Raw genomic sequence first — 115,343 nt, 5'->3', positions numbered from 1 at the left:
GCCGAGAAGATCATCGAGGCGCTGCGCGGCGAGCATCATGCCGAGGAAGTGGTCGAGATCGACGATCCTGCAGCGCTCGAGGCGCGCCAGGTAAGCGGCGCGATCCGCACCGATTTCATCCTCTCCGCCGAGATCATGGCGATTGCGCTGTCGAGCCTCGCGGGACTTTCGTTCGCGACGCAGGCGGCGGCGCTGGTCGCGGTGGCCTTCGCGATCACTGCGGGCGTCTATGGGCTCGTCGCCTTCATCGTGAAGATGGACGACATCGGCCTGCACCTCAGCCGACGCAGCTCGCGCAGCGCGCGCGCGATCGGGCACCTGCTCGTCGCCGCCATGCCCGTGCTCCTTAGCGCGCTTTCGAACCTGGGCGTCGCCGCGATGGTCTGGGTTGGCGGCGGGATCCTGCTCCACGGGCTCGAGCAGTTCGGGCTGGTCGCGATCCCGCACGCGGTGCACCACGTCGCCGAGGCGGCGGCGCACGCCGTGCCGGTGGCGCAGGGCGTGGTCGAATGGCTGGTCGGCGCGATCGGATCGGGCGTGGCTGGGCTGATCGTCGGCGTGGTGATCGTCACCCTGGTGCACCTGCTGCCGCGCAAGCGGCACGCATGAGGGTTCAGCGGCGGTGCGCGGCCACGTAGTCGACGATGTCCTGCGGCGCGCGGAACAGCGCGTCGGGGCCCGCGCCGGCCAGCGCCGCCTCGCTCGCATAGCCCCATAGCACCGAGCCGGAGCGCATGCCGACTTCGCGCGCGGCGTCGACGTCGCGCGTCTCGTCGCCGATCGCCAGCGCCTCGCCAGCGGGCACGCCCATGCGCTTGAGCACGCGGCGGAACTTGGGGACCTTGCCGAACAGCGACGCGCCGCACGCGTAGAAGTCGATCCGCGCGGCATGCTGCGGTCCCAGGATCTTTCGCGCATTGGCCTCCGAATTGGAGGTCACCAGCGCGATCCGGACTCCCGTCGCCGCGAGCCGCTCGAGCAGGTCGGGGGTGCCGGGGAAGAGCTCGATCTGGTGCGCATTGCGCCCGACGCGCTTGCGCAGATGGCGCGCGATCAGCGGCAGCTTCCAGCGCGCGATGCCCAGATAGTCGATCACTTCGCGCGAGCTGCGGTGGCGGAGCATCTCGACTTCGTCCTGCGCCACGGTGCGGAAGCGGAAGCGCCGCGCGAGATCGTCGATGACCGAGAGAAACCAGTCGCCGCTGTCGGAGAGCGTACCGTCGAAGTCGAAGATCACCAGCCGGATCGGCAGCCCGTCCGCCACCGGCGCGTGCACCGCGCTCGGCATCGCCTCAGCCATGTGCATGCCCGTTGCCATGCATGCGGCACTCCGCCCCGTCGGCCACTTCGATCTGCACCGTGGTATGATCGATCCCGAAATCATGCGCCAGCCGGTGCTGGAGGTCGATCAGGAACGAATCGCCGGGGTGGCCGCCGGGCATCACCAGATGCGCGGTGAGCGCGGCCTCGGTGGTGCTCATCGGCCAGATGTGGAGGTCGTGGACGCGCGCGACGCCGGGCAGGCGCGCGAGCGTCTGCTCGACGGCTTCGGCATCGATGCTGGCAGGCACCGCTTGGAGGAGCATGACGATGGTCTCGCGCAGCAGCCCCCAGGTGCTCCACAGGATCACCGCAACGACGAGCAGCGAGATCGCGGGATCGAGCCAGCGCGCGCCGGTGAGCAGGATGATGCCGCCCCCCACCACCACCGCTGCCGAAACGCCGGCATCGGCGGCCATGTGGAGATAGGCGCCGCGGATGTTGATGTCGCCCTTGCGCCCGCGCGCGAAGAGCATCGCGGTGGCCAGGTTCACGACGATGCCGATCGCGGCGACGATCATCACCGGCAGGCCCGGCACCGCGGGCGGATCGGCGAAGCGCTGCACCGCCTCGAGCGCGATCGCGCCTACCGCGACGAGCAGCAGCAGCCCGTTGGCCAGCGCCGCGAGGATCGACGAGCCGCGCAGCCCATAGGTGAAGCGCTTGGAGGCGGGGCGCTTGGCGAGCTCTGCGCCGGCCCAGGCGACGAGCAGCCCGAGCACGTCCGACAGATTGTGCCCGGCATCGGCCAGCAGCGCGACCGAATCGATCAGGAAACCCGCGGTACCCTCGATGACCACGAAGCCCAGGTTGAGCGCCGTGCCGATGGCGAAGGCGCGGCCGAAATCCGCCGGCGCGTGATGATGGTGCCCGTGGTGGTCATGGGCGTGGTCGTGACTGGCGGCCATCGCTGCGGTTTAGCCGCGCAAACGCATGAGATGCTAGGACATCAATTGCGGCGTTCGCGCCGGCGCGTGCCGGGAGCGAACACTGGCGGGCGGATGGTCAGCAGCTCGCGGCGCACGATCACCCCGTCCTTGTCGGCATCGAAGCGCGCGAACAGCAGGTCGAAGCGCTGGGCCAGCTCGGCGAAGCTCACCTGGTTGTCGCCGTCGCGGTCGGTCTCGAAGGGGCTGGGGAGGGTGTTGCGGTCTCCCATCCAGCGCTCGGACCAATCGGAGAAGGCGATATAGCCCAGGCTGCCCTTGTGCCCGGTGTCCACGCTGTCGAAGCTGCGGCGCAATCCGGCGTCGAACTCGGCGCGGGTGACGCGGGCATCGCCATCGGCATCGAAGGCGGCGATCATCATCGCCACAGGCTCGGCGATCACCGTCGCGGGCGGCTGCTGCGGGCCTGCCGGCACGGCCTGGACCGGCGGCAGGGCAGGGCGTTCCTGTGCCAGTGCCGGGGTAGCGAGAAGAGTCGCGAGCAGCAGGGCAAGGCGCATCGGGAAACCTTTCACTTCGAAGGCAGCAGCAGGCTGGCGTCGCCGTAGGAATAGAAGCGGTAGCCGTTGGCGATCGCATGGGCATAGGCCGCCTGCATCCGATCCAGCCCCATCAGCGCCGATACCAGCATGAACAGAGTCGAGCGTGGAAGGTGGAAGTTGGTGACCAGCCCGTCGATGCCCTTGAAGCGATAGCCCGGCTTGATGAAGATCGCGGTGTCGCCTTCGAACGGGCGGATCAGCCCGTCCTCGCCCGCCGCGCTCTCGATCAGGCGCAGGCTGGTGGTGCCGACTGCGATCACTCGGCCACCCGCGGCGCGCACGGCGTTGAGGCGGTCGGCGGTAGCACGATCGATGCGGCCCCATTCGGCGTGCATCTTGTGGTCGGTGGTATCCTCGGCCTTGACGGGGAGGAAGGTGCCGGCGCCGACGTGCAGCGTCAGCGTGGCGTGGCCGATGCCCGCGGCGTCGAGCGCGGCGAGGAGTTCGGGCGTGAAGTGGAGCGCGGCCGTGGGCGCGGCGACCGCGCCGGGCTCGGCCGCGAACATGGTCTGGTAATCCTCGGCATCGCGCGCGTCGGTGTCGCGCTTCGAGGCGATGTAGGGCGGCAGCGGCATGCGGCCGCAGCGCTCCAGCAGCAGCTCGACCGGCTCGTCGCCCGCGAAGTCAAGCGCGAAGCTGCCGTCCTCGGCGCGGTCCGAGGCCGTGGCGGTGACGCCCTGGCCGAAGTCGATGCTGTCCCCGTCGCGCAGCCGCTTGGCGTTGCGGATGAAGGCGCGCCAGCGCCGCGGCCCCTCGCGCTTGTGGAGCGTCGCGCCGATCCGCGCCTCCCCCCGCAGCCCTTCGAGCTGTGCGGGGATCACGCGCGTGTCGTTGAAGACCAGCAGGTCGCCGGCGCGGAGCTGGCGCGGAAGCTCGCGGACGGTCGCGTCACGCGTCTCCGCGCCGTCCAGCACGAGCAGCCGGGCGGAGTCGCGGGGCGCCGCGGGCCGGAGCGCGATCCGCTCCGGGGGCAGCTCGAAGTCGAAGAGGCCGACGTCCACTTATTGCGGCAGCGTGACCTTGGTCTCGCCCTCCGGCAGCGCCGGCGCGACGACGGGCGCAGGCTGATAGGGAGGCGGATTGTCGGCCGCGATATAGGCGTGGAGGATGCGCGTCGGGTTCGCCGGCGGCTCGCCGCGCTCGATCTTGTCGACCCACTGCATGCCGCCCACGACGCGTCCGAAGACGGTATAGTCGCGATCGAAGCCCAGGCGCGGGCCGAACATGATGAAGAACTGGCTGTTGGCGCTGTTCGGGTCCTGCGTGCGCGCGGCCGAGACCGCACCGCGAACGTGCGGCAGGTTGTTGAACTCGGCGGGCACGTCCGGAAGGTCCGATTCGCCCGTGCCGGTGCCGGTGGGATCGCCGCCCTGCGCCATGTTTTCGCCGCCGTCGATCACGCGGTGGAAGGGCGTGCCGTCATAGAATTTGCGGCGGGTCAGCGTCTTGACTTGCTGAACCATCTTGGGCGCGACGTCGGGGCGCAGCCGGATCGTGACGCGGCCGCCTGACGACAGGTCGAGCACCCAGGTATTCTCGGGGTCGGCGGTCGGCGTGGCCGTGTCGGCGTGCGCAGTGGCGGCGACGTCCTTGAACGGCTCGATCTCAGGCTTGGGCGCGGGGGCGCCTCCCCCTCCCTGTGCCAGCGCGGGAACAGCAATCAGCATGGCGGCAGCAGCGGCCATGGCGGCAACGAAACGCATCAACTTCCCCGCTCGAAAAATCGGATTTGGCATTGAATTAGAGCAAAGCGCGTCGGACGGAAAGGCCCGTGCGATCAGCTGCCTTTGCGGCCGATCTCGGCGACGCGGCGCGCGACATCGGCCTCGACCGCCGGCGTCACGAACTTGCGGATCGCGCCGCCATAGAGTGCGATTTCCTTCACCAGCCGGCTCGCGATCGGCTGGAGCGAGACGTCGGCCATCAGGAAGACCGTCTCGATCCGCTGGTTGAGCTGCTGGTTCATCCCCGCCATCTGATATTCATATTCGAAGTCGGCGACGGCGCGCAGCCCGCGCACGATCACGCTCGCGCCCTCACGCTCGGCGAAATCCATCAGCAGCGAGTCGAAACTGACGACATGGATCTCGCCCGCGATGCCACCGACTTCGCGCTTCACCATCTCCATCCGCTCCTCGACCGTGAACATCGGCGACTTGGACGGATTGGTGGTCACGCCGATCACCAGCCGGTCTACGAGCTTCGCGCCGCGCCGGATGATGTCCATGTGGCCGAGTGTGATGGGATCGAAGGTCCCGGGATAGACGCCGGTGCGGATGGTCATGGGGGTTCCTATCGGTCGCGTTCCAGAGTGAAGCGGGCGATGTCGCGGAGCAGATCGGCTTCGGGGCCGAAGGCGTGGAGATGGGCGATGGCCTGGTCGACCAGCAGGCGCGCCTGCGCGCGGGCGCGCTCGAGGCCGAGCAGGGTGAGGAACGTCTCCTTGCCGCGGTCCGCGTCCTTGCGCAGCTTCTTGCCGGCCGTTTCCTCGTCGCCCTCGGCATCGAGGATGTCGTCGGCGATCTGGAAGGCGAGGCCGAGGTCGCGGGCATAGCCCCGCAGGCCCTTGCGGCCTTCCGGCCCCACACGGCCGAGGATCGCGCCGCATTCGACCGCGCAGCCGATCAGCGCACCGGTCTTGAGCGCCTGGAGCCGCGTGACGGTGGGCAGGTCGAAGCTCGCTTTCTCGGCCTGCAGATCCATCATCTGCCCGCCGACCATGCCGGCCGGACCCGCAGCGTGCGCGAGCGCGGTCACCAGCTCGGTGCGCACGAACGGATCGGGGTGCGTCGCCTCGGCGGCGAGCAGCTCGAAGGCGAGCGCCTGGAGGCTGTCGCCGGCCAGGATCGCCGTTGCCTCGTCGAAGGCCTTGTGCACCGTGGGCTTACCGCGGCGCAGGTCGTCGTCGTCCATCGACGGCAGATCGTCATGGATCAGCGAATAGACATGGATGCACTCGACCGCCGTCGCGACGCGCGCCGTGCAATTGCGGTCGACGCCGAACATCCGCGCGGTCGCGAAGACGAGCAGCGGCCGCAGCCGCTTGCCGCCGCCGATCGCGGCGTGGCGCATCGCGCGATAGAGCTGCTCGCGCGGATCGTCCGGAATGGCGAGCAGCCGGTCGAACTGCCGGTCCATCTCGCCCGCGACTTCGCGCAGCGCCGCCTCGAGCGGGAGGGAGGCGTCCGCCACGCGCGCGCTCAGCCGGCGTTGAAGGGCGCGCTGCCCGCCGCGCGGCCCTCGGCATCGGTGCGGATCGCCTCGATGCGCGCCTGGGCGGCGTCGAGCCGCGCCGCGCACTGGCGCCGCAGCCGGTCGCCGCGCTCGTAGAGGTCGATCGCTTCCTGGAGCTGCGCCTCGCCGCTTTCCAATCGGCCGACGATCCGCTCGAGCTCCTTGAGTGCATCCTCGAACGAGAGCCCCGAAATATCCGCTTCTTCCGTCATGCGCCCGCTATGCGGCAGCGGGGGCCATCAAGGCAACATGCTGCGCTGCAAATTGCGCGGGCGGCACCGAGACCCTAGCTCCGCGTTGCTACGGCATCGAGGAGGCCTTCATGTTCACCAGCATCAACCCTGCGACCGGCGAGACCCTGGCCGAGCACGAGGAGCTCGACGCCGACGGCATCGAGATGGCGCTGTCGCGCGCCGAGGCGGCGTTCCAGTCGTGGCGTAATACGCCGCTCGACCAGCGGACCGCGCTGCTCTCCGCGATCGCGGACCAGTGGGAGGCGAACAAGCGCCACCTCGCCGAGACGGCCGTGAAGGAGATGGGCAAGACGCTCGCCGCGGGGATCGCGGAGGTGGAGAAGTGCATCGCCGGCTTCCGCCATTATGCCGAGCACGGGCCCCGCTACCTCGAGCCCACCACGGTGAAGACCGCGAGCGGCCACGCCGTGGCGCGCTGGCTGCCGATGGGGCCGGTGCTGGCGGTGATGCCGTGGAACTTCCCCTATTGGCAGGTGGTGCGCTTCCTCGCGCCGACGATCATGGCGGGCAATGTCGCGCTGCTGAAGCACGCCTCCAACGTCCAGGGCTGCGCGGCGCTGATGCAGCAGCTGGCGAGCGCCGCGGGCGCGCCCGACGGGCTGTTCCAGAACCTGGCGATCAAGTCCGACAAGGTGGCGGACATCATTGCCGACCGCCGCGTGGTGGCGGTGACTCTCACCGGGAGCGAAGGCGCGGGGTCGAAGGTGGCGCAGGCCGCGGGCAGGGCGCTCAAGAAGGTCGTGCTCGAGCTCGGCGGATCGGACCCGCTGATCGTCATGCCCTCCGCCGACCTCGACACCGCAGCGAAAACCGCAGTCACCGCGCGCGTGCAGAATGCCGGGCAGAGCTGCATCTGCGCCAAGCGCATGATCGTGCATGCAGATGTCTACGACGCCTTCCTCGACAAATTCTCGGCCGGCATGCGGGCCGTGAAGATCGGCGATCCGATGGACGAGGGGACGGTGATGGGGCCGCTCTCCAGTGTCGGGCAGCGCGACACGGTGCTCGAGCAGGTCGAGCGCGCCAAGGCTGCGGGCGCGCGGCTGCTGTTCGGCGCCGAGAAGATCGATCGGGAGGGCGCCTGGATGACGCCCGGCGTGCTGGTCGACCTCGATCCCGAATCCGACGTCGCCAAGGAGGAGATCTTCGGCCCCGTGGCGCTGGTCTACAAGGCGAACGACATCGACCAAGCCATCGCGCTCGCCAACGACGTGCCTTATGGCCTGGGCTCGGCGGTGTGGACGAAGGACGAGGGCGAAATCGAGCGGTTCGCGCGCGACATCCAGTCGGGCATGACCGCAGTCAATTCGCTGCTCGCCTCGACGCCCGAGGCGCCCTTCGGCGGCGTTAAGCTATCGGGCCATGGCCGCGAGCTGGGGCCTTGGGGCATGCACGAGTTCATGAACCTCAAGGCCGTGATGTTCGCCGGCGAAGGCGAGCGCACAGGGCCGCAGGCGGGGGACTGAGCCTCGCTATACCCCGGCCTTCGCCGGGGTGCGAAGGGCTTACCGCCCCTCGATCCCGAGCAGCTCGACCTTGAAGAACAGTGTCGCACCGCCGGGGATCGGCCCCTTGCCCTCAGGGCCATAGCCGAGGTCGGCGGGAGTGGCGATCTCGATCGTGTCGCCCACGCCCATCATCGGCACGGCCAGCTGCCAGGCCGGGATCAGCATGCCGAGCGGGAAGGTGGCGGGCTCGCCGCGGCTATAGGAGCTGTCGAACTCGGTGCCGTCGATCAGCGTTCCGGCATAATGGAGCGTGACGGTGTCCTGCACCGTCGGATGCGCGCCCTTGCCGTCGCCCTTGATCCGACGCCAGCGCAGCCCGCCCTGGAGCGGCTGCCAGCCGTCGGCCGCCTTGAGCTGCGCGAGCGCGAGCATCTGGCGATTGTGCCAGGCGGCGTCCTGCGAGGGTCCCGACCCGGTCTGCGCATTGCGCGCGATCGCGACGCCGGCGCCGCACGCCAGCACCACGCCGGCCAGAAGAATGAGCTTGTTCCGATGCACGCGATCCCTCCCGGTGAACCTCTTCGCCGCGCCCATCTCCGCAAAGCGGGCGCGTTGCAAGGGTTTCGATCAGCGCACCACGAAGGCGCCGGTCATCCCGAAGCCCGCGTGGAGGAAATGGGTGCATTTGATCCGGTAGTTGCCCGGCGCAGGCGCGACGAAATGGATGTCGACGCTTTCGCCGTCGTCGAGCTCGACCTTGCCGCCCGCCAGCTTCGCCCGGTCCGCTGCCGGCATGGTCGCGGCGGCGAAGAATTCCTTGGCTGCGAAGCTGTGCCCGCCGTGGCTGGTCAGGTGCAGCAGATAGGGCTGGCCGTGGTGGAGCGCGATCGTGGCCGGCGTGAACCGGAAGTTCGACAGCGCGACGTCGACGCGCTGTTCGGCCGGCGCGGCAGAGGCCAGCGCGAGCGCGGCGAGGGGAAGCAGCTTGTGCATGGCGACGGTCCTTCGATTCAGGCCCCGCCGCGGACCTCCGCCAGCAGGTCCTTGCGACTGAGCTTGCCGATCATCGTCTTGGGCAGGCTTTCGCGCACCACCACGCCGGCGACGCGCTCGTGCTTGCCCAGCTTGCCGTTGAGCCAGACGCAGATTTCCGGCCCTTCCGCCTTCGCGCCTTCGTTGAGCGTCACATAGGCGTGCGGCAGCTCGCCATGATAGGCGTCCGGAAGCCCGATCACGAGCGCTTCCTTCACGGCGGGGTGCTGGTAGAGCACCTGCTCGATCTGGCTGGGGAATACCTTGAAGCCGCCGACCGCGATCATGTCCTTCAGCCGGTCGACGATGCGGATATAGCCGTCCTCGTCGATCGTGCCGACGTCGCCGGTGCGCAGCCAGTGCCCCTCGCCATCGACTTCGACGAATACCTGGGCGTCGGCGTCCGGCCGGTTCCAATAGCCCTTCATGATCTGCGGGCCCGAGACGACGATCTCGCCCGGCTCGCCCGGCGGCGGAGGTCGCGTGGGATCCTCCTTGTCGACCAGCCGCACGCGCGTGCCCGCGATCGGCTGGCCGATCGTGCCGGGCTTGTTGAGCCCCTCATAGGGATTGGTCGAGACCACGCCCGAGCTTTCGGAAAGGCCATAGCCTTCGATCAGCCTCGCGCCGGAGACTTGCTCGAAATGCTCCTTGAGCTGCTGTGGCAGCGGCGCGCCGCCCGAGATGCAGAAGCGCAGCGATGAAAAGTCGTCGGGCTTCATTCCCGGCGCGTCGAGCAGCGCCTGGTACATGGTCGGCACGCCGGGCATCGCGCGCGGGCGCGTTCGGCGCAGCTCGGCCAGCGCCTGCTTGGCGTTGAAGCGCGGCAGCATCACGATCTCGCCGCCGGTCAGCACGGTGCGGTTGAGCACGCAGGTGTTGGCGAAGACGTGGAAGAAGGGAAGCACCCCCAGGATGCGGTCCTGCGCCTTGCCCAGCTCGGGATCGAGCAGCGAGACCTGGCGCGCATTGGCCGAGAGATTCTGGTGGGTGAGCATCGCCCCCTTGGGCGTGCCGGTGGTGCCGCCGGTATATTGGATCAGCGCCAGGTCGTGCTCGGGATCGATCGCGGCGGGCGCGCACGCGCCGTCGTTGTGGATCAGCTCCGAGAAGGCCAGGATGCGCGGATCGTGCGGACGCGGCGTGATCTCGCTGCCGCGGAACCAACGGTAGAAGAGCGACTTGGCCGGCGGCAGCGCGCCCGCGATCGATCCCACCACCAACCGCTCGAGGCCGCTCTGTTCGAGCACCTTGAGCGCCGTCGGCAGCAGCGCCGACGCCGAAAGCGTGAAGAGCAGCCGCGTCCCCGAATCCTCGACCTGCGCGGCAAGCTCGTCGACCGAATAGAGCGGCGAGAAATTGACCACCGTCGCGCCGAGCTTGAGGATGCCGTAATAGGCCGCGACATAATGCGGCACATTGGGCAGGAAGAGCCCGATCCGGTCGCCGCGGCCATAGCCGAGCGCCGCGAGCCCGCAGGCGACTCGATTGGCGCCGTCGAGCGTCTCGCCATAGCTGTAGCGGCGCCCCATGAAATCGAGCAGCGGCGCGTCGGGATGCGCCTGCGCGCTCTGCTCGAACAGCTCGACCATCGATGCCGGGGGGAAGCTCAGGTCCCATTTGCCGGGATGGCGATAGGCCGTGCGCCAGACGTGCTCGGGGTCGGTCATTGACACAGGTGTAAGCGGCCTGTCTCCGCGGTCAACGGGCGAGGTGACGGCTCCAGGTCACCAGCAGCGAGACGGCGAACACTCCCGTGTCCACTGCAGCCTCCAGCCTCTGGGGCGCGCGGTCGGCGCTGTCGTGCGCGAGGATGCGGATGTCGGCGTGCGGCGTGGACGGCGCGAAGGCGGCGAACGCGAGCAGTGCCGCGGCCCCGATCACCATGATGCGCCTGCGCCTGAGCATCGCCGTTCCCTCCGTGCGCGACTCTACGCTCCGCCGTCACGGCCGACAAGCGTATCCACGGCGCCGCTTTTGCTTTTCGCGCGATGCCCGTTAGGAATGCCCGCAAAATTGGGGAGAGGGGAATGACGGAGACAGCCCGGCCGAGCAGCGATGCCCGGCTCGAAGTGGTGGACGTGGTGCGCGGCTTCGCGCTGATGGCGCTGTTCCTGGTCCATATGATCGAGAGCTACGAGCTCGACTGGTTCAAGCCGCAGCCCGGGGCGATCCGGGATACGGTCTATCTGCTCTTCATGGGCAAAAGCTTCTCGCTGCTCGCGCTCTGCTTCGGCTTCAGCTTCTTCATCCTGATGGACCGCGCGGCGCAGCGCGGGTCCGATTTCTCGCTGCGCTTCGCCTGGCGGCTGCTGATCCTGCAGGCGATCGGCTTCCTCCACGCGCTCGTCTATCGCGGCGACATCATCCAGCTGCTCGCGGGCATGGGCCTGCTGCTGCTGATCGCGCACCGGGTGCGCGACAATCGCATCCTCGCGGGGGTGGCGGCGCTATGCTTCCTCAGCCCGCTGCTGCTCGCGCAGCTCTTCGGCGCGATGGCGGGGGCCGAGTGGGCGCTCCAGAAGCCCCACCACTGGGTCGATCCGGCGATCGAGACCTATGTCCGCAGTGGGAGCCTGCTCGAGCATCTGCGGATCAATTTGTGGGAAGGCCAGCTCCCCAAATGGTGGTTCATGCTCGAATCCGGGCGCGTGTCGCAGATTCTGGGACTCTATCTGGTCGGCATGGTCCTCGGGCGGACCGGCTTCTTCGCGCGGCTGGGCGAGTTCGCTCGGGCGCGCGCGATCGCCTTCGTGATCGCCGCGGCCGTCGCGCTGTTCCTCCATTTCTTCCGCGACGACCTGAAGAGCTGGTTCGCGGCGCAGGGCTATGATCCGGCGGCCGGCCGGCCGTTCGACGCGCTGCTCGGGAGCTGGTTCGAGCTTTCGGGGATGACCGTGTGGCTGCTGCTGCTCTGCGCGCTCTACCAGGGGCCGGCACGCGCGCTGCTGCGTCCGCTGGCTGGGGCGGGGCGGCTGACGCTCAGCTTCTATCTGCTCCAGTCGCTGGTGTTCGTGCCGGTCTTCTACGGCTTCGGCCTCGGGCTGTGGGACGACTGGAGCCAGGGGACGCGACTCACGGTGGGGCTGGTCGCGATCGGCCTCCAGCTCTGGGCGGCCGCTATCTGGCTGCGGCACTTCCGCTACGGTCCGGTCGAATGGGTGTGGCGCGCGCTCACCTATTGGCGGCGCGACATTCCCTTCCGGAAGAAGGAGGGGCGGGATGCTCCCGCCCCCGCTCTGGCCGTCGAGGCCAGCGCCTGAGGCTTGATCCTCCCCCAGCGCGGGGGAGGATTTTCCTCAGCAGCCCACGCCCGCGGCGCTGCGCAGGATGCCGCCCAGCCCACGCTTGCACTTCTTCTTGGGCTGCTCGCCTTCGCCCTGGCCCTGCTGCTCGCCGCGGCCGGAGAGCATGTCACCCATGTCGGGCATGCCCGTCATGAAATTGCCCATCGCGCGATAGCGGACCTTGGCGGTCCACTTCGGGTGCCAGGCGAGCTTGGGATCCTTGGGTCGCTCGGGGAAGGCGAAGTTCGCCTCGGGGCCATAGGCGTTGAGATAGCCCATCATCATCTCGCCGCCCGCGGCCTTCACTTCGGCCGGGATCTGGCAGCTCGTCTGGCTCGGCGGCATCACCACCTTCTGCCCGATCAGCCGCGTGACCGTCGCGGGCGAGAGATAGTCCCACAGCCCGCCGCCGAACTGCTGCGTGGCCGAGGAGGCCCACCACACCATGTCGGCGTCGTCCTTGCCGCGCTCCTTGGCGCTCATCGCCCAGGCGTAATAGCCGGTCGCATTGGGCACCGCTGCCCAGTTGAGCGCGATCGAGCCCTCGGCGCCGGCGCTGGACTTGACGCGCGGCGCGGCGAGGAAGTCCTGGCTGATCGGGAAGGCGATCTCGGGGCTGTAATTGCCCGCGACGCGGTGCTGGCCGATCAGCGACGAGCGGCCGCTGACCTGCTGCTCGGTCTTGCCGTTGGGCCATTCGCCATAGCTGCGGCTGTTGCCCGGCAGCGGGCTGTTCTCGGTGGGGACGCTGCCCTGGAAGATCGGCGGCACCTGGCCCTTGGCCATCTTGGCGAAGTCGATCACCACCGGCTGGCCTGGGCCCGCATGCGCGCCGCAGCCCCAGAAGATCAGCATCCGGCCCTTGGGCTTCTGATACTGGTCATATTGCCTGTAGTCGGGAGTGGGCGAGGCTCCCGGTGTGGGCGAGACCAGAGGCACCGAAGCGCCCATGCGCATGCCCTCGGGCAGGAAATGGTCCGCCTTGGGCGCACCGCCGGTGGGGGCCAGGCGCGAGCCGAGGCGGAGCGTGAGCTGGTGGCTGTCGCCCTGGCCCATCATCCCCGAGACGGTGCTCGCGTCGATCAGATAGCGCGCCTCGGGCGCGTTGTTGTTGTTGCCCTGCGCCACCACGGCGCCGGCCAGCAGCAAAGCCGCCGTCAACCCGGCTGCCACCAGCAGCCGTTGCTTCGTCCTGTTCATTTGAAATGCTCCGCGCTTGCTTGTTGCCGCGCGACCCCTTTTGTGGCGCGGCCCTTACGGCATCGGAACGAAGCGCGGTAGTGAAATCGGCTGCATGCCCCATGCCGAGCGGCTATGTGTGGCAGGGCTGCAACACACCTGCGGCAGGCCAAACAGAACGGGCCGGGACCCGCGTCCCGACCCGTTCCGTTTCGTTTGAGCTGAAGCTTACTTCGCTTCGATCTGCTCGGCCTTCTTGCCGCCCTTGCGCGGCTTCTTGGGCGCGGCGGGCGTGATCTGGAAGACCAGCGCGCCGTCCTTGAGCTTCACCGAGACTTCGCCGCCATGGACGAGCTTGCCGAACAGCAGCTCCTCGGCGAGCGGCTGCTTGACCTTCTCCTGGATCAGGCGGCCCATCGGGCGCGCGCCATAGAGCTTGTCGTAGCCGCGCTCGGTGAGCCAGCTCTTCGCCTCGTCGTCGAGCTGGATGTGCACGCCGCGATCGGCGAGCTGCAGCTCGAGCTGGAGGATGAACTTGTCCACCACGCGGGCGACGATCTCCGGCGGCAGGTAGCCGAAGGGCACGATCGCATCGAGCCGGTTGCGGAACTCGGGCGTGAAGAGGTTCTTGACCGCCTCTTCCTGTACGTCCTCGCGGCTGATGTTGCCGAAGCCCACGCTCTCCTTGGCCATGTCCGACGCGCCGGCATTGGTGGTCATGATCAGGATGGTGTTCCTGAAATCGACCGTCTTGCCGTGGTGGTCGGTCAGCTTCCCGTTGTCCATCACCTGCAGCAGGATGTTGAACAGGTCGGGATGCGCCTTCTCGATCTCGTCGAGCAGCAGCACCGAATGCGGGTTCTGGTCGACCGCGTCGGTGAGCAGCCCGCCCTGATCATAGCCGACATAGCCCGGAGGCGCGCCGATCAGCCGGCTGACCGAGTGGCGCTCCATATACTCGCTCATGTCGAAGCGCTGGAGAGGAATGCCCAGGATCTCCGCCAGCTGCCGCGCGACTTCGGTCTTGCCGACGCCGGTGGGGCCGCTGAACAGATAGTTGCCGATCGGCTTGTCGGGATCGCGCAGGCCTGCACGGCTGAGCTTGATCGCGGACGAGAGCACTTCGATCGCCTTGTCCTGGCCGAACACCACGCGCTTCAGGTCGGTCTCGAGGTTGGCGAGCACCTTGGTGTCGTCGCTCGAGACGCTCTTCGGCGGGATGCGCGCCATCGTCGCGATCACGGCCTCGATCTCCTTGGGCGTGATCACCTTCTTGCGCTTGGAGGGCGCCACCAGCATCTGCATCGCGCCGACTTCGTCGATCACGTCGATCGCCTTGTCGGGCAGCTTGCGGTCGTTGATGTAGCGCGCGCTAAGCTCCACCGCCGATTTGATCGCGTCCGGCGTGTACTTGACGTTGTGGTGCCCCTCGAACGCCGAGCGCAGGCCCGCGAGGATCTTCACCGTGTCCTCGACCGACGGCTCGTTGACGTCGATCTTCTGGAAGCGCCGCAGCAGCGCGCGGTCCTTCTCGAAGTGGTTGCGGAACTCCTTGTAGGTGGTCGATCCGATGCAGCGGATCGTGCCGCCCGACAGCGCCGGCTTGAGCAGGTTCGACGCGTCCATCGCGCCGCCGGAGGTCGCGCCTGCGCCGATCACCGTGTGGATCTCGTCGATGAAGAGCACCGCGTGGGGCAGCTTCTCCAGCTCGTTGACGACCTGCTTCAGCCGCTCCTCGAAGTCGCCGCGATAGCGCGTGCCGGCGAGCAGCGCGCCCATGTCGAGCGAGTAGATCACCGCTTCCTTGAGCACGTCGGGCACGTCGCCCTCGACGATCTTGCGCGCCAGGCCCTCGGCGATCGCGGTCTTGCCGACGCCGGGATCGCCCACGTAGAGCGGGTTGTTCTTCGAGCGGCGGCAGAGAATCTGCACGGTGCGGTCGACTTCGGCCGAACGGCCGATCAGCGGATCGACCTTGCCGGCCTTGGCCTTCTCGTTGAGATCGACGGTGAACTGCTTGAGCGCGGACTCGCCCTTGCCGCCCTTTTCGGCCGACTTGGAGGCCTTCTCCTCCTCGGCGCCCTTGGGCGTGCTGGTCTCGGTCGGCGAGCCGCCCTTGCCGACGCCGTGGCTGATGTAGCTGACCGCGTCGAGCCGGCTCATATCCTGCTGCTGCAGGAAATAGACGGCATAGCTCTCGCGCTCGCTGAACAATGCGACGAGCACGTTCGCGCCGGTCACTTCATCGCGGCCCGAGGACTGGACGTGGAGGATCGCGCGCTGGACGACGCGCTGGAAGCCGCTGGTGGGCGAGGGATCGGTGGCCTGGTCGACCTTCAGCGCCTCGAGCTCGGTATCGAGATAATGCGCGACGGTGGTCTTGAGCTCGCCCATGTCCACGCCGCACGCGCTCATCACCTTCGACGCATGCTCGTCGTCGACCAGCGCGAGAAGCAGATGCTCGAGCGTCGCATATTCGTGGCGACGCGAGCTCGCGGCTTCGAGCGCCTTGTGAAGCGTGGATTCGAGGGCGGAGGCGAAACTAGGCATTCGGTTACAACTCCAGTCGGGCCAAAAGGATACATGGCCCGGTCCCCACTATGTCGGGATGGCTGGGCCGCGCATCAAGCGTGCTGGCCCTGCACCGGAGTTTTGCAGCGTGTCTGCCCAGCTCCGGTGCCGTCACGCTCATTTCTTGAATAGAGCGTCTGCGCTTGCGCGGTGATTAATGGCGCGATTTATTTTCGTGCGACTTCGCGCGATCTCGGCCTCGAGCGCGGCGATGCGCTCCTCGAGTTCGTCGACCGAGAGCGGGTCGAGGTCCTGCCGCGCGAGCTGGAGGAGGAGGTCGTCCTTGCGACGCGGCAGATTTTCGTCGGCGTCCATCACGCAGCGAACGTTGACCCTGCCCGAGCCGATGTCAATAACGCCTCCGACCCGTTCCGTACCCGAAAGCGACGAGCCGATGACCGTGCCCGAAACGATGCGCGCGATCGATCCCGACACCTCCGGCGGGCCCGAAGTGCTGGTGCCCGTCGAGCGGCCGGTGCCGCGCCCGGGCCTGGAGGAAGTGCTGATCAAGGTTGCCGCCGCGGGCGTGAACCGTCCCGACGTGATGCAGCGGCTGGGCCTCTATCCGCCGCCGCCGGGCGCGCCCACGATCCCCGGGCTGGAAGTGGCGGGCACGATCGTCGCAGTGGGCGAGGGGCTCGACGAAGCCCTGATCGGCCAGCCGGTCTGTGCGCTGATCTCGGGCGGCGGCTATGCCGAATATGCCGTCGCACCCTATGGCACCTGCCTGCCGGTGCCGGAGGCGCTGAGCATGCAGGAAGCCGCCGCGATTCCCGAGACGCTGTTCACCGTGTGGACCAACGTCTTCGAGCGCGCTTATGCCGACGAGGGCGACTGGCTGCTCGTCCATGGCGGCACCAGCGGCATCGGCATGACGGCGATCGCGCTCGCCCGGCTGTTCGGGATGCGGGTCATCGTGACCGTGGGATCGGACTCCAAATGCATTGCCGCGCGCGCCGCCGGTGCGGCCGAGGCGATCAACTACCGCACCCAGGATTTCGTCGAGCGCGTGCTCGAGTTTACCGGCGGGCGCGGCGTGGACATCGTGCTCGACATGGTCGGCGGCGACTATGTCCCGCGCAACCTCAAGTGTCTGGCCGACGACGGGCGGCACGTCTCGATCGCGGTCCAGCGCGGCGCGCAGGCCGAAATCCCGATCTGGCAGGTCATGCGCAAGCGGCTGGTGCTCACCGGCTCGACGCTCCGCCCGCGCGACACGGCGTTCAAGAGCCTGGTCGCCGACGAGCTCCACCGCGCGGTCTGGCCGCATGTGATCGAAGGGCGACTGAAGCCGGTGATCGATTCGGTCTGGTCGCTCGACCAGGCCGCCGAGGCGCATCGCCGGATGGAATCGGGCGAGCACATCGGCAAGATCGTCTTGAAGGTGAGCGACTAGCCTGCCTTGCGCAGCGGCGCCACGGCGTGAAGGCGAGCGGCGGCCGGCAGGAATTCGGCTTCCTCCCAGGCGCCCTGTTCGGCGAGCGCCTTGAGCTGCACTTCCAGCACCCGCCGATAGCCCGCCGGATCGGCCCCGATCACTTTGGGCGTCCAGTGGGCGACCACGGCGCTGGTCTTCTGGCGCATCGCCAGGATCGCGCTCGTGTATCGGCTGGCGAGTGCGCGATCGAGCGGATCGCTGCTCGCGCTCAGCGGCGCCAGCGCGAGCCGCGCTTCATGCGCGATATGCCGCGCCGTGGCCTGCGAGAGCGTGCGGCGCGCGCCGAGCACGACGGTGATGTCGGGCGTGTCCGTCGCGACGCTTTCGAGCAGCTGGTCGCCCAGCCGGTATATCTCGAGATGCTGGTCGTAGAGCTGGCGCAGCGGCATGGGTACCCCGAATACTATCCTTCGACTCTTATAGAGGCGCCGCCGACGTGCGGGATGACAAGCCGGGCTTATCGTTTCGCGTTGCCAATTTGTTTGACCGGCGCCCGCCGCACGCTGAAGGACGGCGCGTCCGAAAAGGGGAGCAAGCAATGGGTTCTTTCGTCCTCCACGAATATGCGCCGTCGGGAAACTGCTACAAGATTCGCCTGACCGCCGCGCAAGTCGGCGTGCCGCTCGATCGTCGCCAGTACGACATCACCAAGGGCGAGACGCGCACCCCCGAGTTCCTGGCGCAAGTGAACGCCAACGGCCGCATCCCGGTGCTCCAGGACGGCACGCGCTTCCTGCCCGAGAGCAACGCCGCCGCCTTCTACCTCGCCGACGGCAGCCCGCTCATCCCCGAGGACCGGTTCGAGCGCGCCGACATGCTCCACTGGCTCTTCTGGGAGCAGTACAACCACGAGCCCAACATCGCGACGGTGCGTTTCTGGCGCACGGTGCTGGGCGAGGCGAACCTCTCCGATCTCCAGCGCGACCAGCTCGGCCCCAAGCTGGCAGGCGGCGAGGCGGCGCTCCAGCTGATGGACGCGCATCTGGCGAAGCAGCCCTGGCTGGTGGGCGAACGGCTGAGCCTCGCCGACCTGATCCTCTACGCCTATACCCATGTGGCCGAGGAGGGTGGGTTCGACCTCCGTCCGCACGTTCATGTCCGCGAATGGCTGGCGCGCGTCGCAGCCGAGCCCCGGCACATCGCGATCACCGACTAGCCGTGTGCCGATCCTCTCGGCTGCCCTATGGTGCGGCTCGGGAGAAAATCGCCGCGACCACTGCGATGCGATCCGCCTCGGCATAGGCGGGTCGCTCCAGTTCCTCGCCGAAGACATCTGGATCGAGCTCGCGATAGGCGAGCGAGACGGCCTGCTCCTGGGCGAGCCACGCGAGCGCGGCGCCTAGCCGGTCCTCGCTCCGGACGACCGCGCTGCCGGTGTAGAGGATCATGCGCCCGCCGCGCGCCAGCCGCGACACGCCGGCGCGGGCGATCTCGATCGAAAGCTGCCCTCCGAGGAGTCCGCCGCCGCCGCATTGATCCGCGCGAGCCGCAACGCCGCGCCATTCACGTCGGTGGCGGCGATGCGCGCGGCGGGAGAATGGGCGGCAGCGACCAGCGCGCCCACGCCCGCGCCCGTTCCGATGTCGACGATCCGGGCCGCCTCGCGCGCCGGCGCACGCGCGAGTTCAGCGGCGATCAGGTCCGCGAACCGATAAGAGTCGGGCCCGAAGAAGACCGAATCGGCGTGCTCGGTCGGGTAGGCGGAATGGAGATAGAGGCGGTCGTGCAGCGAGGAGACGCGGAAGCGGCTGCGTAGACGCCCGTCCGCGAGCCGCTCAAGCGCGCCGCCGCTGTCGAGTAGTTCGAGGATCTCGCGGTCGAGCATCGATGGCTCGAATGGCTTGCTCCAGCCCAGCACGTCGGCGAGATCGCGCGCGGCGCCGCCGTCGGGCCGCGCAAGGACCCGCGCGTGCGTCGCGGGCGTGGGAGTCACGAAGCGATAGCGCCGGCTCTCCAGCAGCTTCAGGAGGCGCAGCAGCGCGTCATCGGCGTCGCGCGCCGCGGCCTGCGGAAGAGATTGGGCGAGATCCATCGTCGCCGAATGCCCGAGCAGGCGGGGAGTTTCGCCGGGCTGCGGGCAGCCGCGCCCGGAAAAGCAAAAGCCTCGGAAATCCGCTGGATTTCCGAGGCTTTAGAAAATGGTGGGCGTGGCAAGGATTGAACTTGCGACCCCTGCGATGTCAACACAGTGCTCTACCACTGAGCTACACGCCCCCAAGGAGGGTGCGCCTTAGCGGGGCTTTTTCGCCCGCGCAAGCGCCCTCGTGCGGGAAATCAATTTAATCCGACATTCTCCGCCTCGAAGAGGCGATCGACCTCCAGGACCAGGTCGCGCAGGTGGAAGGGCTTGGAGAGGACGCGCGCCTGCGGCACCTGCTTGCCGGCCTTGAGCGTCACCGCCGCGAAGCCGGTGATGAACATCACGCGCATCTCCGGCGCCATCTCGCTCGCGCGCTGGGCGAGCTCGATTCCGTCCATCTCGGGCATCACGATATCGGTGAGCAGCAGGTCGAACTTCTCGGCCTCGAGCAGCGGAATCGCTTCGGTGCCGCGATCGACGGCGCTGACCGCATATCCCGAACGCTCGAGCGCACGGGTGAGGTATTCCCGCATCACGCGGTCATCCTCGGCCAGCAGAATACGGATCATTCGACCTTACCTAACCCAAACACCGGGCATTATCTTATGCGCCAAGGGCTTAAGATTTTCCAGCTCGATCGGTCGCAAACCATTGCCGCTGCGGCAGCGCGGGCATAGGCAATGCATGTGACGCCATCGCCTTCCTTCGTGCGGCACGGTCCGATCGAACCGGTTTCGCCGGTTGTGGTCTCGGTACCGCATGCAGGGCGCGACTATCCGCTGGCGCTCCGCTCCGCGATCCGCGTCCCGCTCACGGCGCTGCGCGTACTCGAGGACCGCTATGCCGACCTCCTGGCGCTGGAGGCCTGTCGTACCGAGACACTGTTCGTGGCGCAGCGGCCGCGCGCCTGGATCGACCTCAACCGCGCCGAGCACGAGCGCGACCCGCGGCTCGACGACGGCGCCGCCAACCTGGGCCAGCCGCTCTCGGCCAAGCTGCGCAGCGGGCTGGGGCTGGTGCCACGGCGCGCGGGCAATTCGGGCGACATCTGGCAGCACCGGCTGAGCGACGACGACGTGCGCGCGCGCATCATCGTCGACCACCACCCCTATCATGCGGCGATCGCCGAGGCGCTGGCGGCGGCGCGCGCTCGCTTCGGCGTCGCGCTGTTGCTCGATGTGCATTCGATGCCACCGCTCGGCCCCGCGGACCGGAGCCCGCGACTGGTGCTCGGCGACCGGTTCGGGAAATCGGCGGGCGCGCGTTTCCTCGGGCGGATCGAGGCCGTGGCCCGCGCGCACGGCATGGCGGCGGCGGCGAACGCCCCCTATTCGGGCGGCCATATCCTCGACCGCCACGCAGATCCGCGCGGCGGCATTCACGCCATCCAGCTCGAGTTCGACCGGACGCTCTATCTCGATGCCGCGCTCGACGGCCCCGGTGCGGGCCTGCCCGCCACGGCGGCGCTGCTCCGCGCCATCATCGATGCCGTCGCCGACGAGGCACTGCCCGGCGCGGTCGCTGCCGAATAGCACATAAAAAACCACCTCGTGGTTACCCACGAGGTGGCCAAGGTTCAGGGAGGAGACACGCCCGAGGGCGTGCCGTACGGCCTCGCGAAAGGGGGGACACGACACCGTACAGGTGAGAATATAAGTGAGACGCCCGTTAGTTCAAGGGCTCCGCCGCGAGCGCGGGCAAGCGTTGCCGGAGTGCGATCAGGCGTTGCGCCGGAACCAGGGGGCCATGCGCACCAGCACCTTGTCGTGCTGGATGAAATGGTGGCGCAGCGCCGCGGCGACGTGGAGCAGGACTAGCGCCGTCATCAGCCAGCCGAGCAGCTCGTGCGCCTCGTGCGCGGCCGCCGCCGCGCCGCCGCTCACGGGCAGGAGCGGAAGCTGGAACACGCCGAACCAGTCGAACGGACGCGGGCGGGCAGGGTTGGAGGAGAAGATCCAGCCGGTGAGCGGCATCGCCAGCATGAGCAGGTAGAAAACCCAGTGCACGCCCTTGGCGAGCGTCTTCTCCCAGGCCGCCATGCCGTCGGGCAGCTGCGGCGGCCGGTGCGCGAGCCGCCAGGCAAGGCGAGCGACGCTGAGCACCAGCACGGTGACGCCGATCGACTTGTGCAGCGGCATCACCCGCACCCCTTCCAGCAGTGATTCGTGGAAGAGGCCGATGAAGAGATTGACGAGGATGAGCACGGCGACCGTCCAGTGGAGGACGATCGCGCCGGTGCTGTAGCGGTCGCCGCGCTCGATCATGTTCAGGCCGGGTTGACGAGCTGCGGCTCGGGCATCTTGCCCATGCGCATCTGGCGCCCGAAGATGTCGCGCATCATCGAGAGCGAGAAGAGATGCGCATAGATCAGCGGCAGCATGCCGTTCTGGACGATCTTGCGCAGCTGGTCGCCACGTAGCTCGTTGAGCTTGTTCTCGTCGACCATCATGAAGCCGCGATAGACGAAGGGCTGCGCCGCGCCTTCGGGCTGGATCGAGACTTCGCCGTCGATCAGCAGGCCGAGCTCCTGGAGCTCCTTCATGAACATCGCGGTGCGCGCGCCCGCCTGTTCGAACTGCTCGTTGAACTGCAGGATGTTCTTGGTGAGCTCGCTGGGCTCGCCGTTGTCGAACAGCTTCTCGCCTTCCTCGAACGCGCCGATCGTGTCCGACGTCGGGTCGAAGCAGAGCGACAGCTCGTCGCTGTCGGGACGCAGGCGCGCAAGGAGGTACGGATAGCGGCGGACATAGGCCGGAACGTAGAAGTTCGGCTCGAGCAGCTTGCCCTCTTCGTCGAAGAAGGTGTTCACGCCCTCGTTGAGGCCCATCAGCGCCAGCGGCACGGGGTCTTCACCAACCGAGAAGACGATCGGCATGTAGCGCTGCACGAGCGGGAATTCCTCCACCGTCACCGGCACGGCATGCTGCTTGGCGAGGAAGCCCGCCTTGTCGGTCGTACGGACGCGGAACTCGGCGTGCTGCTGGCTCGAAAGCGGCTCGATACGGTTGTAGAACAGCGGAAGCGACTGCTGTGGCGCGCTGGCCATCATACTCTCCTGGAAAATAATTGCAGAATTGGTGAAGCGATCCCCGGCAGGGTCTATGGTGTGCGCAGTTCCGGCGCAAGCGTCACCAGCTTGCCGGGGTTGAGAATTCCGGCCGGATCGAGCGCGCTTTTGATCGCGCGTAGCGCCGCGATGCGCACCGGCGCGCTAAGCCGTTCCAATTCGGCACGTTTCATCTGGCCGATTCCGTGCTCGGCCGAGATCGAGCCGCCCGCCGCGACGACCATGTCGTGCACGAAGCGCGTGATCGCGGGCCCTTCCTCCTTGTACCAGCGGTCGGCATCGACTCCCGCGGGGGCGCGGACGTGGAAATGGACGTTGCCGTCGCCGAGGTGGCCATAGGCCACCGCCTGCGTGCCGGGGAAGCGCGCCTCGGCCGCAGAGCCACCCTCGACCATGAAGCGCGGCATATCGTCGACCGGCACCGAAATATCGTGCTGGAGCGCGGGGCCGGCGGCGCGTTCGGCCTCGGAAATCGAATGGCGGATGCGCCAGAAGCTCTCCGCCTGCGCCTCGCTCGCGGCGATCACGGCATCGGCCGCCAACCCCTGTTCGAGCGCGGCGCCGAGCAGCCGCTCGAGCAGCGCGGCGGGAGCCTCGCTGGCGACATCGGTCGAGACCGCCTCTATCAGCACATGCCAGGCCTGGCGCGATTCGAGCGGCGCGCGGCTGCCGGGAACATGGCCCAGCACGAGCTGCAGCGTCGCGTCGGGGATGATCTCGAAGCTCTCGATCGCCTGGGTGCGGGCCTCGAGCGTGCGCAGCAGCGCGAGTGCGGCGGCGGGGCTCGCCAAGCCTACCCAGGCGACGGCGCGCGCGACCATGCCGGGGACCAGCCGCAGCGTCGCGGCGGTGACGATGCCGAGCGTGCCCTCGGCGCCGATCAGCAGCTGGTTGAGGTCATAGCCGCGATTGTCCTTCTTGAGCGCGGCGAGCCCCTCGTGAATCGAACCGTCGGGCAATACCGCCTCGACGCCCGCGACGAGGCTGCGCATCGTGCCGAACCGCAGCACCTGCGTGCCGCCGGCGTTGGTCGAGACCAGCCCGCCGATCGTCGCGCTGCCGCGCGCGCCCAGGTCCATCGGGAAGCGGCGGCCCTGCGCCTCCGCCGCGCCGCGCAGGTCGGCGAGGATCACCCCGGCCTCGGCGACCGCGAGATTGCTCTCGGGCGAGAGGGAGCGGATGCGGTTCATCCGGCGCGTCGTGAGCAGCAGCGCCGATCCGTCGGCGGGTGGCGTCGCGCCGCCGACCATGCCGGTGTTCCCGCCCTGGGGCACGAGCGGCACGCCCGCCGCGCCCGCCAGCCGGACGATCGCCGCCACTTCCTCGGTACTCGCGGGCGCGAACATCGCCCCCGCCTGCCCGTGGAAACGGCCGCGCCAATCGGTGAGCCAAGGGGCGATCGCATCCGCATCGGTGACCGCCGTCTTGGGGCCGAAGCGTTCGCGGACTTGCTCGACGAGCCGGGATTGTGCTGGAGTCATGATGGCGGGCAATTAGCCCAGTTCATCGACTGTTCAAACCCGGGGCCTAGAAGCAACGCCCGCAATGCCCAATCCGCTGCCCGTCGCCTCCGGCTTTCTGCTGCTCCTCGCCGCGCCGGCCACTCCGGTGGCGCGCCCGGTCGAGTGGGATTCGGCCGTGAGCCTGATGCAGCAGCGCGTGATCCTGCACGTACCGCGCATGAGCGTGACCTCGACCACGGTGATCATCCGCCGCGCGCCCGTGATGGTCGAGAAGAAGAAATGGGACTGCGTAAAGATGGAGCGGATCGCCGGCTTCACCGTCAATCGCTTCGACAGCGTCGACCTGCAGCTCAAGGACGGCAAGCTGCTCCGCGCCAAGCTGAGCAAGGACTGCCCGGCGCTAGGCTTCTACCAGGGCTTCTACATGAAGCCGACCGAGGACAAGAAGATGTGCTCCGGGCGCGATTCGATCCGCCTGCGCTCGGGCCGGTTGTGCGGAGTCGACCGGCTCGTGGAACTCGAACCTGCGAAGTGAGCCGCACTCCTGCTTGACATCGCGCGCCAAATCCGCAAGCGCGTGAACGCTTTGGTGGCGTGGGAAACTGCGCCCGTTTTCCGGAAAACCGCATGAGCTTTGCCGATCTCGGCCTTTCTGACGACCTTCTGCGCGCGGTGACGACCGCCGGCTATACCGAGCCGACTCCGATCCAGCGCCAGGCGATTCCTTCGGTGCTGATGGGCAAGGACCTGATCGGCATCGCCCAGACGGGCACGGGCAAGACCGCCGCCTTCGTGCTGCCGATGATCGACATCCTGGGCGAAGGGCGCACCCGCGCGCTGATGCCGCGCTCGCTCATCCTCGAGCCCACGCGCGAGCTCGCCGCGCAGGTCGCCGAGAATTTCGAGAAATACGGCACCAACCACAAGCTCTCGATGGCGCTCCTCATCGGCGGCGTGCAGATGGGCGACCAGGTCAAGGCGCTCGAAAAGGGCGTCGACGTGCTGATCGCGACCCCGGGCCGGCTGATGGACCTGTTCGGCCGCGGCAAGATCCTGCTCACCGGCTGCAACCTGCTGGTGATCGACGAGGCCGACCGGATGCTCGACATGGGGTTCATCCCCGACATCGAGGAAATCTGCACCAAGCTGCCCAAGAACCGGCAGACTCTGCTGTTCTCGGCGACGATGCCGCCGGTGATCAAGAAGCTGGCGGACAAGTTCCTCAACGACCCCAAGCGAGTCGAGGTCGCGCGCCCGGCGTCGACCAACATCAACATCACCCAGCGCATCGTCGAAGTGAAGGGCGGCGCCTTCGCCAAGCGCGAGACGCTGCGCGCCTTGCTGCGTGAGGACGACGTCAACACCGCGATCATCTTCTGCAATCGCAAGACGACGGTGCGCGAGCTCAACAAGAGCCTCAAGAAGCACGGCTTCCGGTCGGCCGAGATCCATGGCGACATGGACCAGTCGGCGCGCATCGCCGAGCTCGACCGCTTCAAGGCCGGCGAGGTCAACATCCTCGTCGCCTCCGACGTCGCCGCGCGCGGGCTCGACATCAAGGGCGTCAGCCACGTCTATAATTTCGACGCGCCTTGGCACCCCGACGATTACGTCCACCGCATCGGCCGCACCGGGCGCGCGGGCGCGACGGGCACCGCCTATACGCTGGTAGCCCCCGAGGACGCCGAGAACATCGCCGAGATCGAGAAGCTCACCGGGCACAAGATCGAGCGCGTGCCGAACCCGGTGGGTAGCGAAGATGCCAAGGCCGCACCCGCCAAGCGCGAGGAAAAGCCCCGGCGCGAGCGCGGCGGGCGCAAGCCCAAGGCGGCGGCCGAGCCCCAGCCCGAGGCGCGGACGGATGAGCGGCCGGCGGAGAAGCCGCGTCGGACCGAGGAACGCTCGACGGAGCGGCCCGCGGAGAAGCCGCGCCGTACCGAGGAGCGCTCCGCGGAGCGGCCGCGCCGCGGCGATCGCCGCCCGTCGCAGCAGGCGGACGACGGTCCCGACGACGGCTGGAACGGCCCGATGCCGGACTTCCTCAACTACACGATCGAGGCCTGAGCCCGGCGAGGCGCGCCATGGCGGCGCCCGCCGGTCCGATCGCTTCGCCCTGCGTCAATCTTTGCCGCATCGATCCGGCCACCGGCTGGTGCCTCGGCTGCGCGCGCACGATCGACGAGATCGTCCGCTGGGCGAGCACGACTGCCGCCGACCGCGAATCGGTAATGACCGAGCTGCCGACGCGGAGGGCCAGACTGGCGCGCGGCGGAGCCTAGCTTCCCACTTTTCCCGCGAATCGTGGCATTAAGTTGCGCGCAGATGAAATGATGTTACGCGCGGTTCGAAGGATCGACGAAGTCAAAGAGCGGGCCAGCGAGTCCCGGCCAGTGCAGTCAAGCAAGCGAAATCCTATCTTTCAAGCGGCGCGGTTCGTCGGGAACTCCGGACTCGCTCACCCCGCCGCAGGAATCGCCACCATCGCCGCATCGTCCTTCTCGGTCGCGCGCTGATAGGCTTGGCGGGCAGTGAGCCGCGCGAAATAATCGAGAAAGGCGTCGCGCTTCGGGAGCGTGCCGAACTGCGTGCCCCAGCCGATCGCCGAGCCGACATAGACGTCCGCCGCCGTGAAGCGATCGCCCGCGATATAGGGGTGCGCGCGCACCGCCTGCTCGAGCACGTCGACCGCCAGCGCGTAATTGCCATAGCCGAACATCCGTCGCTGCTCGGGCGAGGGATCGAACTTGGCGAAATTGTTGGTCACTGCCTGTTCGAGCGGGCCCGCGGCGAAGAAGAGCCAACGGTAATAGTCGGCGCGTTCCTCAGGCGTCGGGGCGAGCCCGGCCTCGGGGAAGGCCTCGGCCAGATAGGCGCAGATCGCCGCGCATTCGGTGACCACCTTGCCCTTGTGGACGATCGCGGGGACCTTCCCCATCGGATTGACCGCCAGATAGGCGGCATCCTTCATCGTCGAGGCATAGTCGAGCAGCTCGGTGCGATAGTCTGCCCCGCTCTCCTCGAGCATCCAGCGCCCGATGCGCCCGCGCGACATCGGGTTGGTGTAGAAAATCAGCTCGTCCGCCATGGCATCCCTCCATCCGACGACTCGGCGTGTCGGAACATTAGAAGAACATCGAGCCGGGTCGGCGTCAAGGCATCAAGGGCTCAATCCCCCCAAGGGGAGGATAAAGGGCTTCAGAGCGCCGTTTCGAACAGGTGGAGCAGCCGGCCCCAGGCGCGCTCGGCCTGGTCGTGGTTGTAGACGCGGCTGTCGGGCGGGCACCAGCCGTGGAGCGTGCCCGGATAGACTTCGATCTCCGCCGGCAGCTTCGCCGCGGCGAAGGCGGCGCGGAGCTTGTCCTTGTCGCCCGGCGCGCGCGCATCGTCGTTCTCGGCGATGGCGATGAGGAAATGCGCCTTCATCTGCGGGATCAGCGCCAGCATCTCGTCGGTGGCCATGCCGCCGCCGTGGAAGGTCGCGCCGGCCCGGACACGGCCTGGCACCGCCGCGGCAGTGAGCATCACCATCGGGCCGCCCATGCAATAGCCGGTGCTGCCGATACCGCGCTTCCGATCAACTTCGGCCTGGGCATCGAGCCATGCGACGAACGCCTTGGCGTCGCTGGTGGTGGCAGCCGGCGTCAGCGCCTCGCGCCACGGCGTGATCCGCGCGCGTACCTCGGGCTGATCATAGGATTCGCCGGGCTTGAGGAACGGCGCCTTGGTGCCGCGATAGAACTGGTTGACGGTGAGCACCGCATAGCCGGCGCCGGCGAGCCGGTCGGCCATCTGGCGGAAGGCGGGGCGCAGGCCCATGATGTCGGGCCACACCAGCACGCCCGGGTGGGTACCGGTCGCCGGCGCGACGAAATAGGCGTCGGCGGTGCCGTCGGGCGTCGCGATGGTGACGTCGCGGCCCTTCACCGGCTTGGCATCGGCGCAGCTCGGCAGCACCAGACCCACGCCCACGGCCGCGGTGCCCATTCCGAAGCTACGACGCGACATGGCGTCGCCGAGGAAACGTTCATTGTCCGCGGCGGTCAGTTCGTCACACATGCGGCCTCCCCTGGATTTCCGCCCGGCACATGCCGAGTCGCCAGGCGGCGCTTTACCATGCGTCGTCGCCCCGCGTCATGCGGGGGGACGATCTCAGTGCTTGAACAGCGTCTCGGCGGTGTGCTCGACCGGAGCGGCTTCCTCTTCGCCCTCCTCGGCCTCGCGGCTGTGCGCGTCGCGCTCGGCGCGGAGCTGCTCGATCAGTGCCTCGCGGTCGCCCTCGAGGCGGGTGTCGGTCGGCGCCTCGACGCCGGCCGCCTTGGCGGCCTTCGCGACCAGCGCATCGAGCTCACGCTGCGAGCAGAGGCCCAGGGTCACCGGGTCCTTGGGCGTGATGTTGGCGATGTTCCAGTGGCTGCGATCCCGGATCGCGGCGATCGTGGTGCGGGTGGTGCCGATCAGCTTGCCGATCGCGCCGTCCGAGATCTCGGGGTGGTTGCGCAGGATCCAGGCGATGCCGTCGGGCTTGTCCTGGCGCTTGGAGACCGGCGTGTAGCGCGGGCCCTTGGTGCGGCGGACCTGCTCGGGGCCCTTCTGGATCTTGAGGCGGTAGTCGGGGTCCTTCTGGCCCTTCTCGATCTCCTCCATGGTGAGCTCGTGCGCGCGCACCGGATCGCGGCCGGTCAGCTTGGTCGCGGCGGTGTCGTCGGCGATCGCCTGCACTTCCAGGATGTGCAGCCCGCAGAAGTCGGCGATCTGCTCGAACGAGAGCGAAGTGTTGTCGACGAGCCAGGAAGCGGTCGCATGCGGCATCAGCGGCTGGGCCACGGTCGAAGTCTCCAGAAACAATAAGGGCCGCCCTTCACGGGCGGCCGGTCACGCTGCCTGACTTAGTGCGGGTCGCCGCCAAGGGCAAGTTCGCAATTGGACATCAGGCCGCCTCCTCCTGATCGTCCATCGGCCAGAGCGCACCGAGGAACTGGCGCGCGCTGGCTTCCCAGGTGAAGCCGCGGCCGTAATCGGCACAGGCTTTGGGGTCGCGGGTGAGCGCCTGGGCGATCGCGGCGGTGAGGTCGGTGTCCATCGCCCCGGTCTCGGGCGTGAGCACGTCGATGGGCCCGGTCACCGGATAGGCGGCCACCGGGACGCCGCACGCCAGCGCCTCGATCATCACCAGCCCGAAGGTGTCGGTCTTGCTCGGGAAGACGAAGACATCGGCGGCGGCATAGGCCTGGGCGAGCTCGGCGCCGAACATCGGCCCCAGGAACTTCGCCTCGGGGAAGCGTGCCTCTAGCGACGCGCGCGCGGGGCCGTCGCCGACCACCACCTTGGTGCCCGGATGCGTGGTCTTGAGGAACGCCTCGAGGTTCTTCTCGACCGCGACGCGGCCGACATAGAGCTGCACCGGCCCTTCGAGCCCGGCCATCCTGGGATGCGGCTCCAGCCCCGGGCGGAAATTGGCGAGGTCCACGCCTCTCCCCCAGTGCTTGACCTTGGTCAGCCCGTGCTCGACCAGCGACTGGCGGATCGACGGCGTCGAGGCGAGGATCGCCTGGCTCGGGGCATGGAACCAGCGGATGTAGCGCCAGATCCACTCCGCAGGCACGCCCGAGCGCGCCGAGACATAGTCCGGGAACTGGGTGTGATAGGCCGTGGTGAAGGGCAGGCCGTGGCGGATGCACCAGCGCCGCGCGGCGACGCACAGCGGCCCCTCGGTGGCGAGATGGATCGCGTTGGGGCGGAAGTCGTCGAGCATCGCGCCCACTTCCGCCACGCGGGCGAGCGCCAGCCGGATCTCGGGATAGGTGGGGCACGGCAGCGAATAGAAGAGATCGGGCGAGATCACCGTCACCTGGTGCCCCTGCGATTCCAGCACGCGCCGCACCGACTGGAGCGTGCGGACGACTCCGTTGACCTGGGGCTCCCAGGCATCGGTCACGATCGCGATGCGCACGGCCTCGCCCTCCGCCGTCACGCCGCCGCCAGTCTGACCTCGGACTCCGGCGCGTCTCGCGCTGCCATCTCCTCGGCCCAATGGAGAATTTCCATGGTACCGTCGTAATGCTCGACGAGCGCGGTGCAACCCTCAACCCAATCGCCGTCGTTGTAATATCGGACCCCGTGGATCTCGCGCATCTCCGCCTTGTGGATGTGCCCAGCGATCACGCCGTCGATATTGCGGTGCGCCGCCTCGTGCGCGACCACTTCCTCGAAGTTGGAGATGAACGACACGGCGTTCTTCACCTTCTGCTTGGCGTATTTGCTGAGCGACCAATAGGGCAGGTTGAACGCGCGGCGCACGCGGTTGAGCCAGCGGTTGAGCGCCATCATCCCCTCATAGGCGGCGTCGCCCAGGTGGGCGAGCCAGCGGTGCGAGAGCGTGATCGCGTCGAACTCGTCGCCGTGGAGCACGAGCAGGCGCTTGCCTTCGGCGGTCTCGTGGATGTCCTGGCGCTTGATCCGCACGCCGCCGAAGTCGAGTCCGGTGAACTGGCGGAACATCTCGTCGTGGTTGCCCGGGATATAGACCACGTCGGTGCCGCGCTTGGCGCGCTTGAGCACGCGCCAGACGATGTCGTTGTGCGCGGCGGGCCAGTAGAAGCGCTTGCGCAGCGCCCAGCCGTCGATGATGTCGCCGACCAGGTACATCTTCTCGCTGTCGACATGGTCGAGGAAGTCGATGAGCATCTCGGCGTTGCAGCCGCGCGTGCCGAGATGGACGTCCGAGATCCAGATCGTGCGATACTGGCGCCGCCCCGCGACGACGCGCTCCGGGATGGCGGGCTGCGTCGCGTGGAAATCGGCGAGTTGCGCTGCGTCGAACGGGAGCCTGGTGACCGTTGCCATGATCATTCCCCAGCTTGTGGCTGCGCAGCCTATGCCCGGGGAATGTTACAACTGGAATCGTTGGGCGGGTCCGTACGACTACGGGCCCAAATTATTGGAATCGCCCTTTGATGCTCCCGCGATTTCAGCGCACTCGCTTGGGTGTCCATCATGCGAGCACCAGGAGGATGCCGGTCTTGGCGTCGCCAGAGTCCGTAAGTTTATCCGTAATATAGTTCAGCTATTTGTGACGTTCTGATCCTTCCCGGCTTGGCAGGGGCGCTGCCGCTGGGTTAGGTCTATTTGGGGATCGGCCGTAAAGCCGCATTGGCGTTGCAGTCGAACACCGTGACATTGCGGGGGTAATTCGCGTGGTTGTCGTGGGGGGAGCGGCGGTTCGCGAGGCGAACGGCGGCCGGCTGACTTGTGAGTGAGGCGGGGTTGGCGGAGAGTGCCGGCCCCGAGCCCGGCACCGCTGCCGTTCCCGAACGGGGCAGGGTCGATCCGGCGCTGCTGTGCTTCGTGCTGCTCGCCAAGTTCCTCGGCGTCCCCGCCGACCCGGACCAGATCGCGCATAATCGCGGCAAGGGCGACGATCCCTATTCGCTGGAAGATCTCAATCGGATCGCGCGCCAGCTCGGGCTGATCGCGCGGCTTCGCGGCGCGCGAGTCGCGGAGTTGGGCAAGCTGCCGCTACCCGCCTTGCTCCAAATCGGCGATGGCGCAGTGCTGCTGCTTCGCGTCGAGGACGAGGCGATCAATCCGCGCTACCTGATCCAGCGCGGCGACGCCGAGCGGCCCGAGATCTGGAGCGGGCACGACATGGACGCCCGCTTCGCCGGGCGCGTCCTGCTGCTGACCAGCCGCGAGGCAGTCGCGGGCGAGAAGCGGCCTTTCGACGTCAGCTGGTTCATTCCGGCGCTGGTCAAATATCGCTCGCCGCTGCGCGACGTGCTGATCGGTTCCTTCTTCCTCCAGCTCACCGGGCTGGTCTCGCCGGTGTTCTTCCAACTCGTGATCGACAAGGTGCTGGTGCACCAGTCGATGACGACGCTCGACGTCCTCGCCTTCGGGCTCGCCGTGATCCTCATCTTCGAGACGGCGATGTCGGCGCTGCGCAACTGGTTGTTCGCGCACACCACCAATCGAGTCGACAGCGAGCTCTCCAGCAAGATGTTCCGTCACTTGCTCTCGCTGCCGATGAGCTATTTCGAGGCACGGCGCGTGGGCGACAGCGTGGCGCGGGTGCGCGAGCTCGACCGGATACGCGAGTTCCTCACGTCCAATTCGGTCACCGTGGTGCTCGACCTGTTCTTCACCTTGGTCTTCTTCGCCGTGATGTTCGTCTACAGCCCGCTGCTGACGCTGATCGTGGTGATCTCGATCCCCTTCTATGTCGCGATCTCGATGGTCATCTCGCCAGTGCTGCGCCGCAAGCTCGAGGAGAAGTTCCGGCGCGGGGCGGAGAACCAGTCGTTCCTGGTCGAGAGCGTGACCGGGATCGGCACGCTCAAGGCGATGGCGGTCGAGCCGCAAATGCGTGATCGCTGGGAGAAGCTGTTCTCGAGCTACACCAGCATCGGCTTCGACGTCGCCAAGCTCGCCAATTGGGGCAGCCATCTGATCCAGCTCGTCTCGAAGCTGACGACCGTGGCGATCCTCTATTTCGGCGCCAAGCAGGTGATCGCCGGCGACCTGTCGGTCGGATCGCTCGTCGCCTTCAACATGCTGTCGGGGCGCGTCGCCGCGCCGATCCTGCGCCTGTCGCAGCTCTGGCAGGATTTCCAGCAGATCCGCATTTCGGTCGATCGGCTCGGCGATGTTCTCAACACCCCCGCCGAGCCCGATCACGACGCCAGCCGCGCGAGCCTGCCGCCGATCCGTGGCGGCGTGAGCTTCGACAAGGTGCGCTTCCGCTACCGGCCCGATGCGCCCGAGGCTCTGCGTGGCATCTCGCTCGACATTAGGCCGGGCGAGATGCTGGGGATCGTGGGGCCTTCGGGCTCGGGCAAGTCGACGCTCACCAAGCTGGCGCAGCGGCTCTATGTGCCCGAGCAGGGGCGCGTCCTCGTCGACGGAGTCGATCTCGCGCTGGTCGACCCCGCCTGGCTGCGGCGGCAGATCGGCGTGGTGCTGCAGGAGAATATCCTGTTCAACCGATCGGTGCGCGAGAACATCGCGCTGGCCGATCCTACGCGGCCGATGGAGACAGTGATGGCGGCGGCGACGCTCGCCGGCGCGCACGAGTTCATCCTCCAGCTCAGCCACGGCTATGACACGCAGATCGACGAGCGCGGCGGCAATCTCTCGGGCGGCCAGCGCCAGCGCATCGCGATCGCGCGCGCGCTGATCAACGATCCGCGAATCCTCATCCTCGACGAGGCGACCAGCGCGCTCGACGCGGAGAGCGAGGAGATCATCCAGACCAACCTCGCCGGCATCGCCAGGGGTCGGACGGTGATCATCATCGCGCATCGTCTCTCCGCGGTGCGCCAGTGCGATCGCATCATCACGATCGAAGCCGGCGAAGTGACCGAAATGGGGAGCCACGCCGAATTGCTCGCCGCAGACGGTCGCTACGCCCAGCTCTACGCCAAGCAGATGGGGACGCGCGCGTGAGCTTGTCCGAACGCTTCGCCTCGCGCTTCCCCGCCATCGCGCGGCATCTGGTGGTGCTGCGCGAAAGCTGGAGGATGCAGGATCAAGCCGATGCCGCGGCACGCCCGCGCAGCGACCATGAGTTCCTGCCGGCCGCGCTCGAAATCATGGAGAAGCCGCCCAGCCCCGGGTTGCGCTATCTGATGCTGGGGATCTGCGGGCTGTTCGCGGTCGCGTTGCTCTGGTCGCTCATCGGCAAGGTCGACGTGATCGCCACTGCATCGGGCAAGGTCATCCCCGCGGGCAACGTCAAGCTGATCCAGCCGGTCGAGCTCGGCTATGTCCGTGCGATCCATGTCCGCAACGGGCAGCACGTCAGCGCCGGCCAGTTGCTGGTGGAGCTCGATCCCACGCTGGTCGGCGCGGACGAGGCGGCCGCATCGGCGGGGCTGCTCACCAGCGAGTTGCAGACGGCGCGCAATGCAGCGCTGGTCGCGCATCTGGAGGGGCGGCCGGCGCGCTTCGTGGCGCCGAGCGGAACCGATCCCGCGATCGCCCAGTCGCAGCAGAACTATGTCCGCACGGCGATCGCCGAATATGAAGGCGAGCGCGCCGGTATCGAGCAGCGCCGGGCCCAGCACCGCGCCGACCTGCTCGCCGCCCAAGCCGAGATCGCCAAGCTGGAGCGCACCCTGCCTCTGGTCGACCAGCAACTGGCGGCACGCGTCGACCTCACCAAAAGAGGCTATTTCTCCAAGCTCAAGCTGCTCGAATATGAGCAGCTTCGCGTCGAGCACATCCAGAACATCGCCGTGCAGCGCGCCAACGCCGAGCGCGCGCGGGCGCAGATCGCCGAAGCCGATGCTGAGCTCCGCCAGCTTCGCGGCAGCTTCGGGCGCGGCGCGCTGACGCAAGTCGTCGAGGGCCAGGACAAGAGCCGCGTGTCGCGCGAGGAAGTGACCAAATCGGCGCGGCGCCGCGAATATCAGGCCCTGCGCGCGCCCGTCGCGGGCACCGTTCAGCAGCTGGCGATCAGCACGATCGGCGGCGTCGTCCAGCCCGCGCAGGCGCTGATGGTGGTCGTGCCCGACGATGCGCAGCCGGTGGTGGAGGCAAATATCCTCAACCGCGACATCGGCTTCATCCGCGTCGGCCAGAAGGTGCGCGTCAAGCTGGAGGCCTTTCCCTTCACCGATTACGGGGTGGTGCCCGGCGTTGTCGAGAGCATCAGCCGCGATGCCATCGATCTTTCGCAGCCGGGAACGCCCCAGCGTGACGAGAAGGGGCGACCGGTGCAGCAGGGCCTCGTCTACGCCACGCGCATTCGCCTGCTCAAGCGGGCGATAGCCGCGGACGGGCATCAGGTGGTGATCGGCCCCGGCCTGGCCGTCCAGGCCGAGATCGTCACCGGCCATCGCCGGATCATCTCCTACCTGCTTTCCCCCATCGCCAAGACCATGGACGAAGCCGGAAGAGAGCGATGAGCCAGGGCGCCAAGCGCTCGATCGTGGTCGTCGGCGGCGGAACCGCCGGCTGGATGACTGCGGCGGCGCTGTCGCGCTTCCTGCCGCCGGCCTGTTCGATCACCTTGGTCGAGTCCGAGGAGCTCGGGACGATCGGCGTTGGGGAGTCGACCATTCCCCAGATGACGGTCTTCAACCAGGGACTGGGCATCGACGAGGCCGAATTCCTCCGCGAGACCAGCGGCACCTGCAAGCTGGGGATCGAGTTCGTCGACTGGCTGCGCCCGGGCGAGCGCTATTTCCACGGCTTCGGCGCAGTGGGGCGCGAGATCGGGATGGTGCAGTTCCACCATTATTGGCTGCGCAGCCGCGCGCTGGGTAATCCCAATCCGATGTGGGCCTATTCGCCGACCGCGCTGGCGGCGGGGGAGGGGCGGTTCGATCGCCCCGCGCCCGCCGACGGGCCGATGCGGCAGAGCTTCGGTTATGCCTATCATATCGACGCGACGGCCTATGGCGGCTTCCTGCGCCGCTTCGCCGAGCGCGCTGGGGTCAGGCGCGTCGAGGGCCGCATTGTCGGGGTCGAGCGCGATCCCCGCACCGGCGATATCGCCACGCTCCGGCTGGCGGACGGGCGCGCCCTGGCGGGTGACTTCTTCTTCGATTGCTCGGGCTTCGCCGCGCTGCTGATAGGGCGCACGCTGGACGTGCCGTTCGAGGATTGGACGCACTGGCTGCCCTGCGACCGCGCATGGGCGGTGCCGAGCGCCAATAGCGGCGAGCCATTGCCCTATACGCGCGCGACGGCGCGCCCGGCGGGGTGGCAATGGCGCATCCCGCTGCAGCACCGCGCCGGCAACGGCATCGTCTATTGCAGCGCGTTCATCGGCGACGATGCCGCGCGCCAACAACTGCTCGGCTCGATCGATGGCGCGCTTCTGCTCGAGCCGCGCCTGCTGCGCTTCACCACCGGCCGCCGCGCGCGGATGTGGGAGGGCAACTGCATCGCGCTGGGCCTTGCCGGCGGGTTCCTCGAGCCGCTGGAGGCGACCAGCATCTATCTGGTGCAAAGCGGCATCGCCCGCGCGCTCCGCTATTTCCCGGGGGCAGGCGTCGACCCGGCGGACCGCGCGGCGTTCAATGCCGAGACCGAATTCGAATATGCCGCGATCCGCGACTTCCTGATCCTCCATTATCACGCGAACGAGCGCGTCGGCGAACCGCTGTGGGATGCATGCCGGACGATGCGCCTCCCGGATTCGCTCGCGCAGAAGATCGCGCTGTTCCGCGGCAATGGCCGGATATTCCGCGAGAACCTCGAGCTGTTCGACGTGCCTTCGTGGCTGCAGGTGATGTGGGGGCAGGGGATCCGCCCGGCCGGCTACAACCCGCTCGCCGACCGGGTTTCCGAAGGCGATCTGCGCGCGATGCTGGAGGAAGTCGAGCGCGGCGCGCGCAGGCTGGTCGATCGGCTGCCGAGCCACGGCGAGTTCCTGGCGGCGAGCGGTGCCGCCATTCCGGCGACGGCCTAAGCCCGACGGTAGATGCCGAAGAGGTTGCCCGTCAGGCGTCCGCTCCGCGGGTCGGCCGGATGCGGGAGGTCCGCCGGGATGATCCCGCTGTGCAGCGTGTTGCTGCGGTAGACGAGCATGCGGTCCATGCGTGCGGGGATCTGCGCGGTGACCGTGTAGCCGGGCGTGGCTTCATTCGGATAGCCATGGGCGCCGTGCGCCGCGAGCGCCGCATCGCGCGCCGCGGTGTAGCCGGGCCAGTCGGCGCGCTTGACCTGCTCGAGTCCGGTCGCATCCTGGCGATAGAAGGCGGTGCCGCCGAAGGGCTGGTCGCACAGATAATGGAGGACCGCGAACCGGTCCTCCTCGGCGATGTCGACGTGCGGCACGGTCTGCAGCGGGTGCAGCTGCTCGGGGCGTAAGGTTACCAGCGAGAAGGCGCAGCCGATGCCGCCGATGGCGCCGTCCGCGTGGCCGAACAGCTGTGCCAGCGCCTCGTCCGCGGCGGCGAGCAGGGCGCGCACATAGGCGGCGGGAGCGGGGGCCTGGACTCCCGGGTAGCCGCCCTCGCGCACCGGCGCCGCCGAGAATTCGCCACGGCGCGCGACTGTCTCGATGATCGCTCCCGGCTCGGCGAAGACGCCGTCGAGCACGGCGACCGGCTCGCCGCCGCGCCCCATGCGCAGGATGCGGAGCGAAGGAGCCTCGGCGCGGCGGAACGGAGAATCCGGCCGCAGCTGCTCCGGAGCGCTCAGTTGATGGTCTCGCCTTCGGGCGCGGTCTCCACCGGGGCGGGCGCAGGCGCGTCGGCGAATTTCTCGGCGCCCATCTTCCGCAGCGTCTCTTCGTCGACCAGGCGCGTGACCATGGGGTGGAGGCGAAGGCTGCCCTGCTTCACCACCTGCTTGAAGTTGGCGATGACATTGGCAGTCGAGCGCTTGTCGGGCGCAATCACGTCGAGCAGCCAGTTGCGATCGCCCGAGGTCCAGTCCTCGGACTTCAGGCGCACCGGGAAGGTGCCCGCCTTGATCTGCTCGCGGATGCGCGCATCGACTTCTTCGGAGACGCTCGCCCAGATCGCCAGCCCGGCGATGTCGTTGGCGGGGCTGACGTCCTTGTCGCTGGGATAGGCGATCGCGATCCGGTCGCGGAGCAGCGGCTCGAGCACGAGATGCTGCAGGTCGGCGAGCGTCTGGTTGCGGTAGCGCGGCAGCACCATCATCGCCATCACGGTCTTGCCGAAGCTCTCGCGCACGTGCGTGCGGAGCTCGGCGATCTTGGCGAGGACCGCGGGATCGAGCTGCTGCGCCGCCTGCGCCTCGGCCGCGGGGCCGGTGTTTTCTTCCACTGCCTGCGTTTCTCCCGCGGCACTGCCCTTGCCGTTCTTGCCCATGGTCACCCTGCCCCTCCTGGTCAGCTTCACTGTCCCCAAGGTCTAGTTTTGGCCGGGCGCGAGTCAATCCAAAGCAATCGTTTCCTTGGTGTAATTTGTATGGCCGATGGTTAAGCTCCCGGTATTCGGCGGAGGCAGCGAGTACGATCGGTTTCAACTGTGTTACGGCTCTGTCCCGTATTGGGTCGATTGGGAACTATACTGTTCCTTATGCTGATTTTCGTCGAAAACCGATGTGCTTGTGACTTGCCTTTGCCTGCCACTGTGGCAGGTTGATCGCCTGTCCCACAGGGGGGATTCGGGCGAATGCGCATACGGGCGGCCAAAAGGGCGCGTTCGCGCCAGGCGATGCGGCGGGCGCCGTGTCGGGTGCAGGAAGCGCTCTGCCATAGCGCATCTTCATCAAAATTATGTGGCGAAATGCCGCGTATTCGGAGCCTGTTTACTTCCCGATTCGATGCAATCGAATCGGGATTGTCTGGCGCCGGAAGGCGTCGCGTACGTGAGGTATGAAATGAGTGATTACGTGTGGGTCAGCAATGCGCTGACCGAAGTTAGCCTGACTGGAAAGCTCGAGACGGATGTCTGGCAGAATGACCGCGAGGGAGCGCGGGCGGCGCAGCGCGCTAACGAAGAGGGCGAGCCAGTGTCTCCGGAGGTCTGTCCCAAGCGAGTGTGGGGCGATGATCGTGCACCGTTTTTCGAGAAGCTGCCCGATCTCATCTCGGCGCAGGCGCACTGGATCGTGTCTGCCAAGGCTGCGGATATCCTGCGCAAGTTCGACTTGGGTCAGGGCGGTCTCTATCCGGTAAGCGAGGGCGTCTATCAGGCCGACAATGTGACACGCGCCAAAGGTGACTATTTCACCTGGATTTTCGGTGCCACGAAGTCGGGATTGCTGCCGGATCAAAGCCAGGGCCTCCGGCCTCCTCAGGCGGAAGGACTTTGGTACAATTTTCCTTGGAAAATGTCCGACGGAGTTGTTGCGGTTTCCGCTGACGTACTTTCAGGGCCAGATGTTTGGCTTGATCATAATCTATTTCAGTCTCTATTCTTAAGTAGAGATTTAGGTGACGCTCTTGACCAAGCTAAACTTCGTAGGGCGTTCCGCATGTATAAGGCTATAGTTATCTAGAAAGATGACGGGGGGGTGGTGTAAATGCCGGTATCTGGCGAAAACGAATTCTTTGGTGAATTCGAGAGCGAGCATCTCCTTAGTCAAGATTTATTCAGTGGCGAGCGTGGCGCGATTCTTAATGAATTCGGCTATACGCGCGATATGGCGAGCAACCGGCGCTCGCTGTTCATCAGCACCGAAATTACGGAACAACTCGCAAACCTGCCTGACGGAGATCCCTACAAGACTTATCTGAACGAGCATGGTTGGGGAGCAGTCGTCCACCGCGGTGGCGACACGGAAATCGGCGGGTTCCAGCAAGGAAAGAATACCTTTGAACGGAATCTAGTCGACCAATGGATTCGGAGAAGAAAACTCGGGCAAATCTCCGACGAGGCCTTCAAATACGCGCTCGACGACCTCCACCGCTTCAGCGACCAACTGGCAACGGGCGAGATCAAGATCGATGGGCGTCCGGTCGGTGTGGTGGGCACCGACCCGGCGATCTTCGAACAGGCCTATGCCGCCCGAGAAGGCGCCTTTGATCCGGGTATCTTCAACGATCCGAACAGCGCAGAGGCCGAGGCGGTTCGGCAGCGGTATGGCCCCTATGACCCGGTAACCAAATCGACGACCTATAGTTCGTCTCTCGATCATTCGGATTTCGACGCCAATCGCGCCCGGTACCGGGCAGTTTCCGATCTCACCGAAGCTGCCTTCCGCGACGGGCATCTGACGGCGGCGCAGAAGAACGAGATCCTAAAGAAGCTGGGCACTTCGGAGTCCAACGGCGCGCGCGTCAGAAATGCGGGCATCCAACTCTACAGAGATCTTTCCACCAAGTTCGACGCCAATATCGGTAAGGTCGCGGCTTATTCCGCTCGGGCGCTCGCCGAAGGCATGGCGATCGAACTTGTCCGGCCCCAGGCGACGGTGAGCGAACTGGCGGAGAAGGTTGCCGAAACCAGAAAGATCGTCGGAGAGGGCATGCGTCTCAACGGCGCGTTGCCCGAGAACCTCAGTGCATTCGGACCCGAAGCCGCAAGCGCGCTGCATCAGGGTGCTATCGAATTCGGGGAACGTGTGTCCCGGGCGCTCGGTGAAGTCGGTAACAATCGCCTGACCGGGTTCAAGGGAGCGATCGCCGGGTTCGGTATCGGTTTTATCGATGAAGAATATGAAGCGATCAAGAAGGGCTGGCAGACCGGCGACTGGTCCGACTTCTGGATCAAGGCAGCGGAATTCGGCGGCGCTGCAGCGATCGGCTTGGCTGGAATCACCGTGGCTACCGGACTGGTCGCCGGCACCGTCGCTGCGCCGTTCGTGGCCGCCGGCGTTGCCGTGCTTGGCGTCGTGGGGACCGGCATTGCGTTGGGCGATCTGATCGCCAAGGTCGCGAACGATGTACTCGGCCTGGAGAAGGTCCCGGAAAATGAAGGGGCCCTACCCAATCAGATCCAGGAAAATATAAACTTCATCAACAAGGTAGGGGAGCACATCCTCTATAATCGGGTTCACGACCTTCTATTCGGATCGAATACCGTCGGGCAGCCGCAGCTCTCGACGTTGGGATTGCTTTATCAGGCTGATGACTGGGATCCGTCCTTTCCCGACCGAGCCCCCGGCACCGATGCAAGCGAGCTGTTCTACGCTGCGCATGGAGCCAAAGTCGACGCTGGCGCAGGAGCCGATGAAGTTTATCACTCGGGCTACGGCGTCGTGCTGGGCGGAGCCGGGCAGGATGTCCTGGTGGGCAAGGACGCAATGGTCCTCCGTGCCGGTGAGGAATTGCTGCCGTGGATGACGGTCCTGCGCGACAAGCGAAAGCAGGAAAATGAAGAGATCCGGCTCGAAAACATCGAGCGCAAGGCACTGGGGCTTCCGCTCCTCGAAATCCTGCCGGACCTTCCCGAGAGTCCACGCGCCGAAGCCGACATCTCTTTGACATTGGACGCCGGAACCGAGAACGACATCGTGTTCGCTCTCGGTGGCGAAAGCGTGACGACCGCCGGCGGGCTTGGCCGGGACTGGATCTTCAACACCAGCAAGAACGGCGAGATCTACGGCGACTATTACGGCGGCCTGAGCCCGGAGGGCCAGCCCGCGCCCGATACCGCCGAGAACTCCGACAACATCTGGTTCTGGGCCGACACCACGTTGATGGATGCGCAGCACCACGACGTGCTCAAATATTTCGGCCTGCCGATGACCGGCGGCGATGCCAATGGCGGGCTGGCCGGCTACGCGATCTTCAACGGGCTGTTCGGCGCGGCGATCGGCATGGCCAATGTCACGCGCTACATGACCGGCGAGGCGGAGGACTGGACCGGCGAGATCTACGTCGACCACATCCAGCCGTGGATCCTCTACGCGTTCCAGCGCGACGAGGATGGCAACCTCGACATGTACGTCACCAATGCGTTCGAGCAGATCTTCCGAGGGCTGCTCGCCGCCGTCAACGAGAGCGGAGACGACACGCCCGGCATCCACAAGGGGTGGATGAAGATCGAGAACGTCGACGTCGTGGGAAGTCGCCTCGGCGCGCTGCAGAGCGAGGCGGGGAGCATGGTGCTCTCCAACGGCAAGACCGGCGGCAGCCTCAACATGGTGTTCCGCGCGGTCAATCCGCTGCAGGCGCTGCTGCCCGTGATCAACCTGGTGCCGGGGCTTATAGGCCAGGCGCTCTATTATTCGGTGATGGCCGACGCGCTGATGTCGAGCGTGGCGGCGATGCAGCGCTTCGCCAAGTCGATGAAGTGGGCCGAGGGCGCGGATCCGCTGGTGATCGACTTGGACGGCGATGGGATCGAGACTACCAGCGTCGACAGCAGCAAGGCCTATTTCGACGTCGACGGCGACCTGTTCGCCGAGCGCACGGGCTGGCTCAAGGGCGACGACGGTTTCCTGGCGCTCGACACTAACGGCAATGGCCGCGTCGACGGCATCGGCGAACTGTTCGGCAACCGCGCCTCGGGCGGTTTCGCCGAGCTCGCGCAGTACGACAGCGACGGCGACGGGCGGATCAGCGCGAGCGACGCGATCTGGAGCGCGCTCAAGATCTGGCAGGATCGCGACCGCGACGGCGAGACCGACGCCGGCGAACTCCGCTCGCTCGCCGAGCTGGGGATCGTCTCGCTCAGCCTCAGCACGACGGCGCTCAATACCTCGACGCCGCAGAACGCGCGGCTGCTCTCGCGCAGCGACGTGACCTTCGCCGACGGGCGCGTCTCGCAGATGTTCGAGGCGATCTTCACCGCGAACGAAGTCGACACGAAATATGCGGGCGAGGACGGCCTCGCCCCCTGGCAGATGAACGACGGGCTCAACGCCAAGGGCTTCGGCACGATCACCGACCTGGCGGTGGCCGCTGCCAACGATCCCGAGCTGGCCGAACTGGCGGCAGTGCGCGCCGCAGCGATGACCACGCCGAAGATCAAGAATCTGGTCGCCCAGGCGGGGGACGTGCTCGGCCAATGGGGCATGACGCTCGAGACCAGCCGCGAACTGGTGGCGGTGAAGCTCGGCGAGGGCGGTACGCTGCTCGATCGCGCGACCTATGTCGAGGATGCCGGCGGCGGCTATTGGACGCTCAAGTCCGGCGCGGCGGTGGTCGACGGCGGCGGGGCGGCGATTGCGCGGCCGACGCTGGAGCAGGTGCTGGCGCAGGGCGCGGGTTGGCGGCTCGAGCAGGCCTGGTCGCCCGCGTCGCGCGGCGCTGCGCTCACTGCGCGCGAGGAAGCGCCCTATCTGGTGCGGCTGGAAGGCGGCCGTGCGGTCGTCCTCGATTATGGTATCCTGCAGGCGGACGGCCGCTGGGCGCTCGCCTCGGCGCCCGGCACCACCTATGCCACGCGCGAGGATATCCTGGCGCTGCCGCATGCGGCGGGCACCGAGTGGCGGCAGGAGGACCTGCAGTTCAATCCGCTGGCGGACCTCCCGGTCGACGCGATCGGCGTGCGCTTCACCGACGGCAAGGTGGTCGACTACACCGTCCAGGTCACCGATCGCGACGGCACCTTCTATGTCTGGGCGCGCAACCTCGATCGCGCGCTCGAGCTCGAATGGAAGACTGGCGATTATCGCGAATTCAACCTGCGCAACTATGCAGTCGATTTCGAGCATCTCGACGAAGTGGGGTCGACCGACGATTCCACCTATCGCGTCGAGCTGCTGACGCCGGCGCAATTCCATTTCGCGACCTCGCTCGGCGGCGTCGATTTCCATCCCGAGATGCTGACCGCGGTCGCCGACAGCACGACCGGGCATCTCGCCTACAGCGTCACCGCAGGCGGCAGCGCCAGCCTTTCGACCGGCAGCTATGATTCCGCGATCAAGACGATGATCGCGATGCTCCAGCCGGTGATGGAGCAATATGTCACCGTGTCGCGCCGCTTCGCGGTGCGGATGGCGCTGCAGGGCGGGCTGGAATCGTTCGCACGCGGAATCTCCTACGACGCCGAGCGCAACGTCTTCGTGACCACCACGAACCGCCAGCTCGCGCCGATGTTCGAGGCGATCTTCGAGAGCGCGCCGGCGTCGAATGCCGATGACGCGGTGCTCGATTATCTGACCGACTGGAACGATATCCTCTGGCAGATCTACCCGGACTTCGCGCCCGACGACGATGGCGACATCATGAGCGCCAAGGTCGGCATCGACCAGGCCTTCATCATGCAGATGATCGTCCAGGCCTATGAGAATGTCGGCGTCGATCTCGACATCCGCGGCGTGGCGCATGCGCTCTCGGTCGACGAGAAGCGGATCATCACCCATGCGGCCGGCGACACGCTGGTCGACGGCACCGACGGCACCGACTTCTTCTACATGACCGGCGGCAACCAGACGATGCGCGGCGGCATGGGCACCGACTATTATTTCGTCGGGAAGGATTCGGGCGACGATTACATCTACGATCGCGACCTGGGCGGCGACGATGAGCTGCGCTTCACCGATGTGCTCTCGACCGACGTCAAGGCGACGCGTGACGGCCAGGATCTGATCCTGGAGATCCGCGGGCGCACCAATTTCGTGCGCCTGACCGACCAGTTCCTGGGCGAGCTCAACGACTATACGACCAGCGGCAAGCAGTTCCAGACCGGCGTCGGCGCGATCGTCTTCGCCGACGGAGTTATCTGGGACCGACAGCGCATGGCGGTGGAGGTCGTCGATCGGGAACGCCTCGCGGGTGACTACAACGATCCCTATATCGGCTCGGGTTCGAGCGACGTCCTGTGGGGCGGCAAGGGCAATGACTATCTGTCCGGTGGGGCAGGCGGCGACTTCTACATCTTCGAGCGCGGTGACGGCCAGGACGTCATCAACGATCTGGGAACCTTCTCCTTCGGTCCGGTCAAGGCCGGGACCGACTTCCTGCGCTTCCAGGGCGACATCACTGCCAATGACCTCAAGCTGATCCGCAACGGCAACAGCGCGAACCTCAAGATCATCCTGCTCGATGCCAACGGCAACGAGACCAGCGACACGCTCGAGCTGGTCGGCCAGTTCGGTGGCGTGCGGCTCAATCTCGGCGCGTTCGGAGAGGCGCTCGGCAGCAGCGACGGGCTCGACTATGTCGCGCCCAATCTGATCGAGCGTTTCCTGTTCGGCGACGGCACCAGCCTGGAATTCACCGAGATCGTCGAGCGCGTGCTCGCGAACGCCAAGACCGCCGGCGACGACGCGATCTACGGCCTGCTCAACGACAACACGCTCGACGGCGGCGCCGGCAACGACATCCTGCAGGGGCAGGAAGGCTTCGACACCTACATCTATGGCCGCAACTATGGTCGCGACCAGATCGAGGACCATGACTATTCGGCCGCGCTGTTCGGCCCCAAGGACGACAAGCTCAAGTTCACCGACGATCTGCGCTGGACCGATTTCGACTTTCTGCGCGACGGGAAGAGCGACACGCTGACGCTGCAGGTGAAGGGCACCGAGGATCGGGTGATCCTCAAGGACTATCTGCTCAACATCTTCCTGGTCGGCTACGTCAATCTCGTCGAGCAGATCGAGTTCGCCGACGGTACCCAATGGTCGTATTTGAAGCTGCTCCAGCACTTCATCGACGTCAGCAAGACCGCCGGTGCCGACACCATCTACGGCTTCGAGGGCATTAACGACCTGATCGACGGCGGGGCCGGGGACGATCGGCTCGAGGGCCTGAGCGGCAACGATCGCTATCAGTTCGCCAACGGCTATGGCCATGACACGATCCTCGACGACAGCGGCGACGACCGGCTGGTCTTCGAAGGCATCCAGTCGGCCGACATCGAATTCTCGCGCACGGCGCTGGACCTGATCCTCACCGTCCGTTCGACCGGCGAGAAGGTCGTCCTCGAGAACCAATATGTGCGCGACGGGGCGCAGCATTTCGCAGTCGAATATTTCGAGTTCGCCGACCGGACGCTGCTCTTCAGCGACTATAACCCCGAGGACCTCGACCTGGTCGGCACCAATGCCGACGACAGCATCACCGGATCGGACTTCGCCGAGACGCTGGACGGCCGCGGCGGCAACGACCTGCTGACCGGCGGCGACGGCGGCGACCGCTATCTCTTCGACGTCGGCTATGGCCAGGACGTGATCGTCGACACGCGCGTCCGCGCCTCGTGGCAGGATCGGCCGGGCACCCGCATTCCGGTGGACGACGTGGTCGTGTTCGGCGCGGACATCACGCGCGCCAATGTCGTCTTCACGCGCGACGGCAACGATCTCGTCATCTCGGTCACCGGCCGCACCGACACGCTGCGCATCCGCAACCAGTTCCGCAGCAGCGACGACGGCGTCGAGAAGTTCGAATTCTATGACGGCACGTCGATGTCGATCAAGAATGTCGAGGAGATCCTCCAGATCGAGGGCGGCAACCGCGGCGACAACGTCATCACGGGCTCGCTCAACGATCCCAACACGCTCGACGGACGCCAGGGCGACGACACGCTGATCGGCGGCAATGCGGCCGACACCTATGCCTTCAGCGCGGGCTATGCCGCGGACAAGATCATCGAGCAGGCCGATCGCGCCGGCGTGATCGATCAGGTGGTGTTCGGCGCCTCCGTCCGCCGCGAGGACCTGATGTTCCGGCGCAACGGCAACGACCTGGTGATCGACCTCGGCAGCGGGCTCGACGTACTCACCATCGTCAACGGGCTGACCACGGCGCGCGTCGAGGAATTCCACTTCGCCGACGGCAGCGTGCTTTCGCTCGAAGCGGTGTTCGACCTGCTGCTCACCGGCGGCGACGCCGACGAGTCGCTGATCGGGTTCGACAACCGCGCGGACACGATCAGCGGAGGCCACGGCTCAGACGCGATGGCCGGCGGGCTGGGCAACGACACCTATCTTTTCGGCATCGGCGACGGCAGCGACAGCATCCAGGATACAGGCGGCGTCGACCAGATCCGCTTCGGCGAGAAGATCACCCAGGACATGCTGACGTTCCGCAACGTCGACGGCGACCTGGTGATCGAGCTGACCGCGACCGGCGACAAGCTGGTCGTGCTCGGCGGCTACAAGACCACGCCGGTCGAGAGCTTCGTCTTCGAGGACAAGACGGTCCTCAGCATCGCCGACGTGCGCGCGTTGATCCTCGCCAGCGGCGACGTTGGCTCGCAGGACATCATCGACGTCCGCGAGCTGGTGACGAGCAGCGACGTGACCGGCGGGGCCGGGCACGACCGACTGATCGCCGCGAACGATTCGACGCTCGTGTTCAATCCCGGCGACGGCATCGACCGTGTCGAGATGCCGAGCGGCGTGACTCGCGCGACGATCGAGTTCGCCGCCTATGGCTCGACCCAGCTCGTCGTTCGGCTAGCTGCACTCGACAGCACCGATCTGGTGCTCGATTTCGTCGGTACCGGCGACCAGCTGGTGATCGCGGGCGCGCTCGGCAACGGTGCGGTTCCGACGCTGCGTTTCGCCGACGGGATGGTGTGGGACGCGGCGGCGCTGGTCCAGCGCTTCATGGCCGATCAGGCGAGCGACGGGGCGGACATCGTGCTGGGGAGCGCGCGCGCCGACGTGATCGCCGGCGGGGCCGGCTTCGACGATCTGCGCGGCGCGGGCGGCGACGACACCTATCGTTTCGCTGCGGGTGACGGCCAGGACGTGATCGACGACAGCGCCGGCGTCGATGTGCTGAACATCACCGGCTACCGGCCCGACGAGATGCGCGTGATGCGCTCGGGCGTGGGGCGCGGCGACCTGTTGCTCGTGCTCGGCGACGGCGCGGATTCGGTGCTGCTGCGCTACGGCAGCAACTTCAACGGCGTCGATCGGGTCAGCTTCTCCGACGGCACGGTCTTCACGCGCGAGGCGCTGTTCGCGCGGCTGGCGGGCGGGGGGACCGACGGCGACGACCGGCTCGCCGGGACCATGGCGGCGGAAGTGTTCAACGGCGGCGTCGGCAACGATGTGCTGACCGGCGGCGGCGGGGACGACGTCTTCCGCTTCAAGCGCGGCGACGGTCAGGACCGGATCGAGCCGGGCGCGCTGATCGACGGCAAGGCGGTGCTCGAGTTCGGCGCGGGCATCGCGCTGGAGGACGTCATTGCCAAGCGGGATGGCGACGGCAACCTCGTCCTCGCCATCCGCGACACCAACGATCGCGTCACTCTGGTCGAGCCGAGCGGCGACGAGGATCCGGTGGTCGGCGTCGTGCGCTTCGCCGACGGGCGCAGCCTCAGCTTCGCGCAGCTCGCACTGACGGTTCTCGAGACCGATCGCGACGATCACATCGTCGCCGCTTCGGGCACCACCAACGCGGGCGGCGGCTCTGGCGCGAACATCTATGGCGGGCTCGGCAACGACTGGCTCGAGGGCGGCCGCGGCGCGGACATCCTCACGGGCGGCAAGGGCAACGATCGGCTCGAAGGCCATGCTGGCGCCGACATTTATTATTTCGCGCGCGGCGACGGCCAGGACGTGATCGTCGACTTCGAGGATGCCGACAAGACCAAGCTCGATCGCGTGCGCTTCGCCGCGGGCATCGCGCCTTCCGAAGTGCGCTTCGCCAAGGTCGGCCCGGCCGATCTCACGATCCTGATAGCCGGCAGCGACGATCGTATCACGCTCACCAATTTCTTTGCTGCAGCCTCGGGTCAGGCCGATCATTCGGTCGAGCTGATCGAGTTCGCCGACGGCACGCTATGGACGCTCGCCGACATCCAGGCGCGGCTCGGCGCGGGCAGCGCGGGCGACGATTCGATCGACCTCGGTACCGCGCTCGACATCACCGCGACGCTGTCGGGTGGTGCCGGCGACGACCGGCTCGCTGGCGGCATCGGCGACACCACCTACCAGTTCGGCCTGGGCAGTGGCCGTGACACGATCGTCGAGGGCACCAACTGGGCGGGCTCGGACGACGTGCTCCAGCTCGGTGCGGGCATCGCTGCGGCGGACGTAATCGTGATCCGCGACGGCGCGGACCTGATCGTGCGGCTGCGCGCCAGCGACGACCGCGTCGCGATCAAGGGCCAGGCAACCGCCACCAATCCGCCGATCGATCGCCTGGTTTTCGCGGACGGGACGGTGTGGACCGCGGCGGCGCTGCTCGCTCAGGCCGTGACGCCTGCCGCGGCCGAAGCGGCGCTGCACCCGTCCGTTCCCGGCACCAATCCCTTCGTCGATCCGCTGTTCGGCACCAGCGCCGGTGGCGGCACCGGCGGGACGGGCGGTACCGGCGGGGATGACGGCGGCAGCGTGGTCGGGCCAGGCACCCAGGTGCTCACCGGTACCAGCGGGCAGGACACCTACCGCCTGTTCGTGCCGACGATCGACGACGGCTCGCTGGTGACGATCACCGATTTCCAGGCGGGCAGCAGCGGCGACGTCCTCGACATCCGCCTGGCCGCAGGGCTCAGCGGGACGGTGGTGACGCGGCAGGAAGGCAGCGACACCTCGGTCTATTTCGTCCAGGCCGGCACTTATCGCCTCGACGAGGCGCGGCTGGTCGCGCGGCTGCGGGGCGTGACCGCGAGCGCGCTGACGCTGGTCAATTTCAACGGCGCGCCTTTCGCGAGCGCCGCCAACCTGTCGCTCAGCGGCGACGGCGGCGCGAACACGCTGACCGGCGGCTGGGGCGCGGACACGCTGACCGGCAACGGCGGCAACGACGTGCTCATCGGCGCGCAGGACAACGACACGCTGCAGGGCGGCGAGGGCAGCGATACCTATAGATTCTCGCGCGGCTTCGGACAGGACATCGTCAGCGACGGCGGCTGGCGTACGGCGAACTCGCCCGACGACATCATCGAGTTCGACGCGACGATCGCGCCTTCGGACGTCTCGGTCGAGCTAGCCGCGGACGGGGTCAGCATCGTCCTGCGGCTGAACGGCACCGACGACCGGATCACGCTGCAGAACACGCTTTCGGACGACGCCAACCGGATCGAGCGCGTCCGCTTCGTCGCCGCGAACGGCACGATCACCTATTGGACCCACGACGACCTGCGCCAGCGCGCGTTCGTGCCCAGCGATGCCGATCAGTCGATGACCGGCGCGTTCGAGTCCACCGAGCTGTCGGGCGGCGCGGGCAACGACAGTCTCTACGGGCGCGGTTCCAACGACACGCTCACCGGCGGCACCGGTAACGACTATCTCCAGGGTGGCGAGGGCAGCGAGACCTATAAATTCTCGCGCGGCTTCGGCCAGGACATCGTCAGCGACGGCGGCTGGCGGACCGCGAACTCCCCCGACGACGTGATCGAGTTCGATGCGACCGTCGCGCCCGAGGATCTCTCGGTTCAGCTGGCCTCCGACGGCGTCAGCATCATCCTGCAGATGAAGGGCAGCGAAGACCGGATCACGCTGCAGAACACGCTGTCGGACGATTCCAACCGCATCGAGCGGGTCCGCTTCATCGCGGCCGACGGCACGATCACCTATTGGACCCACGCCGATCTGCGCACGCGCGCGCTTGCCCCCGACGACACCGACCAGTCGATCACCGGCGCGTTCGAGTCCACCGATCTGTCGGGCGGCGCGGGCAACGACAGCCTCTACGGGCGCGGTTCCAACGACACGCTCACCGGCGGCACGGGCAACGACTATCTTCAGGGCGGCGAGGGCAGCGAGACTTACAAATTCTCGCGCGGCTTCGGCCAGGACATCGTCAGCGACGGCGGCTGGCGCACCGCGAATTCGCCCGACGACGTCATCGAGTTCGACGCGACGGTGGCGCCCGAGGATATCTCGGTCTCGCTGGCACCCGACGGCGTCAGCATCATCCTCCAGCTGAACGGCACCGACGACCGCATCACGCTCCAGAACACGATCTCCGACGACAGCAACCGGATCGAGCGGGTCCGCTTCATCGCCGCCGATGGGACGATCAGCTATTGGACGCATGCGCAACTCATCGCACGCGCGCAGGCGGCGGACGACACCGACCAGTCGATGACCGGCGCCTTCGACGCCAGCCTGCTGCCCGGAGGCGCAGGCAATGATTCGCTCTACGGTCGCGGCTCCAACGACACATTCGTCGGGGGCACCGGCGACGACTATCTCCAGGGCGGCGAAGGCAGCGACACCTACAAATTCTCGCGCGGCTTCGGCCAGGACATCATCAGCGACGGCGGCTGGCGCACCGCGAATTCACCCGACGACGTGGTCGAATTCGACGCGACGATCGTGCCTGCGGACGTCACGGTGGAACTGTCCAGCGACGGCAACGGCCTGGTCCTCAGGGTCGCGGGCACCGACGACCGGATCACGCTGCAGAACACGCTCACCGACGATGGCAACCGGATCGAGCGGGTCCGCTTCGTCGCTGCGGACGGCACGATCAGCTACTGGACGCATGCCGACCTGATCGCGCGCACGGTCTTCGTCACCGATGCGGACCAGACGATCACGGTCCCCTATGACGCGAACGCCGTCTCCGGCGGGGCCGGCAACGACACGCTCTACGGGCGCGGCGGCAACGATACGCTTAACGGCGGCACAGAGAACGACACGCTCCAGGGCGGCGAGGGCAGCGACACCTATCAATTCTCCCGCGGCTTCGGGCAGGACATCGTCAGCGACGGCGGCTGGCGCACTTCGAATTCGCCTGACGACATCATCGAATTCGACGCGACGATCGCGCCCGACGACGTCGTCGTCGAGCTTGCGCCGGACGGCGCGAGCCTGATCCTCAAGGTCGCGGGCACCGAAGATCGTGTGACGCTGCAAGGCACGATCAACAACGACGCGAACCGCATCGAGCGGGTGCGCTTCGTGGCTGCGGACGGGACGCTGACCTATTGGACGCACGCGGACCTGGTCGCGCGCGCGATTCCGCAGGTCGGCACCGGTATCGGCATCACCGGCACTGCGGCGAGCGAGACGATCACCGGCTCGGCGCTATCGGATACGCTGAGCGGCGGGGGCGGGGACGATATCCTGATCGGCGACAGCCCATCGGTCTATACCGCCACCGGCGCCAATCTGGTGGTCAACGGCAGCTTCGAGCAATCGGCCGCGACCTATACCACCGCGAGCTGGGGTCGCGGCAGCACGACGCTGCCCGGCTGGACGCTCCAGGGCAATTCGTTCGAGCAGGTCAACTCGGGCCAGGAAGGCGTCGCGGCCACCGATGGCAGCTTCTGGCTCGATCTCGATTCGACCGGCAGCAACGGCAACGTCACCATCTCGCAGCAGTTTACCGGGCTCGCTGCCGGCCAGCAGCTGATGCTGCGCTTCGACTATGCCAATCGCACCAGTGCGGCGAGCGGCCCGTTCGAAGTGCTGTGGAACGACGTGGTGATCGCGTCCTACAGCGTCACGGGAACCAACATGCGGCCCGCGACTCTGTTCGTCGCCGCGGCGGAGGGCGCCAACAAGCTCTCATTCCGCGGACTCGGCACGGTCGATGGCGTAGGGGCGTCGCTCGATAATGTGCGCCTGTCGGAATATGCCGTCACGACGGCGGCCACCGATGGGCGCGACACGCTGAGCGGCGGGGCCGGCAACGACACGCTCTATGGCGGCGGCAACGCCGACAGCCTCAGCGGCGGCGCGGACAATGACACGCTGTACGGCGACGCGGGCGACGACAGCCTGAGCGGCGACGCGGGCGCCGATATCCTCGTCGGCGGGCGCGGCGGCGACACGCTGAACGGCGGCGACGGCGACGACATCTATCGCTTCGAAGCCGGGGACGGGCAGGACTCGATCACCGACACCGCCGGCGTCGACCGGATCGAGTTCGGCGCTGGTATCGGCCCGGCCGACATCCAGGTGTTCCAGCAGGGTTCGACCAACCTCGTCCTGCGCCGCGGCACTTCGGGCGACCGCGTGACGCTGGTCAATGCGCTCAGCACGGCGGCCAATGCGATCGAGGAAGTGCGCTTCGCCGACGGCACGGTGTGGACGCATGCCCAGCTGCTTGCGATGTCGCAGCTGCCCTCCGACGGCCGCGACGTCATCTACGGCACCAGCGCCGCCGACACCATCTCGGGCGGCGCTGGCGACGATTCGATCAACGCGCTGGGCGGCAACGACACGCTCGACGGCGGCTCGGGCAACGACAGCCTGACGGGCGACGTCGGTGACGACATACTGATCGGCGGTCGCGGGAACGACAGCCTGGTCGGCAATGCCGGCAACGACGTCTACCGCTTCAATGCGGGCGATGGGCAGGACACGATCACCGACACCGCGGGCGTTGATCGGATCGAACTCGGCGCCAGCATCGCGCCGGCCGATGTGCACGTCGTACAGCAGGGCTCGGCCAATCTCCTGCTCAAGATCGGCGCAACCGACCGTATCGTGCTCTCCGGCGCGCTCAACACCGCGGCCAATGCGATCGAGGAAGTGCGCTTCGCAGACGGCACCATATGGACGCATGCCCAGCTGCTCGTGATGTCGCAGGCGTCGACCGATGGCCGCGACGTCCTCTACGGCACGAGCGCAGCCGACACGATCTCGGGCGGCGCCGGCGATGATTCGATCAACGCGCTCGGCGGAAACGACACGCTCGACGGCGGCTTGGGCAACGACAGCCTGACCGGCGACGTCGGCGACGACACGCTGATCGGCGGGCGGGGCGACGACAGTCTGGTCGGCAACGCCGGCGACGACGTCTATCGCTTCAACGCAGGCGACGGGCAGGACACGATCACCGATACTGCCGGCGTCGACCGGATCGTGTTCGGTGCCGACATCGCCCCGGCCAATGTGCAGGTGGTGCAGCAGGGTTCGGCCAACCTGGTGCTCAAGATCGGCGCGGCCGATCGTATCGTCCTCGCCGGGGCGCTCAACACTGCGGGCAATGCGATCGAGGAAGTGCGCTTCGCCGACGGCACCGTCTGGACACACGCGCAGCTTCTCACGATGTCGCAGGCGTCGACCGGCGGCCGCGATGTCATCTACGGCTCGGGCAACGCCGATACCATTTCGGGCGGCGCCGGTGACGATTCGATCAACGCGCTGGGCGGCAACGACACGCTCGACGGCGGCACGGGCAACGACAGCCTCACCGGCGACGTTGGCGACGATATACTGATCGGCGGCCGGGGCGACGACAGCCTGGCCGGCAATGCCGGCAACGACGTCTACCGCTTCAATGCGGGCGACGGTCAGGACACGATCACCGACACCGGCGGGCTCGATCGGATCGAGCTCGGCACCGGGATCGCTGCGTCGGACGTCACCATCGTCCAGCAGGGCACCACCGGCCTCGTCCTCAAGATCGGCGCCAATGGCGACCGGCTGACTCTGGTCAACCAGATCAACGGCTCTGCCAATGCCGTCGAGGAACTGCGCTTCGCCGATGGCACCGTGTGGACCGCCGCCGAGATGGCGATCCGCGCGACGTCGGGAACGCCGGGCGTCGACGTCTACAATGGCTCGAGCGGCAACGACACGCTCGCGGGGCAGGGCGGCAACGACACGCTGACCGGCAACGCCGGCGACGACCAGCTCTCTGGCGGCGCGGACAATGACGTGCTCGACGGCGGCGCGGGCGCCGATCGGCTCGCGGGCGGCAGCGGCAAGGACCGGCTGGTCGGCGGCGCGGGCGGCGACGCTTACGTGTTCGCGGCCGGCGACGGCCAGGACGAGATCGACGACAATGGCGACGCGACGGCCGACACGCTGCGGATCGAGGGGTACAGCCTCGGCCAGATCCGCTTCAGCCGCACCGGCGTCGACGCCAACGACCTCACGATCCGCTTCGGCAGCAGCACCGACAAGATCGTCGTGCGCCAGGCGCTCGCGGGCACTGCGGCGGACACCATCGAGAGCTTCGTGATCGCCGCGAGCGGGATCACCCTCACGCTCGCCGACGTCCAGTCGCGCCTGAGCGAGGATGTCGCGACCACCGGCGAGTCGATCTACGGGACTCCCGACGCCGATGTGTTGACCGGCGGTGCGGGCGACGACTTCCTCAGCGGCGGCGCGGGCGCCGACACGATGCGCGGCGGCGACGGCAACGACATCTTCGGCGATATCGTCGCCGACAGCAGCGTCGACACCATGACCGGCGGCGCCGGCCGTGACACTTATCGCTTCCTCCCGACCTTCAATATTCCCGACAATTTCGTCGCGGACGTCGTCACCGACTTCCAGCCCGGCGATTCGGGCGACGTCATCCGCCTGTCGTCGGCCAATCCCAATCCGTTCGAGGAAGGCCGGCTGCGCCTCAGTCAGGACGGCGCCGATACCGTCATCCTGCTTCGCAACGACGCCGGCTTCGATCGCGCGGTGCTGCGCCTTGTCGGAGTGAACTCGAACGACCTCACCGCAGCCAACTTCGGCGGAGTCCCCATCGCCCGAGAGGAGATCGCGGGCACCGTCACCGTCACCTGGCGGCAGAACACCTATGTTCAGGGCAGCTCCAACGATCAGGCGCGCATGGGCATCGGCTTCGTCGACGCCAATGGCAGCCTGATCGGCCCGATCACCTGGGCAGCTTATACGGCGCCCACGACCTGGACCGAACGCACCCTGTCGGCCGAGGCGCCGGACGGCGCGGTCGCCATCCGCATCTATCAGGCCCATTCGCGCCTCAGCGGGACAAACAACGACGGCTATATCGACGCGATCGCAGTGACGCTCAACGGCGTGAACCTGCCGCTGACCAATGCCGGCGCCGAAACGGGCATCGCGGGCTGGGTCGTCGAGACCGGGTCGTTGACGGTGCGCTCGGCCGACCCCGCTCCGTACGACGGCGGCGCCTATTTCGCCGGCGGCACCGCGGCCCTGACCACCGCCTATCAGCAAATCAGCGTCAACTCGCTGAGCACCGCTGCGGACGACGGCGACAATATTCTCGTCGGCGGGCCGCTCGACGACCGCATCTTCGGCAACGGCGGCAACGACTCGCTCAGCGGGCTGGGCGGCAACGATCTGCTGGCCGGCGGCGCCGGCGACGACACGCTCGACGGAGGTTTCGGCAACGACAAGCTGGCGGGCGAGGCTGGCGACGACGTGCTGATCGGCGGCCGCGGCAGCGACATCCTCTCGGGCGGCAGCGGCGACGACACGCTCTATGGCTCGGATTCGGCGAACCAATGGACGGGCGACGACGTGCTCTCCGGCGGCACGGGCGACGACTTGCTGTTCGGGGGATCGGGGAACGACATCTACAAGTTCGCCGCTGGCGACGGGTATGACCGCATTCGAGATGCGGGCGGCACCGACCGGATCGATTTCGCGGCGGGCATCGGACCGGCGGACCTCGCCGTCGTGCAGGTGGGCGCTGCGATCGAGCTGCGGATCCTGGGCGGCCGCGACCGTATCCGGTTCGAGGCCGACGGCGGGTCGCGCATCGAGACGCTCGCCTTCGCCGATGGCACCGTGTGGAGCTGGGACGATGTCCTCCAGCGCTCACAGACCGGCGGCACCGGCGACGATACGCTGACCTTCGCGGCCGGCGGCGTCCGCAACCTGATCCGCAACGGCGACTTCAGCGAATATGATCCCGCGCTGGTCACGGGCAGCTTCGATTGGGGCGTGCGCGTGGGCAGCATTCCGGGCTGGACCGACGCCGGCGGTCGCGGCTTCGAGTTGTGGCCGGACGGGTCGGGATCGAGCAACTGGCTCGATCTCGAGGAATATAACGCGCACATGGACATCCGCCAGACGGTCCAGGGGCTGGCGGCGGGGCAGCAATTGCTGCTCACCTTCGATCACATGCGGCGCAGCAACGCGCCCACCGGCAGCTTCGAAGTCTGGTGGAACGGCCAGCTCGTCGCGGCGATCAACAGCACCAGCCCGACCTTCCGTACCGACACGCTGACACTGACCGCGGTCGGCGGCGACAATGTGCTGCGCTTCGTGTCCACCGGCGGCACTTCCGCCGATGGCGTGTCGCTCGACAATGTTGGGCTCTACGACTTGTCCACGCCGCGCAGCGATGCGGCGCGCACGCTCGACGGCGGCGCGGGCAACGACAATCTGCTCGGCTCGGCCTTTGCGGACATATTGCGCGGCGGACGCGGCGATGACCGGCTCGCCGGCGGACTTGGCGACGACATTTATGTCTTCGCGCGGGGCGACGGACAGGACGTCATCTCCGATGTCCTCGGTGCCAATGAGCTGCGCTTCGCCGAGGGGATTGCCACGGGCGAGGTGCGCGTGGTCGCGGGCCTTTCGACCTTCGCGCTCGAGATCGTCGGCACCGGCGACCGAGTCGACTTCGGCGCTCCGGCCTCGCTCGGCATGGGAATCCAGACCGTGCGGTTCGCGGACGGCACGGTGTGGACCGCGGCGACTCTGCTGGCGATGGCGCAAGCCGCCACGGCGGGCGATGACCGCATTCCCGGCACCGCCGGCGCCGATGTGCTGAGCGGCGCGGCCGGCGACGATACGCTCGACGCGCTCGACGGCAATGACGTGCTCGCCGGCGGCGCGGGCTTCGACCGCCTGCTCGGCGGCGCGGGAGACGACGAATATCGCTACGCCCTCGGTGACGGCTTCGACGTGATCTCGGACAGCGCCGGCACCGACAGCCTGGTCTTCGCGGCCGGCATTTCGGCCGCCGACATCCGCGTCGAGCAGGTGCGCGACGGCAGCGCGATGGTCCTCGTCATCGGCGACAACCAGGGCCGCGTGACGATCGATCAGGCGCTCGGCGCCGGGCGGATCGAGACGGTCCGCTTCGCCGACGGCACCGTCCTGACGCATTCCGAGCTGCTCGCGCGCGTCGCGACCAACGTCGATGACACGATCTTCGGCGACGGCGACGCCAATGTGCTGACCGGCAAGCTCGGCGACGACTTCCTGTCGGGCGGCGCCGGCGACGACAGCTATCGCTTCGCGCGCGGCGATGGCCGCGACACGATCCAGGACAATGCCGCCTCGACCGCGGACCGTGTCGAGATCGCCGGCTATGCCGCCGCCGATCTGCGCTTCGTGCGCCGCGCCGGCAGCATGAACGACCTGATCGTGTCCTTCGCCGATGCCGGCGACGAGCTGGTCCTGCTCGATTCGCTCGGCGGTAACACCGGCATCGAGACGATCGTCCTTACCGACACCGGCGAGACGCTGTCGCTGGCCGACATCGGCGCGCGCCTGCTCGCCGACGCCTCCACCGACGGCGACGACGTGATCCAGGGTACCGCGGGCGCCGATACCATCACCGGCGGCAAGGGCTCCGACCTGCTGGTGGGCGACGCCGGCAACGACGTCTACATCTATCGCCGTGGCGACGGCGACGACCGGATCGACGCCTTCGGCAGCGGCGAGGACGAAGTGCGGCTGACCGATTACAAGCTCGCTGACGTGGTCTCGGCGGTCCGCGCGGGCCCGGACAGCGACGATCTGGTGATCGTCTTCGCCGGCGCCGGCGACCGGCTGATCCTGCGCGATGCGCTCGGCAGCGCCAACGGCACGTCGAACGCGCTGGTCGTCCGCTTCGCCGACGGCACGGTGTGGGACCGCACCGCGATGCGCGCCCGCGCGGTCAGCGACGCGCAGGGCAGCGGCAACGACAATGTCTATGGCTTCGACGGGGCGGATTCGTTCGCCAACGGCGCCGGCGACGACCGGCTGATCGGCGGCGCGGGCAGCGACGCCTACAGCTTCGCGCGCGGCAACGGCAACGACACCATCGAGGATCTCTCGACCGCCGGCGGCAATCTCGACACGGTCCGCTTCCTCGACTTCGCCTCGACCGACGCCAAGGTCGAGCGGCTGTTCCGCGGCAGCGATTCGGTGGTCATCCGCTTCGCTTCCTCGCCGGCGGACAGCCTGACGATCGTCGATGCGCTGGCGCTCGATAGCCGCGCGATCGAGAGCTACACCTTCTCCGACGGAGTCACCTGGTCGCGCGACACGATGCGCGCGCTGCTCGACAACCGCGCGCCGATCGCGAAGGACGATGGCTTCTACACCGTCGTCACCGGTCAGCAGCTGGTGATCAGCGCCGCCGAGATCCTGCGCAACGATTTCGATGCCGACGGCGACGCGCTGCGCATCGTCGCCGTCGATGCCGGCGACAATGGCGTCGCGAGCCTCGACGCGCAGGGCAATGTGCTGTTCACCGCCACCGGCGGCTACGCCGGCCCGGTCAACATCCGCTACACGCTCTCGGATGGCCGCAACGCCTTTGGCGAAGGCGGGATCGACGTGCGCGTCCGCCCGGTCGCGACTGCGATCGCCGACACCGGCTTCACGGTCAACGAGGACCAGTATCTCACGATCCGCGTCGAGCGCCTGCTCTCGAACGACCTCGACGGCGACCGGATGATCGTCGGCCAGGTCTTTGGGGCGAAGAACGGCACCGTGTCGCTGTCGAGCGACGGCAACATCGCGTTCACGCCCAATGCCGATTTCAACGGCCAGGCCGAATTCAGCTATGTCGCCAATACGCCCGAGGGCGGCCGTGCCGAGGCGAAGGTCTTCATCACCGTCGCACCGGTCAACGATGCGCCGGTGGCGGTTGGCAACGGCGGCTTCGTCACTGCCGAAGGCACTGCGTTCGACATCGATCCCGCCGCGCTGCTCGCCAATGATCGCGACGTCGACGGCGATCGCCTGACGATCACCGGCCTGGTCTCCAGCGCCACGGTCGAGGCGAGCTTCAACTCCGACGGCACGATCCGAGTGACGCCGCGCGCCTATTATTGGGGCGACGCCTATTTCGACTATGTCGTCACCGACGCCGCGGGCGTGACCGCCACGGCCCGCGTCTCGATCAACGTCACGCCGGTCAACGACGCGCCCGAGCCCGGTGCCGACCGCTTCGAGCGGACTCAGGCGGGCGATCCGATCCTCGAGGACGATCCGATCGTCATCGACACCGCGCGCCTGATCGCCAACGACATCGATCGCGACGGCGACAAGCTGCGCGTCACTGCCGTCGCCAACAGCCATGGCGGCACTGCGCGGCTTCTCGACAATGGCACGGTGCTGTTCGAGCCGACGGCCGACTTCAACGGCGACGCCTGGTTCGACTATCAGGTGACCGACGACCAGGGCGGGCTCGCCTGGGCGCGCGCGACGATCGCCTATACGCCGGTCAACGATCGGCCGGTCGCGGCCGACGATAACCACGGCAGCCCCAGCCTCTATTTCCTCAACGGCACCGAAGACACGCCGATGGTCATCCCGATCATCGAGCTGCTCAAGAACGACTATGACCCCGAAGGCTATGCGGTGAAGTTCGAGCAGGCCCGCGAGGCCGTGCACGGCGACCTCCGCATCGAGGGCGGCAACATCATCTTCACGCCGGACGCGGATTTCTGGGGCGAGGCGACCTTCGCCTATACCGTCACCGATCCCGAAGGTCTGGTCGACGGCGGCGTCGTGACCTTGTGGTTCGCCAATGTCGGCGATGCGCCGCCGGTCGCGGGCGCGGACACCATCTATGTGTTCGAGGACGTGCCGACGACGATCAACCTCTCGTCGCTGCTGGGCAACGATACCGACATCGACCGCGATCCGCTGCGCATCCTCGACTGGGCGGCCGAGCGCGGGCTCAACGGCACGCTGGAGGCCGACGCCCAGGGCAACATCCTGTTCACGCCCTTCCGCGACGCCAGTGCCTCCTCGGGTTTCACCTATCGCGTTACCGACGATGCGGACGGGATTGCCACCGGCCATGTCGACATCGTGATCATCCCGTCGAACGACGATCCCACGGTGGTCGACGACGAAGGCTTCGTCACGCCGCTCGACATCCCGTTGGTGATCCGCGTCGCCGACCTGATCGGCAATGACTATGACATCGAGCAGGCCGATACCGACGGCGACGGCACGATCGACGTCGATCTCGACAATCCCAACCGGCCGCGGCCGCGCTTCGTCGGCGTGGACGCAGTGCTCGACCCAGCCGAGCTGGCGCAGGGCAACCGCGTCGCGGTCGGCAGCTTTGAAGTCGTCGAGTTCCGCGGCGAGCAGTTCGTGGTGGTGCGCTTCCCGCAGGGCTTCACCGGCGACGTCACGATCGAATATCGCATCGCCGACGCCGAAGGGCTGCAGGACACCGGCTTCGCCACGGCTTCGGTCGACAGCTTCTACGGCGGCGTGCTGAGGGGCTCGACGCAGATCGACTATGTCGAGGGCGGCGCGCTCGCCGACACCATCCGAACCTCGAACAGCGACGACCATATCGTGGCGCTGGGCGGCAACGACCTGATCGATGCCGGGCAGGGCAACGACCTGATCGAGGGCGGCGACGGCGACGACCTGATCGACGGCGGCGACGGCGCGGACCGCATCCTCGGCGGCGCCGGCTTCGATACGGTGGTGTTCACCGGCGCGACGATCGGCGTGCGCGCCGATCTCGAATCGCGCGTCGGCCAGGGCAGCGTCGCGGCGGGCGACGAATATGTGGGCATCGAGGCGCTGCGCGGCACCGAGTTCGGCGACCAGCTCGGTGGCACGACCGGCGACGAGACGCTCTATGGCGAGGGCGGCGACGACCTGCTCGAGGGCCGCGCCGGGGCGGACAGCCTCTATGGCGGCCAGGGCGACGACCGGATCAAGGGCGGCGCCGGTGCCGACCGCGTCGACGGCGGCGAAGGCAGCGACACCGCCGACTATTTCGACGACACCGCCAGCTCGGGCGCGACCGAGGGCGTCACCATCTCGCTGGCCGCGGGCACGGCCTCGCGCGGCGACGCGGCGGGCGACACGCTCGTCTCGATCGAGAACGTCATCGGCAGCGACTTCGCCGACGTGATCGAAGGCGATGCGGGCGCCAACCGGCTGGAGGGACATCGCGGCGACGATGTCCTCTCGGGCGGCGGCGGCGACGACGTGCTGATCGGCGGGCGCGGCGCGGATGCGCTGGTCGGCGGCGAGGGCACCGACACTGCCGACTATGCCCTGTCGCTCGAAGGCGTGACGGTCGACATGGCCGATGGCACCGCCGGCAGCGGCGATGCCGAGGGCGACACGTTCAGCGGCATCGAGATCGTCAACGGCAGCTATCATGACGATGTGCTGCGCGGCGACGGCGCCGACAACATCCTGCGCGGCGGGCTCGGCGCCGACGTGCTCGACGGCCGCGGTGGCTTCGACACCGCCGACTATTCGACCAGCGACACGGCCGTCACCGTCGACCTGTCGCTCGGCAAGGGCCTGGCCGGCGACGCGGCGGGCGACACGCTGATCTCGATCGAGAAGGTCATCGGCTCGAACGCCGTCGACACTTTGATCGGCGGCACCGGCGACGACTGGTTCGACGGCGGCTTCGCCAACGATCAGCTGCGCGGCGGCCTGGGGTCGGACAGCTACGTCGTCGGTTTCGACAGCTCGGAAGACGTGGTCACCGAGCTCGGCGCTGCGGCGGACACCGATCGCGTCGTGCTGGGCGCGAATGTGCTACCCAAGGACGTCTCGCTCGTCCGCATGGGCGACGATCTGCTGATCGAGCTCGAGAATGACGGCGGCTTCCTCACCGATGCCGCGACGATCAAGGATCACTTCCTAGGCCGCGAGACCGGCATCGAGGAGATCGTCTTCGCCAACGGCACGGTATGGGACCGCGCGCGGATGGAGGAGCTGGTCCGCGCCGGCCGGTTCAACGCGCGAAACGACATCTATCGTTTCGGCGTGGAGGATCAGGTCGTGGTGATCGACCCGGCCACGCTGGTCACCAACGACGTCACCGAAGGCGCCGAGCGCCTGTCGCTGGTCGCTGTCGGCAACGAGCGGTTCGGCACCGCCCGAATCCGCGAAGACGGCATGATCGAGTTCACGCCGGCAGCGAACCTCAATGGCGATGCCTTCTTCGACTATACGGTGCGCGACGAATTCGGCCGCGAATCCACTGCGCGGGTCGAAGTGAACCTGTCGCCGGTGAACGACGCGCCGGTGGCGGTCGACGACGGGCCCTTCACGGGCACCGAGGACACGATCCTGCGCATCCGCATCGAGAATCTGCTGCTCAACGATTTCGACATCGACGGCGACATGGAGTTCGAGCAGCTCCACATCGTCTCGCTCAATCCGCTGCACAGCGACGCCGGTGCCGCGCTCTCGCCCTACAAGGACTCGGACTATACCGGCGCCGCCACGAACGTCTCGTGGAAGCTCGACGGCGACTATGTCGAGCTCAAGATCCGGCCCGACTATTTCGGCTTCGCCGGCTTCGAATATGTCGTGGCCGACCGCGAGGGCGCGACCGCGACCGGCCATGTCGAGCTCTACATCGAGCCGGTGAACGACGCGCCGCGCATGCGCAACCAGAAGCAGACCGTGCGCCTCGAGACCACGACGGCGATCACCGTCGCCGACCTGATGCGCTACGTCTACGACATCGAAGGCGACGGCTATTCCTTCGTCGGCATGCACTATGCCGCCAACGGCAGCGCGACCGACAACGGCAGCGCAGTGTTCGACCAGGCCACGCAGACGATCGCCTACACCCCCGAGCGGCTGACCTCGGGTGTCGAGAGCTCGTACATCGCGTTCGACGTGATCGACGCGCGCGGCGCGGCGGCGACGCTCCACTACCAGATCGGCGTGCGGCCGCTGAACGACGCGCCGGTCGCGCGCAACGACTATGGCCTGCGCACCTACGAAGACACGCTGCTCGTGATCGATCCGGCGGCGCTGCTCGCCAACGACAGCGACGAGAACGGCGACCCGCTCCACTTCGACGGCACCTATCGCTTCGCCGAGAACGGCAAGGCGCGGATCAACGATCAGGGCATGATCGAATTCCGCCCGCGCGACGACTTCAACGGCAGCGCCGGCTTCGAATATTACATCAGCGACGGTCGCGGCGGCACCGCCACCGGCTGGGTGTCGATCACGGTCGTGCCGCGCAACGACCCGCCGGTGCTGTTCGACGACGTCGCCAGCGGCATCGAGGACAAGACCGTCTATGTGACTGCGGCCGAGGCCTTCGGCAACGATCGCGACCTGCAGGGCGACCCGCCCTTCTTCAGCTCGTCGCACGTCGTCGGCCAGCTCACGACCAAATTCCTCGCGCTCGATTTCAGCGTGGTGGCACGCGCCGGGAACAACGATGCGCTGCCCGACTGGCTGGGCTTCGATCCTGCGACGATGCGCTTCCAGGGCTCCTGGCCTTCGGGGCAGACCGAACCGGTCGACGTCGCGGTCTTCGTCAAGGATCCCTCGAACGGCGCCACCTATGCCTATCGCTACCGGTTCGACGCGGCCGATGCCGCCGGGCTGGCGAGCGGCGTGACGCTGCGCAGCGCGATCATGAGCGACTTCACGGTGCGCGAGGCGCATCATTCGTCGCTCGAGTTCACGGCGCAGACGATGGGAGCGGGGACCAGCGTCACTGCCCATCTCGCCAGCGGCGACGCGCTGCCGCAGTGGCTCCACTTCGATGCCGCGACCTGGACCTTCACCGGCACGCCGCCGGCCGGCACCACGGCGCCGGTCGATGTCGTGCTCGACTTCGCCTGGCGCGCGACGCCCGATGCGGCGCCCGTCACGCATAGCGCCAGTCTGTCGCTCGACCCTGCGGCACTGCCTGGCGGCGTCCGCTACGACAGCGACGTCGCGCTGTTCGACATCGCACATGGCAGCTTTTCGGCGAGCCTGCTCGGCGGCCGCCCGCTGCCCGACTGGCTGAGCTTCGATCTCGACACGATGACGCTGTCGCGCACGGGCTTCGAGCCCGATGCGGATGCGCCCGTCGCGCGCCTCCAGATCACCTTCACGCCCGACGCGGCGAACCTGCCCGCCGGCGTCTACACGACCGCGAACGAGGGCTTCACGCTCGAGTTCGTGATCGATCCGAAGAAGCCGCTCGACCCGGCGATCAACACCATCCTGCACAATCAGGCCTTCTTCGCCGCACAGGGGCTGTTCGCGGTCGACCTGAAGGATGCCGCGGCGATCTCCGCCAAGCGCGAGAGCGAAGTCGCGCTGCCGGCTTGGCTCGGGTTCAACGGCGAGACGCTGTCGTTCGACGGCACGCCGCCCTCGGCCTATGTCGGCCAGCTGCCCGTCCGCCTCGACGTCACCGGCAACGGCGCCACGCTGCCGACCATGTCGATCCTCACCGGGGTCACGATCGACCGCGACTTCACCGTCAAGGGGGCGGGCGGCGTCTCGACCACGACGCGTTCCGAGCAGATCACGATCAACGCGCCGCGCGACTATAACGGCACGCTCGTGCTCGAATATCTCGCCGCCGACGAGAAGGGCGCCGTGGCGATCGATCCGGCGACTCTGGTGTTCAACGTCACGCCCGAACCCGAAAAGCCCGTCGCCGAAACCGATCGCATCGCTCTGTTCGAGGCCGGCTCGGCCAGCTTCTCGGTCGCCTCGCTGATGCGCAACGATCGCGACGACGACGGCGATCGCCTGCGCATCACCGCGATCGGCCAGCCGGCGCACGGCACGCTGACCGTCAGCCTCGCCACGCTCGAGATCGCGCCGCCGGCGGCGCTGGCCCAGGCGGCGGGCGCGGTCTGGTCGGCGACGCTCGCCGACGGCTCGGCGCTGCCCGGCTGGATGCACGTCGACGCGACTACCGGCACGGTGACCGCCACTGTCCCGCTCGACGTCCGTTCCAACTACAGCCTGCGCTTCACGCGTCTGCTCGACGGGGTGAGCAGCAGCGCCACGCTGTCGCGCAGCTTCGACGGCAATGCGCTGACCATGCTCAGCTACACGCCCGAGCCCGGCTTCGCCGGCGTCGAGCCGCTGACCTACACGCTGACCGACGATGCGCAGGGCGCCGTCACCGGCAGTGTCGAGCTCAACGTCCGCTCGCTGTTCGATCCGCCCATTGCCCGTGCGGACGCGTTTACTGCGTTCGAGGATGGCGTGCTGCTGATCGATCCGGCGACGCTGATCGCCAACGATACCGACGTCGACGGCGATCCGATCCGCTTCCTCGACGTGCTCAATCCGCTCAACGGCTCGGTCGAATTCGACGGCGAGAAGATCCGCTTCACGCCCACCGCCAATTTCAGCGGCGCGGCCCAGTTCGAATATCGCGTCACCGACGATCGCCACGGCGTCAGCGTCGGCACGGTCAGCGTCAACGTGCTCTCGACCAATACCGCGCCGGTCGCCGCGGCCGATGTCTTCGCCGCGGTCGAGGACACGCCGTACGAATTCACCGCCGCCGATCTGCTCGCCAACGACAGCGACCTCGACGGCGATACGATCCGCTTCGTCAGCCTTGAATTCGACGACGCCAACGGCCGAATCATCCAGCTCCCCGGCGGGCGCTACCAGTTCGTGCCCGATGAGAACGTCTTCGGCTCGGTCGACTTCCGCTACACGATCACCGACGGCCGCAAGACCGCCACCGGCGTCTTCACCTTCGACATCGCCGCCGTCAACGACGCGCCGATCGCCAATGAGGACGGCATCTTCTTCGGCGATCAGGACGTGCCGCTGGTCGTCAACCTCGCCGACCTCCTGCGCAACGATCGTGACGTCGAAAGCGATACCTTCCGCATCGTCGAACTGCTCGACGGCGACAATGGCAGCGTCGTCCAGGTCGGCGACACTGCGGTGTTCACGCCGCGCGAAGGCTATTACGGCGATGCGCAGTTCCACTATCGCGTGACCGACGATCACGGCGCGGACAGCATCGGCACCGTCCAGATGATCATCCGCCCGCAGTTCGACTTGCCGGTCGCGGTCTCCGACGCCGGCTTCGAGATGCTTGAGGACAGCTACATCGACATCGATCCCGCGGTGCTGATGGCCAACGACACGGTGCCCGCGGGGACGACGCTCACCTTCCTCGGGCTCACCGGCGCAGGAGTCACTGCGCTCGATAATGGCAAGTACCGCTTCACGCCCGATGCCGACTTCTTCGGCCAGGTGACGCTCACCTATGCGATCACCAACGAGAACGGCTTCGCCATCCCGACCACGGTGTCGATCAACGTCCTGCCGGTGGCGGACAATCCGCTGGCGGGCGACGATGTGCTGAGCCTCACCGAGGATCAGGGCATCACGATCTTCACTTCGCAGCTGCTTGCCAACGACGTGGACGTCGATCGCCAGGCGATCGTGCTGTCGCAGATCCTCGACACGCACGGCCTCACCGTCACCGACAATGGCATCGGCCAGCTGGTCATCACGCCCGACGCGGACTTCAACGGCGATGCCTGGTTCGACTACGAGATCGCAGACTCGACCGGCGCGCGCGACGTCGGCCGGGTCAAGGTCAGCATCGCGGCGGTCAACGACGCGCCGCGCTTCAGCCTGGTGCCCACGCTCAACGGCACCGAGGACCAGCCGTTCAGCGCCGCGCTGCCGGCCGGTATCGTCAGCGATGCGGACGGCGACGCGCTGCTCGTCGAGGTCCGTGGGACGGGCGGCACCGCGCTTCCGGAGTGGCTCAGCTACGATCGCCGCACGATGACGCTGTCGGGCAACCCGCCGGCCAATTTCAACGGCGAGATCCGGCTCGAGGTCTCGGCCTTCGATGGCCAGATCGAAGTGGTCCGCGAGCTGCTCGTCGCGATCGCCGCGGCCAATGACGCGCCGACGCTCGTCGCACCCTATGCGGACCTGGGCGCGACCGAGGATACCGCGTTCGATTTCGTCATCGCGCCAGGCAATTTCAGCGACGTCGACGGCGACGCGCTCACGCTGTCGATGCGCCTCGCCAATGGCGATCCGCTGCCCGAATGGGCGCGTTTCGCCGATGGCCATCTCACCGGGCTTCCGCCGGCCAATTTCACCGGCGCGCTCGACCTCGAGATCGTCGCTTCCGACGGCAGCCTCACGGTCAGCGACTTCGTGCGTCTTAACGTCGGGGCCGTGAACGACCGGCCGGTGCTGGTCCAGCCGCTGGCCGATGTCGCCGTCACTGAGGACGGCGCGATCGACTTCACCGTCCCGGCGGGCAGCTTCGCCGATGCCGATGGCGACGCACTGACGCTCAGCGCCCGGATCGCCGGCGGCGGCGACCTGCCGGCCTGGCTCGGCTTTGCAGGCGGCCGCTTCACCGGCACGCCGCCCACCGACTTCAACGGCACGCTCGACATCGAAGTGACCGCCAGCGACGGCGCGCTGGTGGCGAGCGACGTGTTCCGCCTTTCGATCGATCCGGCCAATGACGCGCCGGTGATCGAAGGACCGCTGGCCGACGTCGTGATCGCCGAGGATCATGCCTTCTCGCTGCCGATCCCGCTCGACGGCTTCCGCGACGTCGACGGCGACCCGTTGACGCTGGCGGTGACGCTGGCCGGCGGCGCGCCGCTACCCGGCTGGATCGGCTTCGCCGACGGCCGCCTCTCGGGAACGCCCCCGCACGACTTCAACGGTGCGCTCGACATCGCGGTCACTGCCAGCGACGGCAGGCTTTCGGTCACCGACAGCTTCAAACTGACCGTGCTCGGCGTGAACGACGCGCCGGTGCTGGTCCGGTTGCTCGCCGATCTCGCGACCGCCGAGGACCAGCCGATCGACCTGCTGCTCGACCGCAGCGCCTTTGCCGATGTCGATGGTGACGCGCTCGTCTTCACGGCACGGCAGGCCGACGGGACCGCGCTGCCGGGCTGGCTCGCCTTCGACGGAGTGCGCTTCACCGGCACGCCGCCCGCCAATTTCAGCGGCACCTTCGACATCGAGGTGTTCGCGAGCGACGGGCTGCTGGCGACGAGCGACACCCTTCGCCTGACCGTCACCCCGGTCAACGACGCGCCGGTGCTCGTGGCGCCGCTCGCCGACAGGACGATCGAGGCCGGCTCGGCGATCGACTTCACCATCCCCGCCGGCAGCTTCGTCGATGTCGAAGGCAGTGCCCTCAGCTATGCGGCGACGCTCGCCGACGGCAGCGCGCTGCCCGCTTGGCTGCACTTCTCGGGCGGCCGCTTCACCGGCACCGCGCCGGCGGGCTTCGATGGCGCGCTCGACATCATGGTGACCGCCAGCGATGGCGCGCTCACCACCGGCGACCCGTTCCGCCTGTCGGTGGTGATGACGAACTCGCCGCCCAATGCAGCCGACGACGCATTGTTCATCACGCTCCAGGCACAGGAGCTGGTGATCGCGCGTACCGACCTGCTCGCCAACGATACCGATCCCGACGGCGATCCGCTGACGATCGTCGGCGTCGGCGGCGCCTCGCACGGCGTGGTCTCGATCAATTCGGACGGGAACATCGTCTATCTGGCCGACGGCGGCTTCGTCGGCAGCGACAGCTTCAGCTACACGCTCTCGGATGGGACGGTCACCGACACGGCAACCGTCGCGGTGCGCGTCGACAGCATCTACACCAGTTGGTCGCAGGGCTCGTCGGGCACCGACGTCCTGTTCGGCAACCTGCTCAAGTCGTCGCATCTCCATGGCGGCGCGGGCAACGACTTGATGACGGGCGGGCTCGAAGCCGACTGGCTCGCCGGCGGCGACGGCAACGACGTGCTCGTCGGCCTCTGGGGCGACGATCACCTCTGGGGCAACGCCGGCGACGACCAGCTGCTCGGCGGCGCCGGACTCGACCGCGCCTATTTCTTCGGCGCGCGCTCGGCCTATTCGATCGTCACCAGCCGCGGCACCGTCCGGGTGGTCGACAATGCTCCCGCCACCGATGGCAGCGACGGCACCGATACGATCTCGAGCATCGAGCAGCTGGTGTTCAAGGCCGGCGAGACGGTCTCGGTCTCCTCCCCGATCATCCTCGACCTCGACGGAAACGGCGTGACGACCGTCGCCGCGGAGGACAGCGACGCGCTCTACGATCTCGATGGCGACGGCCTGGCCGACGACACGAGCTGGATCGGCAATACCGAGGGCTTCCTGTTCCTCGATCGCGACGGCAACGGCACGGTCACCAATGCGGGCGAGTTCTCGTTCATCGACGATGTCGCGGGCGCGACTTCGGACCTTGCCGGCCTGAAGGCCTTCGACAGCAACGCCGACAACAAGCTCTCTTCGGCCGATGCGCGCTGGGCCGATTTCAAGGTCTGGCGCGACAATGACGGCGATGGTGCGGTCGACAGCGGCGAGATCCTCTCGCTCGCGACCGTCGGGCTGCAGTCGCTCAACCTCGTCGGCACCGCAGTCGAGAGCACCAGCCGGTTCGGTGAAGTCGCGATCCTCAACCGCGGCAGCTACACCACCACCAGCGGCACGACTCGCCAGTTCGTCGACGCCGCGCTCACCTATTTCTCGGCCGCGTCGAACGTCCCCGAGCTGCTCGAGCGCGATTATGTCTTCGGCAGCAAGGACAGCAAGTTCCGGATCAACATCAGCGGCGGGAAGATGGCGGTCGCCTCGAAGAAGGCGCGCGGCGATGTCGATCCCGAAGCCGGACTGCTCGGCGCTTCCGCGACGATCCGCTTCTCAAACAAGACGATCGGCATGCTCTCGCCTGTCGTGCTCGATCTCGACGGCAACGGCGTCGACCTGGTCTCGATCAAGAAGGCTAATGCCCGCTTCGACATGAACGGGGACGGCGCGGGCGACGACACCGGCTGGATCTCGAAGCGCGATGGCTTCCTGGTGATCGACCGCGACGACGACGGCCGGATCACCACTGGCGCCGAGCTAAGCCTTGCGGCCGAGGACGAAGAGGCGCTGAGCGGCCTGGAGGGTCTCGCCCGCCTCGACAGCAACCGCGACGGCAAGGTCGATGCCAGCGATGCGCGCTTCGCCGAGCTCAAGCTCTGGGTCGACGCCAACGGCAATGGCGTGAGCGACGCGGGCGAACTCCGCACGCTGGCGGCGGCGGGCATCAAGTCGATCCGCGTCACCGGCACCGCCTCGCGCGACCGGGCGATCAACATCGGCGACGGTGCGGTACTGGCGACCGCGAGCTTCACGCGCACCAACGGCACCACCGGCACCGTCGGCGATGCCGCGCTGGCCTACCGCCCGGGCAGCGGAAGCAGCACGGCGTCGTTGTCGTCGTCATCGTACAGCGCGACGATCGGGAATTTCCGGTACGAAAAGCGAATATCCGACGCGGACGCGCTCGGCAGCGACCTCCAGGCCGCGATCGACACCTTGTCGCAGAGCGCGAACGTGCCGAACCCGCTCTCCTACTTCAACCTGCCGGACGATCCCGCGCAGTTCGACGCCATGGTCAGCGCCGATGCGCCCGCAGCCCCTGCGACCGTATCCGACGCGCCGCGGGGCCTGCGCCAGATCTACGACGAGGCGCTCACTCCGGTCGGAGCCGCCTCCGCTCCCGCATCGGACACGGACAGCGCGCAGTTGCTCGCGCTGATGCGGCAGAACATGGCGTCCTTCACGGGCGCGGCCATGGCGGAACGGCTGGACTGGAAACGCGATGACTTCGGCCTCTGGACGCTGTGACGGCGGCGACCGGCGTGATGTCGCGGCGGGGGATATTGGCGATAGTCGCGGGTGGAGCGATGCTAGCGCTCGGCGTCTGCCGCAAATGGTGGCCCGCCAGATATCGCTTTCGGATGACCGTCGAGGCCGAGACGCCCGCGGGCGCTCGTTCCGGCTCGTCCGTCATGGAGGTCAGCGCCTACAAGCGGTTCGCGCTAACCTCCGAAGACAGGTCTGGCGGCGGGAGTTTTCGGGCCGAAGCGGTGGTGGTCGATCTGCCTTCCGGCCCGGTTTTCGTTCTGCCGACGCTTCTCGGCCCGACGGGCTATCTGGGCGCGAGGGCCACCGAAGCGCTGCTTCCCGATCGGAAAATGGGCAGCATTGACGGCTATGTCGCGGCAGTGACGGAATTAGGGAGCGGCAAGCGCTACGAGGCGACGCTTCCCCGTGCGGATTGGCCGCTGATGGTGCGCTTTCGTGACATCGGCGATCCGACGACGGTGGAGGCGGCCGATCCGGAGACGGCCGGAATCAGGCGCATCAGATTGGAAACCACCGCCGATCCGGTGACCACGGGCGTCGAAAAGAGGTTCCCGCCGTGGTTCCTTGAGTTGCTCCACAGCAAGGCGCGCTTCAACGGAAAGCACTCGATCGGCGTGTCTTCGCATGATCTGGCGGACAATTTGAGCCCCGGGGCATTCAGCACCGAGATCGGCAAGTGAAATGATCGCCCGGCCGGTTGCTCAATCGTCCGCCGGCTCACCCACGCACTGATTTCGGTGAACCGCACGCGGAAGCGCCAGCACGCCTCCAGGCGCAACCGGCGCTTCGCCTGCGTCCTCAGATATGAAGCGCGCGTCCGTAGGCGCCCAACACGCTCTCGTGCATCATCTCGCTCAGCGTCGGGTGCGGGAAGACCGTCTCCATCAGCTCGGCCTCGGTGGTCTCGAGCGTCTTGCCGATGGTGTAGCCCTGGATCAGCTCGGTCACTTCGGCGCCGATCATGTGCGCGCCGAGCAGCTCGCCGGTCTTGGCGTCGAACACGGTCTTGATGAAGCCCTCGGCCTCGCCCAACGCGATCGCCTTGCCGTTGCCGATGAAGGGGAAGTTGCCGACCTTCACCTCATAGCCGGCTTCCTTGGCCTTGGCCTCGGTGAGGCCGACCGACGCGATCTGCGGGTGGCAATAGGTGCAGCCCGGGATGTTGCGCGGGTCCATCGCGTGCGGGTGGTTGCCTGCGATCGCCTCGGCGGCGATCACGCCCTCGTGGCTGGCCTTGTGCGCGAGCCAGGGCGGGGCAGTGACGTCGCCGATCGCCCAGATGCCGTCGACATTGGTCTTGCACGCGCCGTCGGTGACGATGTGGCCGCGGTCGGTCTTCACGCCAAGCGTCTCGAGCCCGATATTCTCGGTGTTTGGCACGATGCCGATCGCGACGATGACGTGGCTGAACTCGCTCGTCGTGACCTTGCCGTCCTTGTCCTTGATCGACGCCTTGACGCAGTTCGCGCCCACTTCGAGCTTGTCGACGCCGGCCTTGGTCAGGATCGTCATGCCCTGCTTCTTGAGCGCCTTCTCGAGGAAGGCGGAGACGTCGGCATCCTCCACCGGCACGATGCGGTCGAGCATCTCGACCACGGTCACCTCGGCGCCCATGTCGTTGTAGAAGCTCGCGAACTCGATGCCGATCGCGCCCGATCCGATCACCAGCAGCTTGCTCGGCATCTCGCTCGGGGTCATCGCATGGCGATAGGTCCAGATGCGCTTGCCGTCGGCCTTGGCAAAGGGCAGCTCGCGGGCGCGAGCGCCGGTCGCGACGATGATGTTCTTGGCCTCGAGATCGGTCTTCTTGCCATCGGCCGCGGTGACGGTCAGCTTGCCCTTCGCAGTGAGCACGCCGGTGCCCATGTGCACCGCGATCTTGTTCTTCTTCATCAGGTGCGTGACGCCCTGGTTGAGCTGCTTGGCGACGCCGCGCGAGCGCTTGACCACCGCGTCCAGGTCGGCGCTGATCTTCTCCGCCGCCAGGCCATAGTCCTTGGCGTGCTGCATATAATGGAAGATCTCGGCCGAGCGGAGCAGCGCCTTGGTGGGGATGCAGCCCCAGTTGAGGCAGATGCCGCCCAGATTCTCGCGCTCGACGATCGCGGTCTTGAGCCCGAGCTGCGCCGCGCGGATCGCCGCGACATAGCCGCCGGGCCCGGAGCCGAGAACGATGACGTCGTAGGTTTCAGCCATTGGGTCTTTCCAACTCTCTGCTTGTGTCTCAGCTTTCGGCCTGGACCGGCCGCGGCTTGCGATGCTCGTCGATCGCGACGAAGACGAACTGCGCCTGGGTGACCAGGCAGCTCTCCTCGGCGTGGCGGGCGCGGCGCCAGGCGGCGACGTCGATCGTCATCGAGGTGCGGCCGACGCGGACCAGATCGGCATAGACCGAAACTTCGTCGCCCACCGCCACCGGCGCGTGGAACTTCATCCCCTCGACCGCGATCGTCACCGCGCGACCCTTGGAATAGCGCGAGGCGACCAGCCCCGCGGCCATGTCCATCTGGCTCATCAGCCAGCCGCCGAAGATGTCGCCATAGGGATTGGCGTCGGCGGGCATGGTGGTCACCCGGATCGCCGGTTGGCCTTCCGGGCGCTTGAGCTCATCCATTCCGGCTTTCCTTCCTGCCCGCACGCGCCAGCCGCTTGCGGTCGATCGCATAGGCGCGCCGCAGCGGCCCCACGCCCATCAGCACCACCGCCACCATCGCGACGTAAGTGACCAGCCAGATGTCGCCGGTCGCGCGCGGATAGGACCATGCCGCGAGCCAGGCGATGCCATAGGCTGCGGCCAGCCCGATCGCGATGTGCACCACTTCGATCAGCACGCGCATGGCCGCGGCTCCCTGGTCAGGCGATCATCCCCATCGGCGCTTCGACCAGCTCCTTGAAGAGCTTCATCAGCGCGGCGCCGTCCGCGCCGTCGACCGCGCGGTGGTCGAAGCTGCCGGTCGCGCTCATCACCGTCGCGATCTGGAGCGAATCGTCGACGACATACGGGCGCTTCTCGCCCGCGCCGATCGCCATGATCATGCCCTGCGGCGGATTGATCACGGCCTCGAACTGCTTGATTCCGAACATGCCCATGTTCGAGAGCGACGCGGTGCCGCCCTGATATTCCTGCGGCTGCAGCTTGCCTTCCTTGGCGCGCCCGGCGAGCTCCTTCATCTCGGTCGAGATGGCGGAGACGCTCTTGTTCGCGGCGTCGCGGATGATCGGCGTGATCAGGCCGGTCGGCGTCGACACCGCCACCGACACGTCGGCGCGGCTGTACTTGATCAGCTGGTCGCCGGTGTAGGTGACGTTGCACTTGGGCGTCTGGATCAGCGCGACGCCCAGCGCCTTGATCAGCAGATCGTTGACCGAGAGCTTCACGCCGCGGTTTCCAAGCGCCTGGTTGAGCTCGCCGCGCAGCTTGAGCAGCGCGTCGAGGCGGATGTCGACGGTGAGATAGATGTGCGGGATCGTCTGCTTCGACTCGGTGAGGCGGCGCGCGATCGTCTTGCGGATGTTGGAGAGCTTCTCGGCTTCGTGCGGGATGCTCTCGTCCCACCAGACCGGCTTGTGCTCGGCCGGAGCCGCGGCGGCGGGCGCAGCCGAAGGAGCGGCCGCGGCGGCTGCCGGCTGGGCGGCGGGGGCGGCGCCGGGCTTGGCGCCCTCGACGTCCGCCTTGACGATGCGGCCGCTCGGGCCCGAGCCGGTGACGCCGGCCAGGTCGACACCCTTTTCTGCGGCGATGCGGCGCGCGAGCGGGCTCGCCTTGACGCGCTTGCCGTCCGAAGCGGGAGCCGCGGCGGCGGCGGCAGGCGCCGGAGCCGGTGCAGGCGCAGGGGCGGCGGCGGGGGCCGGAGCGGGCGCGGGAGTCGGCGCGGGCGCGGGCGCGGGAGTCGGCGCCGGGGCAGCCGCAGCGGCCGAGACGTCCTCGCCTTCGCCGGCGATCACGGCGATCACCGTGCCCACCTTCACATTGTCGGTGCCCTCGGCGACCAGGATCTTGCCGATCACGCCTTCGTCGACGGCTTCGAACTCCATCGTCGCCTTGTCGGTCTCGATCTCGGCGAGGAGGTCGCCGGACTTCACCGTATCGCCTTCCTTGACGAGCCACTTGGCGAGGGTGCCCTCTTCCATCGTGGGTGAAAGAGCCGGCATCTTGATTTCGATCGACATGGAGGTTCCCGTCGTTTGGTCCTGGGGATGAGGATGGCCCTCCTTTGCCGCGGCATTCCCTAGGGTCAAGGGGCTTGGGCTTGCGCGCGCGCCGATCGCAGGGCAGCAAAAGCGTCCAACAGGGGATTTCCTTCAATGCGCACCTATCTGGTGGTGATCGACGAGAAGCCGGAATCGGAGATCGCGCTGCGCTTCGCCGCCCGGCGCGCGGTCAAGACCGGCGGCAATGTCGAGATTCTGGCGCTGATTCCGCCGCAGGAGTTCGTCCAATGGGGCGGCGTGATGGCGACGATCGAGGAAGAGGCGCGCGAGCGGGCCGAGGCGCTGGTTGCGCGCGCGGCGGGCACCTTGTTCACCGAGTCGGGGCTGCAGCCTTCGATCACCGTGCGCGAGGGCGACGGCGCCAAGGTGGTGCGCGAGATGATCGCCGCCAATCCGGAGATCGCCGCGCTGGTTCTCGGCGCCGCCCCCAGCGGCGCGCCGGGCCCGCTGGTCAGCCATTTCACCGGGGCGGACGCAGGCAGCTTCTCGGTGCCGGTGATGATCATCCCCGGCTCGCTCGACATCGCGGCGATCGACCGGCTGAGCTGAGCACAGGCCAATTCGTCACTCCCACTTGTTGTCACCCCCGCGAAGGCGGGGGCCCAGAGTCTCGAGCGGCGCACTGCTTAGCTCTGGGCCCCCGCCTTCGCGGGGGTGACGGGCCGGGGGGCTTGAGGCAACGCGCCTTTCCCGTCACCAATCGGCCATGCGAAATTTCTTCCCGCTCGCCGTCGCCCTCCTCGCCACGCCCGCCGCGGCGCAGGAGCACCCCGACCCCGCGCGGCTCAAGGCCTCGGTCGAGAAGCTGGTGCGCTTCGGCACGCGTCACACGCTGTCCGACCCCGACAACCCCACGCGCGGCATCGGCGCGGCGCGGCGCTGGTTCGGCGCCGAGCTCTCGCGGATCGGCGACGCGTGCGACTGCATCGAAGTCGCCAACATCGCTAACACCTTCACCAATGCACGCGCGCCCAACGGAGTCGAGGTGGTCGACGTGCTCGGCTTCCAGCGCGGCACCGATCCCAAGCGCGTCGTCATCGTCATGGGGCACATCGACAGCCGCGTGACCGACGTGATGAACGCCACCGCCGACGCGCCCGGCGCCAACGACGACGCCTCGGGCGTGGCGCTGGTGCTCGAGGCGGCGCGCATCCTCTCGAAGGAGAAGTTCGCCGCGACGATCGTCTATGCCGCGCTCTCCGGAGAGGAGCAGGGGCTGTTCGGCGGCCAGCTGCTCGCCCAGACCGCGAAGGAGAAGGGCTGGACGGTCAGCGCAGTGCTCAACAACGACATCGTCGGCAACACCATCGGCCAGAGTGGCGCGCGCGTCGCGGACCGGGTACGGGTCTTCTCCGAAGGCATCCGCGAGTCGGAGGGCATCGAGGCCCAGCTCGCCCGGCGTGCCGACGGCGGCGAGGACGACGGCCCCTCGCGCGCGCTCGCCAAGGCGATCGACGGCGTCGCGGGGACGCTCCCCGGCGGGCTCGACGTGTTCCTGGTCCGCCGGCCCGACCGCTTCGGCCGCGGCGGCGACCATTCGCCCTTCCTCAAGCTCGGCTACCCTGCGGTGCGCTTCACCGTCGGCGTCGAGAACTACGACCAGCAGCACCAGGATTTGCGCACCCAGGGCGGCAAGACCTTCGGCGACACCGTCGACAAGATGGACTTCGCCTATCTGGCCAAGGTGACGGCGATCAACGTCGCCACGATCCGCCGACTCGCCAGGGCACCCGCCGCGCCCGAGAGCGTGACGCTCGCCGGCGCGCTCGCCACCGACACGACGGTCAAATGGCCGGCGGTGCCGGGCGCCACCGGCTATCGCATCCACTGGCGCCGCGCCGACGCGCAGGACTGGACCGACCACCGCGACGTGCAGGGCACCGAGGCCGTGCTCAAGGGCGTGATCGTCGACGACACTTTCGTCGGGGTATCGGCGCTGGCCGCCGATGGGTCGGAGAGCCTGGTAACCTTCGGCGGGCGGCGCTGAGGGGCTTTAGGGCGTATCGACATTCAGCCTAACGCGCTCCCCTCTCTTTTGGGGAGGGGAGAGGAGTGTCGAGACAACCAAGGCGCCCGGCGCAAAATCTTGCCGCTTGCAAAATAGGATTTGGCCTGAAACAAATCGGGAACTCTCTTTCTCAATCTGAATATAATCGGCGTCTCTCGCGCACACGCACACGCACGCGCGCAGGCACGTACGCACGCGCATGCGCCCGCGTTGGTGTGTCCACTTTGTCCACTTCCGCCGTGTCCACTTCCGGCATCGCGCTGCCGGATCGGCCGATGGCAGGCCCCGCTCGAACCGCCGCGATAGTGTGACCTTGGTGTGACCTTTGGCCGCGCAGGATGCGGGGCGGCGCGATAGCGTAACGCGCTCCCCTCCCTGAAAGGAAGGGGAGATGAATGTCGATACAACCTGGTACGATGCCCTACCGCGTCTCGCGCACCACGCGCGTGGTGGTCACCACCGGCGCCGGCTGGATCACGATCACCGTCACGCCGCCGGCGCTATAGGTCTGGACATTGCCCTGCGGCATGGCCTGCACCGCGGCGGGCGCTGCCTGCATCACCATCGGGATCTGCATCACCACCGGCGCGGGCTGCATCGCGCCGACCATGGTCTGCACCGCGGGGACGGTTACGACCGGCGCGGCCTGCACCACCGCGGGAGCGGCTTGCACCGCCACGGCGGCGGTCTGAACCGGCGCGGCGACCCTGACCGGCGCAGCCTGCACTGCCGCAGGAGCGCTCGCCACCGGCGCAGCGGGCACTGTCACCGGCACGATCGCCACCGGCGCGACCTGCACGGCGGAGGCCTGCGCCAGCTTGGGCATGGCCGGTTGCGGCAGCGGCTCGACCAGGAGCATCGGCTGGCTGCCGCTCGCCGTTCCCCGCCGCGGATAGGATGCTCCCGCCTGGACGACCGCAGGCGCGGAGCTGGTCGCGGTGCGGACCACCGCAGGCGCCGCCCCGTTCCAGGCGATGCCGTTCACCGAAGTCCACACCCGCCCGCGCGCATCGACGAGCACGGCGTCGTCATAATAGCGTACCCAGCTATAGCCCTGCGGCGGCGCGGCGAGGCCCAGCGCCAGATAGTTGGGAATGCGGTAGCCGCGCCAGAAGGCCGGCAGTTCGGCGCCCGTATCGAGCCGGCGATAGGCCGCCCAGCCGCCCGGCGCGCGATAGCCCGCCTCCCAGCGGCCGTCGATCAGCGGTCCCCAATTGTGCGGCTGCACCGGCATCACGATCGGCGCGGTCGACGGCGGCAGCACCACCCATCGCCCGTTCTGCCATACCTGCTGCGCTGCAGCCGGCGCTGCCGCGAATATCAAGCCGGCGCCCAGCGGCACCGCCAGCCAGAGCTTGCGCATCTCGATTCCCCGCTTCCGTTCCGAAGCGGGAAATCTACGCCCCTCAAGTCCCGGAAAATACTGCGAAGAGTCCCAAAACTGTCCCGATCCGGGTCAGATGATGCGCGGCGCGAGGATGCGCATCAGTGCCTCGCAACCGGCCGCGTCCCCCGCGTCGAAGCGCGCGGGCGAGGGGCTGTCGAGGTCGAGCACGCCGAGCAGCTCGCCCTGGTGCACGATCGGCACGACCAGCTCGGATCGGCTCGCAGCGTCGCAGGCGATATGGCCGGGAAAGGCATGGACGTCCTCGACGAGCTGCGTCTCGCGGCTCGCCGCGGCCGCGCCGCACACGCCCTTGCCGAACGGGATGCGGATGCACGCCGCCTTGCCCTGGAACGGCCCGAGCACCAGCTCGCCGCCGACGTTGCGGTAGAAGCCGGCCCAGTTGAGATCGGGCAGCACCTGCCAGATCAGCGCGGCGACATTGGCCATGTTGGCGATCGCGTCGGGCTCGCCGGCGGTGAGCGAATCGAGCGCCGCCGCGAGCTCGCGATAGAGGTCGGACTTGCTGTCGGTGCTGATGTCGAAGGCGTACATGCCAGCGATGTAGGCGCTGCCGCGCGCGAAGGGGAGGGGCTTAAAACCACACCCTTGCAAAGTAGGATTTCGCTTGCTCCGCTCGCCCGGCCCACGCCGGGCCGCTCTTTGACAACCGCCGCGACGTTGCTGCGATCGTTGAAAACCCTGCGGAGGGTGTCAACTTTGTCCACTTCCGCCGTGTCCACTTCCGCGGCCGCCAGTGTCAACTTCCGCGTGCGTTCAGTCGAATCGCACCTTGGCGCGCCCGGCCTTTACCTGGCTCCGGCCCTTCTTCTCGTCGACGCGCTTCGCCTTGGCCGCCTTGCTCGGCTTGGTCTTGACGCGCCGCGCCTGGCGTTCGTGCGCCTCGTCGATCAGCGCGGCCAGCCGCTCGCGCGCGTCGGTGCGGTTGGCGTCCTGCGTACGGAACTTGCGCGCAGTGATCACCAGCTCGCCGTTCGAGGTCAGCTTGCTCCCGGCCAGCAGCTTGAGCTTCTGATAGGCATAGGGCGGCAGCCCCAGCCGGAACACGTCGACGCGCAGTTGCACCGCGGTCGCCACCTTGTTGACGTTCTGCCCGCCCGGACCCGAGGCGGCGAGGAACTTCTCCTCGATGATCGCCTCGTCGGGGATCTCAGCCACGCTCAACCTCGGGTTCGGTGCCGAAGCCGGCATTGTGGAAGCGCACCGGCAGCGGCGCCTCGGCATGGACATCGGGCTTGCCCTCGCGCGCCACGGTGAGTGCGGCGGCGTGGAGCATCACTGCGGGGCCGCCCTTGCCATAGACCGGGTCGCCCAGAATCGGCACGCCCAGCCCCTCGGCGGCATGCACCCGGATCTGATGCGTGCGCCCGGTCTCGGGATAGAAGGCGACGAGCGCGCGGCCTTTGTCCGCCTGCAGCAGCTCCCAGCGCGTCCGCGCCGGCTTGCCCTTGGGGTCGCCGACCATCCGCCAGCCCGCTTCGACGCTCGAGATCTTGGCGAGCGGCAAGTCGATCATCCCGCCTTCGCCTTCGGGCACGCCGTCGAGGATCGCGACATAGCGCTTGGCCACGGTGCCTGCCTCGAAGGCTTGGGCGAAGCGCTTGTGGGCCTTGGGGTTGCGCGCGAGCAGCAGGCAGCCGCTGGTGTCGCGGTCGAGCCGGTGGACGGGCAGCGGCAGCCGGCGGAAGCCGAAGGTCAGCTCGCAGAGCAGGTCCTCGAGGCTTTCGGAGCGGTCGCGCGGGCGGTCGACCGGCAGGCCCGCGGGCTTGTCGATCACGATCGCTTCGCCGTCGATGAAGAGGATGCGGTCCTGGAGCATTCCCCGCCCTTGCCACCACCGCCGCGCGAGCGCCAGCGGCTCGGCATGATCCTTTGCCCGCGTCCGGCGTTTCGCAGCCGATGCGCGCGCTGGCCCCGATCCTCTTCCTGCTTCTTCCCGCCGCGGCGCAGGCCGAGGATCCGCCCGCTCCGCCGCCGCTGCCGCCGGTCGTGCGCCTCTTCAACCACATGCCCTATGGCGAGGCGGACCCACTGACGCTGGTGCCGGTGCCGAGCCTTCCCGGCTGCACCTTGGTGCGCGAGGCGGCGGAGGACCTGGAGCGCCTGCTCGGCAGCGCGCGGGCAGAGGGGATCGATCTCGGCGCGGTCTCCTGCTTCCGCTCGATCGAGCACCAGCGCCGCGTCTTCTGCGCCGGTGCCGCCAATTGCGACCTCGTCGCTCGGCTGCGCGCGCGCTTCATCGGCCCGCCCGGCCACAGCGAGCACGCCACCGGCTATGCCATCGACTTCGTCCAGCGTGGGATCGACTGCCGCGCCGCCGAGCAGTGTTTCGCGCTCACGCCCGCTGGCAAATGGCTGATGCGGCGTGCGCCCGATTTCGGGTTCGAGCTGTCCTTTCCTGCGGGCAACAAGCAGGGCGTGGCCTGGGAGCCCTGGCACTGGCGCTGGGTCGGCCGCGCCACCGATCTCGGGCCGCGCGCCCAGGCCGCACGGATGCGCTTCGCCGCCGCGCAGGCACGCTTTCCGGCGCTGCCGGCGGTCGCCCGACCACAAACGAAAGCGGCGGCCGGAACCGGTCAGGTTCCAGCCGCCGCCGCGAGACTGCCGGAGGGGGACTAGGCAGTCTCGAGCTCGCCCGCGGGCTGGGCGATCTTGTTGGCGACTTCGGCGACGCGACGACCCTGGTAGCGCGCGCCCTCGAGCTCGGCCTCGCTCGGCTGGCGGCTGCCGTCGCCGTCGGCGATCGTGGTCGCGCCATAGGGGGCACCGCCCTTCACTTCGTCGACGCCCATCTGGCCCTGATACCCATAGTCGAGGCCGACGATGGTCAGGCCGAAGTGGAGCAGGTTGGTCAGGATCGAGAAGAGCGTGGTCTCCTGGCCGCCGTGCTGGGTCGCCGTCGACGTGAAGGCGCCGCCGACCTTGCCGTTGAGCTTGCCCTGGAACCACAGGCCGCCGGCCTGGTCCCAGAACGCCGCCATCTGGCTGGCCATGCGGCCGAAGCGGGTCGGCGCGCCGACGATGATGCCGTCGTAATTGGCGAGCTCGTTGACGTCGTCGAGCACCGGGTGGCTGTGGTCGACGACGAAGCCGGCCGCCTGGGCAACTTCGAAGGGTGCGGTCTCGGGCACGCGACGCACATCGACCTGGGCCCCGGCGCTGCGCGCGCCCTCGGCGACTGCGTCGGCCATCTTCGCCAGGTGACCATAAGAGGAATAATAGAGCACGAGGATCTTCGACATGTGCAGTCCTTCAAGTTCCCCTCCCACTTTTCGTGGGAGGGGGTAGGGGAGGGGAAAGGGAAGTCTATTCGGCGTCGACCAGAACGATCTCGGCGTCTTCCAGAGCCTTGATCGTCACCGTCTGGCCGCCGGTCAGCGCGGCGCCGTCCCGGGCGTCGACGCGTTCGCCGTCGATCTCGATCGTCCCGACTGCCGGGACGAGATAGGCATGGCGGCCTTCGCCAACCGTGTGCTCGACGCTTTCGCCCGCCTTCAGCGTCGCGCCCAGCACGCGGGCGTCGGCGCGGATCGGCAGTGCGTCCTTGTCATCGGCGAAGCCGCTGGCGAGCGTCACGAACCGGCCCGAGCGATCGCCCTTCGGAAAGGGCTTGGCGCCCCAGCTCGGCTGGCCGCCACGTTCGCGGGGCATGATCCAGATTTGGAAAATCCGGGTCGTCTCCGGCTCGAGGTTGTATTCCGAGTGACGCACGCCATTCCCGGCGCTCATCACCTGGACGTCGCCGGCCACGGTGCGGCCCTTGTTGCCCATCGAGTCCTGGTGCGTGATCGCACCCTGGCGGACGTAGGTGATGATCTCCATGTCCTGGTGCGGGTGGGGCGGGAAGCCCGAGTTGGCGGCGATCTCGTCGTCGTTCCACACCCGGATCGCGCCCCAGCCCATGCGGGCAGGGTCATAGTAGTTGGCGAAGCTGAAATGATGCCGTGCGTTGAGCCAGCCGTGGTCGGCGTGGCCCAGGCTTTCGAAGGAGCGTTTCTCGATCATCGCTGGTCTCCCGTGTTCCGTTGCCGCCAAGATAGGCATTGCGATCGGGCGGTAAATGGAAACGTTGGAAACCGATTGTTTCCGTTGTAGAGTGGTCGGCGTAATCGGAGATCCTCATGAAACTGCCGGATTTCGAGGCTTGGGCGGCCTTCGCCAGCGTCGTCGAACATCGCTCGTTCAGCGGAGCCGCGACCGCGCTCGGCGTCTCCAAGGCGACTGTCTCCAAGGCGATCAGCCGGCTCGAACAGCGGCTGGGCACCACGCTGTTCCACCGCACCTCGCGTCGCCTCACCCTCACCGAGAGCGGCCGATCGCTCGCCGAGCGCGCCCAGCGCATCCTCGCCGAGGGGGTGGCGGCCGAGGAGGCCGCGCTCGAATCGGCGAGCGCTCCCGCCGGGCTGGTCCGCGTCGCTGCGCCGCTCACCTTCGGCATCACCCATGTCGGGCCGGCGGTCGCCGATTTCCTGACCGCGCATCCCGCGATCAAGATCGAACTCTGCCTGTCCGACGCCAAGGTCGACATCGTCGCCGAGGGCTTCGATATCGCGCTCCGCATCGCCGACCTGCCAGACAGTTCGCTCCGCGCGCGCCGGCTGGGGGCGATCCCTTCGCATATCGTGGGCTCGCCCGCCTATTTCGAGACGCGCGGCCGGCCGGGCCACCCGGCCGATCTCGCCCGCCACGCCTGCTTCGCCTACACCAACCTTGCCCATCCCGACGTGTGGCGCTTTCGCCGGGTGGGGGGCGAGGAGGCGGTGGTGCGCATCGATGGGCCGCTCTCCGCCGACAGCGGCGACGCGATGCTCCCGTCGCTGCGCGCAGGGCTGGGAATCGCCCGGCTGCCCGAGTTCATGGTCGGCGAGGACATGCGTTCCGGCGCGCTGGAGGCAGTGCTCGAGGAATGGACCGCCTCGCCGGTCGCGCTCCATTTGCTCACGCCCCCCGGCACACTCCGTCCGGCGCGCGTCGAAGCGCTGATCGCCTTCTTCACCGAGCGCTTCAGGACGCTCTGCGAGACCGCCTGAACAACCGCCGAGCCCTATGCGTTTTACGTAACATTCCGTGCCAGGGATTCCCCGCGACTCGTGGATTCAGGCCGGTTAGGACGAAATTAACCTTTTGCCTTCAGAGGTGCTTAGGTTAATGAATTCGTTCAGCGCGTCGGCCAGCGGGGCTCCGGTGCGTGTTGTGGACAGGGGAACCGGGATGCGCGTGCTGCTGATCGAGGACGAGCCTTCGACTGCCAAGGCGATCGAGCTTATGCTCTCGGCCGAGGGCTTCAACGTCTATACCACCGATCTGGGCGAAGAGGGCTTGGACCTCGCCAAGCTCTACGATTACGACATCATCCTGCTCGATCTGAACCTGCCCGACATGCACGGGTACGACGTTCTGAAGAAGGTTCGCGTGGCGCGCGTGCAGACGCCGGTGCTGATCCTCTCGGGTATCAACGAAATGGATTCGAAGGTGCGCTCGTTCGGCTTCGGCGCCGACGATTACGTCACCAAGCCCTTCCACCGCGAAGAGCTGATCGCGCGCATCCACGCCGTGGTCCGCCGCTCGAAGGGCCACAGCCAGTCGGTGATCCGCACGGGCAAGCTCGCCGTGAACCTCGACGCCAAGACGGTCGAGGTCGACGGCGCCCGCGTGCACCTGACCGGCAAGGAATATGCGATGCTGGAGCTGCTCTCGCTCCGCAAGGGCACCACGCTCACCAAGGAGATGTTCCTCAACCATCTCTATGGCGGGATGGACGAGCCCGAGCTCAAGATCATCGACGTCTTTATCTGCAAGCTGCGCAAGAAGCTCAGCATGGCCTGCGAAGGCGAGAATTACATCGAGACCGTCTGGGGGCGCGGCTATGTGCTGCGCGAGCCCGAGGGCGCCGAAGAAGCGACCACCGCGGTCGCCTGAACCGAACGCAAAGCGGGGGCTTTGAGAAGGCCGCGGCAGCTATGAGCGCCGCGGCCTTTTTCGTGGTCCGCTATTTGCGCTGCCAGGCGCGGTTTCCGCCGATCCAGGTCTCGAGCACCTTGGTGGCGCGCAGATCGGCGGGGGCGGCGAGCAGCGGATCGCGGTCGAGGATCAGGAAGTCGGCGCGCATGCCGGGGGCGAGGCGGCCGAGCCGGTCCTCGGCGAAGCCGGCATAGGCCGCGCCGGTGGTGAAGCCGGCCCAGCCCTGCTCGCGCGTCACGGCCTCCTGCGGGCGCCAGCCGCCTGCCGGCTGGCCGTCCGCGTCCTGGCGTGTGAACGACACCGCCCAGCCGGCCCAGGGGTCGGGGCTCTCGACGGGATAGTCCGACCCGAAGGCCAGCCGCGCGCCGTTCTGGACCAGCGAGCGCCAGGCATAGGCGCCCGCCAGCCGTGCCTCGCCGAGCCGTGCCTCGGCCATCAGCCGATCCGAGGTCTGGTGCACGGGCTGGACCGAGGCGATCACGCCGAGCCGGCCGAAGCGCGGCATGTCGACGGGGTCGACGATCTGCGCGTGCTCGATCCGCCAGCGGCGATTGTCCTTGTAGGTCTGCGACAGCACTTCGATCGCGTCGAGGACCTGCTGGTTGGCGCGGTCGCCGATGGCGTGGACCGCGATCTGGAAGCCGTCCATCGACCCGCGCGTCATCAGGTTGAGGAGCTGGTCGTCGGACAGGAAGCCGAGCCCCTTCTGTCCCGGCGCATCGGCGTAATCGGCCTTGAGCCAGGCGCCGCGCGAGCCGAGCGCGCCGTCGGCGAAGAGCTTGATGCCGCCCATCCGCAGCCTGTCGTCATAGAGCCAGGGCGTCGGGCCCTGGCCCGCGACCGCGAGCGCTGTGTCGACGCCCGAGGCGTAGCTCATGATCCGCACCTTGAGCAGCCCCATGTCGCCCATGCGGCGATAGGTGAGCCAGTCCTCGCCGGTGGTGCCCATGTCGGTCGTGGCAGTGACGCCCAGCGACAGCAGCCGGTCCTGCGCGGCGAGGAAGGCCGCGTTGCGCTCGCGGGGCGTCGGCTGGGGCAGGACCTTGGTGATCAGCGCCATTGCGCGATCGACCAGCACGCCGCCGGGCCGGCCGCCGACGCGCTCGATCCGGCCGCCGGCGGGATCCTTGGTATCGGCGGTGATGCCCGCGACTGCGAGCGCGCGGCTGTTCGCCCAGCCGGCATGGCCGTCGACGCGCTCGAGCCACACCGGGCGGTCGCTGACCGCGGAATCCAGCTCGGCGGCGGTGGGGAAGCGCCCGAGCTTCCATCGTTCCTGGTTCCAGCCGCTGCCGATCACCCATTTGGTCGGGTTGGCGGCGGCATAGGTGCGGATCTTGGCCAGTGCCTCGTCGAGCGAGTTGGTCGCCGACAGGTCGAGCTGCAGGATCTGCTGGCCGAGCCCCATGACATGGCCGTGCGCGTCGATCATACCGGGGACGAGCGTCTTGCCGCCCATGTCGATGCGCCATTCGAGTTTCTTCGGGCGCTTGTCCTTCGGGCTCAGCAGCCGCGTGATCTTGCCGTCGCGGGCGAACTGGAGCCCGGTGAAGCGGACCACCTGCCCCTTGTCGTCGAGCGTCATGCCGTTGACGTTGTCGACCAGCCCGTCGGCGCGGGCGGTGGCGGGGATGGCGATGAGGGCGAGCGAGGCGAGGACGCGCAGGATCGGCTTGAGCATGCCGAGGGCATAGGGCCTGTTCCCCCGCCGCGCCAGATGGTCTAGGCGAGGACCACTATGGCAACCAAAGCAGCTCCGGCGGCCGCGCCGCTCCCCGTTTCGATCGATGACGTCCGCGCAGCGCAGGCGCGAATTTCGGGCTCGATCGTGCGGACGCCCACGCTGGTGAGCAAGACGCTGTCGGAGCTGACCGGCGCCACCGTCTATCTCAAGTTCGAGAACCTCCAGTTCACGGCGGCGTACAAGGAGCGCGGGGCGCTCAACACCCTGCTGCAGCTCGACGAGACGGCGCGCTCCAAGGGCGTGATCGCGGCTTCCGCGGGCAACCATGCCCAGGGGCTCGCCTATCACGCCACGCGGCTGGGCATCCCCAGCACGATCGTGATGCCCAAGAACACGCCGGTGGTGAAGGTCACCCAGACCGAAGGGCACGGCGCGACCGTGATCCTGGAAGGCGAGACCTTCGACGCCGCCTACGCCCATTCGCGCAAGCTCGAGGCCGAGCACGGCTATACCTTCGTCCATCCCTTCGACGACGAGCGGATCATCGCGGGGCAGGGCACGGCAGCGCTCGAGATGCTCGAGGATGTGCCCGACCTCGAAATGCTGGTGGTGCCGATCGGCGGCGGCGGGCTGATCTCGGGGTCCGCGATCGTCGCCAAGGCGGCCGGGCAGCCGATCGAAGTGGTGGGGGTCGAAGCCGAGCTCTACCCCTCGATGTACAACCGCATCCACCACACCGAGATGCCCTGCGCGGGCGATACGCTGGCCGAGGGCATCGCGGTCAAGGAGCCAGGCGCGATCACCTCGAAGATGGTCGAGGCGCTGGTCGACGACATCGTGCTGGTGAGCGAACGCCGGCTCGAGGAGGCGGTGAGCCTGCTGCTCCAGATCGAGAAGACCGTGGTCGAGGGCGCGGGCGCCGCGGGGCTCGCCGCGCTGCTCGCCGAGCCCGAGCGCTTCCGCGGCAAGAAGGTCGGCACCATCCTGTGCGGCGGCAACATCGACACCCGGCTGCTCGCGAACGTGCTGCTGCGCGACCTCGCGCGTTCGGGCCGCCTCGCGCGGCTGCGCATCCGGCTGCAGGACCGGCCCGGCGCGCTCTACAATGTCGCCCGCATCTTCCACGAGCAGGGCGTCAACATCATCGAAGTCTATCACCAGCGCGTCTTCACCACGCTTCCGGCCAAGGGACTGATCACCGACATCGAGTGCGAGGCGCGCGACCGCAATCACCTCGACCGGCTGATCACCGCGCTGCGCCGCGCCCAATATGAAGTGAGCCAGGTCGAGCTCGCCTGAGCGGGGCGCGGCCTAACTTCCCACTTTTCCCGCGTTTTGGGGAATAACGTTGCGCCGGCGCGCAATGAAATTTCCTGCAGCAAGGCCCGGCGCGCCGCCGGGGCCTTGGCTGGAAATAGACAAAGTGGACACCCTCCGCAGGGATTTTCGGCGGGGACTCCTGCGTCCAGCGTCGTTCGACGGTTCAAAGAGCGGCGCCGAGGCCGGCGGGAACGCCAGCCAAGCAAGCGAAATCCTACTTTGCAAGGGAAGAGGCGTCTGGAAGAGGGCGGTTAGCTCCTTCTCCCCTTGTAGGAGAAGGAAGGGGCCCGCTCGCGTAGCGAGTGGGAAGGATGAGGGGGACTCAAGACTCACTCCCCCTCACCCTTCCGCCGACTTCGTCGGCTCCCTCCCTCTCCCACAAGGGGAGAGGGAAAAGGTCCCAGCTCAATTTCGCCCGCCCGTTTGCGACGATCCGACGAAACGAATCGCTTGCGCGGCGAGTTGAGTCGGGCGGCGATTCACGCGGACTCGTGCCCCGTGTACTCTGCCCGAGGGACAGTCTGACCGCGCGCATCGGGCGTCGCGGCTGGTTGACGGATGTGGTGAATGACCGAGCTTCGCGTCTCGACGCGCTTGCAGCTAAGTCTTTGTTTCGCTTCCGATCTGTCGAACCCCTGCGTTAACCTTCTTTTATGGTAAACGCACTTTTCATAAATCCCGCGGCGCTTCATAGTCGCCCCGAAAGGCCGATTCCGGGCCGGCAGAGAGGGGCGATCGAGCGGTGACTGCAATTTCCCGTTTCCCGCGTTTCTTCGTGACGAGTCCCAGCCCGTGCCCCTATCTGCCGGGACGGCAGGAGCGGAAGATCTTCACCGAGCTGACGGGCCAGCACGCGTCCGAGCTCAACGACGCGCTGGGCCGGATCGGCTTCCGCCGCAGCCAGTCGGTCGCCTATCGGCCGAGCTGCGCGGGATGCACTGCCTGCGTCTCGGTGCGTGTCGTCGCCGACCAGTTCGAGCCCAATGCCACGCAGCGCAAGCTGCTGCGGCGGAATTCGGACCTGGAAGTCACCGCCTGCAAGCCCTGGGCGACCGAGGAGCAGTATGCGCTGCTCCACCGCTATCTGAAGACGCGCCATCCGGGCGGCGGCATGGCGGCGATGGACGAGAACGACTATGCCGACATGGTCGAGCAGTCGCCGGTCAGCTCCTATGTCATCGAATATCGCGAGCCCTCGGTCGACGGCCGGCGCGGCAAGCTGGTGGGCGCATGCATCACCGACCAGCAGGCCGACGGCCTGTCGATGATCTACAGCTTCTTCGAGACCGAGGACGCGAGCCGGCCCTCGCTCGGCAACTTCATCATCATGGACCATATCCTGCGCAGCTGCGCGGCCGGCCTGCCCTATGTCTATCTCGGCTATTGGGTGAAGGGATCGGAGCGGATGGCCTACAAGACGCGCTATCGGCCGATCGAAGTGCTGGGGCCGAACGGCTGGTCGCTGCTCGCCGACGACGAGACGCCGGCGGACGTGGCGACGGCGAGCCGGGCGCGCGAGCTGGTGTAGGCTCAGTTCGGAGCAAACCGGCTCCGCCTATAGCATCCGTCACCCCGGCCTTGTGCCGGGGCCCACTCAGCCTCACCGACTACCATAGAGCCTCTTGTCCAACCCTTGTCTCCCGGTAGACTCCGGAACAAGTCCGGGGTGACGGTGGGTTCGGGGGAGGGGCGAAACAATGCGATCCGGCCTGATCTATTCCTCGGCGAAGGCCTGGAGGTCGACGTCGAGCTTCTCGTCGCCCGCGCCGGTCCGGGTGCCCACGGTCGCCGCCGCGCCTGCCGCGTCGAGCCCGACGGCCATGCGCACATGGCACTCGTCGGTCGAAAGCCCCTTCACCGGATCGAAGCCGACCCAGCCGAGCCCCTCGACATGGGCTTCCGCCCAGGCGTGCGGAGCCGAGCGGGCGACGCCGTCGCTGCAATAGCCCGAGATGTAGCGCGCGGGCACGCCCAAGCAGCGCGCGGCGGCGATGAACATCTGCGCCATGTCGCGCGACGTGACGCGGTCGCTGTCGAACGCCGCGGCGGCAGTGACGCCGGTGTCGGGCGCGTCGGGCGCATCGGGGAAGCGGGCGTGGAGCGCCGTGTTGAGCCGATGCAGACGCTCGAGCGGATCGCCCGCGCCCGCGACACTGTCGGCGGCGAACACGGACAGCGCGTCGCCGGGGGCGGTGCGCGGCGTGCTGCGCAGGAAGAGGAGCGGCGCGAGCGGCTCGATGCTGCCGCGCACGACTCCGTTCGCCTCGCTGGTCAGCACTTCGCCCGAGACGGTGACGTCGAACGTCTCGATCGGTCCGTCGGCATAGAGCATCGTCACGGCATTGCCGAAGCCGTCGGTGCCGTCGCGCATCCGCGCGTCGCAATCGATGCCGATCAGCCAGCTCACCACCGTCTGGTCGGCGGTATCGGACGGGGTGAGCCGCAGCATCTGGACGATCCGCGCCTGGGGCTCGGAGAAGCGGTAGCGCGTGCGATGGTCGACGGTGATCCTCATATGAACCGGAACTGGCGTGCGATCGCGGCGTCGAGCATCGCATTCTCCTGGATGAAGGCCGCGAGATGCTCGTGGAGGCCACTGACGATCACGTCGGCGGTATGGGTCTTCTGCGTCCGAGCCATGCGCGCGCGGGCCATGCGGTCGGCCTCGCCCTGGAGGCCGGTGCGCCTGGCGAGCTGGTTGAGCAGCGCCACCGATTCCTCGACGCAGGCCGCCAGGCTGCGCGGCAGCTCGGGGTGGCTGACGAGCAGGTCGATGACGTTGGCGGGCTGCAGCCCCTCGCTATAGAGCCAGCGATAGGCCGTGACGGCCGAGACGGTCTGGAGGATCGTCGTCCATTGGTCGCGATCGACCACGCCGCCGACGCTTTCGCCCTCGGGCAGCAGCAGATGATATTTGACGTCGACCAGCCGCGCGGTGTTGTCCGCGCGCTCGACGGCGGCGCCGAGCTGGATCAGCAGCGTCGCCTCGTTGCGCATCATCCGGTGGATCGCGCCTTCGAACCCGCGGGTCTCGCCCTTGACCTGCTCGACCAGATTGAGCGTCGCCGTCGCGCCGCCGGTCGAGGCACGGTTCTGGAACAGCCACCAGGCGCGATTGATCGCGGTCCAGGCCTCGCGCGTGAGCGCGGTGCGCACCGCGCGGGCGTTGTTGCGCGCTGTCTCGAGGCAACGGACGATCGAGCCGGGATGGCTGGCGTCGAGCGTCAGGAAGCAGGCGACGTTGGTCTGGTTGAGGTTGGCGCCGGTCGCGGCGAAGGCCTCGTCATTGTAGCTGACCGCGAGCGCGCTCTGCCACGCCGCCTCACCCGCGGGGCGCGCCGAGAGCGCATCGAGCCGGATCGTCGCCTCGACCAGCCGCGCGATGAAGTCGGCGCGCTCGACATAGCGGCCGAGCCAGTAGAGCGCCGCCGCGGTGCGCGAGAGCATCAGCATCTAAAATCCTCCCCGTGCCGGGGAGGATCGAGGAAGCTGCCCCCTCATACGCCGTCCTCCAGCAGCACGAAGCTGTCCTTGGTGCCGCCGCCCTGGCTGGAGTTCACCACGAGCGAGCCTTCGCGCAGCGCCACGCGGGTGAGGCCGCCGGGGACGATGCGGACGCCGTCGCTGCCGGTGAGGACGAAGGGGCGGAAGTCGACGTGGCGGGGGGCGAGGCCGGCCTCGGTCAGCGTCGGCACGGTCGACAGCGCCAGCGTCGGCTGGGCGATGTAGCGGTGCGGCTCGGCGACCAGCGCGGCGCGGAACTCCTCGATCTGCGCGCGGGTGGCGGTGGGGCCGACGAGCATACCGTAGCCGCCCGATCCGTCGACCAGCTTGACGACCAGCTCGGGCAGGCGGTCGAGGACGTATTTGAGTGCGTCCGGCTCGCGGCAGCGCCAGGTCTGGACGTTGGGCAGCTTGGCCTCGCCGCCCGAATAGAAGCGCACGATCTCCGGCATGTAGCTGTAGATCGCCTTGTCGTCGGCGATACCGTTCCCCGGCGCGTTGATCAGCGCGACATTGCCCGCGCGATAGGCCGCGATCAGCCCGGGCACGCCCAGCAGCGAATCCGCGCGGAAGGTGAGGGGGTCGAGGAAATCGTCGTCGATCCGGCGGTAGATCACGTCGACCTTCACGCGGCCGGCGATCGTCTGCATCCAGACCATGTCGTCGTCGACGAGCAGGTCCGCGGCCTCGACCAGCTCGATCCCCATCGAATCGGCGAGGAAGCTGTGCTCGTAATAGGCCGAGTTGAAGTGGCCGGGAGTGAGCACGACGCAGACCGGATGCGGATTGGCGCCCGGCGCCACCGAGCGCATCGTCGCGAGCAGCTTGTCGGGATAGGAATCGACCGGCGCCACGCGGAAATCGCGGAACAGCTCGGGGCACAGCCGCAGCATCGCCTCGCGATTCTCGAGCATGTAGGAGACGCCCGAGGGGGTGCGGGCATTGTCCTCGAGCACATAGAATTCGTCCGGCCCGGTGCGGACAAGGTCGATCCCGCAGATATGCGCCCAGACGCCGTGCGGCGGGCGGACGCCGGCGACTTCGGGGCGGTATTGCTCGTTGCGGTAGATCAGCTCGGGCGGGATCAGCCCCTCGGCGAGGATGCGGCGCTCGCCGTAGATGTCCTCGAGGAAGGCGTTGATCGCCTCGACGCGCTGGACCAGCCCTTCCGAGAGCCGGCGCCATTCGTCGGGCAGGAAGATGCGCGGCACGATGTCGAAGGGGATGATCCGCTCGGCCGCGTCGCTGTCGCCATAGACGGCGAAGGTGATGCCGAGCTGGCGAAAGGCGGCCTCGGCCGATTGCTGGCGGCGCTGGAGCTCGGCGCAGGGCGTCTCCGCGACCCAGCGGGAGAGCGGCGCGAATTCGGGACGCGGTGCCTGGGGGCCGCCGCGACCCCAGATTTCATCGAACGCCGCGTCTGATGCCATTCGATCTCCAAGCGCAGGAGGCGTGCCAGGAGTTCCATGCTGCAACGCTTTGCTGCGCTGCACAAGAGGTGTTCAGCGGCTCCGCGCGAGATCGGTCAGCAGTGCCTGGCTGAGGATCTGCGGCAGCACCTCGGGCTCGGCGGCGCCGGGCTTGTACCAGAGGTAGAGCGGCACGCCGGCGCGGTTGTGCCGCTCGATGAAGCGGCCGAGCTCGGGGTTGCCGTCGGTCCAGTCGCCGACGAGCACCGCGACCTTGCCCTCGGCGAGCGCCTGGGCGACGGGCGCGGTCTCGATCACGGCCTTTTCGTTGACCTTGCAGGTGAGGCACCAATCGGCAGTGAAATAGGCGAAGACCGGGCGGCCCTCGGCGCGGAGCTGCGCGAGCCGGGTCTCGCTGAACCGCTCGGCGCCGGCGACGGCGGCGCGCTCGGCGGTGGCGGGCGCCGGGCGGATGACTACGGCGGCGGCGAGCGCGAGGAGCAGCAGCGGAAGCGCCGGGAGCCAGGCCCGGCTCAGGCCGCGCGCCTGGCGACGCCCGCCCCACCACAGGCCGAACGCCGCGAGCAAGGTCGCGCCCAGCCCGAACGCCATGCCGTCGACTCCGGCCTGTCGCCCGAGCACCCAGGCAAGCGCGAGCGCAGTGAGGAACATGGGGACCGAGAGGATGCGCCGCAGCGTCGCCATCCACGCGCCGGGCCTGGGCAGGCGGCGGCGGAGCGCGGGCACGAAGCCGAGCAGCAGGAAGGGCAGCGCAATGCCGAGCCCCAGTCCGGCGAACACCGCCAGCGCCGCGAACCAGGGGAGGATCAGCGCCGCGCCCATCGCCGATGCCATGAACGGACCCGCGCAGGGTGTCGCGACGAAGGCCGCGAGCGCCCCGGTGGCGAAGGCGCCGCCGTGGCCCTTGGCCGCGGCGCGGTTGACGAAGCCGGGGGCGTTGATCTCGAACAGCCCGGCGAGGTTGAGCGCGATCGCGCTGACCAGCAGGAGCAGCAGCAGGATCACGCGCGGGCTGGTGAGCTGGAATCCCCAGCCGACCGCCATGCCGCCCGTCCGCAGCGCGAGCATCCCCGCGCCGAGCGCCAGGCACACCAGCACCACGCCCGCGGTGTAGGCGAGCGCCTCGACGCGCGGGCTGGCCGCCGAGTCATTGGCCTTGGCGAGGCTCAGCGCCTTGAGGCTCAGGATCGGGAAGACGCAGGGCATGACGTTGAGCACCAGCCCGCCGAGCACCGCGGCGCCGAAAGCGAGCAGCGCCGCGGCGAGTCCGGGTCCCCCCCCGCCGTTGCGTGCGGGCGGCACGGTGCCGGGCTGGGCGCGCACCTCGAAACCGCGGCCGCCCACCGCGAGCACGCCTTCGAGCAGCGCGGGCGCTCCCTTGGCGCCGGTCTCGATGACGATGCGGTCGCCGTCGCGGCCGAGCGTCTGGGGCGCGGCATAGTCGATCGCGTCGCGCGTCGCCGGGAAGAACCAGGCCTCGCCCGTAAGCGCGTCGGCGGGGAAGGGGATGGCGATGCGGACGCGTCCGTTCTCGACCTGGAAGCGCGCGTCGACATTGAGCGGCTTGGGCAGCGCCGCGCGCCACGCGTCGAAGCGCGCGCGGCGGTCGGCGGGCACGCTGCCGTCGCCGACGGTCAGCTGAGTGGCGAGCTCGGCGCGTTCGGGCACGCAGATCTTGTCGGTGCAGACCAGATAGTCGAGCCGCACACGCACCGGCAGCGCCTGCCCCGGTGTGGCGGAGGCGGGGACGCGCAGCTCGACCAGCTGGGCGAAGGGCTTCTCGAAGACGAAGTTCATCAGCCCGCCGATCACCAGCCGCTGCGGCACCGGATAGCGCAGCGGTCCGGCGCTCATTCCGGCGGGGAGCGTCCATGCGGCGCGCGCGGGCAGGCCGGCATCGCCCGGGTTCTGCCAATAGGCGTGCCAGCCCGGCTCGGGCGTCGAAGCGAAGGCGAGCGTGACTTCGCTGCCGGGGGCGGGGTGCTCGGTCTCGGCGATCAGCTCGATGCGGACGTGCGGGCCCTCGCCGAGCGGCTGCGCGGCGGCGGGCGTGCACAGGAGCGCCGCGAAGGTCGCCAGCAGCGACATAAGTCTGAAACACAAGTCGCGCATCCACTCGCCCCGCCGGTCCGGCACCACCGATAGCAGCGGCGGTGCGGGGTTGGCGAGCGGGGAGTCGACGTCCGCCGATTGCCCTCTGTCCCGCATTCACGCCTGCGGCTATGCCTCGGTCCGCCGGGGCGCCCTGCAGCGCAAGACCTTCCCGCCTGGAGACTGCAATGAAGCTCGTCGGTTCGATCCTGTCCGCAGCGGCGCTGCTCGCGTCCGCCCCGCTCGCCGCGCGCGAAGCGGCGCCCGCGCAGCCCCAGGCCGAGCCGGCTCGCGCCGCGCCCAAGCTGCTGGTGGTGATCTCGGTGGACCAGTTCTCGGCCGACCTGTTCGCCGAATATCGCACGCACTTCACCGGCGGCTTCGCGCGGCTGCTCTCGGGCGCGGTCTTCCCTGCGGGTTACCAGAGCCATGCCGCGACCGAGACCTGCCCCGGCCATTCGACGATCCTGACCGGCGCCCGCCCGGCGCGCACGGGGATCATCGCCAACGACTGGACCGACTTCTCGGCCCCGCGCGCGGACAAGACCGTCTATTGCGCCGAGGACGAGCGCGTGCCGGGCAGCACGTCGAGCAACTACACCGTCTCCGACGTGCACCTGAAGGTGCCGACGCTGGGCGAGTGGATGAAGGCCGCGCATCCGGGCAGCCGCGTCGTCTCGGTCGCGGGCAAGGATCGCGCCGCAGTGATGATGGGCGGGCACAAGGTCGACGAGCTCTGGTGGTGGAACGGCAAGGACGGTTTCGTCTCCTATGCAGGCCGCGCGGCTCCGGCGATGGTGACGCGGATGAACGCGAACATCGTCGCACGCATCGCCGAGCCGCAGCCGGCGATGGAGCTGCCGAGCTTCTGCGTGCCCAAGGCGCGTGCCATCCCCATCGGCGGCGGCAAGACCGTCGGCGACGGCCGCTTCGCGCGCGCGGCGGGTGACGCGAAGGCCTTCCGCGCCTCGCCCGAGTTCGACGAATCGATCCTCGCCACCGCCGCGGGCCTCGCGACGGACATGAAGCTCGGCCAGGGCGCCGACACCGACCTGCTGATCGTCGGCGCCTCGGCGACCGACTATGTCGGCCACACCTTCGGCACTTCGGGCAGCGAGATGTGCCTGCAACTCTCCGCGCTCGACCAGTATCTGGGCAAATTCTTCGCGGCGCTCGACCGGACGGGCGTCGATTATGCGGTGGTGCTCACCGCCGACCATGGCGGGCACGACCTGCCCGAGCGCAACCGCGAGCATGCCGCGCCGATGGCCGCGCGCGTCGACCCGGTGCTGACGCCGACTGCAATGGGCAAGGCGATCGCAGCGTCGCTGGGCCTGGGCAGCGAATCGGTGCTGGAGGGAAGTGCCGCGGGCGACGTCTATGTGACGCCGAACCTCACGCCCGCGCAGCGCAAGGCAGTGCTCGCCGAGGCGATCAAGCGCTATTCGGCGCACCCGCAGGTGCAGGGCGTCTTCACCCGCGCGCAGATCGAGGCGACCCCGCTCGCCAAGACTCCGCCCGAGACCTGGACGCTGCTCGAGCGCGCACGCGGCTCCTACAATGCCGAGCGTTCGGGCGACTTCGTGATCGCGCTCAAGCCGCGCGTCACGCCGATCGCCGATCCGACCAAGGGCTCGGTCGCGACCCACGGCAGCTTCTGGGACTATGACCGCCGCGTGCCGATCCTGTTCTGGCGCAAGGGGATGACGGGCTTCGAGCAGCCGCTCTCGGTCGAGACGGTGGACATCGCGCCGACGCTCGCCGCGCTGGTGGGGGTGAAGGTGCCGGTCGAGATCGACGGGCGGTGCCTGGATCTGGATGCAGGGCCGGGGGATAGCTGCCGGTGAGGCCCTAACTCCCTCTCCCCTTGTGGGAGAGGGAGGGAGCCGACGAAGTCGGCGGAAGGGTGAGGGGGAGTGAGACTCATGTCCCCCTCATCCTTCCCACTCGCTTCGCGAGCGGGCCCCTTCCTTCTCCCACAAGGGGAGAAGGAGTTTACCGCCGCTCGAAGGCGCGGATGCCGGGCCCCAGCCGGTTGTCCCTGAGCGCGATCGCCGAGCCACTGAGGTCCGCGACGAAGGCGGGGTTGGTGGGCGCGCCCGGGGCGAGCGTGGCGGTGTTCTCCTCCACGCGCAGCCCATTGGACGGATAGGTCCGCGATTCCGCGGCGATCACGATCAGCCCGGAGTGGTTCTCCTTGGCGCGGCCCTGGACGAAGACGTTGCGCGCGATCAGCCCGGTGCCGCCTTCGCACAGGTCGATCATGTAGTTGGTCTTGCGCCCGGCGCTGTCGTCGAAGCTCGAATCGGTGATGTTGACGCGGCGCGCGCGCAGCTTGACGTAATGGCCGCCGGTACCGCGCTCGAAGCGCGAACGGGTGATGGTCACGTCGCCGTCGACCGCGAGATAGATCGAATGGCTGCAGTCGACCGTCTCGTCGCACTGGCCGAGCCCGGAGAAGGTCGAACGGTCGATCGTGATGCGGCGCACGGTCTCGTGTCCGCCGCCGAGGATGCCCTCCTGGCTGTCGAGGAACATCGAGTTGGTGACGGTGAGGTCGCCCATTTCGATGCGCACGCCCGCGCCGTTGCCGTCGGAGACCGAATAGTTGCGGAAGACCACGCCATCGATCGCCGAGCCGCGGCCGCGCAGCACGAAGCCTGCCTTGCCTTCGCACGCTTCGCGCTCGAAGATCGCCTTGCCGGGCTCGACGGCCTTGTAGGTGATGCGGCCGCCGGTCTGGACGGTGCACTGGCGATAGACGCCGGGCGCGATCAGGATGGTGGCGGTGCCGTCGCGGACTGCGGTGACGGCGTCGTCGATCGTGGCGAAACCCTGGCCGGTCTCGGCGATCACGAAGGGCGCCGGCTGCGGCTCGGCGGCGGCAGGAGCGGCGAGGGCGAGGAGCAGGGCGAGCGGGCGCATGGGGGGAGTGTGCGCTCCGGCTGCAAATATCGGGTTAAGGGCACCTCTTCGTCATCCCCGCCTTCGCGGGGATGGCGGAAGGGGGCGAGATGACGAAGGGGGCGCTTACCGCAGCATCTTGATGATGCCGGAGAAGTCGAGCGTCGCGCCTTCGCCGTTTACGAAGGCCTCGTAGAGCTCGGCGGCGCGCGCGCCCATCGGCGTGTCGGCGCCGACACCCTTTGCCGCTTCCATCGCGAGGCGGAGGTCCTTGAGCATCAGCGGCGCGGCGAAGCCGCCCTGATAGTCGCGGTCGGCAGGGCTCTCGGGGCCCACGCCGGGGACCGGGCAATAACTCGTCATCGACCAGCTCTGCCCCGAGCTGACCGAGGCGATGTCGTAGAAGCGCTGCAGGTCGAGCCCGAGCTTCTCTGCGAGCAGGAACGCCTCGCACGTCGCGACCATCTCGGCGCCGAGCAGCATGTTGTTGCAGATCTTGGCGGCCTGGCCGGCGCCACTGGTGCCCGCGTGGATCACGGCCTTGCCCATGTCCGACAGATAATGCTCGGCGCGCGCGAACGCATCGGCGCTGCCGCCGACCATGAAGGTGAGCGTGCCGGCATTTGCGGCGGCGATCCCGCCCGAGACCGGCGCGTCGACCGCGGCGAGGCCATGCTCGGTGGCGGCCTGGGCGACGCGGCGCGCGGTCTCGACGTCGATCGTCGAGCAGTCGATCAGCACCGCGCCGGGGGCGGCATTGGGGAGCAGGCTTTCGGCATAGACCTGCTCCACATGCTTGCCGGCGGGGAGCATGGTGACGATCGCCTCCGCGCCGTCGACGGCCTCGGCGGCACTGCTGGCGGGAAGGCAGCCCGCCTTCTTGGCGCGTTCGAGCGCATCGGCCGACAAGTCGAAGGCGCGGACGTCGTGCCCCGCCTTGGCGAGGTTCGCGGCCATGCCGCCGCCCATGTTGCCCAGTCCGATGAAGGCTACGCGTGCCATATTCGCATCTCTCTCCAAATTCCCTTCCCGCTTGCGGGACGGGTTAGGGGAGGGGATATGTCCCTCGCCCACAGCTATTCAGGCCCTCCCCCGACCCCTCCCGTGAGCGGGAGGGGAGCTAAGTCACTTCCCCTTCCAGCTTCCCGGACGCTTCTCGACGAAGGCGGCCATGCCTTCCTTCTGGTCCTCGGTGCCGAACAGCGCGTGGAACAGCCGGCGCTCGAAGGCGACGCCCTGCGCCAGCGTGGTCTCATAGGCCGCGTTGACCATTTCCTTGTTCGCCAGCACCGCGAGCGGCGCCATCGACGCGATCTGCGCCGCCGTCTTCACCGCTTCCTCGACCAGCTCTGCGGCCGGGACGATGCGGCTGACCAGGCCGGCGCGCTCGGCCTCGGCGGCGTCCATCATCCGGCCGGTGAGGCACATCTCCATCGCCTTGGCCTTGCCCACCGCGCGGGCGAGGCGCTGCGAGCCGCCCATGCCGGGCGAGACCGCGAGCTTGATCTCGGGCTGGCCGAACTTCGCGGTGTCGGCCGCGAGGATGAAGTCGCACATCATCGCCAGCTCGCAGCCGCCGCCCAGCGCATAGCCGGCGACCGCGGCGACGATCGGCTTGCGGGTGCGGGTGAAGGCGTCCCAGCCGGCGAAGAAGTCATGGCCATACATGTCGGCGAAGCCCTGGGCCTGCATCTCCTTGATATCGGCGCCGGCGGCGAACGCCTTTTCGCTGCCGGTGATGACCGCGCAGCCCTGCGAGGCGTCCTTGTCGAAGGTGGCCATCGCGTCGAGCAGCTCGGTCAGCACCTGGCTGTTGAGCGCATTGAGCGCCTGGGGACGGTTGAGCGTGACCAGCGTGACGGCGCCGCGCTGCTCGACGAGGAGGGTTTCGTAGGTCATGCGGGGGTCCAGGCTTCCTGTTCGGGCAAGGGGGCGAAGATTTCGTCGAGCATCGCGTCGGTAACCGCCTCGGGCGTCGCCGGGTCCCACTTCGGCGCGTTGTCCTTGTCGACGATCACCGCGCGCACGCCTTCGAGGAAGTCGTGGCGCTGCGCGACGCGGGATGCGATCGCATATTCTTGGCGCATCTCGTCGGCGAAGCTCGCCATGCGCGCGCCTTCGCGAAGCTGGCGGAGCGCGACCTTCATCGTCTGCGGCGACTTGGTGCGCAGCGTCGCCAGTTCCTTGCGCGCCCATTCGTCCTCGGCTGCTTCGGCCTCGAGCGCGACGATGATGTCCTCGAGCCGATCCGAGGCGAAGGTGCGGTTGATCGCCTGGTGGTTGCGCGTGATCCGCGCGTCGGGGGCGGGGCTCGAAAGTTCGGTCAGGATTGCGGCGATGTCGGCGGGGCTGGCGGCGATGCGCGCCTTGGCCTCCTCCAGCCGTTCGGCATGGACGTAATGCGTGGCGAGGCCGAGCGCGAGGCATTCGGCGCCGTCGAGCCGCGCGCCGGTGAGCGCGAGGAACTGGCCGGTGCGGCCGGGCAGGCGCGAGAGGTACCAGCCGCCGCCGACGTCGGGGAACAGGCCGATGCCGGTCTCGGGCATGGCGAAGCGCGTGTTCTCGGTGGCGACGCGGAAGCGCGCGGGCATCGAGATGCCCACGCCGCCGCCCATGGTGATCCCGTCCATGAAGGCGACCACCGGCTTGGGGTAGTGGAACAGCCGGTGGTTCATGCGATATTCGTGGAAGAAGAAGTCGCGCGCGGCCTTGCCGTCGCCGGCGCCCGATTCCGCGACCATGCGGATATCGCCGCCCGCGCAGAAGCCGCGGCCCTCCGCGTGATCGATCAGCACTGCCTCGACTGTGGAATCGTCCTGCCACGCGGCCAGCGCATCGGAGATGGTGTGGCACATGGCGGTGTTGAGCGCGTGGATCGCCTTGGGCCGATTAAGCCGGATGCGGCCGATGCGGCCTTCGATGGAGGTGAGGACGTCGGTCATAGATTCTGTTCACGCAAAGGCGCAAAGGCGCGAAGGGAAAAAGCTTGGTTCGCGCAGAGGCGCAGAGAGCGCAGTGGGGCGGCCGGTGCAATCGTCTCGCGCCAGCGAGCCGCCGAAATCCATTTCGACCGAAACCGCTGCGCGGATTTGAACGGCACAACCCTCTGCGTCCTCTGCGCCTCTGCGCAAACAAAAATCTTCGCGCCTTCGCGCCTTTGCTTGAACAATCGAGTCATTGCCGCGTCAGCTCGCGGCCCACGATCATGCGCATCACCTGGTTGGTGCCCTCGAGGATCGAGTGGACGCGCAGGTCGCGCCAGAAGCGCTCGATCGGATAGTCCATCAGATAGCCATAGCCGCCGTGGAGCTGGAGCGCGCGGTCGACCACCGACGAGCCCGTGTCGGTCGCCAGGCGTTTGGCCATTGCGGCGAACTTGGTCTTGTCGGGCGCATTGGCAGTGACCTTGGCCGCGGCGAGATAGAGGAGCGCGCGGGCGGCCTCCAATTCGGTCGCCATGTCGGCCAGCATGAACTGGGTGTTCTGGAAATCGGCGATCGTGCGCCCAAACTGCTGGCGCTCCTTCGTGTAGCGGATCGCCTCGTCGAGGCAGCGCTGCGCTCCGCCCAGCGAGCAGGCGCCGATGTTGAGCCGGCCGCCATCGAGTCCCATCATCGCGAAGCGGAAGCCCTCGCCCTCCCCGCCGACGCGGTTCTCGACCGGCACGCGGACGTCCTCGAAAGTGACCTGGCGTGTCGGCTGCGAATGCCAGCCGAGCTTGCGCTCGTTGGCGCCGAAGCTGACGCCGGGCATGTCCTTCTCGATGACCAGGCACGAGATGCCCTTGGGCCCTTCCTCGCCGGTACGGACCATCGTGACGTAGATTTCGTTCTCGCCGGCGCCCGAGATGAACTGCTTCGATCCGTTGACGACATAATGGTCGCCGTCCCGCACCGCCCTCGTCTTGAGCGCGGCGGCGTCGGAGCCCGAGCTCGGCTCGGTCAGGCAATAGCTCGCCATCCGCTCCATGGTGATCAGGCTGGGGAGATACTTGGCCTTGAGCTCGGCGCTGCCGAACCGGTCGATCATCCAGCTAGCCATGTTGTGGATCGAGATGAAGGCGCTGGTCGAGGGGCAGCCATAGGCCATCGCCTCCATGATCAGCGCCGCCTCGAGCCGGCCAAGGCCGATGCCGCCCGATTCCTCCGAGACATAGATCGACGCGAAGCCGAGCTCGGCTGCGGCGCGGATCGTGTCGCGCGGGAAGATGTGCTTCTCGTCCCATTCCGCCGCGTAGGGCGTGATCGCGTCGGCCGTGAAGGCGCGCGCCATCTCCTGGATCTGGAACTGCTCGTCGGTGAGGTCGAATTGGCCGGTCATGATCAACCCATCGTCGGGATTACGAATGCGTTCTCGCCGGTGACCGAACCGTCGGGCCAGCGCTGGGTCACGGTCTTGACCTTGGTCCAGAACTTCACGCCTTCCATGCCGTGCTGATTGGTGTCGCCGAAGGCCGAGCGCTTCCAGCCGCCGAAGGTGTGATAGGCGACCGGCACCGGGATCGGCACGTTGATGCCGACCATGCCGACATTGACGCGCGCCGCGAACTCGCGCGCGGCATGGCCGTTGCGGGTGAAGATGGCGACGCCGTTGCCGTACTGGTGGTCGCTGGGCAGGCGCAGCGCCGTGTCGAAGTCGGGCGCGCGGACGATCTGCAGGACCGGGCCGAAAATCTCTTCCTGGTAGGACTTCATGTCCGGGGTGACGCGATCGAACAGGCTCGGGCCGATGAAGAAGCCCTGTTCGTGCCCCTGAAGCTGGAAGCCGCGGCCGTCGACGACCAGCTCGGCGCCTTCGTCGACGCCGGTCTGGATCCAGTCCTCGACGCGCTTCTTGTGCGCGGCGTTGACCACCGGGCCGTAGTGCGCCTCGGCATCGGTCGAGACTCCGACGCGGAGCTTCTCGATCGCGGGGATGAGCTTCTCGCGCAGCGCATCGGCGGTCTTGTCGCCCACCGGCACCACCACCGGCAGCGCCATGCAGCGCTCGCCGGCCGAGCCGAAGGCGGCGCCGGAGAGATCGGCGACGACCTGGTCGAGATCGGCGTCGGGCATGACCACGCCGTGGTTCTTGGCGCCGCCCATCGCCTGGACGCGCTTTCCGGCCTCGACCCCGCGGCGATAGACATAATGCGCGATGTCGGACGAGCCGACGAAGCTCACCGCGGCGATCGCGGGATGGTCGAGGATCGCGTCGACCATCTCCTTGTCGCCGTGGACGACCTGGAGGATACCCTCGGGCGCACCGGCCTCGCGCATCAGCTCGGCGAGCCGGACAGGCACGCTGGGGTCTCGCTCGCTGGGCTTGAGGATGAAGGCGTTGCCGCAGGCGATGGCGACGCCGAACATCCACATCGGGATCATCGCGGGGAAGTTGAACGGCGTGATGCCCGCGCCGATGCCGAGGGGCTGGCGCATCGAATAGACGTCGATGCCCGGCCCGGCGCCCTGGGTGTACTCGCCCTTCAGCACATGCGGGATGCCGCAGGCGAACTCGATCACGTCGAGCCCGCGCTGGACGTCACCCCTGGCGTCGGCGACGACCTTGCCGTGCTCGGAGGCGAGCAGCCGGGCGAGCTCGTCGATATTGGCCTCGACCAGCTCCTTGAACTTGAACATCACCCGCGCGCGGCGCTGCGGGTTGGTGGCGGCCCAGCCGGGCTGCGCGGCCTGGGCGGCGGCGACTGCGCGCTCGAGATCGGCGCTGGTGCCGAGGCGGACGCGCGCCTGGACTTGGCCGGTGTTCGGATCGAACACCTCACTCTCGCGCGACGCGCCGCCGCCTGCCTGACCCGCGATATAATGGTCGACGATACGCATGCATCACTCTCCTGCGGCGGGCTCTGCGGCCCGACTCGTGTCGTGTAATTTTATTGCGCAATGGCATATTGCCTCCCCTCCCTGCAAGGGAGGGGTCGGGGGGTGGGTTCAGCGAAGTCGAGGCTCGATGCCTCGGCTTCGCTTCATCTGTAGGAGCGCGGCTGGCGCCGCGCACCCACCCCCAGCCCCTCCCTTGCAGGGAGGGGAGTTTTTCAGTCCCTGGTCCGCCCGATCGGCACGGGGAGGAGGCGGCCTTGCTCGTCGGGGACGATCATCACTTCGACGCCGAACGCCTGACGCAGCGGCTGGTGCGCGAGCGCCTCGCCGGCGGGGCCGAAGGCGATGACGCGACCCTGATTGAGCAGCAGCACGTCGTCGGCGGCGCGGGCGGCCTGGATCAGGTCGTGGAGGACGATCACCACGCCCATGCCCTCGCCGGCGAGCGCGCGGAGCCGGTCGAGCAGCGCGATCTGGTGGACAGGATCGAGGCTGGCGAGCGGCTCGTCGGCGAGCAGCCACTGCGGCGTGCCCGCCAGCACGCGCGCGAGCAGCACGCGGGCGCGCTCGCCGCCCGAGAGCTGGTCGGCGGTGCGCGCGGCGAGGCGATCGGTGTCGGTGGCGTCGAGCGCGGCCTGCACCGCGGCATCGTCCTCGGGCGACATGCCGGCGAAGGGCGAGCGGTGTGGCAGGCGGCCGAGCGCGACGAGATCGCGCACGCCGATGTTCCAATGGACGGTCGGGTCCTGCGGAAGATAGCCGATCAGCCTGGCGCGTTCGCGCGGGTCGATGCGGGCGAGCTGGCGCGTGTCGAGGCGGACCTGGCCGGCGTCGGCGTCGAGCAGGCCGGCCAGCGTCTTGACCAGAGTCGACTTGCCCGAGCCGTTGGGGCCGAGGATCGCCGTCACGCGCGCCGGGCGGAAGGCGGCGCTCACCCCCTCGAGCACGCGGCGCGCGCCTAGGCTCACGGCGAGGTCGGAGACGCTCAGCTCCATGCCGATCGCCTCAGTTTGAGCAGCAGCGCGAAGAAGAAGGGCGTGCCGAGCAGCGCCATCGCGACGCCGAGGCGGATCTCGGCGGCGCCGGGGCCGAGGCGGACGAGGCTGTCGGCGGCGAGCACCAGCGCGGCGCCGCCGAGCGCGCTCGGGAGCAGCAGCGCGGAGGGGCGGGCGCCGGTGAGCGGGCGAAGCAAATGCGGGACGATCAGCCCGACGAAGCCGACCACGCCGGTCACCGCGACGCTGGCGCCGACCGCGAGCCCAGCGCCAAGCACGATCAGCAATTGCACGCGCCCCAGCCGCACGCCGAGCGACCGCGCCGCGGCCTCGCCCAGCGTCAGTGCGTCGAGCGCGCGGCCGGTAAGGAGCAGCAGGGCGCAGCCGAGCGCGATGAAGGGCAGCGCGAGCTGGACCTCGGCGAAGCTGCGGTCGGTGAGCGCGCCCATGATCCAGTCGATGATCTCCGCGGTCGCGAAAGGGTTGGGAGCGATCGAGATGAGGAAGGCCGTGAGCGCGCCGCCGAGGCTGGCGAGCACGGTGCCCGCGAGGATGAAGGCGACGGCGCTGTCGGCACGCCAGGCCAGCGCGGCGAGCAGCAGCATCGACGCGCAGGCGGCGAGCATCGCGGCAGCGAAGATGGCGAGCGGCGCGCTGGCGGCGAAGAGCACGATCGCCGCGACGGCACCCAGCGCCGCGCTGGACGAGACGCCGACCACCGCCGGATCGGCGAGCGGGTTGCGCAGATAGCCCTGCAGCACCGCGCCGGCGAGCCCGAGCGCGGCGCCGATCGCGAGGCCGAGGATCGCGCGCGGCAGGCGCAGCTCGAGCACGATCCACCAGCGCGGATCGTGCGAGAACCAGGCGGCGGGGGGTACCCACACCTTTCCAGCCATCAGCGAGCCGGCGAAGAGCAGGACGACGAGCAGCGCGAGCAAAGCGAGGAGGAACGGGCGGCTCATGGGCCCACCTCGCGCCGGACCTCGGCGAGCCGCGTCATCGCCGTGGCGATCACCGGGCCGCCGCAATTGACCAAGCTGCGGGGGAAGCGTGCCTGATCGACCTTCGCCCCCATGCGCGCGAGCGCGCGGCCGCGGAGCTGGGCGGCGCGCGAGTCGGCATCACGGCCGGGCTCGTCGGGAACGAGCATCACGCGCGGCGGATCGACGAGCACATGCTCGATCGGAAGATAGCCGGTGTGCTGCAGCCCATAATGCGCAGCATGATCGCTGAAGCCGGCCTTGACCATCATCTCGTCGAGCAGCGTGCCGCCGCCCGAGACGAGATTACCGCCGATCCACAGCAAGGCGGGCACCGCGGGGCCGGAATGCGCCGCGGCGGCGACGGCATGGTCGATCCGCGCGACCATCGCCTCGCCGGCGGGGACGGCGTCGAGCGCGGCGGCGAGCGCGCGGACCTGCGCCTTGCTCGCTTCGATAGTCACGGGCGAATCGAGATAAAGCGTCTTCACCCCCGCACGCGCCAGCGCCTCGCGCGTCGAGGACGCCGTGAAGCTGCTGGCCACTACCAGGTCGGGGCGCATCGCGATCACTTCCTCGGCAGTCCCGCTGGTGGTGCGGAAGCGCGCGGCGACCTGGGGCGCGATCGAGCTGGCGGCGGGATCGCGCGAATAATGGCTGATCGCGGCGATACGCTGGGGCGGCACCAGTTGGACCAGCATCGCATCGGCACAGGGGTTCATCGAGACGATGCCGCCGCCAGCCGAGGACGACGGCGCCGCGCACCCGGCGACCAGCAGGCACAGGAGCGCGGCGCCCCGCATCAGTCGAACCGCAGCCGCACGCCGGCGTGCGCAGTGCGGCCGAAGGTGCCGTAGCCGGCGACGGTCTGATAGTCCGCGTCGAACAGGTTCTCGACGCGGCCATAGAGCTCGACCTGGCGGGTGACGGGCACCGAGGCGCGGATGCTCGCCAGCGCATAGCCGTCGAGCCGGACGGTGTTGGCGGCATTGTCGAAGCTGTCGTCCACGATCAGCAGCGTCGCGCCCAGGCTCGGGCCGTGGGCAAAGCGATAGTCGACCGACAGGCTGCCGGTGTCGCGCGGGCGGCGGGGCAGGTCGTTGCCGAGATTGGCGCCGGGCGAACGATTCTCCGCATCGACGTGCGTGTAGCCGCCGCGCAGTGACAATCCGGTGACGGGCTGGGCGACGATCTCCACTTCGACTCCGCGCGCACGTGAGCGGGCGATGTTGAAATAGGTCGAAGTCGCCAGATCGAAGTCGATCTGCTGGCGCGTGTCGCGGCGGAACCAGGTGGCGCCGAGCGACAGGCCCTTGGTGATCTCCTGCCGCGCGCCGACCTCATAGCTCTCGGCGGTCTCAGGCTGCAGGTCGGGCGTGCCGTAGAAGCTGAAGCGCTGGTAGAGCGTCGGCGCCTTGAACCCCTCGCCATAGCTGGCGTGGAGCAGCGTGCCGGCCGCCGGGCGGAGCGCGGCGTTGGCGCCCCAGCTCATATGGCTGCCGAAGCCGCTGTGATCGTCGTTGCGCAGCCCGGCGGTGAGCGTGAGGGGCTCGACCGGAGTCACGATCGCTTCGCCATAGACGCTGGTGATGCCCTGGCTCGCGCGCGTGCTGCCGTCGAAGAAGCGGCTGTCCTCCTGCTCGGCGCCGAAGACGAGCCGCGCGACCGATCCGAGCGCGGCCTCGCCCTGATAGGCATAACGCTCGCTGCGGCCGCGCGAGAAGAAGCTCGCGTCGCTGCCGGACGCCGGATCGTAATTGTCGCGGTTGACGTCGGCCAGGGTGAAGGAGAGGCGATGCTTGACCGGGCCGGTCACGCCGTGGAGCCCGACATAGCCATAGGCCTCCTGCGCCTCCGAATATTCCTCGGTATCGGCGAAGGCGTAGGTGGGGGCGGGGAAGCCGTCGAGATCGAGCCGGCTGTGCGCATAATAGCCGCGCAGGTCGGCGCCGAAGCCGGGGGCGAACTCGACCAAGACGCGCGCGGTGCCGCCGATCTGGCGATAGCCGTCGGGCTCGGTGCCGCTCGCCGCCTGGCTGATCCCGTCGGTGGTGAGATAGCCCGCGGTCAGCGCGCCCTGCACGCGCTCGTTGCCCGCCGACAGGGCGCCGCTAGCGCCGAACTGCTCGTTGCTGCCATATTCGGCGTTGCCGCGGACGCGCAGCCCGTCGACCGGCCGCTCGGTCACGACATTGACGACGCCGCCGATCGCCTGGCTGCCCCAGGCGACCGAATTGGGACCGCGCAGCACTTCGACGCGCTCGATCGATCCGGCGAGGAGGTTGCCGAAATCGAAGCCGCCGCCGGGGGCGGAGGGATCGTTGACGCGCACGCCGTCGATCAGGACGAGGGTCTGCTCGGCCTCGGCGCCGCGGATGCGCACGCCGGTGAAGCCGCCGAGGCCGCCGTTGCGAGTGACGGTGACGCCGGGGGTGGTGGCGAGCAGGTCGGAGAGCGCGACGGTCTGGTGCGTCTCGATCTCGTCGCGCCCGATCAGCGTCACCGAGCGCCCGATCTCGTCGGGCGATTGCTCCACGCCGGTGGCGACGACGACGATCGGCTCGTCGCTCTGCGCATGCGCGGCGAACGGCAGCAGCGCTGCAGTGGCGGAAAGGAACAGCTTGTACTTCTTCACGGCAAGACACCTTCTTCTGGGGTCGCCTGCCGATGGAATTGGCGCGGCGACCCGGTTCACGGTGTCGCTCACGCGAGGGTCTCCCCTCGTTCGCCCGGTGCACCCCGCCCGCGCAAAGGAATCGACTGTGAGGGGCAGGTCTCCTGGCTCCCGGGTCAGGGCCTTGGCGCTGCCTTCCCGGGAGGATCCCAGTGGCATGGATGCGCCGGCTCGCCGGTTACAGTTGCGGGGGCAGCCTCGGGTTCGAACCGAGTTCCCTTTTCATCCCCTTGGCAGGGGACACCCGTCACAGCCGCGCTTCTAGAACCGGTATTTTCCTGCTGCAACCGCGAAAAAATCGGGTTTGTCTCGGTAGTGTAACCAACGGTCAATGTCGCCTTTACCATCAGCCCCATAGTCCGGCGGCCATGCGACACACCGCGCTTGCCCTTGCGCCCCGACCTGCGCCCGCGCCCGCCGACTGGCTCACTCCCGCCGAGGCCGCGCCGCCTTCGCTCGGGCTCGAGGACCAGTTGTTGCGCGCGGTCGACATCTTCAACGCCGATCCCGAACTGCGCCTGATCCCTGTCGTCGATGCCCAGCGCCGGCCCGCGGGGGCGATCTTCGAGAAGGACGTGCGGCTGCTGCTGCTCAATCCCTTCGGCCATGCGCTGATGCGCAACCCGAGCTACGGTGACGGCGTGCGGCGCTATCTGCGCTCCTGCCCGGTGGCCGAAGCGACGCTGGGGACGGGCGCGCTGATCGACGCCTATCGCGCCGCCAACGGCACCGAGGGGATGATCCTGACGCTGGACGGGAAGCTCCACGGCGTGGTGGCGAACCGCCGGCTCCTCCATCTCGCCGCCGAGCGCGAGCAGCGGTTGGCAACGGCGCGCGTCGCGCGTGCCGAGCGGATCGAGCGCGCCAGCGAGCGGTTCGAGGAGCAGGTCGCGACGCTTGCCGGCGCGATGGACCAGCTCGCCGCCGAGCTCCAGTCGAGCGCGTCCAACACCGCCGAGCGCGCCACCGACTTGGGCGACCGTGCCGTGGCGGTCGCCTCGGCTGCGTCCCAGACCCGCGACAACATGACCGAGATCGCTGCGCGCGGGCACGACCTCGCGGTGTCGCTGGGCGAGATCGCGCGCAGCTCGAGCGAGGCGCAGGCTGCGGCGGCGACTGCGTCCGACCTCGTCGCCGCCGGCAGTGCGCGCACCCGCGAGCTGCTGCGCGCCGCGCAGTCGATCGATTCGGTGATCGGGCTGATCAGCGAGATCGCGCGCCAGGTGAATTTGCTCGCGCTCAACGCCACGATCGAGGCTGCGCGCGCGGGCGAGGCGGGCAGGGGATTCAGCGTCGTCGCCAATGAAGTGAAGCAGCTCTCGGCACAGACCGGCACCGCCGCTGCGCGGATCGCGGCGCATGTCGGCGAGATCCGCCAGAGCGTCGACGACGTGGCGGCCGGCCATGAGCAGGTCGAGCTTGCGATCGGCGCGATGGCCGACCTGGCCTCGGGCGTGCGCGCCGCGGTCGATGCGCAGGAATCGGCGACGCGCACGATTGCGCGCAACGTCGACGAGGCCGTCGCCGCCAGCACGGGCATCCAGCAGGACGTGGAGGCGATCGGCGGCACGTCGCGCGCCGCCTCGCACCAGGCCAATGCGATGCTGAGCCTCGCCGACCGGCTGCGCGCCGATGCGGGCGCCCTCTCGCGCCAGCTCGACACCTTCCTCGCCGAGCTGCACCGCGCCTGAAGGCCTGTACCCGGGCAGGAACGACCGCTACCGCGCGGGCGTTGAACCGCCTTCGAGGAGGACGCCTGCATGACGAAGCACCATCTGATCCTGGGGCTCGCCCCAGCGCTCGCGCTTGCCGCGTGCGGAGGCAACACGACCACCAACGCCACCACGGGCGACATGACCGGCATGAACATGGAAGACATGAACATGACCGACGAGGCCAATGCGACCACCAACATGGCGGCGCAGGTCTCGCCCGCCCAGCAGTTCGCCAACGACGTCGCGGCGAGCGACCAATATGAGATCGAGGCTGGCAAGCTGGCGCAGGAGAAGGCGCAGAGCCAGGGCCTCAAGGACTTCGGCGCGTTGATGGTCAGCGAGCACACCAAGTCGAGCGACAAACTCAAGACCGCGGGCAATGCCGCGAATCCGGCGATCATCCCGGCTCCGACGCTCACGGCCGAGCAGGAGGCGAACCTCGCCGCGTTGCGCAACGCCGAGGGTGCGGCGTTCGACGCCGCCTACAAGACCCAGCAGACCGCGGCGCACGAGAAGGCGTTGGCGCTGGTGCAGGGCTATGCCGCCAGCGGCGACGTGCCCGAGCTCAAGAGCTTCGCCGGCGAGGCGCAGAAGATGGTCCAGGAACACCTGACCAAGATCCGCTCGCTCTAGCTATTGGCGGGAGGCGGCTCGGCGGAGCGCGCCTCCCGGATCTTCAGGCGGCGCGTTCGTTCGACGCGGCGAGGCTCACCGTCGCGATCGCAGTCGCCGGCGCCGAGGCATCGAGCGCGTCGACGTGCTTCAGCCGCCCGTCGACCGATCCGCCGTTCTCGATCGTGATGGTCTCATATTCGACGTCGCCGGTGATCCGCGCGCCGGGCTCGATCGTGAGCGTCCTGACGCGGACCACGCCCTCGACTGCGCCGGCGAGCCGCGCGACTTCGGCAGTCAGCGTGCCGGTGATGTGGCTCTCTGCGCCCTGGATCACGGTGCCGCCGATCACATCGCCTTCGATCCGGCCCTGGATGTGCAGGTCGGCGCTCGCGCGGACGCTGCCGGTCACCACCACATCGGCGCCCAGCACCGAGAAAGTGCCCCGGCCACCGGACGCAGGCGAAACGACCGTGCGCTTGTCACGCGCGTTGTTGCCGGCAAACATATATGCGACTCCCCCAAAACCCCGGACGGCGCGTATAGCATGATGCCCTGCGGCTGAAATGCCGTAAAAGCCGCATGGCAGGGCGGGCCGGAAGCGCAGCGCGTGGGCGGCTGGGCGAGCGCGGTCCCATTGACCGGCTGCGACTCCATCGCTATAGGCGCCCCCGTTCCGCAAGGCGGGGCTCCGCGCCCTATAGCCCTTTCGGAACAAAGAGCTGAACGTTGCTGGAGACGCAATGGCCCGGGGGGTCACAGACACCCGGGGCCTTTTCGTATTCCGTAGAGATTTGATTTCGCAAGGAATCTGGGCTCCAGCAAAGTAACCGCCGGACGTTTCCGGTAACGCAAAGGTGAAGGGCTTCATGCCGACGATCAACCAGCTGGTCCGCAAGGGCCGCGAACCGCAGAAGACCAAGTCGAAGGTCCCTGCGATGGAGCAGAACCCGCAGAAGCGCGGCGTCTGCACCCGTGTGTACACGACGACTCCGAAGAAGCCGAACTCGGCTCTCCGCAAGGTTGCCAAGGTCCGCCTGACCAACCAGCGCGAAGTCATCAGCTACATCCCCGGCGAGGGGCACAACCTGCAGGAGCACTCGGTGGTCCTGATTCGTGGCGGCCGTGTGCGCGACCTTCCGGGCGTGCGCTACCACGTGCTGCGCGGCGTGCTCGATACGCAGGGCGTCAAGGACCGCAAGCAGAGCCGTTCGAAGTACGGCGCGAAGCGTCCGAAGTAAGCAAGCCAAAGTAAGCCCCGGACAGGTTCCGGACCGGCTGAATCATAAAGGAAACGAGAAATGGCTCGTCGTCGTCGTCCCGAAAAGCGGGAAATCCTGCCTGATCCCGTCTATGGCGATCAGGTGCTTTCGAAGTTCATGAACTCGGTGATGCTGGACGGCAAGAAGTCCGTCGCCGAGCAGATCGTCTATTCGGCGCTCGAGACCGTCGAGCAGCGCGCCAAGCGCGAGCCGATCGGTGTGTTCCATGACGCGCTCAACAACGTGAAGCCGGGCATCGAGGTCCGCAGCCGCCGCGTCGGCGGTGCGACCTACCAGGTTCCGGTGGAAGTCCGTCCGGAGCGTGCCCAGGCGCTTGCGATCCGCTGGCTCATCGCCTCGGCCCGCAACCGCAGCGAGCACACCATGTCGGCGCGCCTTTCGGGCGAGCTGATGGACGCCGCCAACAACCGCGGCAACGCGGTGAAGAAGCGCGAAGACACCCATCGTATGGCCGAAGCGAACCGCGCCTTCAGCCACTACCGCTGGTAACAACAGCACCTATATCCTGGGGAGCCGCCAAAAGCGGCTCCCCGCACCTTTAAGGAAACCACGATCATGGCCCGCAGCCATCCGCTCGAGCGTTACCGCAATATCGGCATCATGGCGCACATCGACGCCGGCAAGACGACGACGACCGAGCGCATCCTCTATTACACCGGCAAGTCCTACAAGATCGGCGAAGTGCACGAAGGCACCGCGACGATGGACTGGATGGAGCAGGAGCAGGAGCGCGGGATCACGATCACGTCCGCCGCTACGACGTGCAAGTGGCGCGCCGAAGAGGGCAAGGGCGAAGAGCACCTGATCAACATCATCGACACCCCCGGCCACGTCGACTTCACGATCGAAGTCGAGCGTTCGCTGCGCGTGCTCGACGGCGCGGTTGCCTGCTTCGACGGCGTTGCCGGCGTGGAGCCGCAGTCGGAGACCGTGTGGCGCCAGGCCGAGAAGTATCGCGTGCCGCGCATGTGCTTCGTCAACAAGCTCGACCGCACCGGCGCGAGCTTCGAGCGCTGCGTCGACATGATCAAGGATCGCCTGGGCGCCCGCCCGGCCGTCCTCTATCTTCCGATCGGCATCGAGGGCGGCTTCAAGGGCCTCGTCGACCTGGTCGAGAACCGCGCGATCGTGTGGCTCGAGGAGTCGCTGGGCGCGAAGTTCGAATATCAGGCGATCCCCGACGACATGGCGGATGCCGCCGCGACGGCGCGCGCCGAGCTGATCGAAATGGCCGTCGAGCAGGACGACGCGGTCATGGAAGCGTATCTGGAGGGCAATGAGCCCGACACCAAGACGCTCAAGGCGCTGATCCGCAAGGGCACGCTGAACTTCTCGTTCGTGCCGGTGCTGTGCGGCTCGGCGTTCAAGAACAAGGGCGTGCAGCCCCTGCTCGACGCCGTGGTCGACTATCTGCCGAGCCCGCTCGACATCCCCGACGTGCAGGGCGTCAAGCTCGACGGCGAGACCGAGGATTCGCGTCCGCCGAAGGACGATGCTCCGTTCTCGGCGCTGGCCTTCAAGATCATGAACGACCCGTTCGTCGGCTCGCTCACCTTCACCCGCATCTATTCGGGCACGCTGACCAAGGGCAGCTACCTGAACTCGGTGAAGGACAAGAAGGAAAAGATCGGCCGTATGCTCCTGATGCACGCGAACTCGCGTGAGGACATCGAGGAAGCGCGCGCCGGCGACATCGTCGCGATCGCGGGCCTCAAGGAGACCACGACCGGCGACACGCTGTGCGATCCGGCGAACCCGATCATCCTCGAGCGGATGGAGTTCCCGGAGCCGGTGATCGAGCTGTCGGTGGAGCCGAAGACCAAGGCCGACCAGGAGAAGATGGGCATCGCGCTCAACCGCCTGGCCGCCGAGGATCCCTCGTTCCGCGTCTCGACCGACCACGAGTCGGGCCAGACCATCATCAAGGGGATGGGCGAGCTCCACCTCGAGATCCTGGTCGACCGCATGAAGCGCGAGTTCAAGGTCGAGGCCAATGTCGGCGCGCCGCAGGTGGCGTATCGCGAGTATCTCGCGAAGCCGGTGGACATCGACTACACGCACAAGAAGCAGTCGGGCGGTACTGGCCAGTTCGGTCGCGTGAAGGTCAAGCTCACCCCGGGCGAGCGCGGTTCGGGCTTCGTCTTCAAGGACGAGATCAAGGGCGGTAACATTCCGAAGGAATATATCCCCGCGATCGAGAAGGGCTTCCGCGAGACCGCGGAGACCGGTTCGCTCGTCGGCTTCCCGATCATCGACTTCGAGGTGCTGCTGTACGACGGCGCGTACCACGACGTCGACTCGTCGGCGCTGGCGTTCGAAATCACCGCCCGCGCAGCGATGCGCGAAGCGGCGCAGAAGGCTGGCATCAAGCTGCTCGAGCCGATCATGAAGGTCGAGGTCGTGACTCCCGAGGACTACCTCGGCGACGTCATCGGCGACATCAACAGCCGCCGTGGCCAGATCCAGGGTACCGACAGCCGCGGCAACGCGCAGACGGTCGAGGCGATGGTCCCGCTGGCCAACATGTTCGGCTATGTGAACCAGCTCCGCTCGTTCACCCAGGGCCGCGCGCAGTACAGCATGCAGTTTTCGCACTACGACGAAGTGCCGCCGAACGTGGCCGACGAAGTGAAGGCGAAGCTGGCGTAACACGAAAACAGCCGCTATGGGGCCGCCTTCCGGCGAGTCCCTTAGCGGCGCGGAATTCAGATCAGAAGGTAGGGAAACAATGGCGAAGGCAAAATTCGAGCGGACTAAGCCGCACCTCAACATCGGCACCATCGGTCACGTCGACCATGGCAAGACGTCGCTGACCGCCGCGATCACCAAGGTCCTGGCGGAGAACGTCGCGGGCAACGCGGCCGTCGACTTCGCCAACATCGACAAGGCTCCGGAAGAGCGCGAGCGCGGCATCACCATCTCGACCGCGCACGTCGAGTACGAGACGGTCAACCGCCACTATGCGCACGTCGACTGCCCGGGCCACGCCGACTATGTGAAGAACATGATCACCGGCGCCGCGCAGATGGACGGCGCGATCCTGGTCGTGTCGGCCACCGACGGCCCGATGCCGCAGACCCGCGAGCACATCCTGCTCGCCCGCCAGGTCGGCGTGCCCGCGATGGTCGTGTTCATGAACAAGGTCGACCTCGTCGACGACGAGGAAATCCTCGAGCTCGTCGAGATGGAAATCCGCGAGCTGCTCAGCTCGTACGAGTTCCCGGGCGACGACATCCCCGTCATCAAGGGCTCGGCCGTCAAGGCGCTCGACGGTTCGGACGCCAAGCTCGGCCAGGAAGCCGTTCTCGAGCTGATGAAGGCCGTGGACGAGTACATCCCTGAGCCGGAGCGTCCGCTCGACAAGCCGTTCATGATGCCGATCGAAGACGTGTTCTCGATCTCGGGCCGCGGCACCGTGGTGACCGGCCGCGTCGAGACCGGCATCATCAAGGTTGGCGAGGAAGTCGAGATCGTCGGCATCCACGACACCCGCAAGACCACCGTCACGGGCGTCGAGATGTTCCGCAAGCTGCTCGACCAGGGCCAGGCCGGCGACAACGTCGGTGCGCTGCTCCGCGGCGTCGGCCGTGAAGAGGTCGAGCGTGGCCAGGTTCTGGCCAAGCCGGGCTCGATCACCCCGCACACCGAGTTCAAGTCGGAAGTGTACGTCCTGTCGAAGGACGAGGGCGGCCGTCACACGCCGTTCTTCGCGAACTATCGTCCGCAGTTCTACTTCCGCACGACCGACGTGACCGGCACCGTCGAGCTGCCCGAGGGCACCGAGATGGTCATGCCGGGCGACAACGTCGCGCTGGGCATCAAGCTCATCGCGCCGATCGCCATGGACGTCGGCCAGCGCTTCACGATCCGCGAGGGCGGCCGCACCGTCGGCGCCGGCGTCGTCAGCGGCATCGACAAGTAAGCTGAAAAGCTAGGTTTGCCGCCCGGCACCCAAAAAAGGGTGTCGGGCGGTTGCCTTTTTATGAGGGTGCCTGTATGGGCCGCCCTCCAGTTTTTGGGTTGAACAGCAAGAGCTCCGTGTACGGGGCCCGCTCTTTCAAATTGGTAGGACCATGGAAACGCAGAACATCCGCATTCGCCTGAAGGCGTTCGATCACCGCGTGCTCGACCAGGCGACCGGCGACATCGCCGACACTGCGCGCCGCACCGGCGCTCTCATCCGTGGCCCGATCCCGCTTCCGACGAAGATCGAGAAGTTCACGGTCAACCGTGGCCCCCACATCGACAAGAAGTCGCGCGAGCAGTTCGAAGTGCGCACCTACAAGCGCATGCTCGACATCGTGCAGCCGAC

Annotated in this window: 85 protein-coding genes, 1 tRNA gene and 1 riboswitch (1 of these 87 running past the window's edge); of the genes, 30 read left to right on the top strand and 56 right to left on the bottom strand. The window is 67.9% G+C overall.

Annotated elements, in window-relative coordinates:
- A protein-coding gene (locus tag J7500_RS00430; protein ID WP_294059022.1) for a DUF808 domain-containing protein crosses the window boundary here: on the top strand, positions 1 to 609 show its 3' portion. It extends 327 nt beyond the left edge of the window; 609 of the gene's 936 nt are visible here — the last part of the coding sequence; its start codon lies off the left edge, out of view; the stop codon is at positions 607 to 609.
- Between the two features lie 4 nt (positions 610 to 613).
- On the opposite strand, the gene J7500_RS00425 is transcribed toward J7500_RS00430, so the two are convergent.
- From J7500_RS00425 to J7500_RS00390, 8 genes are all read right to left on the bottom strand, one after another.
- On the bottom strand, positions 614 to 1,318 hold the full coding sequence (locus J7500_RS00425) for an HAD hydrolase-like protein (protein ID WP_294059021.1): 705 nt from the start codon (positions 1,316 to 1,318) through the stop codon (positions 614 to 616).
- Positions 1,293 to 2,228: a cation diffusion facilitator family transporter gene (locus J7500_RS00420; protein ID WP_294059020.1), complete on the bottom strand. Its 936-nt coding sequence runs from the start codon at positions 2,226 to 2,228 to the stop codon at positions 1,293 to 1,295. The genes J7500_RS00425 and J7500_RS00420 overlap by 26 nt, the downstream gene beginning before the upstream one ends.
- A gap of 41 nt (positions 2,229 to 2,269) precedes the next feature.
- Positions 2,270 to 2,767 carry an EF-hand domain-containing protein gene (locus J7500_RS00415; protein WP_294059019.1) on the bottom strand — a complete coding sequence of 166 codons (498 nt, stop codon included), beginning with the start codon at positions 2,765 to 2,767 and terminating at the stop codon, positions 2,270 to 2,272.
- A gap of 11 nt (positions 2,768 to 2,778) precedes the next feature.
- Entirely contained in the window at positions 2,779 to 3,810 is a 1,032-nt protein-coding gene (queA, locus tag J7500_RS00410; RefSeq protein WP_294059018.1) for a tRNA preQ1(34) S-adenosylmethionine ribosyltransferase-isomerase QueA, read from the bottom strand.
- A complete protein-coding gene (locus J7500_RS00405; RefSeq protein ID WP_294059016.1) occupies positions 3,811 to 4,512 on the bottom strand; it encodes a peptidylprolyl isomerase in 702 nt (233 codons plus the stop codon). It lies immediately after the preceding gene.
- A gap of 74 nt (positions 4,513 to 4,586) precedes the next feature.
- Entirely contained in the window at positions 4,587 to 5,093 is a 507-nt protein-coding gene (gene coaD / locus J7500_RS00400; RefSeq protein ID WP_294059015.1) for a pantetheine-phosphate adenylyltransferase, read from the bottom strand.
- 8 nt (positions 5,094 to 5,101) lie between these two features.
- Positions 5,102 to 6,001: a polyprenyl synthetase family protein gene (locus J7500_RS00395; RefSeq protein ID WP_294059014.1), complete on the bottom strand. Its 900-nt coding sequence runs from the start codon at positions 5,999 to 6,001 to the stop codon at positions 5,102 to 5,104.
- An 8-nt stretch (positions 6,002 to 6,009) separates the two neighbouring features.
- Positions 6,010 to 6,255, bottom strand: coding sequence for an exodeoxyribonuclease VII small subunit (locus J7500_RS00390; RefSeq protein ID WP_294059012.1), 246 nt, complete (start codon positions 6,253 to 6,255; stop codon positions 6,010 to 6,012).
- A 110-nt stretch (positions 6,256 to 6,365) separates the two neighbouring features.
- Here J7500_RS00390 and J7500_RS00385 point away from each other — a divergent pair, with 110 nt between their 5' ends.
- A complete protein-coding gene (locus tag J7500_RS00385; protein WP_294059010.1) occupies positions 6,366 to 7,763 on the top strand; it encodes an NAD-dependent succinate-semialdehyde dehydrogenase in 1,398 nt (465 codons plus the stop codon).
- A 39-nt stretch (positions 7,764 to 7,802) separates the two neighbouring features.
- Here the strand turns inward: J7500_RS00385 and J7500_RS00380 are convergent, their stop codons facing one another.
- The 4 genes from J7500_RS00380 to J7500_RS00365 all read right to left on the bottom strand — a co-directional run bounded on the left by J7500_RS00380 (position 7,803) and on the right by J7500_RS00365 (position 10,685).
- A complete protein-coding gene (locus J7500_RS00380) occupies positions 7,803 to 8,267 on the bottom strand; it encodes an FKBP-type peptidyl-prolyl cis-trans isomerase (protein ID WP_294060643.1) in 465 nt (154 codons plus the stop codon).
- 105 nt (positions 8,268 to 8,372) lie between these two features.
- Positions 8,373 to 8,738 (bottom strand): plastocyanin/azurin family copper-binding protein, encoded by a 366-nt coding sequence (locus J7500_RS00375; protein WP_294059008.1) that lies wholly within the window; start codon positions 8,736 to 8,738, stop codon positions 8,373 to 8,375.
- A gap of 17 nt (positions 8,739 to 8,755) precedes the next feature.
- Positions 8,756 to 10,447, bottom strand: coding sequence for an AMP-binding protein (locus J7500_RS00370; protein WP_294059007.1), 1,692 nt, complete (start codon positions 10,445 to 10,447; stop codon positions 8,756 to 8,758).
- 31 nt (positions 10,448 to 10,478) lie between these two features.
- Positions 10,479 to 10,685 carry a hypothetical protein gene (locus J7500_RS00365; protein ID WP_294059005.1) on the bottom strand — a complete coding sequence of 69 codons (207 nt, stop codon included), beginning with the start codon at positions 10,683 to 10,685 and terminating at the stop codon, positions 10,479 to 10,481.
- 122 nt (positions 10,686 to 10,807) lie between these two features.
- Between J7500_RS00365 and J7500_RS00360 the strand changes: the two genes are divergently transcribed.
- Positions 10,808 to 12,040: a DUF418 domain-containing protein gene (locus J7500_RS00360; protein WP_294059004.1), complete on the top strand. Its 1,233-nt coding sequence runs from the start codon at positions 10,808 to 10,810 to the stop codon at positions 12,038 to 12,040.
- Between the two features lie 36 nt (positions 12,041 to 12,076).
- On the opposite strand, the gene J7500_RS00355 is transcribed toward J7500_RS00360, so the two are convergent.
- The 3 genes from J7500_RS00355 to J7500_RS00345 form a co-directional block, all read right to left on the bottom strand.
- Positions 12,077 to 13,264 (bottom strand): hypothetical protein, encoded by a 1,188-nt coding sequence (locus tag J7500_RS00355; RefSeq protein WP_294059002.1) that lies wholly within the window; start codon positions 13,262 to 13,264, stop codon positions 12,077 to 12,079.
- Between the two features lie 207 nt (positions 13,265 to 13,471).
- Positions 13,472 to 15,793, bottom strand: coding sequence for an ATP-dependent Clp protease ATP-binding subunit ClpA (clpA, locus tag J7500_RS00350; RefSeq protein ID WP_294059001.1), 2,322 nt, complete (start codon positions 15,791 to 15,793; stop codon positions 13,472 to 13,474).
- Positions 15,794 to 15,931: 138 nt separating this feature from the next.
- Positions 15,932 to 16,129: a DUF1192 domain-containing protein gene (locus J7500_RS00345; protein ID WP_294060642.1), complete on the bottom strand. Its 198-nt coding sequence runs from the start codon at positions 16,127 to 16,129 to the stop codon at positions 15,932 to 15,934.
- Between the two features lie 79 nt (positions 16,130 to 16,208).
- Between J7500_RS00345 and J7500_RS00340 the strand changes: the two genes are divergently transcribed.
- On the top strand, positions 16,209 to 17,210 hold the full coding sequence (locus J7500_RS00340) for an NAD(P)H-quinone oxidoreductase (RefSeq protein ID WP_294059000.1): 1,002 nt from the start codon (positions 16,209 to 16,211) through the stop codon (positions 17,208 to 17,210).
- Here J7500_RS00340 and J7500_RS00335 read toward each other — a convergent pair.
- Entirely contained in the window at positions 17,207 to 17,641 is a 435-nt protein-coding gene (locus J7500_RS00335) for a hypothetical protein (protein ID WP_294058999.1), read from the bottom strand. The genes J7500_RS00340 and J7500_RS00335 overlap by 4 nt on opposite strands.
- 149 nt (positions 17,642 to 17,790) lie before the next feature.
- Here J7500_RS00335 and J7500_RS00330 point away from each other — a divergent pair, with 149 nt between their 5' ends.
- Positions 17,791 to 18,408 carry a glutathione S-transferase family protein gene (locus J7500_RS00330; RefSeq protein WP_294058997.1) on the top strand — a complete coding sequence of 206 codons (618 nt, stop codon included), beginning with the start codon at positions 17,791 to 17,793 and terminating at the stop codon, positions 18,406 to 18,408.
- 25 nt (positions 18,409 to 18,433) lie between these two features.
- On the opposite strand, the gene J7500_RS00325 is transcribed toward J7500_RS00330, so the two are convergent.
- The 4 genes from J7500_RS00325 to cpdR all read right to left on the bottom strand — a co-directional run bounded on the left by J7500_RS00325 (position 18,434) and on the right by cpdR (position 19,901).
- Positions 18,434 to 18,640 carry a hypothetical protein gene (locus tag J7500_RS00325; protein WP_294058995.1) on the bottom strand — a complete coding sequence of 69 codons (207 nt, stop codon included), beginning with the start codon at positions 18,638 to 18,640 and terminating at the stop codon, positions 18,434 to 18,436.
- Entirely contained in the window at positions 18,637 to 19,284 is a 648-nt protein-coding gene (locus J7500_RS00320) for a methyltransferase (protein ID WP_294058994.1), read from the bottom strand. The genes J7500_RS00325 and J7500_RS00320 overlap by 4 nt, the downstream gene beginning before the upstream one ends.
- A 107-nt stretch (positions 19,285 to 19,391) precedes the next feature.
- A tRNA-Val gene (locus J7500_RS00315) sits at positions 19,392 to 19,466 on the bottom strand.
- 60 nt (positions 19,467 to 19,526) lie between these two features.
- Entirely contained in the window at positions 19,527 to 19,901 is a 375-nt protein-coding gene (cpdR, locus tag J7500_RS00310) for a cell cycle two-component system response regulator CpdR (protein ID WP_294058993.1), read from the bottom strand.
- 117 nt (positions 19,902 to 20,018) lie between these two features.
- Between cpdR and J7500_RS00305 the strand changes: the two genes are divergently transcribed.
- A complete protein-coding gene (locus tag J7500_RS00305) occupies positions 20,019 to 20,864 on the top strand; it encodes an N-formylglutamate amidohydrolase (RefSeq protein WP_294058991.1) in 846 nt (281 codons plus the stop codon).
- A gap of 186 nt (positions 20,865 to 21,050) precedes the next feature.
- Here J7500_RS00305 and J7500_RS00300 read toward each other — a convergent pair whose 3' ends face one another.
- Genes J7500_RS00300 through J7500_RS00290 form a run of 3 tightly spaced genes read right to left on the bottom strand, consistent with a single transcriptional unit; the run spans position 21,051 to position 23,880 of the window.
- Positions 21,051 to 21,596, bottom strand: a complete 546-nt coding sequence (locus J7500_RS00300; RefSeq protein ID WP_294058989.1) for a cytochrome b — start codon at positions 21,594 to 21,596, stop codon at positions 21,051 to 21,053.
- Between the two features lie 2 nt (positions 21,597 to 21,598).
- Positions 21,599 to 22,378: a SapC family protein gene (locus tag J7500_RS00295; protein WP_294058987.1), complete on the bottom strand. Its 780-nt coding sequence runs from the start codon at positions 22,376 to 22,378 to the stop codon at positions 21,599 to 21,601.
- A 53-nt stretch (positions 22,379 to 22,431) separates the two neighbouring features.
- A complete protein-coding gene (locus tag J7500_RS00290; RefSeq protein WP_294058986.1) occupies positions 22,432 to 23,880 on the bottom strand; it encodes an FAD-binding oxidoreductase in 1,449 nt (482 codons plus the stop codon).
- Between the two features lie 64 nt (positions 23,881 to 23,944).
- Between J7500_RS00290 and J7500_RS00285 the strand changes: the two genes are divergently transcribed.
- The 3 genes from J7500_RS00285 to J7500_RS00275 all read left to right on the top strand — a co-directional run bounded on the left by J7500_RS00285 (position 23,945) and on the right by J7500_RS00275 (position 26,141).
- The gene (locus J7500_RS00285) at positions 23,945 to 24,397 is read left to right on the top strand and encodes a hypothetical protein (RefSeq protein ID WP_294058984.1); all 453 of its coding nucleotides are present in this window, start codon (positions 23,945 to 23,947) and stop codon (positions 24,395 to 24,397) included.
- A gap of 92 nt (positions 24,398 to 24,489) precedes the next feature.
- The gene (locus J7500_RS00280; protein ID WP_294058982.1) at positions 24,490 to 25,926 is read left to right on the top strand and encodes a DEAD/DEAH box helicase; all 1,437 of its coding nucleotides are present in this window, start codon (positions 24,490 to 24,492) and stop codon (positions 25,924 to 25,926) included.
- A 17-nt stretch (positions 25,927 to 25,943) separates the two neighbouring features.
- A complete protein-coding gene (locus tag J7500_RS00275; RefSeq protein ID WP_294058981.1) occupies positions 25,944 to 26,141 on the top strand; it encodes a DUF1289 domain-containing protein in 198 nt (65 codons plus the stop codon).
- Between the two features lie 176 nt (positions 26,142 to 26,317).
- Here J7500_RS00275 and J7500_RS00270 read toward each other — a convergent pair whose 3' ends face one another.
- The 5 genes from J7500_RS00270 to J7500_RS00250 form a co-directional block, all read right to left on the bottom strand.
- Positions 26,318 to 26,947 carry a glutathione S-transferase family protein gene (locus J7500_RS00270; protein WP_294058980.1) on the bottom strand — a complete coding sequence of 210 codons (630 nt, stop codon included), beginning with the start codon at positions 26,945 to 26,947 and terminating at the stop codon, positions 26,318 to 26,320.
- Between the two features lie 110 nt (positions 26,948 to 27,057).
- Entirely contained in the window at positions 27,058 to 27,918 is an 861-nt protein-coding gene (locus J7500_RS00265) for a dienelactone hydrolase family protein (protein WP_294058978.1), read from the bottom strand.
- A gap of 93 nt (positions 27,919 to 28,011) precedes the next feature.
- The gene (locus J7500_RS00260) at positions 28,012 to 28,686 is read right to left on the bottom strand and encodes a DUF1013 domain-containing protein (protein ID WP_294060641.1); all 675 of its coding nucleotides are present in this window, start codon (positions 28,684 to 28,686) and stop codon (positions 28,012 to 28,014) included.
- A gap of 103 nt (positions 28,687 to 28,789) precedes the next feature.
- Entirely contained in the window at positions 28,790 to 29,812 is a 1,023-nt protein-coding gene (locus J7500_RS00255; protein WP_294060639.1) for a glycosyltransferase family 1 protein, read from the bottom strand.
- Positions 29,813 to 29,829: 17 nt separating this feature from the next.
- Positions 29,830 to 30,705 carry a UDP-2,3-diacylglucosamine diphosphatase gene (locus J7500_RS00250; RefSeq protein ID WP_294058976.1) on the bottom strand — a complete coding sequence of 292 codons (876 nt, stop codon included), beginning with the start codon at positions 30,703 to 30,705 and terminating at the stop codon, positions 29,830 to 29,832.
- Between the two features lie 420 nt (positions 30,706 to 31,125).
- On the opposite strand from J7500_RS00250, the gene J7500_RS00245 reads away from it, so the two are divergent.
- Genes J7500_RS00245 through J7500_RS00235 form a run of 3 tightly spaced genes read left to right on the top strand, consistent with a single transcriptional unit; the run spans position 31,126 to position 36,277 of the window.
- A complete protein-coding gene (locus J7500_RS00245; RefSeq protein WP_294058974.1) occupies positions 31,126 to 33,303 on the top strand; it encodes a type I secretion system permease/ATPase in 2,178 nt (725 codons plus the stop codon).
- Complete coding sequence (locus tag J7500_RS00240; protein ID WP_294058973.1) at positions 33,300 to 34,766, top strand: HlyD family type I secretion periplasmic adaptor subunit; 1,467 nt, start codon at positions 33,300 to 33,302, stop codon at positions 34,764 to 34,766. Before J7500_RS00245 ends, J7500_RS00240 begins: the two co-directional genes overlap by 4 nt.
- Complete coding sequence (locus tag J7500_RS00235; RefSeq protein ID WP_294058972.1) at positions 34,763 to 36,277, top strand: tryptophan halogenase family protein; 1,515 nt, start codon at positions 34,763 to 34,765, stop codon at positions 36,275 to 36,277. The genes J7500_RS00240 and J7500_RS00235 overlap by 4 nt, the downstream gene beginning before the upstream one ends.
- On the opposite strand, the gene J7500_RS00230 is transcribed toward J7500_RS00235, so the two are convergent.
- The gene (locus tag J7500_RS00230; RefSeq protein WP_294060638.1) at positions 36,274 to 36,993 is read right to left on the bottom strand and encodes a DUF6445 family protein; all 720 of its coding nucleotides are present in this window, start codon (positions 36,991 to 36,993) and stop codon (positions 36,274 to 36,276) included. The genes J7500_RS00235 and J7500_RS00230 overlap by 4 nt on opposite strands.
- Before the next feature lie 14 nt (positions 36,994 to 37,007).
- Complete coding sequence (locus J7500_RS00225) at positions 37,008 to 37,649, bottom strand: toxin-activating lysine-acyltransferase (protein WP_294060636.1); 642 nt, start codon at positions 37,647 to 37,649, stop codon at positions 37,008 to 37,010.
- A gap of 514 nt (positions 37,650 to 38,163) precedes the next feature.
- Between J7500_RS00225 and J7500_RS00220 the strand changes: the two genes are divergently transcribed.
- The 3 genes from J7500_RS00220 (at position 38,164) to J7500_RS00210 (ending at position 71,117) form a co-directional block, all read left to right on the top strand.
- Positions 38,164 to 38,784 (top strand): hypothetical protein, encoded by a 621-nt coding sequence (locus J7500_RS00220; RefSeq protein ID WP_294058970.1) that lies wholly within the window; start codon positions 38,164 to 38,166, stop codon positions 38,782 to 38,784.
- Positions 38,785 to 38,928: 144 nt separating this feature from the next.
- The gene (locus J7500_RS00215) at positions 38,929 to 70,416 is read left to right on the top strand and encodes a tandem-95 repeat protein (RefSeq protein ID WP_294058968.1); all 31,488 of its coding nucleotides are present in this window, start codon (positions 38,929 to 38,931) and stop codon (positions 70,414 to 70,416) included.
- Between the two features lie 113 nt (positions 70,417 to 70,529).
- Positions 70,530 to 71,117 carry a hypothetical protein gene (locus J7500_RS00210; protein ID WP_294058967.1) on the top strand — a complete coding sequence of 196 codons (588 nt, stop codon included), beginning with the start codon at positions 70,530 to 70,532 and terminating at the stop codon, positions 71,115 to 71,117.
- Positions 71,118 to 71,235: 118 nt separating this feature from the next.
- On the opposite strand, the gene lpdA is transcribed toward J7500_RS00210, so the two are convergent.
- The 4 genes from lpdA to J7500_RS00190 are packed head-to-tail and all read right to left on the bottom strand — an operon-like array spanning position 71,236 to position 74,607.
- A complete protein-coding gene (gene lpdA, locus J7500_RS00205; protein ID WP_294058965.1) occupies positions 71,236 to 72,633 on the bottom strand; it encodes a dihydrolipoyl dehydrogenase in 1,398 nt (465 codons plus the stop codon).
- Positions 72,634 to 72,661: 28 nt separating this feature from the next.
- Positions 72,662 to 73,051 carry an acyl-CoA thioesterase gene (locus tag J7500_RS00200; protein ID WP_294058964.1) on the bottom strand — a complete coding sequence of 130 codons (390 nt, stop codon included), beginning with the start codon at positions 73,049 to 73,051 and terminating at the stop codon, positions 72,662 to 72,664.
- On the bottom strand, positions 73,044 to 73,274 hold the full coding sequence (locus J7500_RS00195) for a hypothetical protein (protein WP_294058962.1): 231 nt from the start codon (positions 73,272 to 73,274) through the stop codon (positions 73,044 to 73,046). Before J7500_RS00195 ends, J7500_RS00200 begins: the two co-directional genes overlap by 8 nt.
- A gap of 16 nt (positions 73,275 to 73,290) precedes the next feature.
- Positions 73,291 to 74,607, bottom strand: coding sequence for a pyruvate dehydrogenase complex dihydrolipoamide acetyltransferase (locus J7500_RS00190; RefSeq protein ID WP_294058960.1), 1,317 nt, complete (start codon positions 74,605 to 74,607; stop codon positions 73,291 to 73,293).
- Positions 74,608 to 74,742: 135 nt separating this feature from the next.
- Here J7500_RS00190 and J7500_RS00185 point away from each other — a divergent pair, with 135 nt between their 5' ends.
- Positions 74,743 to 75,198: a universal stress protein gene (locus tag J7500_RS00185; RefSeq protein WP_294058959.1), complete on the top strand. Its 456-nt coding sequence runs from the start codon at positions 74,743 to 74,745 to the stop codon at positions 75,196 to 75,198.
- Between the two features lie 157 nt (positions 75,199 to 75,355).
- Complete coding sequence (locus J7500_RS00180; protein ID WP_294058958.1) at positions 75,356 to 76,636, top strand: M28 family metallopeptidase; 1,281 nt, start codon at positions 75,356 to 75,358, stop codon at positions 76,634 to 76,636.
- Between the two features lie 442 nt (positions 76,637 to 77,078).
- Here J7500_RS00180 and J7500_RS00175 read toward each other — a convergent pair whose 3' ends face one another.
- The 4 genes from J7500_RS00175 to J7500_RS00160 all read right to left on the bottom strand — a co-directional run bounded on the left by J7500_RS00175 (position 77,079) and on the right by J7500_RS00160 (position 79,881).
- Positions 77,079 to 78,020, bottom strand: coding sequence for an RcnB family protein (locus J7500_RS00175; protein ID WP_294058956.1), 942 nt, complete (start codon positions 78,018 to 78,020; stop codon positions 77,079 to 77,081).
- Between the two features lie 93 nt (positions 78,021 to 78,113).
- The gene (locus tag J7500_RS00170) at positions 78,114 to 78,596 is read right to left on the bottom strand and encodes a GAF domain-containing protein (RefSeq protein ID WP_294058954.1); all 483 of its coding nucleotides are present in this window, start codon (positions 78,594 to 78,596) and stop codon (positions 78,114 to 78,116) included.
- A 222-nt stretch (positions 78,597 to 78,818) separates the two neighbouring features.
- Positions 78,819 to 79,220, bottom strand: coding sequence for an alternative ribosome rescue aminoacyl-tRNA hydrolase ArfB (gene arfB, locus J7500_RS00165; protein ID WP_294058952.1), 402 nt, complete (start codon positions 79,218 to 79,220; stop codon positions 78,819 to 78,821).
- Positions 79,213 to 79,881, bottom strand: a complete 669-nt coding sequence (locus tag J7500_RS00160) for an RluA family pseudouridine synthase (RefSeq protein WP_294058951.1) — start codon at positions 79,879 to 79,881, stop codon at positions 79,213 to 79,215. The genes arfB and J7500_RS00160 overlap by 8 nt, the downstream gene beginning before the upstream one ends.
- 80 nt (positions 79,882 to 79,961) lie before the next feature.
- Between J7500_RS00160 and J7500_RS00155 the strand changes: the two genes are divergently transcribed.
- The gene (locus J7500_RS00155) at positions 79,962 to 80,681 is read left to right on the top strand and encodes a M15 family metallopeptidase (RefSeq protein WP_294058949.1); all 720 of its coding nucleotides are present in this window, start codon (positions 79,962 to 79,964) and stop codon (positions 80,679 to 80,681) included.
- On the opposite strand, the gene wrbA is transcribed toward J7500_RS00155, so the two are convergent.
- Positions 80,678 to 81,304, bottom strand: a complete 627-nt coding sequence (gene wrbA, locus J7500_RS00150; protein WP_294058948.1) for an NAD(P)H:quinone oxidoreductase — start codon at positions 81,302 to 81,304, stop codon at positions 80,678 to 80,680. The genes J7500_RS00155 and wrbA overlap by 4 nt on opposite strands.
- 64 nt (positions 81,305 to 81,368) lie before the next feature.
- Positions 81,369 to 82,067, bottom strand: coding sequence for a pirin family protein (locus J7500_RS00145; RefSeq protein ID WP_294058947.1), 699 nt, complete (start codon positions 82,065 to 82,067; stop codon positions 81,369 to 81,371).
- A 116-nt stretch (positions 82,068 to 82,183) separates the two neighbouring features.
- Between J7500_RS00145 and J7500_RS00140 the strand changes: the two genes are divergently transcribed.
- Both J7500_RS00140 and ctrA read left to right on the top strand, forming a co-directional pair.
- Positions 82,184 to 83,092, top strand: a complete 909-nt coding sequence (locus J7500_RS00140; RefSeq protein WP_294058945.1) for a LysR family transcriptional regulator — start codon at positions 82,184 to 82,186, stop codon at positions 83,090 to 83,092.
- A 181-nt stretch (positions 83,093 to 83,273) separates the two neighbouring features.
- Positions 83,274 to 83,981 (top strand): response regulator transcription factor CtrA, encoded by a 708-nt coding sequence (ctrA, locus tag J7500_RS00135; protein ID WP_294058943.1) that lies wholly within the window; start codon positions 83,274 to 83,276, stop codon positions 83,979 to 83,981.
- A gap of 70 nt (positions 83,982 to 84,051) precedes the next feature.
- On the opposite strand, the gene J7500_RS00130 is transcribed toward ctrA, so the two are convergent.
- Positions 84,052 to 85,704, bottom strand: coding sequence for an amidohydrolase (locus J7500_RS00130; protein WP_294058941.1), 1,653 nt, complete (start codon positions 85,702 to 85,704; stop codon positions 84,052 to 84,054).
- 57 nt (positions 85,705 to 85,761) lie between these two features.
- Between J7500_RS00130 and J7500_RS00125 the strand changes: the two genes are divergently transcribed.
- Both J7500_RS00125 and J7500_RS00120 read left to right on the top strand, forming a co-directional pair.
- The gene (locus J7500_RS00125) at positions 85,762 to 87,006 is read left to right on the top strand and encodes a threonine ammonia-lyase (protein WP_294058940.1); all 1,245 of its coding nucleotides are present in this window, start codon (positions 85,762 to 85,764) and stop codon (positions 87,004 to 87,006) included.
- 763 nt (positions 87,007 to 87,769) lie between these two features.
- On the top strand, positions 87,770 to 88,555 hold the full coding sequence (locus J7500_RS00120; protein WP_294058939.1) for an arginyltransferase: 786 nt from the start codon (positions 87,770 to 87,772) through the stop codon (positions 88,553 to 88,555).
- A gap of 186 nt (positions 88,556 to 88,741) precedes the next feature.
- On the opposite strand, the gene J7500_RS00115 is transcribed toward J7500_RS00120, so the two are convergent.
- From J7500_RS00115 to J7500_RS00100, 4 genes are all read right to left on the bottom strand, one after another.
- A complete protein-coding gene (locus J7500_RS00115) occupies positions 88,742 to 89,542 on the bottom strand; it encodes a transglutaminase family protein (RefSeq protein WP_294058938.1) in 801 nt (266 codons plus the stop codon).
- Positions 89,539 to 90,474: an alpha-E domain-containing protein gene (locus tag J7500_RS00110; protein ID WP_294060635.1), complete on the bottom strand. Its 936-nt coding sequence runs from the start codon at positions 90,472 to 90,474 to the stop codon at positions 89,539 to 89,541. Before J7500_RS00110 ends, J7500_RS00115 begins: the two co-directional genes overlap by 4 nt.
- Positions 90,475 to 90,524: 50 nt before the next feature.
- Entirely contained in the window at positions 90,525 to 91,961 is a 1,437-nt protein-coding gene (locus J7500_RS00105) for a circularly permuted type 2 ATP-grasp protein (protein WP_294058937.1), read from the bottom strand.
- A 72-nt stretch (positions 91,962 to 92,033) separates the two neighbouring features.
- On the bottom strand, positions 92,034 to 94,073 hold the full coding sequence (locus J7500_RS00100; RefSeq protein ID WP_294060634.1) for a thioredoxin family protein: 2,040 nt from the start codon (positions 94,071 to 94,073) through the stop codon (positions 92,034 to 92,036).
- A gap of 167 nt (positions 94,074 to 94,240) precedes the next feature.
- On the opposite strand from J7500_RS00100, the gene J7500_RS00095 reads away from it, so the two are divergent.
- Positions 94,241 to 95,899 carry an alkaline phosphatase family protein gene (locus J7500_RS00095; protein ID WP_294058936.1) on the top strand — a complete coding sequence of 553 codons (1,659 nt, stop codon included), beginning with the start codon at positions 94,241 to 94,243 and terminating at the stop codon, positions 95,897 to 95,899.
- A gap of 148 nt (positions 95,900 to 96,047) precedes the next feature.
- On the opposite strand, the gene J7500_RS00090 is transcribed toward J7500_RS00095, so the two are convergent.
- From J7500_RS00090 to J7500_RS00045, 10 genes are all read right to left on the bottom strand, one after another.
- Positions 96,048 to 96,977: a right-handed parallel beta-helix repeat-containing protein gene (locus tag J7500_RS00090; RefSeq protein WP_294058935.1), complete on the bottom strand. Its 930-nt coding sequence runs from the start codon at positions 96,975 to 96,977 to the stop codon at positions 96,048 to 96,050.
- 105 nt (positions 96,978 to 97,082) lie between these two features.
- Positions 97,083 to 97,958: a 3-hydroxyisobutyrate dehydrogenase gene (gene mmsB / locus J7500_RS00085; RefSeq protein ID WP_294058933.1), complete on the bottom strand. Its 876-nt coding sequence runs from the start codon at positions 97,956 to 97,958 to the stop codon at positions 97,083 to 97,085.
- 123 nt (positions 97,959 to 98,081) lie between these two features.
- On the bottom strand, positions 98,082 to 98,855 hold the full coding sequence (locus J7500_RS00080; protein ID WP_294058932.1) for an enoyl-CoA hydratase: 774 nt from the start codon (positions 98,853 to 98,855) through the stop codon (positions 98,082 to 98,084).
- Entirely contained in the window at positions 98,852 to 99,898 is a 1,047-nt protein-coding gene (locus tag J7500_RS00075) for an enoyl-CoA hydratase/isomerase family protein (RefSeq protein ID WP_294058931.1), read from the bottom strand. Before J7500_RS00075 ends, J7500_RS00080 begins: the two co-directional genes overlap by 4 nt.
- A gap of 232 nt (positions 99,899 to 100,130) precedes the next feature.
- A complete protein-coding gene (locus J7500_RS00070) occupies positions 100,131 to 101,276 on the bottom strand; it encodes an acyl-CoA dehydrogenase family protein (protein WP_294058929.1) in 1,146 nt (381 codons plus the stop codon).
- Positions 101,277 to 101,278: 2 nt separating this feature from the next.
- Positions 101,279 to 102,775: a CoA-acylating methylmalonate-semialdehyde dehydrogenase gene (locus tag J7500_RS00065; RefSeq protein ID WP_294058928.1), complete on the bottom strand. Its 1,497-nt coding sequence runs from the start codon at positions 102,773 to 102,775 to the stop codon at positions 101,279 to 101,281.
- 212 nt (positions 102,776 to 102,987) lie between these two features.
- Complete coding sequence (locus J7500_RS00060; RefSeq protein ID WP_294058926.1) at positions 102,988 to 103,767, bottom strand: ABC transporter ATP-binding protein; 780 nt, start codon at positions 103,765 to 103,767, stop codon at positions 102,988 to 102,990.
- A complete protein-coding gene (locus J7500_RS00055; protein ID WP_294058925.1) occupies positions 103,758 to 104,729 on the bottom strand; it encodes an iron ABC transporter permease in 972 nt (323 codons plus the stop codon). The genes J7500_RS00060 and J7500_RS00055 overlap by 10 nt, the downstream gene beginning before the upstream one ends.
- Positions 104,726 to 105,550 (bottom strand): ABC transporter substrate-binding protein, encoded by an 825-nt coding sequence (locus tag J7500_RS00050; RefSeq protein ID WP_294058923.1) that lies wholly within the window; start codon positions 105,548 to 105,550, stop codon positions 104,726 to 104,728. Before J7500_RS00050 ends, J7500_RS00055 begins: the two co-directional genes overlap by 4 nt.
- Positions 105,550 to 107,382: a TonB-dependent siderophore receptor gene (locus J7500_RS00045; protein WP_294058921.1), complete on the bottom strand. Its 1,833-nt coding sequence runs from the start codon at positions 107,380 to 107,382 to the stop codon at positions 105,550 to 105,552. Before J7500_RS00045 ends, J7500_RS00050 begins: the two co-directional genes overlap by 1 nt.
- A 115-nt stretch (positions 107,383 to 107,497) precedes the next feature.
- Positions 107,498 to 107,684: riboswitch (cobalamin riboswitch) on the bottom strand.
- 105 nt (positions 107,685 to 107,789) lie between these two features.
- On the opposite strand from J7500_RS00045, the gene J7500_RS00040 reads away from it, so the two are divergent.
- Together J7500_RS00040 and J7500_RS00035 are read left to right on the top strand one after the other, a co-directional pair.
- A complete protein-coding gene (locus tag J7500_RS00040; protein WP_294058919.1) occupies positions 107,790 to 109,112 on the top strand; it encodes a methyl-accepting chemotaxis protein in 1,323 nt (440 codons plus the stop codon).
- Positions 109,113 to 109,181: 69 nt separating this feature from the next.
- Entirely contained in the window at positions 109,182 to 109,769 is a 588-nt protein-coding gene (locus tag J7500_RS00035; protein ID WP_294058917.1) for a DUF4142 domain-containing protein, read from the top strand.
- Between the two features lie 43 nt (positions 109,770 to 109,812).
- Here J7500_RS00035 and J7500_RS00030 read toward each other — a convergent pair whose 3' ends face one another.
- Positions 109,813 to 110,256 carry a polymer-forming cytoskeletal protein gene (locus J7500_RS00030; RefSeq protein ID WP_294058916.1) on the bottom strand — a complete coding sequence of 148 codons (444 nt, stop codon included), beginning with the start codon at positions 110,254 to 110,256 and terminating at the stop codon, positions 109,813 to 109,815.
- Positions 110,257 to 110,617: 361 nt separating this feature from the next.
- Here J7500_RS00030 and rpsL point away from each other — a divergent pair, with 361 nt between their 5' ends.
- From rpsL to rpsJ, 5 genes are all read left to right on the top strand, one after another.
- Positions 110,618 to 110,989, top strand: a complete 372-nt coding sequence (gene rpsL, locus J7500_RS00025) for a 30S ribosomal protein S12 (RefSeq protein WP_235077518.1) — start codon at positions 110,618 to 110,620, stop codon at positions 110,987 to 110,989.
- A 60-nt stretch (positions 110,990 to 111,049) separates the two neighbouring features.
- Positions 111,050 to 111,520 (top strand): 30S ribosomal protein S7, encoded by a 471-nt coding sequence (gene rpsG, locus J7500_RS00020; protein WP_294058915.1) that lies wholly within the window; start codon positions 111,050 to 111,052, stop codon positions 111,518 to 111,520.
- A 66-nt stretch (positions 111,521 to 111,586) separates the two neighbouring features.
- Positions 111,587 to 113,680 carry an elongation factor G gene (gene fusA, locus J7500_RS00015; protein WP_294058913.1) on the top strand — a complete coding sequence of 698 codons (2,094 nt, stop codon included), beginning with the start codon at positions 111,587 to 111,589 and terminating at the stop codon, positions 113,678 to 113,680.
- A gap of 79 nt (positions 113,681 to 113,759) precedes the next feature.
- The gene (tuf, locus tag J7500_RS00010) at positions 113,760 to 114,953 is read left to right on the top strand and encodes an elongation factor Tu (RefSeq protein ID WP_294058911.1); all 1,194 of its coding nucleotides are present in this window, start codon (positions 113,760 to 113,762) and stop codon (positions 114,951 to 114,953) included.
- Positions 114,954 to 115,104: 151 nt separating this feature from the next.
- Positions 115,105 to 115,343, top strand: a 239-nt coding sequence (gene rpsJ / locus J7500_RS00005) for a 30S ribosomal protein S10 (protein WP_294058910.1), incomplete at its 3' end; no start/stop codon positions are given.

Origin of the sequence: Sphingomonas sp. (assembly GCF_017744835.1) — a bacterium.
Taxonomy (GTDB): domain Bacteria; phylum Pseudomonadota; class Alphaproteobacteria; order Sphingomonadales; family Sphingomonadaceae; genus Sphingomonas.
The sequence above is the reverse complement of the archived record's forward strand: the minus strand, read 5'-3'. Positions and strand labels throughout refer to the sequence as shown.

Bases quoted from the DNA above. Each gene is read 5' to 3' on its own strand.
- J7500_RS00425 (WP_294059021.1), bottom strand. From the start codon at position 1,318: ATGGCAACGGGCATGCACATGGCTGAGGCGATGCCGAGCGCGGTGCAC.
- J7500_RS00420 (WP_294059020.1), bottom strand. From the start codon at position 2,228: ATGGCCGCCAGTCACGACCACGCCCATGACCACCACGGGCACCATCAT.
- J7500_RS00415 (WP_294059019.1), bottom strand. From the start codon at position 2,767: ATGCGCCTTGCCCTGCTGCTCGCGACTCTTCTCGCTACCCCGGCACTG.
- J7500_RS00405 (WP_294059016.1), bottom strand. From the start codon at position 4,512: ATGCGTTTCGTTGCCGCCATGGCCGCTGCTGCCGCCATGCTGATTGCT.
- coaD (WP_294059015.1), bottom strand. From the start codon at position 5,093: ATGACCATCCGCACCGGCGTCTATCCCGGGACCTTCGATCCCATCACA.
- J7500_RS00390 (WP_294059012.1), bottom strand. From the start codon at position 6,255: ATGACGGAAGAAGCGGATATTTCGGGGCTCTCGTTCGAGGATGCACTC.
- J7500_RS00385 (WP_294059010.1), top strand. From the start codon at position 6,366: ATGTTCACCAGCATCAACCCTGCGACCGGCGAGACCCTGGCCGAGCAC.
- J7500_RS00375 (WP_294059008.1), bottom strand. From the start codon at position 8,738: ATGCACAAGCTGCTTCCCCTCGCCGCGCTCGCGCTGGCCTCTGCCGCG.
- J7500_RS00370 (WP_294059007.1), bottom strand. From the start codon at position 10,447: ATGACCGACCCCGAGCACGTCTGGCGCACGGCCTATCGCCATCCCGGC.
- J7500_RS00365 (WP_294059005.1), bottom strand. From the start codon at position 10,685: ATGCTCAGGCGCAGGCGCATCATGGTGATCGGGGCCGCGGCACTGCTC.
- J7500_RS00360 (WP_294059004.1), top strand. From the start codon at position 10,808: ATGACGGAGACAGCCCGGCCGAGCAGCGATGCCCGGCTCGAAGTGGTG.
- J7500_RS00355 (WP_294059002.1), bottom strand. From the start codon at position 13,264: ATGAACAGGACGAAGCAACGGCTGCTGGTGGCAGCCGGGTTGACGGCG.
- clpA (WP_294059001.1), bottom strand. From the start codon at position 15,793: ATGCCTAGTTTCGCCTCCGCCCTCGAATCCACGCTTCACAAGGCGCTC.
- J7500_RS00345 (WP_294060642.1), bottom strand. From the start codon at position 16,129: ATGGACGCCGACGAAAATCTGCCGCGTCGCAAGGACGACCTCCTCCTC.
- J7500_RS00340 (WP_294059000.1), top strand. From the start codon at position 16,209: ATGACCGTGCCCGAAACGATGCGCGCGATCGATCCCGACACCTCCGGC.
- J7500_RS00335 (WP_294058999.1), bottom strand. From the start codon at position 17,641: ATGCCGCTGCGCCAGCTCTACGACCAGCATCTCGAGATATACCGGCTG.
- J7500_RS00330 (WP_294058997.1), top strand. From the start codon at position 17,791: ATGGGTTCTTTCGTCCTCCACGAATATGCGCCGTCGGGAAACTGCTAC.
- J7500_RS00325 (WP_294058995.1), bottom strand. From the start codon at position 18,640: ATGATCCTCTACACCGGCAGCGCGGTCGTCCGGAGCGAGGACCGGCTA.
- J7500_RS00320 (WP_294058994.1), bottom strand. From the start codon at position 19,284: ATGGATCTCGCCCAATCTCTTCCGCAGGCCGCGGCGCGCGACGCCGAT.
- cpdR (WP_294058993.1), bottom strand. From the start codon at position 19,901: ATGATCCGTATTCTGCTGGCCGAGGATGACCGCGTGATGCGGGAATAC.
- J7500_RS00300 (WP_294058989.1), bottom strand. From the start codon at position 21,596: ATGATCGAGCGCGGCGACCGCTACAGCACCGGCGCGATCGTCCTCCAC.
- J7500_RS00295 (WP_294058987.1), bottom strand. From the start codon at position 22,378: ATGGCCAGCGCGCCACAGCAGTCGCTTCCGCTGTTCTACAACCGTATC.
- J7500_RS00290 (WP_294058986.1), bottom strand. From the start codon at position 23,880: ATGACTCCAGCACAATCCCGGCTCGTCGAGCAAGTCCGCGAACGCTTC.
- J7500_RS00285 (WP_294058984.1), top strand. From the start codon at position 23,945: ATGCCCAATCCGCTGCCCGTCGCCTCCGGCTTTCTGCTGCTCCTCGCC.
- J7500_RS00280 (WP_294058982.1), top strand. From the start codon at position 24,490: ATGAGCTTTGCCGATCTCGGCCTTTCTGACGACCTTCTGCGCGCGGTG.
- J7500_RS00275 (WP_294058981.1), top strand. From the start codon at position 25,944: ATGGCGGCGCCCGCCGGTCCGATCGCTTCGCCCTGCGTCAATCTTTGC.
- J7500_RS00270 (WP_294058980.1), bottom strand. From the start codon at position 26,947: ATGGCGGACGAGCTGATTTTCTACACCAACCCGATGTCGCGCGGGCGC.
- J7500_RS00265 (WP_294058978.1), bottom strand. From the start codon at position 27,918: ATGTGTGACGAACTGACCGCCGCGGACAATGAACGTTTCCTCGGCGAC.
- J7500_RS00250 (WP_294058976.1), bottom strand. From the start codon at position 30,705: ATGGCAACGGTCACCAGGCTCCCGTTCGACGCAGCGCAACTCGCCGAT.
- J7500_RS00235 (WP_294058972.1), top strand. From the start codon at position 34,763: ATGAGCCAGGGCGCCAAGCGCTCGATCGTGGTCGTCGGCGGCGGAACC.
- J7500_RS00225 (WP_294060636.1), bottom strand. From the start codon at position 37,649: ATGGGCAAGAACGGCAAGGGCAGTGCCGCGGGAGAAACGCAGGCAGTG.
- J7500_RS00220 (WP_294058970.1), top strand. From the start codon at position 38,164: ATGAGTGATTACGTGTGGGTCAGCAATGCGCTGACCGAAGTTAGCCTG.
- J7500_RS00215 (WP_294058968.1), top strand. From the start codon at position 38,929: ATGGCGAGCAACCGGCGCTCGCTGTTCATCAGCACCGAAATTACGGAA.
- J7500_RS00210 (WP_294058967.1), top strand. From the start codon at position 70,530: ATGACCGTCGAGGCCGAGACGCCCGCGGGCGCTCGTTCCGGCTCGTCC.
- lpdA (WP_294058965.1), bottom strand. From the start codon at position 72,633: ATGGCTGAAACCTACGACGTCATCGTTCTCGGCTCCGGGCCCGGCGGC.
- J7500_RS00200 (WP_294058964.1), bottom strand. From the start codon at position 73,051: ATGGATGAGCTCAAGCGCCCGGAAGGCCAACCGGCGATCCGGGTGACC.
- J7500_RS00195 (WP_294058962.1), bottom strand. From the start codon at position 73,274: ATGCGCGTGCTGATCGAAGTGGTGCACATCGCGATCGGGCTGGCCGCA.
- J7500_RS00190 (WP_294058960.1), bottom strand. From the start codon at position 74,607: ATGTCGATCGAAATCAAGATGCCGGCTCTTTCACCCACGATGGAAGAG.
- J7500_RS00185 (WP_294058959.1), top strand. From the start codon at position 74,743: ATGCGCACCTATCTGGTGGTGATCGACGAGAAGCCGGAATCGGAGATC.
- J7500_RS00180 (WP_294058958.1), top strand. From the start codon at position 75,356: ATGCGAAATTTCTTCCCGCTCGCCGTCGCCCTCCTCGCCACGCCCGCC.
- J7500_RS00175 (WP_294058956.1), bottom strand. From the start codon at position 78,020: ATGCGCAAGCTCTGGCTGGCGGTGCCGCTGGGCGCCGGCTTGATATTC.
- J7500_RS00170 (WP_294058954.1), bottom strand. From the start codon at position 78,596: ATGTACGCCTTCGACATCAGCACCGACAGCAAGTCCGACCTCTATCGC.
- J7500_RS00160 (WP_294058951.1), bottom strand. From the start codon at position 79,881: ATGCTCCAGGACCGCATCCTCTTCATCGACGGCGAAGCGATCGTGATC.
- J7500_RS00155 (WP_294058949.1), top strand. From the start codon at position 79,962: ATGCGCGCGCTGGCCCCGATCCTCTTCCTGCTTCTTCCCGCCGCGGCG.
- wrbA (WP_294058948.1), bottom strand. From the start codon at position 81,304: ATGTCGAAGATCCTCGTGCTCTATTATTCCTCTTATGGTCACCTGGCG.
- J7500_RS00145 (WP_294058947.1), bottom strand. From the start codon at position 82,067: ATGATCGAGAAACGCTCCTTCGAAAGCCTGGGCCACGCCGACCACGGC.
- J7500_RS00140 (WP_294058945.1), top strand. From the start codon at position 82,184: ATGAAACTGCCGGATTTCGAGGCTTGGGCGGCCTTCGCCAGCGTCGTC.
- ctrA (WP_294058943.1), top strand. From the start codon at position 83,274: ATGCGCGTGCTGCTGATCGAGGACGAGCCTTCGACTGCCAAGGCGATC.
- J7500_RS00130 (WP_294058941.1), bottom strand. From the start codon at position 85,704: ATGCTCAAGCCGATCCTGCGCGTCCTCGCCTCGCTCGCCCTCATCGCC.
- J7500_RS00125 (WP_294058940.1), top strand. From the start codon at position 85,762: ATGGCAACCAAAGCAGCTCCGGCGGCCGCGCCGCTCCCCGTTTCGATC.
- J7500_RS00115 (WP_294058938.1), bottom strand. From the start codon at position 89,542: ATGAGGATCACCGTCGACCATCGCACGCGCTACCGCTTCTCCGAGCCC.
- J7500_RS00110 (WP_294060635.1), bottom strand. From the start codon at position 90,474: ATGCTCTCGCGCACCGCGGCGGCGCTCTACTGGCTCGGCCGCTATGTC.
- J7500_RS00105 (WP_294058937.1), bottom strand. From the start codon at position 91,961: ATGGCATCAGACGCGGCGTTCGATGAAATCTGGGGTCGCGGCGGCCCC.
- J7500_RS00100 (WP_294060634.1), bottom strand. From the start codon at position 94,073: ATGCGCGACTTGTGTTTCAGACTTATGTCGCTGCTGGCGACCTTCGCG.
- J7500_RS00095 (WP_294058936.1), top strand. From the start codon at position 94,241: ATGAAGCTCGTCGGTTCGATCCTGTCCGCAGCGGCGCTGCTCGCGTCC.
- J7500_RS00090 (WP_294058935.1), bottom strand. From the start codon at position 96,977: ATGCGCCCGCTCGCCCTGCTCCTCGCCCTCGCCGCTCCTGCCGCCGCC.
- mmsB (WP_294058933.1), bottom strand. From the start codon at position 97,958: ATGGCACGCGTAGCCTTCATCGGACTGGGCAACATGGGCGGCGGCATG.
- J7500_RS00080 (WP_294058932.1), bottom strand. From the start codon at position 98,855: ATGACCTACGAAACCCTCCTCGTCGAGCAGCGCGGCGCCGTCACGCTG.
- J7500_RS00075 (WP_294058931.1), bottom strand. From the start codon at position 99,898: ATGACCGACGTCCTCACCTCCATCGAAGGCCGCATCGGCCGCATCCGG.
- J7500_RS00070 (WP_294058929.1), bottom strand. From the start codon at position 101,276: ATGACCGGCCAATTCGACCTCACCGACGAGCAGTTCCAGATCCAGGAG.
- J7500_RS00065 (WP_294058928.1), bottom strand. From the start codon at position 102,775: ATGCGTATCGTCGACCATTATATCGCGGGTCAGGCAGGCGGCGGCGCG.
- J7500_RS00060 (WP_294058926.1), bottom strand. From the start codon at position 103,767: ATGGAGCTGAGCGTCTCCGACCTCGCCGTGAGCCTAGGCGCGCGCCGC.
- J7500_RS00055 (WP_294058925.1), bottom strand. From the start codon at position 104,729: ATGAGCCGCCCGTTCCTCCTCGCTTTGCTCGCGCTGCTCGTCGTCCTG.
- J7500_RS00050 (WP_294058923.1), bottom strand. From the start codon at position 105,550: ATGCGGGGCGCCGCGCTCCTGTGCCTGCTGGTCGCCGGGTGCGCGGCG.
- J7500_RS00040 (WP_294058919.1), top strand. From the start codon at position 107,790: ATGCGACACACCGCGCTTGCCCTTGCGCCCCGACCTGCGCCCGCGCCC.
- J7500_RS00035 (WP_294058917.1), top strand. From the start codon at position 109,182: ATGACGAAGCACCATCTGATCCTGGGGCTCGCCCCAGCGCTCGCGCTT.
- J7500_RS00030 (WP_294058916.1), bottom strand. From the start codon at position 110,256: ATGTTTGCCGGCAACAACGCGCGTGACAAGCGCACGGTCGTTTCGCCT.
- rpsL (WP_235077518.1), top strand. From the start codon at position 110,618: ATGCCGACGATCAACCAGCTGGTCCGCAAGGGCCGCGAACCGCAGAAG.
- rpsG (WP_294058915.1), top strand. From the start codon at position 111,050: ATGGCTCGTCGTCGTCGTCCCGAAAAGCGGGAAATCCTGCCTGATCCC.
- fusA (WP_294058913.1), top strand. From the start codon at position 111,587: ATGGCCCGCAGCCATCCGCTCGAGCGTTACCGCAATATCGGCATCATG.
- tuf (WP_294058911.1), top strand. From the start codon at position 113,760: ATGGCGAAGGCAAAATTCGAGCGGACTAAGCCGCACCTCAACATCGGC.